General features: G+C 68.5%; 102 protein-coding genes (2 of these 102 only partly in view). 67 read left to right on the top strand and 35 right to left on the bottom strand.

All coding sequences use genetic code 11. The features are described from left to right. From choV to AB7M35_RS10170, 5 genes are all read left to right on the top strand, one after another. Positions 1-800: the 3' portion of a choline ABC transporter ATP-binding protein gene (choV, locus tag AB7M35_RS10190; RefSeq protein ID WP_453960696.1), read on the top strand. 286 nt of this gene lie to the left of the window's left edge; 800 of the gene's 1,086 nt are visible here — the last part of the coding sequence; its start codon lies beyond the left edge, outside the window; the stop codon is at positions 798-800. A gap of 250 nt (positions 801-1,050) precedes the next feature. Then, positions 1,051-2,163: a 4-hydroxyphenylpyruvate dioxygenase gene (gene hppD, locus AB7M35_RS10185; RefSeq protein ID WP_453959407.1), complete on the top strand. Its 1,113-nt coding sequence runs from the start codon at positions 1,051-1,053 to the stop codon at positions 2,161-2,163. A 309-nt stretch (positions 2,164-2,472) separates the two neighbouring features. Continuing rightward, positions 2,473-4,407 carry a sensor histidine kinase gene (locus AB7M35_RS10180; protein ID WP_453959405.1) on the top strand — a complete coding sequence of 645 codons (1,935 nt, stop codon included), beginning with the start codon at positions 2,473-2,475 and terminating at the stop codon, positions 4,405-4,407. After that, positions 4,397-6,592 carry a GGDEF/EAL domain-containing response regulator gene (locus tag AB7M35_RS10175; RefSeq protein WP_453959403.1) on the top strand — a complete coding sequence of 732 codons (2,196 nt, stop codon included), beginning with the start codon at positions 4,397-4,399 and terminating at the stop codon, positions 6,590-6,592. The genes AB7M35_RS10180 and AB7M35_RS10175 overlap by 11 nt, the downstream gene beginning before the upstream one ends. A gap of 173 nt (positions 6,593-6,765) precedes the next feature. Beyond that, on the top strand, positions 6,766-8,253 hold the full coding sequence (locus tag AB7M35_RS10170; protein ID WP_453959400.1) for an amidase: 1,488 nt from the start codon (positions 6,766-6,768) through the stop codon (positions 8,251-8,253). A 46-nt stretch (positions 8,254-8,299) separates the two neighbouring features. On the opposite strand, the gene AB7M35_RS10165 is transcribed toward AB7M35_RS10170, so the two are convergent. The 9 genes from AB7M35_RS10165 to AB7M35_RS10125 form a co-directional block, all read right to left on the bottom strand. Beyond that, positions 8,300-9,355: an aldose epimerase family protein gene (locus AB7M35_RS10165; RefSeq protein WP_453959398.1), complete on the bottom strand. Its 1,056-nt coding sequence runs from the start codon at positions 9,353-9,355 to the stop codon at positions 8,300-8,302. A gap of 4 nt (positions 9,356-9,359) precedes the next feature. After that, entirely contained in the window at positions 9,360-10,280 is a 921-nt protein-coding gene (locus tag AB7M35_RS10160; protein ID WP_453959396.1) for a LysR family transcriptional regulator, read from the bottom strand. Between the two features lie 71 nt (positions 10,281-10,351). Continuing rightward, the gene (locus AB7M35_RS10155) at positions 10,352-11,785 is read right to left on the bottom strand and encodes an aminobutyraldehyde dehydrogenase (protein WP_453959394.1); all 1,434 of its coding nucleotides are present in this window, start codon (positions 11,783-11,785) and stop codon (positions 10,352-10,354) included. 49 nt (positions 11,786-11,834) lie between these two features. Continuing rightward, the gene (locus tag AB7M35_RS10150; RefSeq protein WP_453959392.1) at positions 11,835-12,896 is read right to left on the bottom strand and encodes an ABC transporter ATP-binding protein; all 1,062 of its coding nucleotides are present in this window, start codon (positions 12,894-12,896) and stop codon (positions 11,835-11,837) included. 14 nt (positions 12,897-12,910) lie between these two features. After that, positions 12,911-13,714, bottom strand: coding sequence for an ABC transporter permease (locus tag AB7M35_RS10145; RefSeq protein WP_453959389.1), 804 nt, complete (start codon positions 13,712-13,714; stop codon positions 12,911-12,913). After that, entirely contained in the window at positions 13,707-14,528 is an 822-nt protein-coding gene (locus AB7M35_RS10140; protein WP_453959386.1) for an ABC transporter permease, read from the bottom strand. Before AB7M35_RS10140 ends, AB7M35_RS10145 begins: the two co-directional genes overlap by 8 nt. An 85-nt stretch (positions 14,529-14,613) precedes the next feature. After that, complete coding sequence (locus tag AB7M35_RS10135) at positions 14,614-15,648, bottom strand: ABC transporter substrate-binding protein (protein ID WP_453959384.1); 1,035 nt, start codon at positions 15,646-15,648, stop codon at positions 14,614-14,616. Between the two features lie 178 nt (positions 15,649-15,826). Beyond that, positions 15,827-16,300: a DUF3830 family protein gene (locus AB7M35_RS10130; protein ID WP_453959382.1), complete on the bottom strand. Its 474-nt coding sequence runs from the start codon at positions 16,298-16,300 to the stop codon at positions 15,827-15,829. 214 nt (positions 16,301-16,514) lie between these two features. Next, entirely contained in the window at positions 16,515-17,237 is a 723-nt protein-coding gene (locus tag AB7M35_RS10125; RefSeq protein WP_453959380.1) for a GntR family transcriptional regulator, read from the bottom strand. 178 nt (positions 17,238-17,415) lie between these two features. Between AB7M35_RS10125 and AB7M35_RS10120 the strand changes: the two genes are divergently transcribed. The 4 genes from AB7M35_RS10120 (at position 17,416) to AB7M35_RS10105 (ending at position 21,179) form a co-directional block, all read left to right on the top strand. Continuing rightward, on the top strand, positions 17,416-18,540 hold the full coding sequence (locus AB7M35_RS10120) for a cupin domain-containing protein (protein ID WP_453959378.1): 1,125 nt from the start codon (positions 17,416-17,418) through the stop codon (positions 18,538-18,540). Positions 18,541-18,675: 135 nt separating this feature from the next. Continuing rightward, positions 18,676-19,587, top strand: a complete 912-nt coding sequence (locus tag AB7M35_RS10115; protein ID WP_453959376.1) for a fumarylacetoacetate hydrolase family protein — start codon at positions 18,676-18,678, stop codon at positions 19,585-19,587. 4 nt (positions 19,588-19,591) lie between these two features. Next, complete coding sequence (locus AB7M35_RS10110) at positions 19,592-20,254, top strand: flavin reductase family protein (RefSeq protein ID WP_453959374.1); 663 nt, start codon at positions 19,592-19,594, stop codon at positions 20,252-20,254. Position 20,255: 1 nt separating this feature from the next. Beyond that, positions 20,256-21,179 carry a carbon-nitrogen hydrolase family protein gene (locus tag AB7M35_RS10105; RefSeq protein ID WP_453959372.1) on the top strand — a complete coding sequence of 308 codons (924 nt, stop codon included), beginning with the start codon at positions 20,256-20,258 and terminating at the stop codon, positions 21,177-21,179. A 112-nt stretch (positions 21,180-21,291) separates the two neighbouring features. On the opposite strand, the gene AB7M35_RS10100 is transcribed toward AB7M35_RS10105, so the two are convergent. Both AB7M35_RS10100 and nspC read right to left on the bottom strand, forming a co-directional pair. Further along, positions 21,292-22,533, bottom strand: coding sequence for a saccharopine dehydrogenase NADP-binding domain-containing protein (locus tag AB7M35_RS10100; RefSeq protein ID WP_453959370.1), 1,242 nt, complete (start codon positions 22,531-22,533; stop codon positions 21,292-21,294). Positions 22,534-22,570: 37 nt separating this feature from the next. Next, on the bottom strand, positions 22,571-23,668 hold the full coding sequence (gene nspC, locus AB7M35_RS10095; RefSeq protein ID WP_453959368.1) for a carboxynorspermidine decarboxylase: 1,098 nt from the start codon (positions 23,666-23,668) through the stop codon (positions 22,571-22,573). Between the two features lie 308 nt (positions 23,669-23,976). Here nspC and AB7M35_RS10090 point away from each other — a divergent pair, with 308 nt between their 5' ends. The 9 genes from AB7M35_RS10090 to AB7M35_RS10050 all read left to right on the top strand — a co-directional run bounded on the left by AB7M35_RS10090 (position 23,977) and on the right by AB7M35_RS10050 (position 33,990). Continuing rightward, on the top strand, positions 23,977-24,957 hold the full coding sequence (locus AB7M35_RS10090) for a TRAP transporter substrate-binding protein (RefSeq protein ID WP_453959366.1): 981 nt from the start codon (positions 23,977-23,979) through the stop codon (positions 24,955-24,957). Between the two features lies 1 nt (position 24,958). Next, positions 24,959-25,333, top strand: coding sequence for a cupin domain-containing protein (locus AB7M35_RS10085; protein ID WP_453959364.1), 375 nt, complete (start codon positions 24,959-24,961; stop codon positions 25,331-25,333). A 92-nt stretch (positions 25,334-25,425) separates the two neighbouring features. After that, positions 25,426-25,989, top strand: a complete 564-nt coding sequence (locus AB7M35_RS10080; RefSeq protein ID WP_453959361.1) for a TRAP transporter small permease — start codon at positions 25,426-25,428, stop codon at positions 25,987-25,989. Further along, a complete protein-coding gene (locus AB7M35_RS10075; protein WP_453959359.1) occupies positions 25,986-27,263 on the top strand; it encodes a TRAP transporter large permease in 1,278 nt (425 codons plus the stop codon). Before AB7M35_RS10080 ends, AB7M35_RS10075 begins: the two co-directional genes overlap by 4 nt. A 10-nt stretch (positions 27,264-27,273) precedes the next feature. Next, positions 27,274-28,056 carry an IclR family transcriptional regulator gene (locus AB7M35_RS10070; RefSeq protein ID WP_453959357.1) on the top strand — a complete coding sequence of 261 codons (783 nt, stop codon included), beginning with the start codon at positions 27,274-27,276 and terminating at the stop codon, positions 28,054-28,056. Then, positions 28,053-30,131: a hydantoinase/oxoprolinase family protein gene (locus tag AB7M35_RS10065; protein WP_453959355.1), complete on the top strand. Its 2,079-nt coding sequence runs from the start codon at positions 28,053-28,055 to the stop codon at positions 30,129-30,131. The genes AB7M35_RS10070 and AB7M35_RS10065 overlap by 4 nt, the downstream gene beginning before the upstream one ends. 1 nt (position 30,132) lies before the next feature. Further along, positions 30,133-31,677: a hydantoinase B/oxoprolinase family protein gene (locus AB7M35_RS10060; RefSeq protein ID WP_453959353.1), complete on the top strand. Its 1,545-nt coding sequence runs from the start codon at positions 30,133-30,135 to the stop codon at positions 31,675-31,677. Positions 31,678-31,681: 4 nt separating this feature from the next. Continuing rightward, positions 31,682-32,443, top strand: a complete 762-nt coding sequence (locus AB7M35_RS10055) for an HpcH/HpaI aldolase family protein (protein ID WP_453959351.1) — start codon at positions 31,682-31,684, stop codon at positions 32,441-32,443. A gap of 11 nt (positions 32,444-32,454) precedes the next feature. Further along, positions 32,455-33,990 (top strand): class I adenylate-forming enzyme family protein, encoded by a 1,536-nt coding sequence (locus AB7M35_RS10050; protein WP_453959349.1) that lies wholly within the window; start codon positions 32,455-32,457, stop codon positions 33,988-33,990. Here AB7M35_RS10050 and AB7M35_RS10045 read toward each other — a convergent pair. Next, on the bottom strand, positions 33,976-34,932 hold the full coding sequence (locus AB7M35_RS10045; protein ID WP_453959347.1) for a LysR substrate-binding domain-containing protein: 957 nt from the start codon (positions 34,930-34,932) through the stop codon (positions 33,976-33,978). The two genes, AB7M35_RS10050 and AB7M35_RS10045, sit on opposite strands and share 15 nt — an antisense overlap. A gap of 163 nt (positions 34,933-35,095) precedes the next feature. Between AB7M35_RS10045 and AB7M35_RS10040 the strand changes: the two genes are divergently transcribed. The 7 genes from AB7M35_RS10040 to AB7M35_RS10010 all read left to right on the top strand — a co-directional run bounded on the left by AB7M35_RS10040 (position 35,096) and on the right by AB7M35_RS10010 (position 44,280). Next, positions 35,096-35,668, top strand: coding sequence for a tripartite tricarboxylate transporter TctB family protein (locus AB7M35_RS10040; RefSeq protein WP_453959346.1), 573 nt, complete (start codon positions 35,096-35,098; stop codon positions 35,666-35,668). Next, on the top strand, positions 35,668-37,200 hold the full coding sequence (locus AB7M35_RS10035; RefSeq protein WP_453959345.1) for a tripartite tricarboxylate transporter permease: 1,533 nt from the start codon (positions 35,668-35,670) through the stop codon (positions 37,198-37,200). The genes AB7M35_RS10040 and AB7M35_RS10035 overlap by 1 nt, the downstream gene beginning before the upstream one ends. Positions 37,201-37,282: 82 nt before the next feature. Continuing rightward, a complete protein-coding gene (locus AB7M35_RS10030) occupies positions 37,283-38,257 on the top strand; it encodes a Bug family tripartite tricarboxylate transporter substrate binding protein (protein ID WP_453959343.1) in 975 nt (324 codons plus the stop codon). 69 nt (positions 38,258-38,326) lie between these two features. After that, a complete protein-coding gene (locus tag AB7M35_RS10025; RefSeq protein WP_453959342.1) occupies positions 38,327-39,493 on the top strand; it encodes a PrpF domain-containing protein in 1,167 nt (388 codons plus the stop codon). Continuing rightward, entirely contained in the window at positions 39,490-40,722 is a 1,233-nt protein-coding gene (locus tag AB7M35_RS10020) for a CaiB/BaiF CoA transferase family protein (protein WP_453959341.1), read from the top strand. The genes AB7M35_RS10025 and AB7M35_RS10020 overlap by 4 nt, the downstream gene beginning before the upstream one ends. Then, positions 40,722-43,367 (top strand): aconitate hydratase AcnA, encoded by a 2,646-nt coding sequence (acnA, locus tag AB7M35_RS10015; RefSeq protein WP_453959339.1) that lies wholly within the window; start codon positions 40,722-40,724, stop codon positions 43,365-43,367. Before AB7M35_RS10020 ends, acnA begins: the two co-directional genes overlap by 1 nt. Positions 43,368-43,464: 97 nt before the next feature. Then, positions 43,465-44,280, top strand: coding sequence for a citryl-CoA lyase (locus tag AB7M35_RS10010; protein WP_453959338.1), 816 nt, complete (start codon positions 43,465-43,467; stop codon positions 44,278-44,280). A 111-nt stretch (positions 44,281-44,391) separates the two neighbouring features. Here AB7M35_RS10010 and AB7M35_RS10005 read toward each other — a convergent pair whose 3' ends face one another. Continuing rightward, positions 44,392-45,933 (bottom strand): radical SAM protein, encoded by a 1,542-nt coding sequence (locus AB7M35_RS10005; protein ID WP_453959337.1) that lies wholly within the window; start codon positions 45,931-45,933, stop codon positions 44,392-44,394. A gap of 137 nt (positions 45,934-46,070) precedes the next feature. On the opposite strand from AB7M35_RS10005, the gene AB7M35_RS10000 reads away from it, so the two are divergent. After that, positions 46,071-46,211 (top strand): hypothetical protein, encoded by a 141-nt coding sequence (locus AB7M35_RS10000; RefSeq protein WP_453959335.1) that lies wholly within the window; start codon positions 46,071-46,073, stop codon positions 46,209-46,211. 11 nt (positions 46,212-46,222) lie between these two features. Here the strand turns inward: AB7M35_RS10000 and AB7M35_RS09995 are convergent, their stop codons facing one another. The 3 genes from AB7M35_RS09995 to AB7M35_RS09985 all read right to left on the bottom strand — a co-directional run bounded on the left by AB7M35_RS09995 (position 46,223) and on the right by AB7M35_RS09985 (position 50,797). Next, positions 46,223-48,523 (bottom strand): xanthine dehydrogenase family protein molybdopterin-binding subunit, encoded by a 2,301-nt coding sequence (locus AB7M35_RS09995; RefSeq protein WP_453959333.1) that lies wholly within the window; start codon positions 48,521-48,523, stop codon positions 46,223-46,225. A 283-nt stretch (positions 48,524-48,806) separates the two neighbouring features. Beyond that, positions 48,807-49,541 carry a GntR family transcriptional regulator gene (locus AB7M35_RS09990; RefSeq protein ID WP_453959332.1) on the bottom strand — a complete coding sequence of 245 codons (735 nt, stop codon included), beginning with the start codon at positions 49,539-49,541 and terminating at the stop codon, positions 48,807-48,809. An 83-nt stretch (positions 49,542-49,624) separates the two neighbouring features. Beyond that, a complete protein-coding gene (locus tag AB7M35_RS09985) occupies positions 49,625-50,797 on the bottom strand; it encodes an NAD(P)/FAD-dependent oxidoreductase (RefSeq protein ID WP_453959330.1) in 1,173 nt (390 codons plus the stop codon). A gap of 215 nt (positions 50,798-51,012) precedes the next feature. On the opposite strand from AB7M35_RS09985, the gene AB7M35_RS09980 reads away from it, so the two are divergent. The 3 genes from AB7M35_RS09980 to AB7M35_RS09970 all read left to right on the top strand — a co-directional run bounded on the left by AB7M35_RS09980 (position 51,013) and on the right by AB7M35_RS09970 (position 53,502). Beyond that, positions 51,013-51,972 (top strand): dihydrodipicolinate synthase family protein, encoded by a 960-nt coding sequence (locus AB7M35_RS09980; protein WP_453959328.1) that lies wholly within the window; start codon positions 51,013-51,015, stop codon positions 51,970-51,972. Further along, on the top strand, positions 51,969-52,319 hold the full coding sequence (locus tag AB7M35_RS09975; RefSeq protein ID WP_453959327.1) for a cupin domain-containing protein: 351 nt from the start codon (positions 51,969-51,971) through the stop codon (positions 52,317-52,319). Before AB7M35_RS09980 ends, AB7M35_RS09975 begins: the two co-directional genes overlap by 4 nt. 61 nt (positions 52,320-52,380) lie before the next feature. After that, the gene (locus tag AB7M35_RS09970; protein WP_453959325.1) at positions 52,381-53,502 is read left to right on the top strand and encodes an NADH:flavin oxidoreductase/NADH oxidase; all 1,122 of its coding nucleotides are present in this window, start codon (positions 52,381-52,383) and stop codon (positions 53,500-53,502) included. Positions 53,503-53,524: 22 nt separating this feature from the next. Here AB7M35_RS09970 and AB7M35_RS09965 read toward each other — a convergent pair whose 3' ends face one another. Beyond that, positions 53,525-54,292 carry an SDR family NAD(P)-dependent oxidoreductase gene (locus AB7M35_RS09965; RefSeq protein WP_453959323.1) on the bottom strand — a complete coding sequence of 256 codons (768 nt, stop codon included), beginning with the start codon at positions 54,290-54,292 and terminating at the stop codon, positions 53,525-53,527. Positions 54,293-54,333: 41 nt separating this feature from the next. Next, entirely contained in the window at positions 54,334-55,200 is an 867-nt protein-coding gene (locus tag AB7M35_RS09960) for an SDR family NAD(P)-dependent oxidoreductase (RefSeq protein ID WP_453959321.1), read from the bottom strand. 96 nt (positions 55,201-55,296) lie between these two features. On the opposite strand from AB7M35_RS09960, the gene AB7M35_RS09955 reads away from it, so the two are divergent. The 8 genes from AB7M35_RS09955 to AB7M35_RS09920 all read left to right on the top strand — a co-directional run bounded on the left by AB7M35_RS09955 (position 55,297) and on the right by AB7M35_RS09920 (position 64,552). Next, complete coding sequence (locus AB7M35_RS09955) at positions 55,297-57,066, top strand: FAD-dependent oxidoreductase (protein ID WP_453959319.1); 1,770 nt, start codon at positions 55,297-55,299, stop codon at positions 57,064-57,066. Positions 57,067-57,085: 19 nt separating this feature from the next. Next, a complete protein-coding gene (locus AB7M35_RS09950; RefSeq protein WP_453959317.1) occupies positions 57,086-58,237 on the top strand; it encodes an ATP-NAD kinase family protein in 1,152 nt (383 codons plus the stop codon). A 94-nt stretch (positions 58,238-58,331) separates the two neighbouring features. Beyond that, positions 58,332-59,744, top strand: coding sequence for an aminomethyl-transferring glycine dehydrogenase subunit GcvPA (gcvPA, locus tag AB7M35_RS09945; protein WP_453959315.1), 1,413 nt, complete (start codon positions 58,332-58,334; stop codon positions 59,742-59,744). Further along, entirely contained in the window at positions 59,741-61,306 is a 1,566-nt protein-coding gene (gene gcvPB / locus AB7M35_RS09940) for an aminomethyl-transferring glycine dehydrogenase subunit GcvPB (protein WP_453959314.1), read from the top strand. The genes gcvPA and gcvPB overlap by 4 nt, the downstream gene beginning before the upstream one ends. Before the next feature lie 230 nt (positions 61,307-61,536). After that, positions 61,537-62,346, top strand: a complete 810-nt coding sequence (locus tag AB7M35_RS09935) for a transporter substrate-binding domain-containing protein (protein WP_453959312.1) — start codon at positions 61,537-61,539, stop codon at positions 62,344-62,346. 124 nt (positions 62,347-62,470) lie between these two features. Continuing rightward, positions 62,471-63,148, top strand: coding sequence for an amino acid ABC transporter permease (locus AB7M35_RS09930; RefSeq protein ID WP_453959310.1), 678 nt, complete (start codon positions 62,471-62,473; stop codon positions 63,146-63,148). After that, on the top strand, positions 63,148-63,864 hold the full coding sequence (locus tag AB7M35_RS09925; RefSeq protein WP_453959309.1) for an amino acid ABC transporter permease: 717 nt from the start codon (positions 63,148-63,150) through the stop codon (positions 63,862-63,864). The genes AB7M35_RS09930 and AB7M35_RS09925 overlap by 1 nt, the downstream gene beginning before the upstream one ends. Further along, entirely contained in the window at positions 63,815-64,552 is a 738-nt protein-coding gene (locus AB7M35_RS09920; RefSeq protein WP_453959307.1) for an amino acid ABC transporter ATP-binding protein, read from the top strand. The genes AB7M35_RS09925 and AB7M35_RS09920 overlap by 50 nt, the downstream gene beginning before the upstream one ends. A 425-nt stretch (positions 64,553-64,977) precedes the next feature. Here the strand turns inward: AB7M35_RS09920 and AB7M35_RS09915 are convergent, their stop codons facing one another. After that, positions 64,978-65,445 carry an Lrp/AsnC family transcriptional regulator gene (locus AB7M35_RS09915; protein WP_453960694.1) on the bottom strand — a complete coding sequence of 156 codons (468 nt, stop codon included), beginning with the start codon at positions 65,443-65,445 and terminating at the stop codon, positions 64,978-64,980. Positions 65,446-65,814: 369 nt separating this feature from the next. Between AB7M35_RS09915 and AB7M35_RS09910 the strand changes: the two genes are divergently transcribed. The 13 genes from AB7M35_RS09910 (at position 65,815) to AB7M35_RS09850 (ending at position 79,238) form a co-directional block, all read left to right on the top strand. After that, positions 65,815-66,579, top strand: a complete 765-nt coding sequence (locus AB7M35_RS09910) for an aspartate/glutamate racemase family protein (RefSeq protein ID WP_453959306.1) — start codon at positions 65,815-65,817, stop codon at positions 66,577-66,579. Positions 66,580-66,628: 49 nt separating this feature from the next. Next, positions 66,629-67,501, top strand: a complete 873-nt coding sequence (locus AB7M35_RS09905) for a VOC family protein (RefSeq protein ID WP_453959305.1) — start codon at positions 66,629-66,631, stop codon at positions 67,499-67,501. After that, on the top strand, positions 67,498-68,607 hold the full coding sequence (locus tag AB7M35_RS09900) for a M14 family metallopeptidase (RefSeq protein ID WP_453959303.1): 1,110 nt from the start codon (positions 67,498-67,500) through the stop codon (positions 68,605-68,607). Before AB7M35_RS09905 ends, AB7M35_RS09900 begins: the two co-directional genes overlap by 4 nt. A 20-nt stretch (positions 68,608-68,627) precedes the next feature. Next, positions 68,628-69,641, top strand: a complete 1,014-nt coding sequence (locus tag AB7M35_RS09895) for a quinone oxidoreductase family protein (RefSeq protein ID WP_453959301.1) — start codon at positions 68,628-68,630, stop codon at positions 69,639-69,641. Then, complete coding sequence (locus AB7M35_RS09890) at positions 69,638-70,066, top strand: PaaI family thioesterase (RefSeq protein WP_453959299.1); 429 nt, start codon at positions 69,638-69,640, stop codon at positions 70,064-70,066. The genes AB7M35_RS09895 and AB7M35_RS09890 overlap by 4 nt, the downstream gene beginning before the upstream one ends. Before the next feature lie 162 nt (positions 70,067-70,228). Then, entirely contained in the window at positions 70,229-71,749 is a 1,521-nt protein-coding gene (locus AB7M35_RS09885) for an ABC transporter substrate-binding protein (protein ID WP_453959297.1), read from the top strand. Positions 71,750-71,767: 18 nt separating this feature from the next. Next, positions 71,768-72,736 (top strand): ABC transporter permease, encoded by a 969-nt coding sequence (locus tag AB7M35_RS09880; RefSeq protein ID WP_453959295.1) that lies wholly within the window; start codon positions 71,768-71,770, stop codon positions 72,734-72,736. Between the two features lie 2 nt (positions 72,737-72,738). Then, the gene (locus tag AB7M35_RS09875) at positions 72,739-73,590 is read left to right on the top strand and encodes an ABC transporter permease (RefSeq protein WP_453959293.1); all 852 of its coding nucleotides are present in this window, start codon (positions 72,739-72,741) and stop codon (positions 73,588-73,590) included. A 3-nt stretch (positions 73,591-73,593) separates the two neighbouring features. Beyond that, positions 73,594-74,598 carry an ABC transporter ATP-binding protein gene (locus AB7M35_RS09870; protein WP_453959292.1) on the top strand — a complete coding sequence of 335 codons (1,005 nt, stop codon included), beginning with the start codon at positions 73,594-73,596 and terminating at the stop codon, positions 74,596-74,598. After that, entirely contained in the window at positions 74,576-75,580 is a 1,005-nt protein-coding gene (locus AB7M35_RS09865) for an ABC transporter ATP-binding protein (protein WP_453959291.1), read from the top strand. Before AB7M35_RS09870 ends, AB7M35_RS09865 begins: the two co-directional genes overlap by 23 nt. A gap of 13 nt (positions 75,581-75,593) precedes the next feature. After that, entirely contained in the window at positions 75,594-77,105 is a 1,512-nt protein-coding gene (locus AB7M35_RS09860; RefSeq protein WP_453959289.1) for a class I adenylate-forming enzyme family protein, read from the top strand. A gap of 8 nt (positions 77,106-77,113) precedes the next feature. Continuing rightward, complete coding sequence (locus AB7M35_RS09855; RefSeq protein WP_453959287.1) at positions 77,114-77,881, top strand: SDR family NAD(P)-dependent oxidoreductase; 768 nt, start codon at positions 77,114-77,116, stop codon at positions 77,879-77,881. A 301-nt stretch (positions 77,882-78,182) separates the two neighbouring features. Then, a complete protein-coding gene (locus AB7M35_RS09850) occupies positions 78,183-79,238 on the top strand; it encodes an MBL fold metallo-hydrolase (RefSeq protein WP_453959285.1) in 1,056 nt (351 codons plus the stop codon). Positions 79,239-79,331: 93 nt separating this feature from the next. On the opposite strand, the gene AB7M35_RS09845 is transcribed toward AB7M35_RS09850, so the two are convergent. From AB7M35_RS09845 to AB7M35_RS09825, 5 genes are read right to left on the bottom strand one after another with little or no spacing between them, the layout of a single operon-like run. Continuing rightward, complete coding sequence (locus tag AB7M35_RS09845) at positions 79,332-80,585, bottom strand: ABC transporter substrate-binding protein (RefSeq protein WP_453960692.1); 1,254 nt, start codon at positions 80,583-80,585, stop codon at positions 79,332-79,334. A gap of 40 nt (positions 80,586-80,625) precedes the next feature. Next, positions 80,626-81,048 (bottom strand): DUF4440 domain-containing protein, encoded by a 423-nt coding sequence (locus AB7M35_RS09840; RefSeq protein WP_453959283.1) that lies wholly within the window; start codon positions 81,046-81,048, stop codon positions 80,626-80,628. Further along, complete coding sequence (locus tag AB7M35_RS09835) at positions 81,045-82,094, bottom strand: aldo/keto reductase (protein WP_453960690.1); 1,050 nt, start codon at positions 82,092-82,094, stop codon at positions 81,045-81,047. Before AB7M35_RS09835 ends, AB7M35_RS09840 begins: the two co-directional genes overlap by 4 nt. Before the next feature lies 1 nt (position 82,095). After that, complete coding sequence (locus tag AB7M35_RS09830; RefSeq protein ID WP_453959282.1) at positions 82,096-82,452, bottom strand: TIGR04076 family protein; 357 nt, start codon at positions 82,450-82,452, stop codon at positions 82,096-82,098. After that, entirely contained in the window at positions 82,445-83,221 is a 777-nt protein-coding gene (locus AB7M35_RS09825; protein WP_453959280.1) for a GntR family transcriptional regulator, read from the bottom strand. Before AB7M35_RS09825 ends, AB7M35_RS09830 begins: the two co-directional genes overlap by 8 nt. 206 nt (positions 83,222-83,427) lie before the next feature. On the opposite strand from AB7M35_RS09825, the gene AB7M35_RS09820 reads away from it, so the two are divergent. From AB7M35_RS09820 to AB7M35_RS09800, 5 genes are read left to right on the top strand one after another with little or no spacing between them, the layout of a single operon-like run. Then, positions 83,428-84,228, top strand: coding sequence for an ABC transporter ATP-binding protein (locus tag AB7M35_RS09820; RefSeq protein WP_453959279.1), 801 nt, complete (start codon positions 83,428-83,430; stop codon positions 84,226-84,228). Then, positions 84,225-84,968, top strand: coding sequence for an ABC transporter ATP-binding protein (locus tag AB7M35_RS09815; protein WP_453959277.1), 744 nt, complete (start codon positions 84,225-84,227; stop codon positions 84,966-84,968). Before AB7M35_RS09820 ends, AB7M35_RS09815 begins: the two co-directional genes overlap by 4 nt. Next, positions 84,965-85,873, top strand: a complete 909-nt coding sequence (locus AB7M35_RS09810) for a branched-chain amino acid ABC transporter permease (RefSeq protein ID WP_453959276.1) — start codon at positions 84,965-84,967, stop codon at positions 85,871-85,873. The genes AB7M35_RS09815 and AB7M35_RS09810 overlap by 4 nt, the downstream gene beginning before the upstream one ends. Further along, complete coding sequence (locus AB7M35_RS09805) at positions 85,873-86,847, top strand: branched-chain amino acid ABC transporter permease (protein WP_453959274.1); 975 nt, start codon at positions 85,873-85,875, stop codon at positions 86,845-86,847. Before AB7M35_RS09810 ends, AB7M35_RS09805 begins: the two co-directional genes overlap by 1 nt. Further along, positions 86,844-88,304: an aldo/keto reductase gene (locus tag AB7M35_RS09800; RefSeq protein WP_453959273.1), complete on the top strand. Its 1,461-nt coding sequence runs from the start codon at positions 86,844-86,846 to the stop codon at positions 88,302-88,304. Before AB7M35_RS09805 ends, AB7M35_RS09800 begins: the two co-directional genes overlap by 4 nt. A gap of 318 nt (positions 88,305-88,622) precedes the next feature. Here the strand turns inward: AB7M35_RS09800 and nadC are convergent, their stop codons facing one another. The 5 genes from nadC to AB7M35_RS09775 form a co-directional block, all read right to left on the bottom strand. Beyond that, complete coding sequence (gene nadC, locus AB7M35_RS09795; protein WP_453959271.1) at positions 88,623-89,474, bottom strand: carboxylating nicotinate-nucleotide diphosphorylase; 852 nt, start codon at positions 89,472-89,474, stop codon at positions 88,623-88,625. Between the two features lie 121 nt (positions 89,475-89,595). After that, on the bottom strand, positions 89,596-90,615 hold the full coding sequence (nadA, locus tag AB7M35_RS09790; RefSeq protein ID WP_453959270.1) for a quinolinate synthase NadA: 1,020 nt from the start codon (positions 90,613-90,615) through the stop codon (positions 89,596-89,598). Between the two features lie 103 nt (positions 90,616-90,718). After that, positions 90,719-91,690: an NUDIX hydrolase gene (locus AB7M35_RS09785; RefSeq protein WP_453959269.1), complete on the bottom strand. Its 972-nt coding sequence runs from the start codon at positions 91,688-91,690 to the stop codon at positions 90,719-90,721. 144 nt (positions 91,691-91,834) lie between these two features. After that, positions 91,835-92,239: an ArsR/SmtB family transcription factor gene (locus AB7M35_RS09780; RefSeq protein ID WP_453959268.1), complete on the bottom strand. Its 405-nt coding sequence runs from the start codon at positions 92,237-92,239 to the stop codon at positions 91,835-91,837. A 178-nt stretch (positions 92,240-92,417) separates the two neighbouring features. Continuing rightward, positions 92,418-93,206, bottom strand: coding sequence for a LytR/AlgR family response regulator transcription factor (locus AB7M35_RS09775; protein WP_453959266.1), 789 nt, complete (start codon positions 93,204-93,206; stop codon positions 92,418-92,420). A 254-nt stretch (positions 93,207-93,460) separates the two neighbouring features. On the opposite strand from AB7M35_RS09775, the gene AB7M35_RS09770 reads away from it, so the two are divergent. Both AB7M35_RS09770 and AB7M35_RS09765 read left to right on the top strand, forming a co-directional pair. Further along, positions 93,461-94,792, top strand: a complete 1,332-nt coding sequence (locus AB7M35_RS09770; RefSeq protein WP_453959264.1) for an aminotransferase class III-fold pyridoxal phosphate-dependent enzyme — start codon at positions 93,461-93,463, stop codon at positions 94,790-94,792. Between the two features lie 247 nt (positions 94,793-95,039). Further along, on the top strand, positions 95,040-95,321 hold the full coding sequence (locus tag AB7M35_RS09765) for a hypothetical protein (RefSeq protein ID WP_453959262.1): 282 nt from the start codon (positions 95,040-95,042) through the stop codon (positions 95,319-95,321). Positions 95,322-95,414: 93 nt separating this feature from the next. Here the strand turns inward: AB7M35_RS09765 and AB7M35_RS09760 are convergent, their stop codons facing one another. From AB7M35_RS09760 to AB7M35_RS09740, 5 genes are read right to left on the bottom strand one after another with little or no spacing between them, the layout of a single operon-like run. Then, positions 95,415-96,371, bottom strand: a complete 957-nt coding sequence (locus AB7M35_RS09760) for a fumarylacetoacetate hydrolase family protein (protein ID WP_453959260.1) — start codon at positions 96,369-96,371, stop codon at positions 95,415-95,417. Positions 96,372-96,378: 7 nt separating this feature from the next. Beyond that, positions 96,379-97,155 carry a cyclase family protein gene (locus AB7M35_RS09755; RefSeq protein WP_453959258.1) on the bottom strand — a complete coding sequence of 259 codons (777 nt, stop codon included), beginning with the start codon at positions 97,153-97,155 and terminating at the stop codon, positions 96,379-96,381. A gap of 42 nt (positions 97,156-97,197) precedes the next feature. Then, on the bottom strand, positions 97,198-98,505 hold the full coding sequence (locus AB7M35_RS09750; protein ID WP_453959256.1) for a TRAP transporter large permease: 1,308 nt from the start codon (positions 98,503-98,505) through the stop codon (positions 97,198-97,200). Between the two features lie 6 nt (positions 98,506-98,511). Further along, on the bottom strand, positions 98,512-99,057 hold the full coding sequence (locus AB7M35_RS09745; protein ID WP_453959254.1) for a TRAP transporter small permease subunit: 546 nt from the start codon (positions 99,055-99,057) through the stop codon (positions 98,512-98,514). Positions 99,058-99,082: 25 nt separating this feature from the next. Further along, on the bottom strand, positions 99,083-100,150 hold the full coding sequence (locus AB7M35_RS09740) for a C4-dicarboxylate TRAP transporter substrate-binding protein (protein WP_453959252.1): 1,068 nt from the start codon (positions 100,148-100,150) through the stop codon (positions 99,083-99,085). Positions 100,151-100,325: 175 nt separating this feature from the next. Here AB7M35_RS09740 and AB7M35_RS09735 point away from each other — a divergent pair, with 175 nt between their 5' ends. The 9 genes from AB7M35_RS09735 to AB7M35_RS09695 all read left to right on the top strand — a co-directional run bounded on the left by AB7M35_RS09735 (position 100,326) and on the right by AB7M35_RS09695 (position 111,743). Continuing rightward, positions 100,326-101,039, top strand: coding sequence for a TetR/AcrR family transcriptional regulator (locus AB7M35_RS09735; protein ID WP_453959250.1), 714 nt, complete (start codon positions 100,326-100,328; stop codon positions 101,037-101,039). Between the two features lie 110 nt (positions 101,040-101,149). Beyond that, positions 101,150-102,004, top strand: a complete 855-nt coding sequence (locus tag AB7M35_RS09730; RefSeq protein WP_453959248.1) for a CoA transferase subunit A — start codon at positions 101,150-101,152, stop codon at positions 102,002-102,004. After that, a complete protein-coding gene (locus tag AB7M35_RS09725) occupies positions 102,001-102,795 on the top strand; it encodes a CoA-transferase subunit beta (protein WP_453959246.1) in 795 nt (264 codons plus the stop codon). The genes AB7M35_RS09730 and AB7M35_RS09725 overlap by 4 nt, the downstream gene beginning before the upstream one ends. Before the next feature lie 172 nt (positions 102,796-102,967). After that, positions 102,968-103,534, top strand: a complete 567-nt coding sequence (locus AB7M35_RS09720) for an ATP-binding protein (protein ID WP_453959245.1) — start codon at positions 102,968-102,970, stop codon at positions 103,532-103,534. Positions 103,535-103,690: 156 nt separating this feature from the next. Next, positions 103,691-104,182, top strand: a complete 492-nt coding sequence (locus AB7M35_RS09715) for a MarR family winged helix-turn-helix transcriptional regulator (RefSeq protein WP_453959243.1) — start codon at positions 103,691-103,693, stop codon at positions 104,180-104,182. Beyond that, positions 104,179-105,405 carry an HlyD family secretion protein gene (locus tag AB7M35_RS09710; protein ID WP_453959242.1) on the top strand — a complete coding sequence of 409 codons (1,227 nt, stop codon included), beginning with the start codon at positions 104,179-104,181 and terminating at the stop codon, positions 105,403-105,405. The genes AB7M35_RS09715 and AB7M35_RS09710 overlap by 4 nt, the downstream gene beginning before the upstream one ends. Then, positions 105,402-106,952, top strand: a complete 1,551-nt coding sequence (locus AB7M35_RS09705) for a DHA2 family efflux MFS transporter permease subunit (RefSeq protein ID WP_453959240.1) — start codon at positions 105,402-105,404, stop codon at positions 106,950-106,952. The genes AB7M35_RS09710 and AB7M35_RS09705 overlap by 4 nt, the downstream gene beginning before the upstream one ends. A gap of 137 nt (positions 106,953-107,089) precedes the next feature. Further along, positions 107,090-107,890 (top strand): polyphosphate kinase 2, encoded by an 801-nt coding sequence (gene ppk2, locus AB7M35_RS09700; RefSeq protein WP_453959238.1) that lies wholly within the window; start codon positions 107,090-107,092, stop codon positions 107,888-107,890. Positions 107,891-108,257: 367 nt separating this feature from the next. After that, entirely contained in the window at positions 108,258-111,743 is a 3,486-nt protein-coding gene (locus AB7M35_RS09695) for a S8 family serine peptidase (RefSeq protein WP_453959236.1), read from the top strand. Here AB7M35_RS09695 and AB7M35_RS09690 read toward each other — a convergent pair. After that, a complete protein-coding gene (locus tag AB7M35_RS09690; protein ID WP_453959235.1) occupies positions 111,663-113,432 on the bottom strand; it encodes a putative bifunctional diguanylate cyclase/phosphodiesterase in 1,770 nt (589 codons plus the stop codon). The genes AB7M35_RS09695 and AB7M35_RS09690 overlap by 81 nt on opposite strands. A 416-nt stretch (positions 113,433-113,848) precedes the next feature. On the opposite strand from AB7M35_RS09690, the gene AB7M35_RS09685 reads away from it, so the two are divergent. Further along, on the top strand, positions 113,849-113,981 hold the 5' portion of the coding sequence (locus AB7M35_RS09685; RefSeq protein WP_453959233.1) for a HupE/UreJ family protein. 458 nt of this gene lie beyond the right edge of the window; the window shows 133 of its 591 coding nt (coding positions 1-133); its start codon is at positions 113,849-113,851; its stop codon lies off the right edge, out of view.

Genomic DNA, 113,981 nt, shown 5'->3' with positions numbered 1-113,981 from the left:
GCGGGCGCGTGCTGGTCAACGACCACGGCACGATGATCGATGTGACCAAGGCGGACGCGAAGACGCTGCGTCGGGTGCGGCTGTCGTGCGTGGCCATGGTGTTCCAGCAGTTCGGCCTGCTGCCGTGGCGCAACGTGCTCGACAATGTCGGCCTCGGCCTCGAATTCGCGGGCATGCCGCGCGAGGAGCGTGAGGAGAAGTGCCGCCACCAGCTCGAACTGGTCGGGCTCTCGGACTGGGGTGATCGTCTCGTCGGAGAGCTCTCCGGCGGCATGCAGCAGCGTGTCGGCCTGTCCCGGGCGTTCGCGACCGAGGCGCCGATTCTGTTGATGGACGAGCCGTTCTCGGCGCTGGATCCGCTGATCCGCAACAGGCTGCAAGACGAGCTTCTTGAACTCCAGCGCAACCTCAAGCGCACGATCATCTTCGTCAGCCACGATCTCGACGAAGCGTTCAAGATCGGCGACCGGATCGCCATCATGGAAGGCGGGCGCATCGTCCAGTGCGGCACGCCGCCGGAGATCATCCGCAAGCCGGCCAACGCCTACGTCGCCGACTTCGTCGCCCACATGAACCCTCTCGGTGTGCTGCGGGCGAGCGACGTGATGGCCGATGGAGAGGCGCCGGCCGGCTCCGACGACATCCACGCCGACACCAAGCTGCAGGACGTGATGGAGCCCTTGAACGAAGGTCGCGTCCTCAACGTCACGTCCGAGGAAGGCGAACATCTCGGGGTGATCCGGCCGAAGGAGATCGTCTCGGCGCTCACGCCGCGCGAACGGCCGCAGACGTCGGAGTGAACCGTCGCGCGGCCGTCTGACTGCCGGCCGCTCGGATTCATTCAATGGGCGCGCGGCATCGATTGCCGCGCGCGCTCAGCGGCATTCCTGCCGATATCGTGCACGCTTGTCCTGCGCGGCGCACGGTTCGTGCGAACGGTTGTCGTGCGGGCATGGCTTTGCACGCACGTTGCGGGCGAATGCGGCGACACTGGTTGCTTGAAGAATTGGCCGGCAGTTCGCTGCCGCGCCCCGCAACCGGGAGTCTGCCATGGGACCGTTTCCGCACGATGCCCCGCCCGCCGAGATCTCCAGGGAGAATCCGGCCGGTACCGATGGCTTCGAGTTCGTCGAGTTCGCGAGCGAAGAGCCCGAGGCGCTCGAAGCGCTGTTCGCGCGGATGGGCTTCGCTCCTGTCGCGCGGCACCGCAGCAAGCAGATCACCCTCTGGCGCCAGGGCGACGTGAACTACCTGCTCAACGCCGAACCGGGCAGCTTCGGCCGCCGCTTCGTCGAGGAGCACGGCCCCTGCGCGCCGTCGATGGCATGGCGGGTGGTCGACGCGCGGCACGCCTTCGATCATGCCGTCGCCCAGGGCGCCACCCCCTATACGGGCGACGACAAGAGCCTCGATGTGCCGGCGATCGTCGGCATCGGCGGCTCGCTGCTCTATTTCGTCGACACCTACGGCGAGAAGGGTTCGCCCTACGCGGCCGAGTTCGAGTGGCTCGGAGAGGCGGATCCGAAGCCGGAAGGCGTCGGCTTCTACTATCTCGATCACCTGACCCACAACGTCTATCGCGGCAACATGGACAAGTGGTGGGCCTTCTACCGCGAGCTGTTCGGCTTCACGCAGATCCACTTCTTCGACATCGAGGGCAAGCTCACCGGCCTCGTCAGCCGCGCGATCACCTCGCCGTGCGGCAAGATCCGCATTCCGCTCAACGAGTCCACCGACGACAAGAGCCAGATCGAGAGCTATCTGCGCAAATACCGCGGCGAGGGCATCCAGCACATCGCCGTGGGGACCGAAGCGATCTACGACGCCACCGATCGCCTCGCCGACAACGGCCTGCTGTTCATGCCCGGCCCGCCCGACACCTACTACGAGATGTCGTACGACCGGGTGAAGGGCCACGACGAGCCCATCGACCGGATGAAGACCCACGGGATCCTCATCGACGGCGAGGGGGTCGTGGGTGGCGGCGAGACGAAGATCCTGCTGCAGATCTTCTCCAAGACGGTGATCGGGCCGATCTTCTTCGAGTTCATCCAGCGCAAGGGCGACAACGGTTTCGGCGAGGGCAACTTCCGCGCGCTGTTCGAATCCATCGAGGAAGAACAGATCCGCAGCGGCGAGATCTCCGCGTCGGCCGCCGAGTAGTCTCCGCGCGCACCGGCCTGGCATTCACTGGTGACAGAAGCCCGAAGCCGTCGCTTCGGGCTTTTCCAGTTCGATGCGCCGGAGCACCGCCCGCCCGGGCGCGATTGCGCGGGGCGGTTGGAGACGTGTTTCCGCTCTCCCGGTGACATGCGATGCCCGTACGCGTCAGAAGGCGACCGCAGACGTCCTGGCGACGTCTGTCCTCTCCTGCCTCTCGTGAACACGTTCCGCCTATCCAGGGTGGAATCTTTTTGAACCGATCTTCCATCGGGTGTTAGCTGGCCGGATTGTTGATGTGAGTGTTCCGGAATGTTGCAGGCGCATTCTCCCGGGTCTGTTGGGGATGAAGCAGGAAGCAAAGTGCGCCTCAGGCGATCCCGCTTCCTTGGGGCGACTGTCACGATTGCCGCCGTCCTTGCCGCACTCCTGATCATCATATTTCTCGAACTTCTCGCTTACCTGCTTGAGGGTAAGGTGGTTCTGGGCCGATCGCGCGTCGAGGCCGCCGCGGCGGTCGCGCGGGGCGCCGACCAGGCGACCTTCTTCGTCCGACTGGCGGCCGGCGACGTTCGAATCATCGCCCAGGGCGATGCCCTCCGCAGCTACGCGGGTGGGGCGACGCGGGACTACGACGGTGTGAAGCGCGTCTTCCGGGCTTTCCTGGAGGCGAAGCCAACGATCACCCAGCTGCGTTTCCTGGACATTCGGGGCAACGAGGCCGTCCGGGTGGAACGGGTCGGGGACGCGGTGGTCACCGTGGCCCCTGACGACCTCCAACCCAAGGCCAACCGCTATTACTTCAAGGACGCCGTCGTTCTGCCGCCGGACGGGATCTACCTGTCGCCGCTGGACCTCAATGTCGAACACGGCAGCATCCAGGTTCCGTGGCAGCCCATGCTCCGGCTCGCGACGCCCGTGCTGACCCCGAGCGGTGAAACGGGCGGCGTCGTGGTCATGAACCTCGACGCCAGCAATCTCCTCTCCGCCATATCGGAAGTCCGCTTTGCCGAAACCGGCTCGATCGCGCTCCTCAACCCGTCGGGCTATTGGCTCGCCGGCGTGCCGCCGGAGAGGCTGTGGGGCTTCATGTTCGACAACGGGGAAACGCTCGCCCGGACGGACGCCGGCCTCTGGCGGACGATCGAAGAGACGGGCACCGGCGAGTTCGACTATCAGGATGGGCAATACGTCGTCGACACGGTCCGACCCGAGGCGCTTCTCTCCGTGGGGCCGGAGGGGGCGACGACTCATTCCGCGGATGCCAGGTGGATCGTGCTGGCCCGCGTGCCTGCCCGCCCCCCGTTTCTCACGGTTGAACGGTGGCCTCAGCTGCTGCTAACGCTCCTGGCATCGGTTCTCGTCGGTGTATTCTGCGCGCGCCTGATCCAGGCGCGCCGGCGGGCGGAGGCCGAAAAGCGCAAGTCGGCGGCGGAGTTGATACGGGTCGACAGGATGGCGAGTCTCGGCGGCCTTGTTGCGGGCATCGCCCACGAGTTGAACACGCCGTTGGGCAATGCCCTCAGCGTCAGCACGACGGTTTCAGAACGCGTCGACACCCTCACCGCCGATGTGCGCGAGGGGCGGATCCGGCGCTCGTCGCTGGAATCGCTCCTGAAGGATATTCGCGAAGGCACCGACCTCATGGTCCAGGGGCTCGGACGCGCCTCCGAGATCGTCCGGCACTTCAAGCAGGTGGCGGTCGACCAGGCGAGCGAACGCCGCCGGTCATTCCCTGTCGATCCGTACGTCGAGGACGTCGTCCATACGTTGCGTCCCCAATTCAAGGGTTCTGCCGTGGTCCTGGAGGCCGAGCCCGGATCCACGGCGGTTATCGACAGCTATCCGGGCGCGCTTGCGCAGGTCATCACCAATCTCGTCGCGAATGCACAGATCCATGCCTTCGCCCCCAACGAGGGCGGCCGCATCGCCATATCGACCCGCGACCTGCCTGATAGGGGAGTCGAAATCGACGTGAGGGACAATGGGGCGGGAATGTCCCCCGACGTTCTGGCCCACATGTTCGACCCCTTCTTCACCACCCGCCTTGGAACGGGCGGCAGCGGGCTCGGTTTGAGCATCGTCTACAACATCGTGACGGGCACGCTGGGGGGGACGATCTCGGCGCAAAGCCGGCTTCGGGAAGGCTCGGTCGTCAGCGTTCGCCTGCCGGCCTCCGCTCCCAGCGCCGGGACGCAATGGCGCCGCAGTGACTACGACGTCGAAAGGAGTGTCCATGCCCACTGATCCGGACATGCTGCAGATCGACGACGACGACGCGCCGCTGCCCCTTGCGTCCGCCTCGCCCTGGCAGGTGCTGATTGTCGATGACGACAAGGACGTCCATACGGCAACGGATTTCGTTCTCCGGGACGCGCAGGTTCTGGGACGCCCCATCGAGACGATTCATGCCCATTCGGGTGCGGAGGCGCGCGCGGTCGCGGCCCGGCACCCGGACATCGCCGTCGCCTTCATCGATGTGGTGATGGAGACTCCGGATGCGGGGCTGCAGCTGGTGCGCAGCCTGCGCGAAGCGGGCAGGCGCGACATGCGGATCGTGCTTCGAACGGGATACCCGGGCTATGCCCCGGAGATGTCGGTCATCACCGATTACGAGATCGACGACTATCGGACCAAGGACGAGCTGACGCGCACCCGGCTGCTGTCGGTGCTGACCGCCTCGATCCGCGCCTACGACCATATCTCAGCCATTGCCCGCAGCCGGACGGGCCTGGAGATGGTCATCGAAAGCTCTACCCAGCTGTTCCAGCGCCAGAACCTGGAGATCTTCTCGCAGGGCGTGCTCGTTCAGATCGGCGCGCTGCTCAGGGTGGAGCCGTCCGGCTTCGTCAGCGTCCAGGGGCTGGAGCGGACAAGGAGCAACTCCCTGATCGTCAGCGCGATCGGTGAGTTCTCCGCGATGATCGGCGACACGCTGTCGACGGTCGGGCCCGAGATCAACGGGCTCATCGACATCGCCCGCAAGCGGACCGATCCGCTGTTTCAGGACGGCTACATGGTGATGCACTTCACCAGCGAGACCGGCCGCGAGCTGTGTGCGGTGATGGAGACGCATCCCAACATCGAGGTGGCGGACCTCAGCCTGCTGCGCCTGTTCTGCACCAACATCTCCATCGGGTTCGAGAACCTGGCCCTGGTGGAAAAGCTCGACCGTCTCGCCTTCAACGACGTCGTTTTGGATGTCCCGAACATCAACGCCTTCGAGATGGCGTTGCGCAGGGCGATCAAGACGGCCAAGGGCGAGAAGCGGATGGCGCTGATTTCGATCGGTTCGTTTCAATCGATCGTGGCGGCATACGGAACGCATGTCGCCAACCGCCTGCTGGTCGACATCCATGTTCGGCTGTCGGAGTTCATTCCCGGCGCGACGCTGGCCATCGTGGGAGAGGCGACGTTCGGGCTGATCGCCGACAGGGACCTGCTGGATCCCGATCTGATCGCGCGCACGTTCGCGCATCCCTTCGAGGTGGGCGAAGTGGAGCTGGTCCCGACCGCGACCTCGGCGATCATGGATCTCGACGAACTGCCGGACGATGCCGCGAGCGCCCAGCGGATCGCGACCACGGCGCTCTTCCATATCCGGCAGGCACACGTCGGCGAAAGCGTCGTCTACGGCGCGGTGATGCAGAAGCAGGTCGAGCGAAAGCGGGTTCTTCAGGTCGGTCTGAAGGAAGCGCTCGCGAATGGGCAGGGGTTCGACGTCCACCTCCAGCCGAAGGTGGACCTGTCGTCCGGTGCGGTGCTCGGCGCGGAAGCACTGCTGCGCTGGAGGTGGGAGGGCGAAGCGGTTTCGCCGGCCGAGTTCATCCCCATCGCCGAGGTCTCGGGGCTCACCCAGTCCCTCACCGACCTGGTCTTCGAGAGGGTGGCCCGCTGGCTGCACAGCCACGATGAATCGGCCCGCCTTCCGGTCGCGATAAACCTGTCCATGGCCGATCTCAACCGGCCCGGATTCGCCGCCTGGGTCATGCGGCGGCTGAAGGACCTCGACATGTCCCCGAAGGATCTCGAGTTCGAGGTGACCGAGGGAATCGCGATGCAGAACGCCATGCGGGCGGTTCATCAGGTGAGCCAGCTCCACCGCGCCGGATTCCGCATCGCGCTCGACGATTTCGGCACCGGGTATGCCTCTCTCGGGCACTTCCGCCGGCTGCCGATCGACACGCTCAAGATCGACCGCAGCTTCGTCAGTCTGCTCGATGCGGGGTCGGCGCGGCGCAGCCTCGCGGCGATCGTGATCATGATGACCGACGCGCTCAACGTGGACTGCGTCGCGGAGGGGATCGAGACGGACGACCAGAAGCAGGCGCTGCTGTCCATCGGCTGCCGCATCGGCCAGGGCTTCCTGCTTGGCCGGCCAACGCCCATCGATCAGTTCGACCGAACGTTCCGTATCCGTGCCGCGCACTGACGCGGCGTTCGAGCGGGGAGGTGCGCACCTTCCGGCGCCCTGTTCATGCCCGTGGCGAATGGCTGCACGCCTCCAGACGGGTTGATGGTGTACGACCTCTTGGAACGCCACGAAGACGGGGTAGTGTGCGCCCCACACGACCCGTGTTTCCTCCCGAATCCCCAGGAAGCCTCATGACCGATCCCTGCGACCTGTCCGCCACCGACGCCCGCCGCCTCATCGGCGAGAAGACGCTTTCCCCGGTCGAACTGGTGGAAAGTTGCATCGCCCGGGTCGAGGCGGTCGATCCCGCGGTGAACGCGATGCCGGCCCGCGACTTCGAGCGCGCGCTCGACACGGCACGGAGCCACGAACACGCCGTGATGGCGGGAGACGCGCTCGGCGTCCTGCACGGCCTGCCGGTGGGCATCAAGGACATGGTCGACGTCGCCGGGCTGAAGACGACCTATGGCAGCCTTTCCTTCCGCGACAATGTCGCCGCGGCCGACGAAGGCCTCGTGGCGGACCTCCGCCGGGAAGGCGCCATCGTGCTGGGCAAGACCAACGTCCCGGAATGGAGCGCCGGCGGCAACTCGCGCAACGCCGTCTACGGCACCACCGGCAACCCGTTCGATCCGACCAAGTCGGCGGCCGGCTCGTCCGGCGGTTCGGCCGCGGCGCTCGCCACCGGGATGGTGCCGCTCGCGACGGGTTCCGATACGGGCGGCTCGCTGCGCAACCCGGCCTCGTTCTGCGGCGTCGTCGGCTTCCGCCCGACGCCGGGTCTCATCCCAGCCGAAAAGCGCGGGATGGCATGGCTGCAGCTGTCCACCCTCGGTCCGATGGCGCGCACGGTTCAGGACGCCGCGCTGCTGCTGTCGGTCATGGCGAAGCCGGACGCGCGCGATCCGCTGTCGCTGATCGCCCACGGCGCCGATGGCTATGCGCCCGAGCGCATGCGGGCTCTCGCTCCGATGGACCTCTCGGCGCTCAGGGTCGCGGTGTCGCCCGACTTCGGCTTCGCCCCGACGGAGGCAGCCATCGCGGAAGCGTTCCGGTCCAAGCTCGATCGGTTCCGCGTGGTGTTCGCGGCGGCCGACGACGCCCACCCCGACTGCACCGGCGCCGACGAGGCGTTCGAGCTGTTGCGGGCGGTCGCCTTCCTCGGCCCGCACCGGAAGATGGTGGCCGAAACCCCTGAGCTCGTCGGCGAAAACGTCCGTGCCAACGTCGAGGAGGGCCTTTCCTACTCGGCCGCCGATATCGCCCGAGGGTTCGAGCTCCAGACCGCGCTCTACCGCCGCTGGCAGGAGTTCTATCGCGACTACGACTTCGTGCTGACGCCGTCGGTCACCATGCGCCCCCGCGTGTGGACGGAGCTCTACCCGACCGAGATCGATGGCCGGCCGACCCGTACCTACTACCACTGGCTGGCAATGGCCTACGCGGCGACGCTGGCCGGTCATCCGGCGGTGTCGCTGCCGGTGGGCGTGGACGAGGACGGCATGCCGTTCGGCCTGCAGATCGTCGGGCCGCGCGGCGGCGACCTTGCCGTCCTGCGCATGGCGGCGACCCTGGAGCGCTATCTTGCCGCCGACGCCAAGACGGCGCGGCCCGTGCCCGACATCGCCGGCCTGACCTCGGCGCCGCCGATCGCCGAGATGCCCGGCTTCTATCCGTGAGGCTGTTAGGCGCAGAACGCGACGGAAACGGTCCCGGGCAGACGCCTCAGGCCGTGGAGAAGCGGTAGACGCTGACCTGCCGGTAGGGCGCGCCCGGTTCGACGCGGGCGGAGGGAAACGCCGGCCGGTTCGGGGCATCCGGAAAGCGGCCCGGCTCCAGGCAGAAGCCGTCCGACAGCGCCACCAGCTCGGGCGGCCCGCCCTCTTCGGCGGGCGAAAGCAGCGCGCCGGAGTAGACCTGCAGGCCAACCTCGGTCGTCAGCACCTCCAGTGTCCGGCCGGAGGTGGCCTCCTCGACGCGGGCCGCCAGGCGCGGCTCGTCCGCCGTCTCACGCCCCAGCACGAAACAGTGGTCGAAGCCGCGCGCGCTGCGGATCTGCTCGTCCTCCGTTCCGCGCACCGCGTCGGCAAAGCGCGTCGGCGCGCGCAGGTCGAAGGGAGTGCCGGCCACGTCGCGGCCCTCGCCCGTCGGCAGGCGGTCGCCGTCGCCGGGCAGGAACGCGTCGGCGGACACTTCGATGCGATGATCGAGGATCGGGCCGTCGCCCCGAAGGTTGAAGTACGCGTGGTTGGTCATGCTGACGACGGTTGGCCGGTCGGTCCTCGCCTCGTAGGTGAGCGTCAGTTCGCCCGGCCCGGTGAGCGCATAGGTCGCCGTCACCTCCAGCCGGCCCGGAAAGCCGCCATCGCCGTCGGGTGAGACGAGCGCGAAGGTGGCAAACGGACAGGGCGTGTCGCCGGTCTCCACGAGCTGCCAGTTCTGCGTGTGGAAGCCGTGCGATCCGCCGTGCAGGCAGTTGGCTCCGAGATTGGCTTCCAGGGCGTGACGGGTCCCGTCGAGTTCGAAGCTGGCGTTGCCGATGCGGTTGGCGTAGCGGCCGATGGTGGCGCCGCTGACCGCCGGGCGCGCGGCCTTGCTCTCCAGGTCGGTGAAGCCGCGCACGACCTCCCCCATCCGGCCGGCGCGGTCCGGCGCGCGCAGGCTGCCGATGGCGGCTCCCAGCGTGATCACCGTCGCCGAAATCCCGTCGCCTTCAAGATCGACGGCCTCGATCGGGGTGCCGTCGGAGAGTGTGCCGAACGTCCGGACGGTCGCTGTCATGGGGTCACTCGATCCAGGCCGTATGGGGGGAGGCGGCGGCGCAGAAGGCGGCCGCGCTTTCGCGGGCCTGCTCGACCACCACCCGCACCAGGTCCGTGGCCGTGACGGTCTGGTAGGTGGCGATGATCGGCATCGGCGGGAAGCGCTTCGACACGGCGATCGGATGGATCAGGCCGGCGGAGATCTCGCGCTCGATGGTCACGGTCGGGATCGCGCCGACGCCGAAGCCCCGGATGATCAGGTTGATGATCGCGAACAGCGAGTTGGAGCTGGTGAGCGTCGAGGCGAGCACCCGCTCGTCCTGGAAATAGGGCGCGATCTGCCGGTAGGGCGGCGTGTCCTTGGGGAAGGTGACGATGGGCATGCGGGCGAGGTCGTCGACGCTGTAGGTACGGCCGACGTCGATGAGATCGGGCGAGCCCGCCCACACCATCTCCAGCACGCAGGTCACGAAGGAGCGGAAGTTCTCGCCGATCACCGGATCGATGCCGAAGATGATGTCATATTCGCCGCGCTCCATGCCTTCCACCAGCAGCTTGGTGCCTTCGACCGCCACGTCGATCTTCAGCGTCGGCATCACCTGATGCAGGGAATCGACGAGGTTGGGCATGAACGTCGAGGCGACGGAATCGATCGCGCCGATGCGCACGGCCCGCGCTTCGCCGCCCGAGCCCTCGGTAAGGCTCCCGGTCAGTTCCTGCAGCGTGTCGAGGACGAGCTGGAAGCTCTGTAGCGCCTTTTCCCCGGCGGGTGTCAGGCGGAACGTCCGGTCGCCGCGCTCGATCAGCCGCGCGCCGAACTCCTGCTCCAGCGCGGCGAGGCGCGCCGAGATGGCCGGCTGGGAGGTGTTGAGGAGCTCGGCGGTGCGGCCGAAATGCCGGGTGCGGACGAGAACGACGAAGGTGTTGATGTCCACGATGCGCATGCGCGCGATCTTAGACTCGATTCCGCCGATTGGCGCAGCCCCGCTGCGCGCCGGCCCCCCGGCGCGCGCGCTCACCCCGCGATCATGACATGGCGGGCCTGGGTGTAGTCGATCAGCGACTGCATCGACAGGTCCGAGCCGTAGCCGGAGTTCTTGGTGCCGCCGTGGGGCATCTCGGTGGCGAACACGCCATGGGTGTTGACCCAGGTGACGCCGTAGTCGAGGGCGTTGGCGATGCCCATCGCGGCCTTCGCGTCGCGCGACCAGACCGAGGAGGCAAGTCCGTATTCGGAGGCGTTCGCCCAGGAAAGCGCCGTCTCCGGCGTGTCGAACGGGGTGATGGTGACCACTGGCCCGAACACCTCCTTCTGGACGATTTCCGCCTCGATCGGCGCGGCGACGAGGGTCGGCGCATGATAGAAGCCGTCGCCCTCGGGCGTGGTGCCGCCGCAGACGATGTCGGCACCCTCCGTGCGGGCGCGATCGACGAAGCCGGCCACGCGCTCCTGCTGGCGCCTGGAGATCACCGGGCCGAACTCCACGTCGTCCCGCTCCGGGGCCCCGTAGACGAGGCTCTCCACCATGCCGCTCATCTTGTCCGTGAGCTCCTGCACGATGGTCTTGTCGGCAAGGACGCGGCAGGCGGCGGTGCAGTCCTGGCCGGCGTTGTAGAAGCTCGCCTCGCGCAGCGTCTCGACGAGGCTGTCGAGATCGGCATCGGCGAGAACGATCACCGGCGCCTTGCCGCCGAGTTCCAGGTGCGTGCGCTTGATGCGCTCGCCGGCCGCCGCCTGAAGGACGGAGCGGCCCGTGCGCACGTCGCCGGTGAGCGAGATCATCCGCACGAGCGGGTGCGAGATCAGCCGGTGGCCGACGTCGGCGCCGTTGCCGCAGATGACGTTCACCACGCCGTCCGGCAGGCTTTCGGCGAGGATCGGTGCCAGCCGGAGGAGGCTCAGCGGTGTGTTCTCCGACGGCTTGATCACCACGGTGTTTCCGGCGGCGATCGCGGGTGCGATCTTCCAGGCGGCCATCAGCAGCGGATAGTTCCAGGGCGCGATGGAGGCGATCACGCCGATCGGGTCGCGGCGCAGCACGCTCGTCATGGCGGCGGAGCGGTAGCCGTTGGCGGCGATGCCGGGGACGTTGCGCACGGCGGTCGCGAAGAAGCGGAACACGTCGGCGACGTTCATCAGTTCGCCGGCCTCGACGTAGCGGCGCGGCTTGCCGGTGTTGAGCGACTCCACCTCCGCAAGGCTCTTGGCCTCGGCCTCGATGCGGTCGGCGATGGTGAGAAGCGCGCGGCTGCGTTCCTTGGGCGTGGTCCGCCGCCAGCCGGCAAAGGCGGCCTGGGCGGTCTCCACTGCCTGGTCGATCTGGCCGGCACTGGCCGAGGCGACCTCGGCGAGCGGGGTGCCGCGCGCGGGGTCGAAGGCGGTCTCCACGGCGCCGTCGCCGGCCACGAAGGCGCCGTTGACGAACAGGCGGGTCTCGAAGGTGCTCATGGCGTTTCCCTTGGTCGTTGGGCCGGCCGGGAGTGGACCCGGCCGCCGGTCATTCTGCGCCGTCGGCAATCACGCGGATGCGGCCGGGATCGATGGCGAGGCCGACGGCGTCGCCGCGCTCGAACGGCACGTCGTTGGGCGCGAGCACGCGCACCTCCTGCTCGCCGACGCGCACCACGTAGCGGTTGCGCGCGCCGAGGTATACGCGGGTGCGCACCGATCCCTTGAACGCATGCGCATCGTCGGGAGCCACGAGCGCGATGTCCTCCTGGCGCATGGCGAGGGTGACGGGTTCGCCGCGCGCGGCCTCCGTCGCGCCCACGGTCACCCGCTGGCCGTCGGCGAGCGTCGCCACCGGACCCTCGTCCGCGTCGGCGAGCGTGGCCGGCAGCAGGTTCGCCGCCCCCAGGAAGCTCGATGCGAAGCGCGTCGCCGGATGCGCGTAGATCTCGGCGGGCGCGCCCTCCTGCTCGATGCGTCCCTTGTTGATCAGCACGATGCGGTCCGACAGGCTCAGCGCCTCCTCCTGGTCGTGGGTCACGAACAGGGTGGTCAGGCCCAGGCGCTTGTGGATTTCGATCAGCTCGACCTGCATGTCCTCGCGCAGGCGGGCGTCGAGGTTGGAGAGCGGCTCGTCGAGCAGCAGCACCTGCGGCTTCGAGACGATGGCGCGCGCCAGCGCGACGCGCTGCTGCTGGCCACCGGAAAGCTGGGTCGGCTTGCGGTCGGCCATCTGGCCCAGATGGACCGTCTCCAGCGCCTCGCGCACGCGCTCGTGCTGGTCCTCGCGCGCACCGATGCGGCGCATGCGCAGCGGGAAACGCACGTTCTCGGCGACGGTGAGGTGCGGCAGCAGCGCGTAGGACTGGAACATCATCGCGATGTCGCGGCGTTCCGGCGGCAGTCCGGTAACGTCCTCGCCGCCGATCATCACCCGGCCCGAGGTCGGTGCCTCCAGCCCCGCGACGGTGCGCAGCAGCGTGGTCTTGCCGCAACCGGACGCCCCGAGCAGGCTGACGAACTCGCCCTCGGCGATCGCCAGCGACACGCCGTGCAGGACCTCGACGGGGCCGAAGGACTTTCTGATGTCGGTGAGGGTGACGTCGGCCATGGGCGGTCAGGGGCTCACGCGTTGGAGAAGCGCTGCAGCCCGAGGACCCGGTCGATCACGAGGATCAGCAGGATCGTCAGGCCGATCATGATGGTGGAGACGGCGGCGACCGAGGGGTCGGGGCTGAACTCGAGCTGGCCGTAGATCTGGACGGGCAGGGTGGTAAGCCCCGGCCGGCGCAGGAACAGCGACAGGACCGCCTCGTCGAAGGAGATGTTGAAGGCGAAGAAGGCGCCGGCGGCCAGCCCGGGGAGGCACTGGGGCAGCACCACCAGCCACAGCCGGCGGATGCGGTTGGCGCCCATCGTCTGGGCGGCCTCCTCCAGGAAGGGATCCGCCTCCGACAGCACCGCAAGCGTCGTGCGGACCACGTAGGGCGTGGTGACCACGGTGTGGCCGATCCACAGCGTCACCACCGAAACCGTACCGAAGATCGCGCTCCACAGCATCAGCATGCCGATGGCGTAGATGATGGTCGGCAGCACCAGCGGCGACAGGAAGAAGGTGGCGAGCGCCCCGGAACCCGGCAGCGCGCGGCGGTTGATGCCGATCGCCGCCATGCAGCCGATGACGCTCGCCGACAGGGTGACGAGGATCGCCACCTGCAGGCTGATCCAGGCGGAACCGACATAGGCGTCGGAGGAGAGCACTTCCCGGTACCAGCGCAGCGAGAAGCCGGACGGCGGAAAGGCGATGAACTGGCTTTCCGAAACCGAAACTCCGATCACCACCACCAGCGGGGCCAGCAGCAGGATCGCGGTCAGGACCACGAAGACGATGCCGGATATCCGCAGCCAGCCGGGAACCGCCCTAACCATTGCGGCCTCCCGACAGGCGCGCGTAGGGCACGAGCACGAGCAGCACGCCGAGGAACAGGATCACCGCCTGGGCCGCCGCGAACGGCCAGTCGAGGGTCTGGGTGACGGAGCGATAGATCGACGTCGCCAGCACCTGGATCCGCGAGCCGCCGAGCAGGTTCGGGGTCACGAAAGAGCTTGCCGACAGGGTGAAGACGAGCAGCGAGCCGGCGACGATGCCGGGCAGCGACAGCGGCAGCACGACGGTGCGCACGGTGGTCAGGAAGCTGCAGCCCATGGTGCGGGCGACTTCCTCCAGGCGCGGGTCGATGCGGGTGATGACGCCGAGGATCGACAGCGTCATGAACGGCAGGAGCACCTGCACCATGCCGATCACAATGGCGGCCTCGGTGTGCATGAGCGAGAAGCTGCGGCCGACCAGGTCGAGGTCGCGCAGGATGTCGGAGACGAGGCCGCTGCGGCCCAGAAGCACCATCCAGCCGAAGGTTCGCACCACCACGCTGGTCATCAGCGGCAGGATGACCATCAGCACGAGCAGCAGCCGCAGGCGGCGTCCGACGTGGGCCATGATGTAGGCGAGCGGAAAGCCGATCGCGGTGCAGATGGCGGTGATGACGATGGACAGGCGGACGGTGCGCCAGAGCACGCCGAGATAATAGGAATCGGTCAGGAAGCGCGTGAAGTGGGCGAGCGTCGGCCCGTTGTCGCCGTGCACCGACAGCACCAGCATCTGGGCGATGGGCACGAAGAAGGCGAGAGCCAGGAGCAGCAGCCCGGGCAGCACCAGTACGATGTTCTCGGTGCGGTCGCTCATGGCCTCAGGGTCGCTGGTGCGCCGGGTTCGCGGGGAAGGTCGGAGGGGGCGGCGCGCCGGTCGCGGCCGCCCCCGTTGGTCTGCCCTAGCGGGCGATCGTGCGGTTCCACTGGTCGACCCAGGCCGACCGGTTCGCCTCGATGACGGTCGGGTCGAAGCGCAGCAGCCCCTTCACGCCCTCTTCACCGTAGGCGAGGTCGCCGGCGACGTCATCGGACACCTCCACCTTGGCGTTGGTCGGGGAGTAGCGCAGCTCGGTCGCCATGCAGGCCTGGGCGTCCGGCGAGATCTCCATGTCGATGAACTTCAGCGACAGGTCGCGGTTCGGCCGGCCTTCGACCAGGTTGGCGGTGATGAAGCTCGCCGGGGTGCCCTCCGCACCCTGCACGAACTTCGCCGGCAGCCCGGCCTTGCGCAGGGTGTAGGCGTAATCGGAGGCGTAGGCCGCCAGCCAGGCGTCGTTCTGGGCAAACTCCTGCTGGATCTCCGGCGAGGTGGAGACGACGATGGCGCCGTTCTCGAGCAGCTTGCTCACGGCGTCGAGACCGGGCTGGATGTTCTCCAGCGAACCGCCCTCGGCCTTGTTGAGCATCAGGAAGCCCAGCATGCCATAGCCGTTGGAGATGTCGGTGAGCACGACGTGCTCGGCGAATGCCGGGTCGAGCAGGTCTTTCCAGCTCGCCGGGGCCTTCGGAGCGTCCTCGCTGTTGTACAGGAGCCCGATGACGGCGATCGAGTAGGCCGGACCCTCGCCCTTGGCGAGGCCCTGCTTGGCGAAGTCGTAGAGGTCGGCGGCGTTGGTCAGCTCGCCGTCCTTGATCGGCGACAGCAGCCCTTCCTTGGCGCCGACGATCTCCTGGCCGCCGGAGAAGTGGATCACGTCGAACTGCGGCGCATCCTTCTGGGCGCGCAGCTGGGCGAACGCATCCGCGGAGTAGGCGGTGACGATCTGGACCGTCGCGCCGGTCGCCTTCTCGAACGGGTCGATGATGCACTTGCGGTGGGCCGTCTCGTAGGCGCCGCCGAACGAATTGATGGTGATCGACTGCGCCTGGGCAAGCGCGGTGCCGGCGACGAGCGCCGTTGCGGCGGTGGCCGTGAGTTTCGCGAACCTGTTCATGACTCTCCTCCAGTCGGTTTCGAAGAATTCCGGAGCGGTTCCGCGTCGGGGCAGGGGGCCGGACGCGGAACCGTCGCTGTCATTCCAATTCGGCGGCGGCATTGCCCGGCCCCTCTTGCGCGCCGGGATCCGCTGCCTTCCCCTCGTCCCGGCGGCGTGTTGGCCGCCGGGGAGTGCGTCAGGCGCGGCGGCCGATCTCGACCGTCTTGATGCCTTCCTTGCGGATCAGCCGGCACTGCTCGGCGAGCGCGTCGAGCCCCTCGGTGACGCGGCCGAAATAGGTGCACGGGATCCAGCCCGTCGGGCCGAAGGTGCGGCCGCCGGCGGCGTAGAACATGCCGATCTCCCAGAACTCGTCCGGGTCGATCTTGAAGAAGTTCTTCGGCTGATAGAACCACAGAAGCTCGCCCGGATCGGGAAGGACCGTCTGGTTCTCCGGCGGCAGGCTGAGCGGGTCGAAGGTCTGGTTCTCCTTCGGCAGCCCCATCATGATCTCGGGACCCGAGAAGATGGCATGGCTCGCCGGCACGGAGATCGGCTTTTCAAGCGCGCCCCACAGGGCCTCGCAGGTCTTCGGGGCGGTTTCCCAATAAAGGGTGATGATGCCCTCGACGCCCGCTTCGACGAATTTGATGTAGAGACTGCGGTCCATAAGCGCTCCTTCATTGGCCGAAGGTCCATAGTCTGCGCGCTTTTCAGGCCACGTCTAATTGCAATATCAAATCCGGCCGATCAGGTATTTTTATCGGGACCGAGCTCGGGCGGGGCCGGCATGCCCGCTCGGGCGCCATGGCATGAATGAATGCACGGGGCCGGTCGCCGGCGCGGCCTCGCGCCGTCGCCTCAGGCGCGTTCCGATGGCGGCATCAGGCCCCGGCTTCGACCAGCCGCAGCCGTGCCCCGAGCGCTTCCTCGATGAAGGTGCCGGTGTTCTCGTAGTGGGCGGCGAGCAGCGCGGTGCCGGCGTCCGCGTCTCGCGCAAGCGCGGCGTCCCTGAGGATCGCGTGCTCGGCGACGACGTCGCGGCCGGCGCGGCGGCCGGTTCCCTCCGCCATCAGGTGCGGACGGCGGTAGCGCTCCGACTGGACGTACAGCTGTTCGGCGAGATGCAGCAGCGACGGCGATCCGCTTCCGGCAAGCAGCGCGGCGTGGAACGCCGCATGACGCTGCTCGAACGTGATGCGGTCGGCATCGGACTGCGGCGCGCGCGCCGCGCATTTCGAGAACGCATGGAAGGCCGCCACCACGCGCGCTTCCCAGAGCTCGTCGCCGTTCAGCATCGACAGGCGGAAGGCCTCGCCTTCCACCAGGATTCGGGCCCGCAGGATGTCCCACATCTCGTCGAGCGAGATCGGGGCGACGCGGAATCCCCGCAGGCTGGTCTGGACGGCGAGACGGTCGGAGGCGAGCCGGGTGAGTGCCTCGCGGATCGGCGAGAAGGAGTAGCCGTAGCGTTCCTTCAGCGCCTCCAGCCGCAGGGGTTGCTCCGGCTGGAAAACTCCATCCAAGATGTCGTTGCGGATCTCGTCGTATGCCCGATCGGCAAGGCTCCCGGCGGGCTTCTTCAGGGCGGTGTCCGGCGGGGTCATGCGGGCGGCGTGCCTCAGGGTTGGCGGTTGCTGCGGGAACAGATATCAGCGAAGCATTGATTTTACGCAAGATCGAGAATTTTATAAAATCTTGACGACAGGGCGAAGAGCGCGTTAGCTCCGGGGCAGATGGTCCATGGGCGGAGCAGTTCGGCACCGCAAGCGAGGAGATGGTCGAGTGAGCAAGGCTTACGACGAATATCGCGAGGACGTTGCCGGCCGGGCGAACGTCGAGGACACCCCGGAACTCGTCGCCTACTACAAGGAGTTGGCGGAGACCGACACGGCGGCGCTGTGGACGGTGGCCAACAAGATCGAGCCGTGGGAGCCGGTCTCCTCCTCGGTGCCGGTGCTCTGGCGCTATGCGGACCTGCGCGACAAGGTGCTGAAGTCCCTCGACCTGGTGACCGCCGAGAAGGCCGGCCGCCGGGTGATCTACCTCAACAATCCGGGACGCACCGACGTGGCCGCCGCCGTCGGCTGGCTCTATTCGGGCCTGCAGGTGATGAAGCCGGGCGAGCGCGCCTCGGCCCACATCCACGCCGCCTCGGCGCTGCGGTTCATCATCGAGGGCCGCGGCGCCTACACCATCGTCGACGGCCACAAGATGACGCTGGGTCCGAACGACTTCGTGCTGACCCCGAACGGCACCTGGCACGAGCATGCGATCGCCGAGGACGGGACGGAGTGCATCTGGCAGGACGGCCTCGACATCCCGCTCACCAACGCGCTCGAGGCCAACTTCTACGGCGTCCACGACGACCTGCACCAGGTCGTCGGCTATCCGGTGAACGACTCCACCGCCCAGTGGGCCGCCCCCGGCATGCTGCCGGCCGGCGAAACCTGGAAGAAGGGCTACTCGCCGCTCTTCAAGTACGAGTGGGAGCCGGCCTACGAGGCGCTGAGCCGCCATGCGCAGGCGTCCGACGGATCGCCCTACGACGGCATCTTCATGAACTACGTGAACCCGGCGACCGGCGGCCACGTCATGCAGACGATCGGGGCCAGCATGCAGATGCTGCGTCCGGGCGAACGCACCAAGGCCCACCGCCACACCGGCAGCTTCCTCTATCACTGCGCCAAGGGATCGGGCTATTCGATCATCAACGGCAAGCGGTTCGACTGGAAGGAGCACGACATTTTCTGCGTGCCCTCCTGGGCGTGGCACGAGCACGGCAACCTGTCGGACAGCGACGATGCCTGCCTGTTCTGCTTCAACGACCTGCCCGTGATGGAGAAGCTCGGCTTCTGGCGCGAGGAGGCGTTCGGCGACAACGGCGGCCAGCAGCCCGTCCACGCCTGACCCACCTCCGACATCTTCCTGGCATGAGCGGCGGACAGGATCGGTCCGCCGATCGCCGTGCCTGGCCCATTCTGGCCGCCCCGCGCGACCGTCCCACCGAAGGCTGCCGATGCGGCCGCCCATGAGAAGAGACACATGAAACTCGTTACCTACCGCAAGACCGTAGAAGATCCCGCCCGCCTCGGCGCGCTCGTCGAGGGCTATGTCCTCGACGTCGAGCGCCTCGGCTACGGCGTCGGGATCGAGCTGCCCCACCGGATGCTCGACCTGATCGCCGCCGGCCCGGCCGCCTGGCGGGTGCTCGGGCAGATCATCGAGGTCGGGTTCGACGACTGGGCCGTCGACGCGGTGATCCCGTTCTCCAACGTGACGCTGCTGGCGCCGATCCCGCGCCCGGCCAAGAACGTCTTCGGCATCGGCCTCAACTACGTGGAGCACGTCGAGGAGTCGGCGCGCACCCTGGATACCTCCATCGAGCTGCCGAAGGAGCCGGTGATCTTCTCCAAGCCGCCGACGGCGGTGATCGGGCCGAACGAGCCGATCCGCCACAACGCGGCGCTGACCCAGCAGCTCGACTGGGAAGTCGAGCTCGCGGCGATCATCGGCACGACGGCGCGTGGCGTCTCCAAGGAGAGCGCGCTGGAGCACGTGTTCGGCTATTCGGTGATGGTCGACGTCTCGGCCCGCGACTGCCGCCGCGCCGGTCAGTGGATCGTCTCCAAGGGCCAGGACACCTTCGCCCCGTTCGGCCCGTGCATCGTCACCGCCGACGAGATCGGCGATCCGCAGGATCTGGAGCTTTGGCTGACGATCAACGGCGAAGAGAAGCAGCGCTCCAACACCCGCCACATGCTGTTCAAGGTCGATCACCTCGTCTCCGACATCTCGTCGTGCATGACGTTGGAGCCGGGCGACATCATCGCCACCGGCACGCCGTCGGGCGTCGGCGCCGGGCGCGATCCGCAGGAGTTCATGTGGCCGGGCGACGTGCTGGAGTGCGGCGTCGAGAAGATCGGCACGCTGCGCCATCCGGTGGTGAAGGCGTGACCCGGTGACGGCGCCGGACGAGCCAGGGTTCCGGTCCTTCGACTTCACCGCCATGACGGCGGATGAATGCTACCGGCTGCTTGCCTCGTCGATCGTGCCGCGGCCGATCGCCTGGGTGGTGAGCCGGTCGAAGGCGGGCGTCCTGAACGCCGCGCCCTATTCCTTCTTCAACTGCTTCGGGGGCGATCCGCCGGTCATCGCGATCGGCTTCCTGCCCCAGGAGCCCTTGAAGGACACGGCGCAGAACATCCTCGATACGGGCGAGTTCGTGGTGCACCTCGTCTCCGAGGAGCTGGGCGACGCGATGAACCTCACCTGCATCGACGCGCCGCCCGAGGTCGATGAATTGTCGCTCGCGGGTCTCGAAACCGTGCCGAGCCTCCAGGTCGGTCCGCCGCGTCTGGCCGCCGCCGTGGCCGCCTTCGAGTGCCGTCTCGCCCATCACATCTGGACGGGCCCGAAGCAGCTGCTCGTGGTCGGGTCGGTGGTGGAGGCGCATTTCCGGCGCGACATCATCGACGACGGCGACCGGCCGCGCCTCGATACCCCGGCGATGCACGTCATCGGCCGCATGCACGGCCGCGGCATCTATGCGCGCACGACGGATCTTTATGAAATGGATCGGCCGCAGTGGAGCGACCGGAAAGAGGCCAAGGAGACACGCTGACATGGGCAAGGTCACGCTGGCGGTGGTTCAGGCCGCGACGATTCCGTTCGACGCGGAGGCCGCGACCGACAAGTGCGTCGGCCTGCTCGCCGACGCCGCGGCCAAGGGCGCGCGGCTCATCGTGTTTCCCGAGGCGTTCATCGGCGGTTATCCGAAGGGCCTCGACTTCGGCTGCTGCATCGGCCGGCGCACGCCGGAGGGGCGCGACGACTTCCGCCGCTACGTGGACGGCGCCATCGCCGTTCCCGGACCGGAGGTCGACCGGCTGGTCGAGGCGTGCGCGGCGGCGGATGTCCACGCCGTGGTCGGCGTCATCGAGCGTGACGGCGGCACCATCTACTGCACCGCGCTCTATCTCGGACCCGAGGGCCTTCTCGGCAAGCACCGCAAGGTGATGCCGACCGGCTCGGAGCGGCTGGTGTGGGGCTTCGGCGACGGCTCGACGCTGACGGCCGTCGACACGCCCTACGGCAAGCTCGGCGGGGCGATCTGCTGGGAAAACTACATGCCGATGCTGCGCATGGCCATGTACGCCAAGGGCGTGGAGCTATGGGCGGCGCCGACGGCCGACGACCGGGAGAGCTGGCCGGCCACCATGCGCCACATCGCCATGGAAGGCCGCTGCTTCGTGCTCTCGGCCTGCCAGGTCATGCGGCGTTCCGACTACCCGGACGACTACCAGAGCCGCATCGAGGCGGAGCCGGACGACTACCTGATGCACGGCCGCTCGCTCATCGCCGGGCCGCTGGGCGAGGTGCTGGCCGGGCCGCTGCTCGACGAGGAGGGGATCCTGACGGCGGAGGTCGACGTGGCCGACCTGGTCGGCGCCAAGCTCGACTTCGATGCCGCCGGCCACTATGCGCGCCCGGACATCTTCTCGCTGCAGGTGGACGAGCGGGTGAAGGCGCCGGTCAGCGGCGCCTGAGCTTCGCCGGCTAAGGATCTTCCGCGGCTTCCGCCGGACTGCCTTCACGAGAAAGCCCGGGTCGATCGAGGATCGGCCCGGGCTTTTCCGTGTCACGTCGATGCCGGGGGTCTCAGGCGGTGAAGATCGCCTTGTCCTCGCCGTCTTCGCGGATCCAGGTCGGCAGGCCGATCTTCGCCAGCACCGACAGGAACGGCTGCGGCGGCAGCTCTTCCACGTTGGCCATCTTCTTCACGTCCCACTCGCCGCTGGCGATCAGCAGGGCGGCGGCCACCGGCGGCACGCCGGCGGTGTAGGAAATGCCCTGGCTGCCGACTTCCTTGTAGGCCTCGGCGTGGTCGGCGACGTTGTAGATGAACACCTCGCGCGGCTTGCCGTCCTTGGTGCCCTTCACCACGTCGCCGATGCAGGTCTTGCCGGTGTAGTCCGGCGCCAGCGACTTCGGATCCGGCAGCACCGCCTTCACCACCTTCAGCGGCACGACTTCCTGGCCGTCGGCCAGCGTCACCGGCTGTTCCGAGAGCAGGCCGAGGCTCTTCAGCACGGTGAAGACGGTGATGTAGCGCTCGCCGAAGCCCATCCAGAAGCGGATGTTCGGCACTCCCATGGTCTGCGACAGCGAATGGAGCTCGTCGTGGCCGCTCATGTAGGTCGTCTGCTTGCCGACCACCGGCAGGTCCCAGTCGTGGCGGACCTCGAACATCTGGTTGGTCTGCCAGGCGTTGTTCTGCCACGAGTAAACGACGCCGGTGAATTCGCGGAAATTGATCTCCGGATCGAAGTTCGTCGCGAAGTAGCGGCCATGATTGCCGGCGTTCACGTCGACGATGTCGATCTCGTCGATGGTGTCGAGATAGTCGTCACGGGCGAGTGCCGCATAGGCGTTCACGACGCCCGGATCGAAGCCGGCGCCGAGCACGGCGGTGACGCCTGCCTTCTCGCACTCCTCGCGGCGCTTCCACTCGTAGTTCGCGTACCACGGCGGCGTCTCGCAGATCTTCAGCGGCTCCTCGTGGATGGCGGTGTCGATGTAGGCCGCGCCGGTGGCGATGCAGGCCGACAGCACCGACATGTTGATGAACGCCGTGCCGACGTTGATGACGATCTGGGAGCCGGTCTTCTCGATCAGCGCGGAGGTCGCGGCAACGTCCCGGGCATCCAGCGCGTGCGCTTCCAGCACGCCGTCCACCTTCAGCGCGTTCTTCTCGCGCACCGAGGCGATGATCTCCTGGCACTTCTCGACGGTTCGGGACGCGATGTGGATGTCCCCGAGCACGTCGTTGTTCTGGGCGCACTTGTGCGCCACGACCTGTGCCACGCCGCCGGCGCCGATGATCAGGACGTTCTTTTTCATTCCGGGGATTCGCTCCGTCGTTTTCTCTGCCAAGGCTTCAGGAAAGATTTGTCTCGAAGTCCGTGTAGTCGAAGGCGCGCACGAGGCGGATGCTGCCGTCGAGCTCGCGCACGGCGATCGAGGGCATGCGCACGCCGTTGAACCAGTTCTTCTTGACCATCGTGTAGCCGGCCGCGTCCTGGATGGAGATCCGGTCGCCGATCTTCAGCTTCTCGGGAAAGCGGAATTCGCCGAACACGTCGCCGGCCAGGCACGACTTGCCGCAGATCATGTAGCGGTGCGGACCCTCGTTGGGCGCGATCTTGGCTTTCTCGCGATAGATCAGCAGGTCGAGCATGTGCGCCTCGATCGACGAATCGACGATGGCGAGGTCCTTCTCGTTCGTCAGCGTGTCGAGGACGGTGACCTCCAGCGTGGTGGTGCCGGTGATCGCCGCCTCGCCCGGCTCCAGGTAGACCTGCACGCCGTACTTGTCGGCGAAGGCCTTCAGCCGCGCGGCGAACGCCTCCAGCGGGTAGTCCTTGCCGGTGAAGTGGATGCCGCCGCCGAGGCTCACCCATTCCACCTTCGACAGCAGCGCGCCGAAACGGGTCTCGATCTCGCCCAGCATCCGGTCGAACAGCCCGAAGTCAGCGTTCTCGCAGTTGTTGTGGATCATGAAGCCGCTGACGCGGTCGAGGACGCCGGCGACGCGCTCCGGATCCCATTCGCCGAGCCGGCTGAACGGGCGCGCGGGATCGGCGAGGTCGAAGCTCGACGAGCTGACGCGCGGATTGAGCCGCAGGCCGCGCACGATGCCGGCCGCCTGGCGCTCGAAGCGCTCGAGCTGGCCGATCGAGTTGAAGATGATCTTGTCGGCGTGGGAGATCACTTCGTCGATCTCGTCGTCGCCGTAGGCCACGCTGTAGGCGTGGGTCTCGCCGCCGAACTTCTCGCGGCCGAGACGCACCTCGTAGAGCGACGACGACGTCGTCCCGTCCATGTGCTCGCGCATGAGATCGAAGACGCACCAGGTCGCGAAGCACTTCAGCGCCAGCAGCGTCCGGGCGCCCGACAGGGTCCGGAGCCGGTCCATGACCTCCATGTTGCGGAGCAGAGCCGCCTTGTCGATCAGGTAGTAGGGCGTGCGAAGCATCGCGCGGTCGGTCCAGGTCGGGTCGGTTACGGGCGGCGACAATGCGCGGACATCATGTCGCTCGGGTGACGAGATGGTTGCCCAGGGACCTGCGTCATAGGCAAGCCGGGCGCCGCGGACAACCCGCAAGGCGGATCCGGGCGGCACTTCCGCCCGGCCGGAGCGCCATCCGGCAGCATCCGCTTGAGTGCATCCAGCGCAAAGGCAAGGCACGCGGCAGCGAATCCGGATTGACATCCGCCGGATGTGTGTTTCAATTATCGATATCAAGTTTCACATAATGAAACAAGTACAGGGAGGAGAGACTGATGCGGCGTATTCTCGCGCTCGCTGGAGCGGCCATGATCCTGGCCGGACCGGCCTATGCCCAGGATTTCACGTTCAAGTTCGGCCATGCGGCCTCGTCCAAGCACCTGTTCCAGACGGGTCTCGACATCTTCGCGGAGAAGGTCGCCGAGAAGACCGACGGCAAGGTGAAGATCGAGGTCTACGGCGATCGCCAGCTCGGCGACGACAAGCAGCTTCTGGAAGGCCTGCAGATCGGCGTCATCGACGGCGCGCTGGTTTCGGCCCCGACGCTGCCGCTGGTGCTCGGCGCGACCGCGTTCGACGCGCTGCAGCTGCCGTTCGTGGTCACCTCCTACGAGCAGATGGCCGATGCGCTCGGCTCGCCGGTGGGCCAGGAGCTCCTGGACACGCTGGACGCCAAGCAGATCAAGGGCCTCGGCTACATCGAGGCCGGCCAGCGTCACTTCCTGTCCAAGTCCAAGCAGGTGAAGTCGCTTGACGACTTCGCCGGGCTGAAGACCCGCATCGTTCCGATCCCGCTGCACAAGGCGACGTGGGAGGCCGTCGGCGTCAATCCGATCGGCATGGCCTACGGCGAGGTCTATTCCGCGCTGGAGACCGGCACCATCGACGCGGTGGAGATCAACCTCTCCTCGATCCAGTCGGAAAGCCTGTACGAGCCGGCCAAGCACGTGACGCTGACGGGCCACTATTTCTGGCCGGGCGTGATCATGATGTCGGGCATGGCCTGGAACAAGCTGCCGGAAGACCTTCAGGCCGCGCTGGTGGAAGCCGGCAAGGAGGCGACCCAGGAGCAGTACAAGATCGCAGCAGCGCAGGAGGCCGAAACCGAGGCCTTCCTGAAGGAGCAGGGCGTGGAGATCGGCGAACTCGACGACATCGCCGCCATGCAGGCGAAGACCAAGCCCGTCGTGGAAGCGTGGGTGAAGAAGGATCCGCTGATCCAGACGTTCTACGACCAGATCCAGTCGGGGAAGTGAGATGACCGGGCGGACCAACGTCTACAAATGGGAAACGCTTCCGCGTGAGACGGTGCGGCCGGGCGTGACCCGCACGGCCTTCCGCGGGGACAACGCCCTGATGGTGATGAACTGGCTGGAGCCAGGCATGGAGGTCCGCCCGCACTCCCATCCGTTCGAACAGCTCGCCTACATCCTCTCCGGCCGGGTGAAGTTCACCATCGGCGAGGACGTGGTCGAGGTCGGTCCGGGCGAGGTGGTGCGCATTCCACCGGACGTCGTCCATTGCGGCGAGCCGGTCGGAGACGAGGTGGCCGTCAATCTCGACGTGTTCGCGCCGGTGCGCGACGACTACCGCCACCTCACCGCCTATCAGGAAAACGACTTCGCCGACTGACCCGCGAGGGAACGTCGATCCGACGGCCAGCGCCCGGCACTCCGCCGGGCGACGGGTCCGTTCGGCCGGAAATTGGGGTCGCCAGGATGGCATTGGCACGCACAACCAGGATCTACCACGGGGCGATGAAGGCCTTTCTGGTCGCGCTCATCGCCGTGCTGCTGGCCGTCATGGGCCTGCAGATCGTGATGCGCTACTCCTTCAACGCCTCGCTGATCTGGGCGGAGGAGGTCTGCCGCTACCTCCTCATCTGGGTTTCGCTGCTCGCCGGCGTCTTCGCCTACGAGCGCGGCGAACTGGCGGCGATGACGCTTCTGCGCGACAGCCTGCCGCGCCGCGAGGCCCTGGTGCTCGCCATCATCTCCAACCTGGTTTCCGCGGCCCTGTGCGTGCTGCTGGTGCACTACGGGCTGCGCTTTGCCGAGATGGTCGGCTCGCAGCCGATCCCGGCGTTCCGGTTCCTCTTCCAGGACACCTTCGGCTGGGGCGTCGAAACGGTGCCGCGTGTCTTCTGGGTCTATGCGGTGCTGCCGCTGGGCATGGGCCTGCTGGCGATCCGGCTGCTCGTCGACGTCTGGCACTATGTCGGGCTGCTCAGGAGCGGCGGCAGTGTCGACGACCTCCGCCCGCACGCGCCGGAGGGTCTTCCGGAATGACCCTCTACCTCGCCGCCTTCCTCGGCTTCCTGGTGCTGGGCGTGCCGATCGCCTTCAGCCTGGGCCTCGCCTCGGTCGTCTACCTCCTCGCCAACGACCAGCTGATGCTGATGATGGCCTTTCCCCAGAAGATGATCGCCGGCATCGACAACTTCGTCCTCCTGACGATCCCGTTCTTCATCCTCGCCGGCAACCTGATGAACTCGGCCAACCTGACCCAGCAGATCGTCCGCTTCGCGCAGATCCTGGTGGGACGGGTGAAGGGCGGGCTGGCGGCGGTGAACGTCATCGCCAGCATGATGTTCTCCGGCGTCAGCGGCGCCGCCACCGCCGAGGCCTCGGCGCTCGGCAGCGTCATGATCCCGGCCATGCGGCGCGACGGCTACGACCCCGCCTATGCGGCGGCGCTGACGGCCGTCGGCTCGCTGCTCGGGCCGATGGTGCCCCCGTCGCTGTCGCTGATCCTCTACGGCGTGCTGACTGGCACTTCGATCGCCGATCTGTTCCTGGCCGGCATCGTGCCCGCCTTCGTGCTGTGCGGCCTGCTCGTCGTCTACGCGCTGTGGAAGGCGCGTCGCGAGAACCATCCGCTGCCGCCGGTGCTGCCGAAGAGCGAGCGGGCCGGCGCCATCGCGCGGGCGCTGCCGGCCCTGTTCCTGCCGGTCATCATCGTCGGCGGCATCCGCTCCGGCGTGTTCACGCCCACCGAAGCCGCGGCTGTGGCGGCGATCTATGCGCTCGTCATCGGCACGGTCGTCTACCGCACCCTGTCGCCGCGCCAGATCGTCAACTCCTTCTACGAAACGGCGACCATGTCGGCCGGCGTCATGCTGGTGGTGGCGATGGCGTCGATGACCTCGTTCATCCTCGGCATCGAGAACATCCCGCAGTCGATCGCCCAGGGCCTCCTCGCCCTGACGGACTCGCCGGTGCTGTTGCTGATCCTCCTGAACGTCATCCTGCTGGTCCTGGGCTTCTTCCTGGAGCCGCTTGCGGCCCTCATCCTGGCGATGCCCATCCTCAACCAGCTGAGCCCCATCATCGGCCTCGATCCGGTGCAGTTCGGCGTGATGATCGTCTTCAACCTGATGATCGGCATGGTCACTCCGCCGGTGGGCCTCTGCCTGTTCATCGTCTCGGCGATCGGCCGCGTGCCCCTCGACAAGGTCAGTCGCGCGGCGCTGCCGATGATCGGCATCTGCCTGGTCGTGCTCGCCCTCGTCGGCATGGTCCCGGCGCTGTCGCTCACCCTGCCCGCCCTGATCGGACACTGAGGAGCGCGGCATGGCAGAAGGCATCGACAAGACCGCCAACCAGTCCACCCAGGTGGCGTTCCGCATCATTGAGGTGATGGCGGCGGCCGGCGAGACCATGCGCGTCACCGATCTGGCGCGGCAGCTCGGCATGCCGAAGGCGCGGATCTACCGCTTCCTGCAGACGCTGGTCTCCATCGGCTACGTCGTCCAGGACACGGAGACCGAGCGCTACCGGCTGACCCTCAAGCTCTTCCATCTCGGCCAGGCGATCGCCGACGGGACCCAGCTGATCACCGTGGCGCGGCCCGAGCTGATCCGCCTGCGCGACGCCACCGGCCAGACCACCACGCTCTCGGTGCTGGAAGAGCAGGGCATGCGGGTGATCGACATCGTCCGCACGGAATCGCCGGTCCAGATCATCACCAAGCCGGGGGCGCTGCTGGGCTTTCACGCCTCGGCCCAGGGCAAGCTGGCGCTTGCCTTCGGTCCGGCCCGCCTCTGGGACGTGGTGCGCGCCGGGCCGCTCGAGGCGGTGACGGCGTCCACCAAGACCGATCTTGCGGTGCTTGAGCGCGAGATCGTCCAGGTGCGCAAGCAGGGCTGGGCGGTCGCGCCGAGCGAGCTTCTGCCCGGCGTCAACGCGATCTCGGCACCGATCCTCGACGCCGCCAACCAGATGGTCGGCTCGATCAACATCGCGGGCTCGGTCCAGACGATCCGTCCGGATCCGGACGCGGCACAGATTTCGGCGGTCCGCGGGGCCGGCCAAACCATTTCAGTCAGCTTGGGTTGCACGGAGTACGTTGGATGACGCGATTTTCCCTGGCCATCGATATCGGAGGCACGTTCACCGATGCCGTGCTGCTCGCCTCGGACGGGCGGAGCTTCGTCGACAAGACGCTGACCACCCACGGCAATCTGCTTGAAGGCTTCTTCCGGGGCGTCGATCTGGTTCTGGGGCGCGCCGGCATCGGCCCGACCGACGTCGACGATGTCGTCGTGCACGCCACCACCGTGGTGACCAATGCGCTCATCGAGCGCAAGGGTCCGCCGGTCGGTCTGATCCTGACCAAGGGCTTCCGCGACATCCTCTACATCCGCGACGAGCACCGCTACGACATGTTCGACCCGCAGATCGAGTTCGCGGAACCGCTGATCCCCTCGGAGCGGACCTACGTGCTGGACGAGCGGATGTACGCCGACGGCAGCGTCGAGACGCCGGTGGACCGGGACGAGGTGCGGGCGATCATCCAGGAGTGCCGCAAGGCGGGCGTCGTCTCCGTCGCCGTCAGCCTGCTGAACGCCTACCGCAACGGCGAGAACGAGGAGACGGTGCGCGCGGTGTTCGCCGAGGAGGCGCCGGAAATCTACGTCTCGCTGTCCAGCGAGATCGCCCCGCAGATGCGCGAGTACCTGCGCACCTCCACCGTCGCCATCAACGCCTACACGGTGCCGATCACCCGGCCGTACCTGACCGCGCTGACGGAGGAACTGGCGACGCGCGGCTTCTCCCAGCAGCCGCTGATCATGCTGTCCAACGGCGGCGTCATCGGCGCCGAGCGGGCCGGGCGCTTCCCGGTCCGGATGATCGAGTCCGGTCCGGCCGCCGGTGCGCTCGTCGCCTGCTACTTCTCGCGCCTGTTCGGCATCAAGGACCTGATCTCGTTCGACATGGGCGGGACGACGGCCAAGGCCTGCATGATCCAGAACCACGAGCCGCTGGTCACCGGCACCTTCGAGGTCGATCGCCGCTACCGCTTCAAGCCGGGCAGCGGCATGCCCATCACGGTGCCCTCCATCGACATGATCGAGATCGGCGCCGGCGGCGGGTCGATCGCCTCCATCGACAGCCTCGGCCTCCTGAAGACCGGGCCGGAGAGCGCCGGCTCGATCCCGGGACCGGTCTGCTACGGGCGCGGCGGCGAGAACCCGTGCGTCACCGATGCCGACGTGGTGCTCGGCATCATCGATCCGGACCGCTTCCTGGGCGGCGACATGACGCTCGACGCCGACGGCGCGCGCGCCGCCCTGGGCGCGCTCGGCAAGAAGCTCGGCCTTTCCGCCGAGAAGGCCGCATGGGGGGTGTTCGAGGTGGTCTGCGAGCAGATGGCGGCCGCCACCCGCACCCACGCCACCGACCGGGGCATCGACTATCGCGGCCTGCCGCTGCTCGCCTTCGGTGGCGCCGGGCCGGTGCATGCGTGCATGGTCGCCGAGCTCGTCGACGGCGAGACCATCATCTACCCGCCGCTGGCGAGCGTGCTGTCAGCCTTTGGCACGCTGGTCACGCCGGCGCAGATCGATCTCGTGCGCAGCGTGGTGTCGCCGCTGGAGGGCATCGACTGGGACGCCGTCGACCGGACGCTCCAGGCGATGATCGAGGAGAGCACGCTGGCGCTCAAGGAGGCGGGCATCCGCGACGAGGACCTCGAGTTCTCCTTCGCGGTCGACATGCGCTACCTCGGCCAGCAGTCCGAGGTGCGGATCCATCTGAGCGAGGACCCGCGCAAGGCACGCGATGCCTCCGCGATCCGCGAGCTCTACGAGCGCGAGTACGAGGCCCAGTACGGGCTGAAGCTCGCCGACATTCCGATCGAGGTGGTCAACTGGCAGGTGACCGGCAGCGGAAAGAAGCCGGACCGCTCGACGGCGCCGGTCGCGCCCACCGGGTCCAGCGCCGCCGCCGCCACGCGCACCGTCTACCTGCGCGGCGAACCGACCGAGGTGTCCGTCTATCAGCGCAAGGAGCTGACGACGGCCGACCGGGTCGAGGGCCCGGCGATCATCGAGGAACGCGAAACCACGATCTTCATTCTCGAGGGCTGGACACTCGGCCTCCACGAAACCGGCAGTCTGGTGGCCGAAAAAGCGAAGGGAGGCCGCTGAGATGGACGGCGTCGAACTGCAGATCCTCTGGAGCAACCTGATCGGTATCGTCTCGGAACAGGCGCGCGCGCTGCAGCGCATCGCCTTCAGCCCGATCGTGCGCGAAGCGGGCGACCTCGCCAACGGCCTCTTCGATGCGGATGCGCGCATGGTGGCCCAGGCGGTGACGGGCACCCCAGGGCACATCAACTCGCTCGCGGCCGCCGCGCGCAACCTGCTCGGCCACATCGACGTGGCCGACCTGAAGCCCGGCGACGTGCTCATTACCAACGACCCGTGGATGTCGGCCGGCCACTTCTTCGACATCACCGTGCTGTCACCGATCTTCCGCGGCGAGCGGCTGATCGGCTATGCCGGCTCGACCATCCATCACACCGACATCGGCGGCTACGGCATCGGCTCGGGCGCGCGCGACATCCACGAGGAAGGCCTCTGGATCCCCGTCACCAAGCTCTACGAGGCGGGCAAGCCGAACGAGACGCTGTTCTCGATCATCAAGCGCAACGTGCGCACCCCGGATGCCCTCCTCGGCGATCTGGGCGCGCAGGTGTCGAGCGGCATGATCGCCTCGGAGCGCCTCAACGCGCTCTGCGATCGCTACGGCCTCGACGACATCTCCGTGCTGTCCGACGAGATCATCAAGCGCTCGGAGTCGGCCATGCGCGAGGCGATCAGCAAGCTGCCGCGCGGCACCTATCACGGCAGCTCGTCGTTCGACGTGCCTGGCGGCCAGATGATCGAGCTGAAGACGGCCGTCACCGTCGACCCCAACGCTGGCGAGATCACCATCGATTTCGAAGGCTCGTCGGGCCCGAGCTCCTCCGGCATCAACGTGGTTCCGGCCTATACCCACGCCTACGCGACGTTCGCGGTGCGCTCGACCCTCAATCCGGACCTCCCCAACAACGCCGGCAGCCTGGCGCCGATCAAGCTGAAGCTGCCGGAGGAATGCATCGTCAACGCCAAGTATCCCTCGCCGGTGAACGCCCGGCACGTGGTCGGCATGTATGTGCCGTTCCCGATCCTCAAGGCGCTCTCCGAAGTGGTGCCGGACCGGGTGGTGGCGGAAGGCTCGGGCGCTGTCTGGACGGTGCAGGTGCAGGGCAGGGACGCCAACGGCCGGCCGTTCACCAGTTCCATGTTCAACTACTCCGGCGGCATGGGCGCTCGGGCGGAGAAGCCGGGGCTCTCGGCGATCTGCTATCCGACCGGCGTCGCCGCCGTCCCGGTTGAGGTGCTGGAGGCGTCCTATCCCATCGTCTTCACCTGCAAGGAGCTGGAGCGCGGGACCGGCGGCACCGGCCGCCAGCCCGGCGGCGACGGCCAGCGCATCGGCTACCGCATGCGCACCAGCTATCCGTGGCTCCTGAACACCATCCCGAGCCGGCTCAAGAGCCCGCCGGAAGGCCTCGCCGGCGGCGGCGACGGGGCGCCCGGCCGCTTCGAGATCAACGGCAAGCCCATCATCGACACCCGCAAGATGGAAATGCAGCCGGACGACGAGGTGTTCATGGTGACGCCCGGCGGCGGCGGCTTCGGGGCCTGACCTCGTGGCGACCAACGCCGCCTTCCGCGCGCGGCTGCTTGCCGGGGATCGCCTCGTCGGCACCTTCGTCAAGACGCCAAGCCCGGCGGTGATCGAGATCCTCGGCCAGGCGGGCCTCGACTTCCTGGTGCTCGATGCCGAGCATGTCGCGATGGGGCGGGAGGTCGTCGACCTCTGCCTTCTGGCGGCCCGCGCGGCGGCGATGCCGATGCTCGTGCGGGTGCCGGTTGCCTCGCCCGAGTGGATCGGCAGCGTGCTGGATTCCGGCGCGGCGGGCATCATGGCGCCGCAGGTACGGTCGGCGTCTGAGGCCGAGACGATCGCGGCGGCCGTGCGCTACGGCCCCGGCGGACGCGGCTTCTCGCCGTCAACGCCGGCCGCGGGCTACGGGCGTCGCTCGGTTCCGGAGCACCTGGAGATGGCCGGCGAGGAAACCGTGCTGGTGTGTCAGATCGAGGATCCGGACGCCGCCGCAGCTGCAGCAGAAATCGCCGGTGTTCCCGGGGTGGATTGCCTGTTCGTCGGTCCCGTCGATCTGGCGGTTGCCTGCGGCAAGACTAGCCCCGCCGACCCGGCTGTCGTGTCCCTGTGCCGGCAGATCGTCGGCGTCGCCGCCGGGGGCCAGGCACGGACCGGCATGTTCGTCGGCTCGGCGGCACAGATCCCGACGTGGGGGGAGGCCGGTGCCAGCCTGTTCGTCGTCGGCACCGACCAGGCCTTCCTGAAGGCCGGTGCGGCAGCCGCGCTGGCGGCCGGTGGACACTGAGGAGGGCGCCCGTGAACCTGGCAGAATGGCTTGTCCGCACCGCCCGCCGCACCCCTGATGCGCCGGCGCTTCTGAGCGGCGAGACGGTGGTCGCGACCTATGCCGAGTTCGCCGACCGGGCCGCCCGCATCGCGCAGGCGCTCCGTCAGGCGCACGGCGTGGCGCCCGGTGACCGGGTCGCGCTGTTCCTGTCGAACACCCCCGCCTACCTGGAGTGCCTCTACGGGATCTGGTGGGCGGGCGCCGTCGCGGTTCCGATCAACCACAAGCTCCACGAGCGCGAGGCGGCGTACATCGTGGCGGACGCCGGCGCGAAGGTGGTCGTGGTCTCGGACGCGACGCCCTCGCTGCGCGAGGCGCTTCCCGCCGCGACGGTCCTGCTGGAGCTGGAGGGGGCCGCATACGCGTCCCTGCTCGACCACGCGCCGCTATCCGCCCCGCATTCGCTGACCGACGATGCGCTCGCCTGGCTGTTCTACACGTCCGGCACGACCGGCCGGCCGAAGGGCGTGATGCTCACGATCGCCAACCTGCAGGCGATGACGTTCGCCTATTTCATCGACGTCGACGCCGTGCTGGCCGAGGACGCGGCGCTCTATGCCGCGCCGATGTCGCACGGGGCGGGGCTCTACAATTTCATGCACGTCCTGCGCGGCAGCCGCCACGTGGTGCCGGTCTCGGGCGGCTTCGATCCGGCGGAAATCCTGGAGCTGGCCGGCTCCGTCGGCAGCCTGTCGATGTTCGCGGCCCCCACCATGGTCCGCCGGCTCGTCGGCCACGCCAGGGCCGTCGGCCACGACGGGTCCGGCATCCGCACCATCGTCTACGGCGGCGGGCCGATGTACGTCGCCGACATCGAGGACGCGGTGGCCTCGCTCGGGGCCCGCTTCGTCCAGATCTACGGCCAGGGCGAGAGCCCGATGACCATCACCGCGCTGTCGCGCGCAGAGGTCGCCGACCGCGCGCACGCGCGCTGGCGCGCACGCTTGGGGTCCGTCGGACGTGCGCAATCTTGCGTGGAAGTGCGCGTTTGCGACGAAAAGGGCTGCGCGTTGCCCCCCGGAACGAGCGGCGAGATCCTGGTGCGCGGTCCGAGCGTAATGGCGGGCTACTGGCGGAACGAAAGCGCCACCGCCGCCTCGCTCCGCGACGGCTGGCTGTGGACCGGCGACGTCGGGGCCATGGACGAGGACGGCTATCTGACCCTGATGGACCGCTCCAAGGACGTGATCATTTCCGGCGGCACCAACATCTACCCGCGCGAGGTGGAGGAGGTGCTGCTGCGCCACCCGGACGTGGCGGAGGTGTCGGTGGTCGGCCGGCCGAGCGCGGAATGGGGCGAGGACGTCGTCGCCTTCGTGGTGGCGGCGGAGGGACGCGCGCCTACGCCGGAGGCGCTGGACGCGCTCTGCCGGGAGGAGATCGCCCGCTTCAAGCGGCCGAAGGCCTACCTGTTCATCGATGCCTTGCCGAAGAACAACTACGGCAAGGTGCTGAAGACCGACCTGCGCCAGCGCCTGGCCGACACTCCTTCACCAGGAGGCTGACGCGGCTGAGGCGGGCGGCGTGCCGACGGTGTCGCTCTCCTGGTCCTCGTCGGCCACCGACCGGGCGGCTTCCTCGATCAGCCATTCCATGAAGCGCTTCACCGCCGGCCGGTTCTGGTCGACCTTGCGGCAGACGAGGGCGTAGGGGCGGGGGGCGCGCACCACCGCCGGGAACGGCGCGATCAGTCGCCCGGTCTCCAGGTCGTTGCGCAGCAGCGTCGGCTGGCCGATGGCGAAGCCGAAGCCCTCCCGCGCGGCCTGGTAGGCAAGCGACGAGTTCTCGAACCGGATGCCGTGCTCGCGCAGGTCCGGCTCCCGCATCCCGACCGATTCTCCCCACATCCGCCACTGCTGGACGTGCATGTCGGAATAGAAGATCTGCTGCTTCTCCAGCGCCGCCGGCTCCAGCGGTCCCGTCCGCTCCAGCGTCGCCCTGCTGCAGACCGGCGTGAACCGGCGCTCGAAGATGTAGCGGCTGAACAGCGACTTGTCGGTCGGCACGCCGATGGAGAGCGCGACATCGATCTCCTCGCGGTCGAGCGGCCGGTCCTGCAGCGACGGGCGGATGCGGATGTCGACGTCGGGGGCGATCGCGTAGAAGGCCGGCAGCCGTGGCATCAGCCACTGGATGGCGAACGTCGGGTAGACGTTCACCGTCAGCGTCGCCTCTTCCGGCTCGCTGCTGACCTCGTGCACGGCCTCGCCGATCGCCGCAAAGGCGGCCGACAGCTTCGTCGCCAGCACCCGGCCACGGGCATTCACCGTCACGCCGCGGGGGTGCCGCTGCATGAGTGGCGTTCCCAGCCGCTCCTCCAGCGCGGTGATCTGCCGGCTGACGGCGCCCGGCGTGACGTTGAGTTCGCGCGCCGCCGCCGACAGCGTCCCCGTGCGGGCGCACGCCTCGAAGCATTTCAGGGCCCGGAAACTCGGCAGGTAGCGCATCCCTGTCTCGCCTGTTTTGAGTTTTCCTCAAATCGAACTTGAGGCTTTTTACATTGTAAATCGCCGATGCGTGGGCGCAATTTGTGAAAAATTCGCATGAGGAGGTCCCCGAAACAGGGGGCCAGCGTGCGGCCGTTCGAAAAGAGACGGTTCGGGAGGAATGATGAGTTCAGCCAACCTCGCATCAGCGGACACCGCGCCTGTGGGCGATGCGGCCGACGAGGGCCGCGACGGGCGGCACGTGCCGCCGGCCCCGGTCGCGTTCTGGCGCACCAACCGCGGCATCGCGGTCATCCTGCTGATCCTCGTGGCGGCGATCGGCGCCAACATCTGGTTCTCCGACTGGGCCCATCAGGCATCCCGCGACGGCTTCACCCTGGGCGGCTTCCCGCTGTTCGCGGTCGGCATGATGACGCTGTCGCTGCTGATCATGCTGTTCGACGGCAAGGCGCGGAAGGCGACCCCGGAGTTCGCCCGCGTGCGGCTGCGTGACCTCCTGGTGGTGCTGGTCACCATCGCGCTGTCGGTCGTCGCGTTCCTCGCCATCGGCTGGATCGGTTTCATGCCGGCCATCGCGCTGTTCGTCTTCGTGGGCGCGACGGCGCTCGGCTTTCGGCCGCTCTGGATCTCGCTCCTCGTCGCGCTCGGGACCAGCATCGGCCTGCGGGTCCTTCTCTTCGCACTCGGCATGAACGTCACGGACGGCCCGCTGGGCGCGCTCCTCGGGGGTCACTGATGTTCGATTACGTAAGCATCGGCGACGCGATCGGGCTCGTCTTCTCCATCCACACGCTGCTGTGGGTGCTCCTCGGCGTCTTCATCGGCGTCGGCGTCGGCGCCATGCCGGGCCTCAGCCCCGCTCCGGCGATCGCGCTCCTCCTGCCGCTCACCTTCACGCTGAACCTGCCGGCGGCCCTCGGCCTGCTGATCGGCGTCTACAAGGGCGGCATCTACGGCGGCTCGATCTCGGCCATCAGCTTCGCCACGCCCGGCACGGCGGAAGCCGGCGCGACGGTGATGGACGGGCACAAGCTGATGAAGGCCGGCAAGGGCAAGAAGGCCCTGCACATGGCCCTCTACGCCTCGGTCACCGGCGACCTGATCTCGTCGATCCTGACCATCTTCCTCGCCCCGGCGCTGGCCCTCGTCGCGCTCAACTTCGGGCCCTCCGAGCGGCTCTGGCTGATCGCGCTGGCCATCGGCCTGATCGGCGCGCTCTCCGGCGACCACTTCGCCAAGGGGCTGTTCGCCGCCGCCCTCGGCCTCTTCATCGGCACCATCGGGTCCGATCCGGTGTCGATGGTGCCGCGCAACACGTTCGGCCAGTGGTGGCTTGCCGACGGCATCAACATGATCCCGCTGATCATCGGCCTGTTTGCCATCGCGACCATGCTGGAGAAGATCGTCGAGATCGTCCGCAGCTGGAAGACCATCGGCGAGATCCACGAGAAGGTCATGGACGAACTGCGCGGGCGGCAGGAATCGCTGACCCTGCGCGAGTACATGAGCTGCTGGAAGGAGATGGCGATCGGCACGGGCGTCGGCACCTTCGTCGGCATCCTGCCGGGCCTGGGCGCCACCGTCGGGGCCTATCTCTCCTACGGCGTCGCCCGCCAGATGTCGCCGCACAAGGGCATCGGCACCGGCAAGCTGGAAGGCGTCGCCGCGGCGGAATCGGGCAACAACGCAACGGCCGGCCCGACGCTGGTGCCGCTGCTCGCCTTCGGTATTCCCGGCGGCACGATCGCTGCGATGCTCGGCGCGGCGCTGGCGATCAAGGGCGTGCAGGCCGGGCCCCGCATGTTCGAGCTCTATCCGGTCGAGATCTACGCGCTGTTCGTGATCCTGATCGTCTCGAACATCCTGGTGCTGTTCGTCGGGCGCGGCTTCGCCGGCCTCTACTCCAAGCTCGGCCAGATGCCGGCGCAGCTCCTCGTCCCCGTCATCCTCGCGATGGCGTTCGTGGGTGCCTACACCTACCAGAACAACGCCTTCGACGTCTGGCTCGCCCTCGGCTTCGGCTTCCTGGGCTTCTTCCTGCGGCTCGCCCGCATCCCGGAAGCGCCGCTGATCATCACGTTCCTGCTCGCTCCGCTCGCCGAGCAGAGCCTGCGGCGGGCGCTCCTGATCAACCGTGGCGACTGGGGCAACGCGCTCTTCGACAGCAACCTGGCGATCGGTCTCGCCGTCGCCACCGTGGTTCTCGTCGTCTTCCTGGCCCGCTCGCAGATGAGCAGCCGGATCAAGTCGCTGTCCAGCGACGAATAGCGACCGGCCGCGCTCGCGCGGCCGGCAGCACCAAGCGTCCGCCAACGCGCGGGCGTCCCTGCACCAGAAACGGGAGGATCCCATGAAATTACATCGTCGCAGCTTTGTCGGCCTGTGCGCGCTGGCGGTCGCCGGCACGTTCGCCGCGCAGCCGTCGTTCGCCCAGGACGGCGCCGCGGACTATCCGTCCAAGCCGATCCAGTTCATCGTGCCCTACAGCGCTGGCGGCGGACAGGACCAGTGGGCCCGCATCGTCTCCTCCGCGGCGTCCTCCCATCTCGGCCAGCCGATGAACGTCGAGGTCCGCGCGGGCGCCGGCGGAACGGTGGGCTGGAAGTACCTGCTGAGCCAGCCGGCCGACGGCCACACCATCATGATCGGCTCGCTGAGCCCGATGATCGCGGTGCTGTCGGAGCCGAACGCGCCGATGGGCATCGACGACATCAAGATCGTCGACATCCTGTCGGACTTCAATCCGCAGGTCATGGCGCTGCCCGACGGTGATTTCGACAGCTGGGACAAGGTGAAGGCCTACGCCGAGAAGAACCCCGGCAAGCTGACGATCGGCGGAACGCTCGCCCAGGCGCTGGCGGCTGCCGCGGTGTTCGACGAAGCCGGCCTGCAGGCGACCTTCATTCCGTATCCGGGCACCAGCGCCGCGGTGACCGACATGCTGGGCGGCCACATCGACCTCGCCGTCGTCACGCCGACCACCGCCGTGTCGCTCGGCGAGAAGGCCGTGCCGATCATCAACGTCGGCAACCAGGCCAACAGCGAGACCCTGACCAAGGAACTCGGCCGCGACGTGCCGTGGGCCAAGGACCTCGGCTACGACGGCGTCGCCCAGCCGCGCTGGGTCGGCGTGCATCCGGACACCCCGGACGCCATCGTCGCCAAGCTCGACAAGGGCATCAAGGCCACCCTCGACGACCCGTCGGTCACCAAGCTGATCACCAACATCGGCGAGGAGATCATCTACTCCGACCAGGAGAAGGCCCAGGCGACCTACGACCGTCTGGTCGACGTCATCAAGAAGAACCTGCCGCTGATGCAGTGACCGCTTCCCGACGGCGGCGCATCCCGCTGCCGCCGTCGGCTTCCCATCCCGAGACAATGGTCCAGACCGATGCCGATCCGTAACGAACTCAACATGCGCTCGATCGATGCCAAGATCATTCGCGGCGGTTCTTCCAAGGGTGTGTTCCTCGACATCCGCGATCTGCCCGACGCCGGCGCGGAGCGCGACGATATCGTCCTCAAGGTGTTCGGATCGCCCGACAAGCGGCAGATCGACGGCCTTGGCGGCGCCGACAAGCTGACCAGCAAGCTGGCCGTCATGGGGCCGCCGACCCGCCACGACTGCGACATCGATTACCTGTTCGGCCAGGTGAACCAGGAGCTGCCCCGCATCGACTGGTCGTCGAACTGCGGCAACATCTCCTCGGGTGCGGCGCTCTACGGCGCGCTCACCGGCGCCGGCACCGTGGAGAACGGCGTGGCGGTGGTGAACGTCCACCAGGTCAACACCGGCCGCAAGCTGAAGACCACCGTTCCGATGGTGAACGGGCTGCCGGCCGTGGACGGCGACTTCGCCATCGGCGGCGTGCCCGGCACGGGCGCCCGCATCGACGTCGACTTCGGCGACTTCGCCGGCTCGGCCCTGCGCGGCAACGTGCTGCCCACCGGCCATGCGATGGACACCTTCGAGGTGCCGGGCATCGGCAAGCTCGACGTCAGCGTCGTCGACATGGCGAACCTGCACATCTTCGTGCGGGCCCGCGACGTCGGCCTCGACGTTGAGAAGGACATCTTCGCGCTGCAGGCGGACGACGCGCTGGTGGCGCGGCTCGAGGCGATCCGCAAGGTGGTCTCCCACGAGATCGGCTTCATCACCGGCGACAACGCCGACGAGGAGCTGCAGGTCTCCATGAACCCGCTGCTGTTCGTGGTGAACGAGCCGGTGACCTACACCGCCACCGGCGGCAAGGTGATCGAAGCCGGCGGCTACGACCTGTTCTCGCGCTCGATGGCCCGCTTCGCGTTCTCCAAGGCCTACCCGGGCTCCGGCGCGGCCGGCACCTCGGTGGCCGTCGGCATCCCCGGCACCATCGCCAACGAGGCCTCGACGCACCACCGCAACGGCGCCGACTACGAGGTGGCGATCGGCCATCCGGGCGGCACGCTGCAGGTGTCGGCGGAGATCGACGCGACCTCCAACGAGATCAAGGTCAACAAGGCCGCCATCGGCCGGACCGCGCGCCTGCTGATGGACGGGAAGGCCTACATTCGATGACGTCCACCGCGACGAAGCTGCCGCTTGAGGGCGTGCGGGTTCTCGATTTCGGACACACGGTGATGGGGCCGACGGCGGGGTTGATCCTCGCCGACCTCGGCGCCGACGTGATCCGCATCGAGCCCGCACCGGACGGCGATCCGACGCGCCGCCTCAGGGGCTTCGGGACGGGCTACTTCCCGTTCTACAACCGCAACAAGAAGAGCCTGGCGATCGACCTCAAGTCCGAGGCCGGCAAGGAGGCCGTCAACCGGCTCCTCGCCAGGTCGGACGTGATGCTGGAGAATTTCGGGCCCGGTACCATCGACCGGCTCGGCTTCGGCTACGAGGCGGTGTCTAAGGCGCATCCGCACATCGTCTACCTCTCCATGAAGGGCTTCCTGCCGGGACCGTACGAGGGCCGCACGGCGCTCGACGAGGTCGTGCAGATGATGAGCGGGCTTGCCTATATGACCGGCCCGCCCGGCCAGCCGCTGCGCGCCGGTGCCTCGGTGGTCGACGTGCTCGGCGGCATCTTCGGGGTGATCGGCATCCTGGTCGCGTTGCGCGAACGGGAGGAAACCGGCAAGGGCACGCTGGTGCGCTCGTCGCTGTTCGAGAGCGCCATGTTCCTGATGGGCCAGCATCTCGCCTATTCCGCCCTCAACGACGAGCCGGTGCCGCCGATGCCGGCGCGCGTCTCCGCCTGGGCGATCTACGACCTGTTCGACACGGCCGAGGGCGAGAAGGTGTTCGTCGGCATCACCTCCGACCGCCACTGGGCGCTGTTCTGCGACGAGTTCGGCCGGGCCGACCTGAAGGCCGACGAGGGCCTTGCCACCAACAACCAGCGCATCAGCGCGAAGCCGCGGCTGAAGGCCGACATCGCGGCCATGTTCGCGGCGATGCCGCTCGCCGAGGTGGAGGAGCGGTGCCTGCGGGCGAAGCTGCCGTTCGCCCACGTGGCGCGGCCGGAACAGCTGTTCTCCGACCCGCACCTGCTCGCCGGCAACCGGCTCCTGGAGACGATGCTGCCCGGCGGGATCCGGACGGCGCTGCCGGCGCTGCCGATCGAGATCGGCGACTACGCGGCGCGCCTGCGGTCCGATCCGCCGGCGATGGGCGCCGACACGCGCTCGGTGCTGGCCGAGGCCGGCTACAGCGCAGCCGAGATCGACGACCTCTATGCCCGCGGCGTGATCGCCGGGGAGGCCGCCGAAGACGCGGCACAGACAGGCACGACTGGATGATGGACAGCTACAAGACGCGCGCCCGCTTCGAGGACGCCGAGATCGTCGACCTCGTGGCGGCGGAGCAGGCCTTTCCGGGCATGGCGAAGCTGCCGGTCTCGATCCGCATCCTGATCGAGAACCTGCTGCGCAGCGAGGACGGCGTGTCGGTCACGGCCGACGACATTGCGGCGGTGGCGGCGCGCGCGGCGGACTGGAGCCGCGAGATCGAGATCGCGTTCCGGCCGTCGCGGGTGGTGATGCAGGACTATGCCGGCATGCCGGCGCTGATCGACCTCGCCGCGCTGCGCGACAAGGCGCTGGCCGCCGGCGTGGACCCCGATCTCGTCAACCCGCAGGTGCCGGCCGACCTCGTCGTCGATCATTCGCTGATGGTTTACGTGGCGCGCCAGAAGAACGCGCTGGCGGAGAACCTGAAGCGGGAGTTCTCGGAGAACGAGGAACGGTTCGCCTTCCTGAAGTGGGCGCAGCAGGGCTTCGACGGCCTGCGCGTGGTGCCGCCCGGACAGGGCATCATCCACCAGATCAACATCGAGTATCTGGCCGACGTGGTCAGCCGCAGGGCGGTCGGCGGCGCGGAGTGGCTGTTCCCCGACACCGTCATCGGCACCGACAGCCACACCACCATGGTCAACGGCCTCGGCGTGCTCGGCTGGGGCGTGGGCGGCATCGAGGCCGAGGCCGTGATGCTCGGCGAGCCGGTGTCCATGCTGGTGCCGCCGGTGATCGGCGTGCGGCTGACGGGTGCCGCGCCGGCCGGTGTGCTGGCCACCGACATCGTGCTGACGCTGACCGAAACCCTGCGCAAGCGCGGCGTCGTCGGCACGATCCTCGAGTTCTTCGGGCCCGGAATGGCCTCGCTGCCGGTGACCGACCGGGTGACCATCGCCAACATGAGCCCGGAATTCGGCTCCACGTGCGCGTTCTTCCCGTCCGACGCGCGCACCATCGAATATTTCGACCTGACCGGCCGCGACCGCGCCAAGATCGAGCGGGTGGAGCGCTATCTCCGTCGCACCGGCCTGTGGTTCGATCCGGACGCGGTTCCCGACGTCGCCGACGTCATCGAGTTCGACCTGTCGACGGTGCGCCGCACGGTGTCGGGCCCGAAGCGGCCGGAGGAGCGGCGGGATCTCTCGGAGGTGCCGGCCGCCGCCAGCGCCATGATGACGCCGCGTGACCCGGCGCCGAAGGGCGCCGACGCCGGCGCGCTGAAGGACGGCGACATCGTCATCGCGGCGATCACCAGCTGCACCAACACCTCCAATCCGGCGGCGATGATCGCGGCCGGCCTGCTCGCCCGCAAGGCGCGGGCGCGGGGGCTCACGGTGTCGCCGCGCATCAAGACGTCGCTGGCGCCCGGATCGCGGGTGGTGGTCGACTATCTCGGCCGGCTCGGCGTGCTGGACGATCTGGAGGCGCTGGGCTTCGGGGTGGTCGGCTTCGGCTGCACCACCTGCGTCGGCAACTCCGGCGATCTCGACGATGCGGTCACCGCGGCGATCGACGCGGATGATCTGTGCGTCTCCGCCGTGCTGTCGGGCAATCGCAACTTCGAGGGCCGCATCCACGCCAAGGTGAAGGAGAACTTCCTCGCCTCGCCGCCGCTGGTGGTCGCCTACGCGCTCGCCGGAACGGTGCTGACGGACGTGTCGGCCGAGCCGCTCGGCCACGACCCGGATGGGGCGCCCGTCCACCTGGCCGACCTCTGGCCGTCGCCGGAGGAGATCGAGCAGGCGCTGTCGACGGCGATGGACCGCAGCCAGTTCCTGTCGCGCTACGAGCACGTGCTGTCCGGCGACAGCGCGTGGGAGCAGCTGGCGACGGCGACGGGGCCGCTGTTCCGCTGGACCGATGAGAGCACCTACTTCCGCAAGCCGCCGTTCTTCGAAGTCGCCCCCTACTTCGCCGTCGGTGCGCCGATGATCACCGCGGCGCGGCCGCTGCTGATCCTGGGGGACTCTGTCACCACCGACCACATCTCGCCGGTGGGCTCGATCGCCGCCGACAGCCCGGCCGGACGCTATCTCGGCGAGGCGGGGCTCCGGCCGGCGGAGTTCAACGCCTACGGTGCCCGGCGCGGCAACCACGACGTGATGGTGCGCGGCACGTTCGCCAACGTCCGCCTGAAGAACGAGATGGTCGACCGGATAGGTGGCTATACACGCATCATGCCGGAGGGCACGGAGGCGACCATCTTCGACGCCAGCGAGGCCTACGCGGCGCGGGGCGAGGACTGCGTGGTGATCGCCGGCAAGATGTACGGCGCCGGCTCGGCGCGCGACTGGGCCGCCAAGGGCACCCGGCTGCTCGGTGTGAAGGCGGTGATCGCCACGTCGTTCGAGCGCATCCACCGGTCGAACCTGGTGCGTATGGGCGTGCTGCCGCTGGAGTTCGCCGACAAGGCGTTCTTGCCGGCCGAGACTTTCGCGGCGACCGACACCGTGTCGCTGGAAGCGCCGGTCGACACGCTGAAGCCGCTGCAGCGGCTGCAGCTCACCCGCACCCGAAGCGACGGCGCGACCGACAGCTTCGAGGTCATCGCCCGCGTCGATACGCTCGACGAACTGCGCTACCTGAAGGCCGGCGGCATCCTGCCGAGCGTCGCGGAGCGGCTTCTCGCGCCCGAGGCGGCGGAGGCCTGAACCGGCCTTCGCCGGCGGGCGGGAGCCGATTTCTCACGCGCCGGCGGGTGGAGAACCGGTTCTCCCTTTTCCTGACACACCTGAACGGATCGAGACCATGTCCGACTGGAAGACCAAGGCCGAAGACTGGTGGGAAACGTCGATTATCGACATGTCCCCCGGCGTCATCCGCTACCACGGCTATCCCATCGAGGAGCTGATCGGCCGGGTGTCGTTTCCCGGCATGATCTGGCTGATGCTGCGCGGCGAGCTGCCGAGCGAGGACCAGGCGGCGCTGCTCGGCCACGCGCTGGTGGCGAGCGTCGACCACGGTCCGCAGGCGCCGTCGATCGCGATCGCCCGTATGGCGTCCACCTGCGGCGTCGGCATCAACAACGCCATGGCGTCCGCCGCCAACGTGCTCGGCGACGTCCACGGTGGCGCCGGCGAGCAGACGGTGGCGGTCTACACCGCGATCGCCGAGCGGGCGGGCGAGGGCGGCGACATCGACGCCGCCGTGGCGGCCGAACTCGATGCGCTGGCCGAGCAGGGGATCAAGTACGTGCCGGGCTTCGGCCACCGCTTCCACCCGATCGATCCGCGTGCGCCGCGGCTTCTGGAAATGGTCGACGAGATGGCCGGGCGCGGCGCGGTCACCGGCCGCTTCGCGGCCATCGCGCGCGCCATCGAGGCCGCCATGGAGGCCCGCAAGGGCAGGCGCATCCCGATGAACATCGATGGGGCGACGGCGGTCATCTACGCCGAGCTGGGCTTCGCGCCGCCGCTCTGCCGGGGCCTCTTCGTGCTGTCGCGCTCGGTCGGCATCCTCGCCCATTCGTGGGAGCAGATGCAGCGCGCCGAGCGCAACAAGGGACCGCTGCCGCGCGACGCGACCTGGACTTACACGGGCCCCGCCCAGCGCAAGGTGCCGTGAGCCGGCCCCATCCCATGACCCTTAGTCACAATCGACGTGTCGAAGAATCAGACCTTTCCGCGGCCAAATTTTTTGGAGTGGCTTTGACAGTCGGAAAACCGCCGCGCGGCTTTATGGTTGAAGCGGTCGTTGCTTCGATTGCCCTCGGCTCGACCAGCCCCTCCGGAAGTCCCGACTGACCGAAAACCTTGGGGCCGTCAGGCGGAAGGGCTTCACACGTCGCTCGGTCACGAGCGAAAAGCTTGTTCCCGGTAGCCAGGCAACTCCATCAACAACAAGCTGAAAGTGTTCGCTTGTGCCCGGAACGTCGCCGAGATCGATCGGGATCGAGAAGTGGGCGATTTTGCCTGGTTCCACAACCGCCTCCCTCATCGCGCCGACTCGATTGGGAAGCATCCATTCCTCATGCGCATACGGCGACAGGTGATCGCGCGGATGGCTTAGGCCGACCACTGGTCCCGTATCGTGCGTCCATGCTTTCCGGCCGGTGTTTCGCGCCCGCACAACGAACGCGCCGTCCTTCCCTCTCTTCAGTCTGGGCAGTATCTCGGCCTTGTAGTCGCTTTGTGGAGATGTGCCCGACTGTACGACTGAACAGTTCGCACAAAGATCGCTGAGCAGGCTGGGGTCCGAAAAGCTGTTTCTAAATCTATTATAAGACTGCCCGTTCCAGATGTCCGCAATGTTGTTAGATTCAAGTCCGCCGAGCTTCTCCGCGTTGACTGCAGCGGCTCGGCAGCAGGGAAATATCTGTCCAGCAGCATCTATATGCGTCGTGTCCCATGCGATCCCGCAGGCTTTGCTTTCGCCGTGTTGGCGACTGTCGCTGAAATAACGTCGTTCTGCTTCCGCCGGATCATGACGCTCGAGACTGAGGCGATACGGGAGCTCGAAGCAGAGCGAGACATTGAACCTGGCGGCTTCCTTACGGATTTCCTCGAGAATCTCTTCTGAATCGGAGGCGCGCCCGAAATCTTCGTCCAGGCCATAAGTGGTCTGGTCGAAGAGCGATTGCAGGACGAGGGTACGCACCCCGAGCTCGGCGAGGATACGCGGCGCAGAGACGAGGGACCTCAGCGTCGATTTCATTAGAATGGCGGACACGCTTACCGTCGTTTGCGGCCCGCTGCACGATGCAAGACGCCCGATCGTGCGAAGGCATTTGTCGAGCTTCCCCTTCCGCAAGCGCGCGTAGATGGCGGAGTCGACGCTGTCGACGGAAACGTTGATATGATCGAGGTTGGAAAGGTTTGGCAGAGCTGACAGGAAGTCAGCTCGCACGAAAGTTCCGTTCGTTGTCAGGCTTGTCCGGATTTTCCTCTGCTCCAGATCCCGGATGTATTCGACCAGATTAGGGTGGAGCATTGGCTCGCCGAATCCGGTGAGAATGACGCGGCCGACCTGACTATCAATCTGATCTAAAATATCGGCCCACAACTTGGGGCTAATGAACGAGGATGGGCTCGATGTAGAGGTCGTTCCGGCAGTTAATGGGCACATCCCGCACTTCAGGTTGCATTTGCTTGTTAGCTCGATGCTTATCGTTTCGGGGTTCTCGACTATGATGTGTCTAAGTCGAACCTCGACGGATGGAGGCGGTGCGGAAGTGAAAGTTGCCCGATCTGGCGTGAATATTGTGAACATCACGTCCATGTTGCTCCGATGGAAACGATTGACTACTTCTTCGTCTAATATCGCGCAAACATAGCATATTCTATGTACGTTACTCTAAGATTGAATATGAAGATTGAGCTGTTTCTCTGCTGTCCGGCAGCAGCGGCGGCCTGTTCGTGCTGTCGCGCTCGGTCGGCATCCTCGCCCATTCGTGGGAGCAGATGCAGCGCGCCGAGCGTAACAAGGGACCGCTGCCGCGCGACGCGACGTGGACCTACACGGGCCCCGCCCAGCGCAAGGTGCCGGAGCAGGGATAGGGCGGCGGTTCCTATTTGGCGCGCGCCGTCTCGATCGCCTTCCACACCCGGTCCGGCGACACCGGCATGTCGATGTGATCGATGCCGAGCGGCGACAGCGCGTCAACCACGGCGTTCACCAGCGCCGGCAGTGAGCCGACCACGCCGGCCTCGCCCGCGCCCTTCGCCCCGATCGGCGTCTTGGCCGTCGGCACCGGGTGGCAGGTGATGTCGAACATCGGGAACTCGGTGGCGCGCGGCATCGCGTAGTCCTGGAACGACGCGGTCAGCGGCTGGCCGGATTCGGTCTCGTAGACCATCCGCTCCATCAGCGCCTGGCCGGCGCCCTGGACGATGCCGCCGTGCAGCTGCCCTTCCACGAGCTCCTGGTTCAGCACCGTTCCGACGTCGTCGACGACGGTGTAGCGCAGGATGTCCACGTGGCCGGTGTCCGGGTCGACCTCGACCTCGCAGATGTGGCAGCCGTTCGGGAAGGTGGCGTCGTCGGCGGCGGAGAAGTTCTCGCCCTCGAAGGCCTCGCCCGTCTGGCGGGCAAGATCCGGCAGCGTGATCCGACGGTCGGTCCCGACGATGGTGAAGGCGCCGTCGGTGAATTCCAGATCGGCGGGAGAGACTTCCAACTCGTCGGCCGCCTTCGCGCGGGCGCTTTCCACCAGCACGTCGAACGCCCGCACCATGGAGGTGCCGGCCGCCGCCGTGGTGCGCGAGCCGAACGAGCCGACGCCGCCCGCAACCTGGTCGGTATCGCCGGAGAGGTAGCGGATGTCCGCCGGGGCGACGCCGATGCGCTGGGAGAGCAGCGTCGCGTAGGTGGTGCGATGGCCCATGCCGGTATCGCCGGAGCCGAGCGACAGGGTCACGACCCCGTCGCTCGCGACCCCGATCCGGGCGTACTCGGGCAGCGGCTTCTTCTGGGGGCCGCCGGCGATCTCGATGGCATAGGCAAGGCCGATGCCGCGCAGCTTGCCGCGCGCGGCGGCCTCCTGACGCCGGGCCTCGAAGCCGGCCCAGTCGGCGTTTGCCAGCGTCTCGTCCATCAGCGCCGGGAAGTCGCCGCTGTCGTAGGAGAAGACGAAGCCGGTGTCGTACGGCATCTGCTCGGCGGCGATCATGTTGCGGCGGCGGATCTCCACCGGGTCGATGCCGAGGCGGCGGGCGGCGATGTCGACCATCCGCTCGATCAGGTAGATGGCCTCCGGCCGGCCGGCGCCGCGATAGGGCGACATGTTCTGGGTGTTGGTGAACACGCCGTCGACGGTGGCGGAGATCTTCGGCGTCCGGTAGACGCCCGACAGCAGACCGACATTGGCGGTCATCGGGTGCGGCGTCATCGGCGCCAGATAGGCGCCGAGCGACGCCGACGACACCACGTCGAGGGCCAGGAAGTGGCCGTCGTCGTCGAGCGCCAGCACGGCCTCGGAGATCTGTTCCCGCGAATGGCTGTCGGAGAGAAGAGATTCGGTGCGCGGCGGCTCCCAGCGGACCGGGCGCCCCACGGCGTGCGCCGCCAGCAGCACGACCGGATATTCGGGATAGGCGGCGTTCTTCATGCCGAACGAGCCGCCGGTGTCGCGGGAGACGACACGGATCTTCGACTTGTCGATGCCGAGCACGTTGGCGACGCCTTCGCCGAGCCGGTGCGCGGCCTGGGTGCCGACGTAGAGCGTGTAGCGGCCGTCGCCCGGGTCGAACACGCCGAGGCAGCTGCGCACCTCCATCGGGGCGGCAGTCACGCGGGTGATCGCGAAGCGCTCGCGCACCACGTGCGGCGCGGCATCGATGGCGGCGCGCACGTCCGCCGGGTCGCCCTCGACCAGCCGGAAGCACAGGTTCTCGGGGCAATCGGGCCAGACGAGCGGGGACCCCGGCGCCTTGGCCGCGACCGGATCGATGACGGGCGGCAGGTCCTCGATGTCGAACTCGATCAGCTCGACCGCGTCCTCGGCCAGGTCGCGGCTCTCGGCCACGACCGCCGCGATCATGTCGCCGACATAGCGGACGGTCTCCTCCGCGAACGGCATGTAGCGCGGCACGTACATCTCGCCGCCGTCGGGCGCCGGATACTTGATGTTCGGCAGGATCGGGCTGATGCCCTCCGGCATGTCGGCCGCGGTGAGGACCGCCAGCACGCCCGGCGCCTCGCGGGCCGCCGACACGTCCAGGGTCCGGATGCGGCCGTTCGCCACCGACGAGCGCAGCAGCACCAGCGCCGCTTCGCCCTCGAGCTGGACGTCGGTGGTGTAGAGGCCGGTGCCGGTGATGAGCGGACCGTCTTCGAGACGGCCTTCGAAGCGGCCGAACTTGTCTTGCATGAGCGCTGAACCGGGGAGGGGGGATCTGAAGGTTGGAGGGCAGGGTGCGACGGATGGCGTTCCCAGACAAGGGCCTGAACGCGCTCTCCCGGACGGCAACGACCGCTTTTGGACAGCCGGCTCGAGCGGATGTCGAGCTGGCGGGATCAGCCGGCGGCGGAATAATTTCTATTTTCAGGCAGTTAATCGATTCCCGCGCGCGTGCCCCATTCCGCGAGGGTGGATCGCGACATTCTGGGGCCGTTTCGCAGGCCGGCATGGTCCGCCTGATCGCAGCCGGCCCTTAGGAGATGGCGAAGTCGCCGGTTCCCCGCTCGGCGATGTAGGCAAGCACCTCGTCGATCACCGTCTGGGCGTCGGCCTTGCCGGCCGCCTCCGCCGCCGCCGCGTCCCCCGCCTCGATGGCTGCGATCAGCGCCTCGTGCTGGTTGAGCTTCGGCGCCGGCAGCTCGCCCTCGAACTGCTGCATGTAAAAGCGCTGCACCCGCTGGCCCTGATCGAGCAGGCTCTGGGTCCAGGCGACGAAGAACGGATTGCCGCCCATCTCGGCGATGGCGATGTGGAAGGAGCTGTTGAGGGTGATGATCTGCAGGATGTCGCGCGCGTGGTGGGCCTCCTCGAGGCCGCGTTCGATCTCCCGCAGCCGCTCGACGCCCTCCGGCGCGCGGTTCTGCGCGGCGAGCCGTGCGCCCAGCCGGTAGAGCAGGTGCATCGCGTCGAAATAGGCGGGCAGCGTGGAGAAATCGAACTGGGAGACCCGCGAGGTGCGGTTGCGCGGCGCATCGACCAGGCCCTCGGCGGCCAGCCGGATCAGCGCCTCGCGCACCGGCGACCGGGACAGGTGGAAATGCCGGCTGAGCTCGGTCTCGTCGAGCTGGGTGCCCGGGGTGAGTTCCAGATTGAGGATCTGCTTCTTCAGTTCGGCATAGACGAAGCTCGCGCCGGTTCCGCGCGGATGGCGGGTGTCGGAGATCTTCGCCGCCTCGACTGCCAGGTCCTCGGGTGTCGTGTCCGCCATGCGCTGCTCCGGATCGTCCAGTATCTGCAGGTCCGGGATAGACGGTTGCTGCAACAGAGTAAAACGGGGAAAGCGGCGAACCGTCAGGCGGCCGGGCGGAAATCTGCGGCCGCGTGGTCGGACTGCCGTCCGAGCACGGCGTCGGCGACGATGCGCGCCGAGATCGGCCCCGCCGTCAGGCCCATCCACGGAAACGAGCAGACGAAGAAGCCCGGCACGGCGGCGACCTCGCCGAGGATCGGCAGCCAGTCGTCGGTGCCGTTGACGAGCGCCGGCCACGAGCGGACCACGTGGACGCCCGCCAGCACCGGCACGACGTCCAGCGCGACGCGGAAGTTGTCCGCCATCGACCGGTAGTCGACGGTGAGATGCCCGGTGGCGGGGTCGCGGCGGGACGGCCATCCGCCGCCGATCAGCACGGCGCCGCGCCGGGTCTGCTTCATCGTGAGGCGGGCGCCGCCGTGGTAGACGAGGAACGGCAGCAGCTCCTCCACCGGTTCCGTCACGCTCACCTGGATCGGATGGCCGGTGACGTCGAGGTCGATCCCGACCATGGCGGCGATGCGGGCCACGTCGGTGCCGGCGGCGTCGACGATGCGGCGCGCCCGGATCTCGCGGCCGCCGGCGGAAACCGCGAAGCCGCCCGCCTCGCTGCGGATCGCGGTCACCGGGCAGTCGCGCACGATGCGCGCGCCGGCCGCGACCGCGCGGGCGGCGAGGGCCGGGGCGGCGCGCAGCGGGTTCACCTTGCCCTCGGCGGAGCAGATCGCGCCGCCGACCAGGCGGTCGGAGAGGCGGGGGGCGAGGCGGCGCAGGTCGGCGGCCGAGAGGATCTCCATGGGCAGGCCGGCCTGCCGCTCGATGGCGGCCTTGCGCTCGATGGTGCGCATCTCGCCGTCGGTCGCGGCGACGATCAGCCCGCCGGTGATGTCGACCTCGAAGTCGACGCCCAGCTCGGCCTCGAGCTGACGCCACATTTCCACCGAGTTGCGCATCAGCCGCATCACCGGCGCGTAGGCGCGGGCCCAGGCCTCGCCCTTCTCAACGAACGGCTCGATGGGCAGCTGGCAGTGCAGGCTGCCGGCGTTGGAGCCCGAGGCGCGGGTGTTCAGGTCGCACTGGTCGACGAGCATCACGTCAAGGCCGGCGGTGGCCAGGTCGCGGGCGATGCCGCAGCCGGAAATGCCGCCGCCGATGATCAGCACGTCGGTGTCCAGGGCCTCGGCGCCCGGCGGAACGGAGGGGACGTTGATCATGATCCGGCGGCCGTCCTGGACGGCGTGCTCCGTGCGGTCGGTCCGGCAGGCGTGAACAGGGAAAACATCGGGCGCATCATCAAAGTCCGGACCACGGGGTCTGCCGTCGGGCACGAAAGTATGTATAGTGGCTTCATCATTCTTGTCGACAACAAGGCGACACGATAGCGGACTCGCCGGCCACGGCCCCGTCCCGATCACCCAAGGGGATGCAGATGACGCACCAGTTTCGCGGCAGCTACGCCGTCACGATCACGCCGTTCACCGAGGATGGCAGCGCGATCGATTTTCCCGCCTGGAAGCGGTTCCTCGACTGGCAGCTCGCCGAGGGCGTGCCGGGCCTGATCATCCTGGGCACCACGGGCGAGTTCCTGACGCTCACCGACGCCGAGCGCACGCGCTTCGTCGAGGAGACAGTCGCGCACATCGACAAGCGGATCCCGGTGCTGGTGGGCAGCATGAACGCCTACACGCCGAACGCGGTCCGCTATTCGAAGGAAGCCGAGGCGCTGGGCGCCGACGGGCTGATGATCATCCCGCCCTACTACTACACGCCCACCGAGGACGAGATCTTCAACTACTACAAGGCGATCTGCGGGGCGGTGTCGCTGCCGATCATGCTTTACAACAACCCGTTCACCTCCAACGTCGACATGTCGGCGAAGCTGGTGGCGCGCTTCACCAAGGCGTTCGAGCAGGTCCGCTACATCAAGGAAGCGAGCCAGGACATGGCCCGCATCTACGACATCCTGGAAGAGACCCACGGCGAGATGAACGTGTTCGCCGGCGAGCGGGTGGTGGAGTCCTATCTCTACGGCGCGGTCGGCTACGTGAACCCCTACGCCAACTACATCCCGCGCGCCTCGACCCGGATCTGCGACCTGATCACCGAGGGCCGGCTGGAGGACGCCAAGCGGATCGAGCGGAAGATCAACCAGATCGACCACGTGATCGCCGAAGGCCACCCGACCTACGGCCACCAGTGCTACTCCAAGGCGCTCGCGGCGGTCTGCGGCTATCCGGTCGGCGACGTGCGTCCGCCGCTGACGACGTTCGCCGAGCTGGGCGCCGAAGGCACCGAGCGGGTGTCGAAGATCAAGGTCTACATGGACGAGCTCGACCGGCTGATGGACGAGATCGACGGCCCGCGGAGTTCCGTCCAGGCCGCCGAATGATCGTCCGGGCTGCCGACGTCGAGACCGAGACGGAAGAGGGCAACCCGATCCTGGCGCGCCGCATGGTGCGCCGGGACCGGCACGGCGAGGCGGTGAGCCTGACGTGGGTGAGCCTCGACGGGCCGCATCGGCCGCTGGTCTGCCACGAATCCGATCGCGTCTATTATGTTCTCGACGGTACGGCGCGCTTCTGGCTGGGCGAGGCGCCCGAGGAAACGGCCGGCGCGGGCGACGTCGTGGTCATTCCGCGCGGAACGCCCTATCGCTTCGAGGGCCGGATGACCTATCTCGTGATCAACGGCCCGGCCTTCCGGCCGGGCTCGGACGTCTGGCTCGACCGGGCCTGACAGGGCCCGCGACCCGCCCGCCCAATCCCATCCCGACATTTCCAGACCGCCGGAGCCGCTCTTGACCCGTCCGCATCTCTTCACGCCGCTGACCCTCCGGGGCCTGACCCTCAAGAACCGCATCGTCGTGTCGCCCATGTGCCAGTACAAGGCGCTCGACGGAGCCACCCACGACTGGCACTTCCTCCATCACGCGAAGTTCGCCATGGGCGGGGTGGGGCTCGGCATCGTCGAGGCCACCGCGGTGGCGCGCGAAGGGCGCATCACCCACGGCTGCACCGGGCTCTACCTCGACGAGCACGTGCCGGGGCTGGCGCGGATCGCCGCGCTCTACCATTCCTACGGCGCCGCCGCCGGCATCCAGATCGGCCACGCGGGCCGCCGGGCGAGCTGCGCGCGGCCGTGGGAGGGGGCAGCGCCGCTCGCCAACGGCGGGCCGGACGCGGCGTGGCCGACGGTGGGCCCCAGCGCCGTGCCGGAAAAGGACGGCTACCCGGCGCCGTGCGAGCTGTCGGCCGCCGAGATTCCGGGCATCGTCGACGCCTTCGTCGCCGCCGCCAGGCGGGCGCTGCTGGCCCGCTTCGACGTGGCGGAGATCCACGGTGCCCACGGTTACCTGATCCACTCCTTCTTCTCGCCGGTCTCCAACCGCCGCACCGACGCCTATGGCGGCAGCCTGGAGAAGCGGATGCGCTTTCCGCTGGAGGTCGCCGAGGCGATGCGGGCCGCCTGGCCCGACGACAAGCCGCTGTTCTACCGGACCTCGGCCGTGGACGGCGTGGAGAACGGGGTGACCATCGAGGACACGGTGACGCTCGCCCGCGAACTCGAGGCGCGCGGCGTCGACGTGATCGACTGCTCGATGGGTGGGATGTCGGGGGCCGCGACGCTTTCCACCCGCAAGATCAGCCAGGGCTACATCGTGCCCTATGCGGAAGAGGTCCGCCGCGAGGCCGGGGTCGCCACCATGGCGGTCGGCGCCATCATGGACCCGGCCTATGCGGAGAGCGTGCTCGCCGACGGCAAGGCCGACCTCATCGCCCTCGGGCGGGAGCTGCTGGCGAACCCGAGCTGGCCTTACCGGGCGGCGCTGGAGCTCGGCCTGGAGGAGCCCGACGGCGTGCTGCCGATGGAATACGGCTTCTATCTCTCCCGTCGAGCCAAGGCGCTGGCGGCCGACTGAACGGCCGCGAGCCTGGGGCCGATCAGCGGATGTAGCTCGCGCCGTTGACGTCGAGTGTCGCGCCGGAGAGATGCCGGCAGGCCCCCGACGACAGGAAGGCGACGAGATTGCCGAGTTCGGCCGGCGGCACCCATTCCTTCATGGCGAGGGTCGCCGTTACCGCGTCGGCGCCGCCGGTGCGCTCGGCCGCTTCCTCCGAGAGCCGGGTCCGCACCACGCCGGGCGACACCACGTAGGCCAGGATCCCGCGGTCGGCGTAGCTCTTGGCGACGGTCTTGGTGGCGGTGAGCACGGCCGACTTGGAGGCGGCGTAGGCGACCAGGTCCGGGTTTCCGGGCCCGCGCTGGGCGGTCCAACTGGAGATCGTCACCAGGATGCCGCCGCCTTCCGCCAGATAGTGCCCGACGGCGCGCTTCATCAGCCGCGTCGGCCCCAGCACGTTGACGGCGTAGGTGTCGGCCCAGGCCTTGTCCCATTCCGCGTCGTCGCTCTCGAAACCGCCGGAGATCGGCATCGTCGCGGCGTTGTTGACGAGCACGTCGATGCGGCCGCGCCAGGCGAGCGCGTCGCGCCACATTCGGTCGACCGACGCCATGTCGGCGAGGTCGGCCTGGGCCAGCAGCTTGCGGTCGTCGGGGATGGCGGCCATGGCGGCCTCGGCCCCGGCGCGGTCGCCGCCATAGTGGCCGACGACGTTGGCGCCGGCCCGGCCGAGCACCTCCACGATGGCCGCGCCGATGCCCTTGGAGGCGCCGGTGACCAGGATGGTCCGTCCGTCGAGTTCAAACATGAGGCGTGGTCCTTGCGGTTCGGGTCGGGGCGTGCCGGCGCTCAGGCGATGCCGGCATCGACCGGCAGCACCTGGCCGGTGACGCCGCTCGCGAGATCGCTGGCGAGAAAGAGGGCGGTGCGGGCGACTTCGTCCGCCGTGGCGAGACGCCCGAGCCCGGTGTCGCGGCCATAGGCGGCGAGCGCCTCGTCGGTCGGAAGGCCGCCGCCGGCGGCACGCGCCTCGATGCGTCCGACCAGCGCCTCGGTGGCGATCGGGCCGGGGGCGATGGCGTTCACCCGGATCCTGTGGCGGCCGAGGTCGAGGGCGGTGGATTTCACGATGCCGATGACGGCGTGCTTGCTGGCCACATAGGCCGCCTGCTGCGGATGGCCGCGAAACCCGTTGAGCGAGGACATGGCGACGATGCTGCCGCCCCGCGCGGCGAGGTGCGGCACGGCGGCGCGGATGGTGGCGATGACGCCGCGCACGTTGACGGCGAAGGTACGGTCCCAGGCGTCGATGTCGATGGACGCGGTCTCCGACCACGGCGGGACCACTCCGGCGTTGGCGACGACCGAATCGAGGCGGCCGAAGCGGTCGATAGTGTGCGCCATCGCCGCCTCGATCGAGGCCGCATCGGTCACGTCGCAGGCGAGCGACAGCCAGCCTGGCGGGGCATCGCCCTCGCCGAGGTCGGCGACGGCGCCGAGCGCGCCGGCCACCGCGAACGCCTCGGCCACGGCACGGCCGAGCCCGCGCCCGCCGCCGGTGACGAAGGCGACGCGGCCGTCGAGAAGCCTGGGGAGAACCGGGTCGTGCATCGCTGCCCGCGGGTTGGCGCATGTCCCGTCGAGACCGGGACCGGCCGGCGGGGTATGCTCAACGTCCTTCGTCCGGAGCACGTCGATCGGGTGTTTCCCCGGCATCGGAAAATGCTCTAGGAGTAGGTGTAACCTTGTCGCCTTGTTGTCGACAAGATGCAATTCGGTGGCCCCGCGCCCCGCGCCGCCATGGTTTGAGAGATGACGCGACCTTCCGACGAGGCGCCTTGGCGCGCAGCACCCGTGGACATCGCCCGCGCCGACCGGGTCGAGGTGACCCTCGACGGCCGCCCGCTGACGGCGCGGCGGGGCGAGACCGTGGCCGCGGTGCTGGCCGCGCACGGCATCACCACGTTCCGCTCCACCGGGTTCGACAGTCCACGCGGCCTGTTCTGCGGCATGGGCGTCTGCCACGACTGCCTCGTCGAGGTGGACGGGCGGGCCAACCAGCGCGCCTGCATGACCAAGATCGAGGCGCCGGTGGCGATCCGCCGCCAGCGCATCGACCTGCCGCTCGGCGAGCCGGGGGGTGCCGACGGCGCCGGAGGCGCGCTCACCGCCGACATCGCGGTGATCGGGGGCGGCGCGGCGGGCCTGACGGCCGCCTGCGTGGCGGCCGAGGCCGGGGCCTCGGTGATGGTCATCGACGAGCGGCCGACGCCGGGCGGGCAGTATTTCAAGCAGCCGACCAAGGTGCTCGATCCGCCCGAGCCCGGCCGCGACGACCGGCAGTTCGCCGGCGGCCGCTCGCTGCTGGACCGGGCGCGGCGCGCCGGCGTGCGGCATCTGGCCGGCACGGTGTGGACCGCCGAAGGTCCGGGCCTGCTGCGGGTGCTCGCCGGCCAGTCGGAGACGACGGTGACGGCGCGCCGGGTGATCGTGGCGACCGGCGCCTACGAGCGCGGCCTGCCGGTTCCCGGCTGGACGCTGCCCGGCGTCGTCACGACGGGCGCTGCCCAGACGCTGCTTCGCAGCTACCGGGTGCTTGCCGGGCGGCGCGTGCTGGTCGCCGGCAACGGCCCGCTCAATCTTCAGGTGGCGCTTGAGCTCGCCGGGGCCGGCGCGGACGTGGTGGCGGTCGTCGAGGCGGCGCCCAAGCCCGGACCCTGGGCGCTCGGCCCGATCATGCGCATGACGGCGAGCGCGCCGGATCTCGCCATCCAGGGCGCCGGATACGTGCGCCGGCTGGAGCGGCTCGGCATCCCGATGCTGCACGATCATCTGGTCGAGCGCATCGACGAGACGCCCGGCGGTCTCACGGTGTCGCTGCGCCAGACCGGCGGCGAGCGGGTGGTGTCGGTCCACAAGGCGGAGACGGTGGCCCTCGGCTACGGCTTCCAGCCCGCCAACGACCTGCTGCGGCTGTTCGGCTGCCGGCACGCCTTCGATGCGGGTCGCCGCCAGCTCGCCACCGTCCGCGACGCCGACTGCCGGACCAGCGACGAGACCGTCTTCGCGGCCGGCGACTGCACCGGCCTGGGCGGCGCCTTCGCCGCGATCTCCGAAGGCACCATCGCCGGCGCCGCCGCGGCCCGCGATCTCGGCCATGCCGGCTCCAAGGCGGCCGGCCAGGGGCTCGCCCGCGCCCGCAAGGACCTCCGGCGCCACCGCCGCTTCCAGCAGGCGCTGTGGGCGCTCTATGCCGCCGACCTGCCGGAGGCGCCGAGCGCGCCCGAGACGGTGGTCTGCCGCTGCGAGGAGGTGACTCTCGGCGAGATCGATGCGGCGCTTGCGGGCGGCGACCACGGGATCGGGTCGCTGAAGCGCGCCACCCGGCTCGGCATGGGGCGCTGTCAGGGCCGCTACTGCGCGCCGGTGGCCGCCGACATCCTCGCCAGCCGGACCGGCACGCCGGTGGAGGAGCTGTCCTTCTTCGCGCCGCGCGGGCCGCTGAAGCCGGTGCCGATCGGCGCGATCGCCAGCGCGGCGGCGGACCCGGAACCGCAGCCGGAACCGGAGGGCACGCCGTGACGGCGACGGAGCCCCGTCCATGCGGATCGGCCTGATCGTCAATCCGATCGCCGGCCTCGGCGGCGCGGCGGGCCTGAAGGGCACCGACGGGCCCGACACCCCGGCGCGCGCGCTTTTTCGCGGCGCCACCCCGGTCGCCGGCCTGCGCGCCAGCGAGGCGCTGCGGGTGGCGGCTGCCGAGTGGGGCGCGCCGTTCGAGATCCTGACCGTCGCGGGCGACATGGGCGCGGTCGCCGCGCGCGCGGCCGGCCTGGCGCCACAGCTCATCGCCCTCGAGCCGGGAACCCCGTCCACAGCCTCTGATACCGTCGAGGCCGCCCGCGCGCTGGCGGATGCGGCGGTGGACCTGATCGTCTTTGCCGGCGGTGACGGCACTGCCCGCGACGTGGTCTCGGTGACCGGCGAGCGAGTCCCGGTTCTCGGCATTCCCACCGGCGTGAAGATGCACTCCGCCGTGTTCGCGGCGAGCCCGGCGCGGGCCGGCCGGCTGCTGGCGGCGCTCACGTCGGACCGGTCGGACATCGCCTTCGCCGCCGGCGAGGTGATGGACATCGACGAGACTGCGCTGCGTGCCGGCATCCTCTCGGCCTCGCTTTATGGCTACGGGTTGGTGCCGGTCGAGCGGCGGATGATGCAGCCGGCGAAGGGCGCGGGCCCGCGGTCCGACGATGCGGCGCTGGAGGTGGCGGCCCGCGCCGTCGCCCGCACGATCGCACCCGGCACGGCCACTGTCATTGGTCCCGGCCGCACGGCGAAGGGTGTCCTCGCCGCATTGGGGCTCCGGCCGGCGAGCCTGCTCGGCGTCGACGTGGTGCGCGACGGCGGCCTGATCGGCACGGACCTGTCCTGCCTTGAGGTCGCCGAGGCGGTGGGCGCGGGGCCTGTCGCCGTCGTCGTCGGCGTGGTCGGCGGCCAGGGGTTCCTGTTCGGCCGGGGCAACCAGCAGATCGGGCCGGACATCCTCCGTCGCGCCGGCCGCGCCGGCATCACGGTGCTCGCCGGCCGCGGCAAGCTCGCCGGGCTCGCCCGTCCCGAACTCCTCGTCGACACCGGCGATCCCGCCGTCGATGCCCTGCTTGCCGGCTACATGCGCGTCATGACCGGTCCGGCCGAGACGCTGGTCATGCGGGTGACGGCCGCGTCCACGATCGATCCTCTCAAAATCTTGTAGACACGTTGTCGTCTTGATCCTGGGGTGGCACACTGCGGTTCCGCCGGCGGCACCGATGCCGTGCGACCCACCTTCGTTCAGGAAGGCAGACCGCATGCCCGAGACATCCCCAAAGGCGCATCCGTGGATGGCGAATTCGCTGCCGGATATCCGGCAGGCGATGCTGGACGAGATCGGCGCACCGTCCGTCGAGGCGCTGTTCGAACAGATCCCGTCGGCGCATCGCCTGAAGACGCCGCTCGATCTGCCGCCACCGCTGTCGTCGGAGGTCGAGCTGCGCCGGCATCTCGTCTCGCAGCTCAAGCGCAACGGCGACTGCGAGACGAACCTCTCCTTCCTCGGTGCCGGCTGCTGGCAGCACCACGTGCCGGCGGTGGTTGACGAAATCGTCGGGCGCACGGAGTTCCTGACGCCGGTCTGGGGCTCGGCCCAGTCCGATCACGGCCGCAACCAGGCCTGGTTCGAGTATGCGAGCCAGCTCGGCGAGCTGATCGACATGGATGCGGTGGGCCTGCCCGTCTACTCGTGGGGCTGCGCCGCCGGTCACGCGATCCGCATGGCGGCCCGGATCACCGGCCGCCGCGAGGTGCTGGTGCCGCGCTGGCTGGATCCGGAACGCCTGTCTGTGATCCGCTCCTATTGCGAGCCGCGCGAGATGGAGCGCCACATCGACGTGGTGCTGGTGGAGCCGGACCGTGCGACGGGCGGGCTCGACCTCGCCGACCTGAAGGCCAAGCTCTCCGGGGCCACCGCGGCCGTCTACCTCGAGGTGCCGTCCTATCTCGGCCTGATCGAGCCGAACGCCGCCGAGATCGCCGGGCTGGCGCGCGCCGTGGGGGCGGAGACCATCGTCGGGGCCGATCCGATCTCGCTCGGGGTGCTGGCGCCGCCCGGCAGCTACGGCGCCGACATCGTCGTCGGGCCGACCCAGCCGCTGGGGGTCCACATGAACTGCGGCGGCGGCGTCGGCGGCTACATGGCGACCCGCGAGGACGACAGCTACCTCGCCGAGTACAACGGCTTCCTGGTCTCCATCGCCCGCACGCTGGAGCCGGGCCAGTACGGCTTCAACGTCGCCAACGGGCACCAGACCTCCTACGGCCTGCGCGAGGACGGCAAGGACTGGACCGGCAACTCGGTCTATCTCTGGGCGATCGCCAACGCGGTCTACATGTCGCTGCTCGGGCCGACCGGCTTTGAGGAAGTCGGCCGGCTGATCCTGGCGCGCGCCCATTACGCGACGCGCCGGCTCGGCGCGCTGGAGGGCGTCGGGATCCCGTTCGCGCGCGGCTTCTTCAAGGAATTCGTGGTCGATTTCTCCGGGACGGGCATGAGCGTCGCGGCCATCAACGACGCGCTCCGCGCGCGCGGCATCTTCGGCGGCAAGGACCTGTCCGCCGAGCTGCCCGAGCTCGGCGCGGCGGCGCTCTACTGCGTCACCGAGATCCACACCAAGGACGACATCGACCGCCTGGCGGCGGCCCTGAAGGAGGTGATCGCCCGATGAGCGAACCCGCCAACACGCCGCTGCGCAGCTATCACGGCCCCGTCTGGAACGAGCCGGTGGTCATGGAGCTCGGCCATCCCGGCCGCCGGGGGCAGATCTTTCCCGCGCCCGAGCCGGATGTCGCCGCCGACGTCGGCGACATCGACGCGCTGGTGCCGGCGGCGATGCGCCGGACGCAGCGTCCGGTGCTGCCGGAGCTGACCGAGCCGGAGGTGCAGCGGCACTATCTGCACCTCAGCCAGGAAACGCTGGGCATGATGGGCATCAGCCTGTTCGGCACCTGCACCATGAAATACAACGCCCGCGTCAGCGAGGCGGTGGCGCAGCGGCGCGAGCTCGCCGAGGTGCACCCCTACCAGCACGAGGACACGCTGCAGGGCATCCTCGCCATCCTGCACGGCTTCGACCGCATCCTCTGCGGCCTGTCCGGCATGGACCAGTTCATCTTCCAGGCCGGCGGCGGCGCCGACGCGTCCTACACCCATGCGGTGGTGACGCGGGCGTACCACCAGGCGCGCGGCGAGCTGGAGCAGAGGAACGAGGTCATCACCTCCATCCAGGCGCATCCGTGCAACGCCGCGACGGCGGCGGCCGCCGGCTTCAAGGTGATCACGCTGAGTCTGGAGGAGGGCGGTTATCCCTCCGTCGAGCAATTGAAATCGGTGGTGTCGGAGCGCACGGCGGCGCTGTTCATCAACAACCCCGACGACATGGGCATCTACAACCCGCACATCGCCGAGTGGACCCGCATCGTCCACGAGGCCGGCGGGCTGTGCTTCTACGACCACGCCAACTTCAACGGCGTGATGGGCAAGATCCGCGCCCGCGAGCTCGGCTTCGACGCCTGCATGTACATGCTGCACAAGACGTTCGGCGCGCCGAAGGGCGGCGGCGGACCGGCGGTGGGCGCCTATGGCTGCAGCGCCGAGCTGGCGCCGTTCCTGCCGACACCGGTGGTGACCCGAGAGGGCGATCGCTACCGGCTGGAGACCGACCGGCCGCAGAGCGCCGGCAAGATCCGCGAATACTGGGGCAACGTCCCCCAGGTGCTGAAGGCCTATGCGTGGGCGCGTGCCATGGGCGCCGAGGGCATCTCCATGGGCTCCGATCTCTCGGTGCTCGCCAACAACTACATGGACGCCAAGCTCGCCCGCATCGACGGCTTGGCGCGTTCCAACCCGGACATCCCGGGCTGGCGCATGGAGATGACGCGCTGGAGCCTGGGGCCGCTGAAGGAGGCGACCGGCATCGGCACCATGGAGATCGCCAACCGCATCGCCGACTACGGCATCGATCCCTACTGGATGAGCCACGAGCCGTGGGTGGTGCCGGAGCCGTTCACGCCGGAGGCGGGCGAGATGTACTCCAAGGAGGACATCGACACCTGGATCGCGGCGCTCGCCGCCGTCTGCGAGGAGGCGCGCACCGATCCGGAGCTCGTCCGCACCGCCCCGCACAACCAGCCCATCAAGCAGCTCGTCGGCGCCGATCTCGCCGACCCGGAGCGGCGCGCCTTCACCTGGCGCGCCTTCCGGCGCAAGCAGGCCTCGCGGGAGGAATAGCAGCAGGTCCAATGGCTTGCCCGGCCGCCTTCGGGCCCTCGTCGGGGCACGGCGGCAGGGCTGGCCATTCCCGATTCAATCCTGCATACTAGAAGTATGCTATCGGTCTTGCCGGGTCACTCGAGGGGGTGGAACCGGCCGGCGGCGAAGGCGGGGGAGAGAAATCCGCCGGATCCACGGGCACTGTCCCGGCGAATGTCGAAGCAGCCAGACAACAAGGGGAGCTCATCATGTTGAAACGTTTCACCAGCACGCTCGCGATCGCCGCCATCGCGGCGACGGTCGCCGTCACCGCGGCCGATGCCAAGTCGCTCGACCAGATCATTTCCGACGGCGTCATCCGGATCGGGATCAATCCCAACTTCCCGAACATGAGCGTCCGCAACGACGCCGGCGAGTGGGAAGGCTTCGACATCGACATCGGCAAGGCGATCGCCGAGAAGCTCGGCGTCAAGCCGGAATGGGTGCCGACCGAGACCGCCCAGCGCGTGCCGTTCCTGGTGTCCGACCGCATCGACATGTCGCTCGGCGCGCTGACCCGCAATTCCGAGCGCGCCAAGCTGATCGACTACACCGTGCCCCTGCACACCGAGGTGCTGGCCGTTCTCGCCACCGACAAGATCGAGGGCGACAACTGGAAGGACTTCAACAAGGACGGCGTGACGCTGGCCAACATGCGCGGCAACTGGACCGTCGACTGGATCAAGGAGAACATGCCCGAGGTGAACCTCGAGCTGACCGACTCCATCGCCGACACCGTCCGCCTCGTCGCCCAGGGCCGTGCCGACGCGATCGTCGAGAACGTCGACTTCTTCATGGGCTTCACCAAGAACTACCCGGACGTGAACTGGCGGGTGGTGGCCGAGCCGATCTTCGTCGCCTACTGCGCGATCGGCATCGCCCAGGGCAACGACAACCTGAAGGAAGTTCTCAACATCATCCTCTACGACCTGCACTCCTCGGGGATGGTCAACGAGACGTGGGAGGCCAACTACGGTGCCCCGATGCTGGTCGAGGTCGAGCCCAGCCCGTACTTTTGATCCGGCTGCCTCACGCTCCGCGCCGCCCTGAGGGGCCGGCGCGGGGACCGGACTTCTCCTGCCGGAGGACGCCGCTATCCTGGCGCCCTCCGGGCCATTCGACCGCCGAGGACCCCGTCCAGCGATGAACTATTCCTTCCAGTTCGGCGTCGCCCTCGACAAGCTGCCGGAGCTGCTCGACGCGGCGGTGCTGACCTTCCAGCTCGGCCTGTTCGCGTTCTGGGGCGGCGCGCTGATCGGCCTGGTGGTTGCGGCGGCGAAGACCTTCGGCGGCCGGCTCGTCGCCGGCCTCGCCCAGGCCTACGTCGTCTTCATCACCAACACGCCGCTGCTGATCCAGGTGTACTTCCTCTATTACGGGCTGCCCGAGTTCGGCATCCGCTGGTCCAACGAGGCGTGCCTGCTGATCGGGCTGACGCTCAACGCCGGCGCCTACCTCACCGAGATCATGCGCGCCGGCTTCCTGTCGGTCCGCAAGACCGAGATGGAGGCGGGCGAGACCATCGGCATGTCGCTGGTCCAGCAGATCCGCTACATCGTCGTCCCGCACATCGCCAAGACGATCTACCCGGCGCTGGCCAACTTCTTCATCGTCATCCTGGTGATGGGAACGTCGGTCGGCGCGGTGATCGGCGTCGACGAGCTCACCGGCGAGACCATCAATCTCTCCACCGAGAACTACCGCTGGCTGGAGATGTTTACGCTGACCGCCATCATCTACGTGGTGCTCACCTTCATCGCCAGCATCTCGCTGGCCCTCATCGGCCGCTATGGCTTCCGCGTGAAGGCGAAGATCTTCTGATGGGCGAGCGCATTCTCAGCCAGATCCCGCGGTTCTTCTCCGCGACCAACATCGCCTTCCTGCTGGAGGCGATGGGCACGACGCTGGCGATGACCTTCATCGGCTGCCTGATCGGCTTCGCCATCGCCTTCGCGCTCGTCTACCTGCGCCAGACGCCGGGGCTGTGGGCGATCCCGCTCCGCATCGTCGCCACCGCCTACGTGGAGATCTTCCGCCGCATCCCGTTCCTGGTGGTGATCTACCTGGTGCTGTTCTTCATCCAGGCGTTCGTCAACGACGCCTCGCTGTTCTCCATCGCGGTGATCGCGATCTGCATCTACGCCGCCGCCTACACGGCGGAGATCATCCGCGGCGGCATCGAGTCCGTGCCGCGCCAGCAGATCGAAGCGGCGCGGGTGATGAACCTCAGCCGCATGCAGACCATGCGGATGATCGTGTTGCCCCAGGCGATGCCGGTGATCGTGCCGCCGGCGATCGCCTTCATGGTCGCCTTCATCAAGGACACCGCGCTGGTCAGCCAGATCGGCGTGTTCGAGCTGACGTTCCGCGGCAAGGAACTCAACAACCAGGGCTACTCGGGCATCCTCGTGTTCGGGACCATCGCCTTCCTCTACTTCGTGATGTCGTACCCGCTCACGCGGTTTGGCCAATATCTGGAGAGACGGTTTGCATCATCTCGAAATCAAAGAGCTCAGCGCCAGATACGGGCGGCTTGACGTTCTCCACGGGGTGACCTTCGCCGTCGGCCGTGGCGAGGTGGTCTCCCTGATCGGACCGTCGGGGTCCGGCAAGTCGACCCTTCTGCGTGTGCTGATGGGCCTCACCCATCCGACCGGCGGCGAGGTGCGCGTCGACGGGGAGCCCGTGAACTACAACAGCCATTCCAGCCTGCGCACCGCGCGGGACCGGATGGCCATCGTGTTCCAGCAGTACAACCTGTTCCAGAACATGGACGTCATGCGGAACGTCACGCTGGCGCCGGTGAAGATCAAGAAGCGCGCCCGGCGCGAGGTGGAGGCCGAGGCGGCGGAACTGCTGGCCAAGGTGGGGCTCGCCGAAAAGCACAAGGCGTTCCCCGACGAGCTGTCGGGCGGCCAGCAGCAGCGCGTGGCGATCGCCCGGGCGCTGGCGCTGCGCCCGGAGATCCTGCTCCTCGACGAGGTGACGTCGGCGCTCGATCCGGAGCTCGTCAACGAGGTGCTGGACACCATCCGCCAGCTGGCGGCCGACGGCATGACGATGATCATCGTCAGCCACGAGATGGGCTTCGTCCGCGAGGTCTCCAGCAAGGTGGTGATGATGGACAAGGGCCAGGTGGTCGAGGTCGGCCCGCCCGCGCAGATCTTCGACGCGCCCACCACCGACCGCTGCCGCGAGTTCGTCGGCAAGATCCTCCGGCATTAGGCCGTTTCGCTCACGCCGCGTGCGCTTCGCGCACCGGCTGCGCGGGCGCGGCCTGAGTTGTTGAGGCGCAATCGCGCACGGAAAACCACAAGAGTAATTTTCCTTCGATTGCTCGGCCGGCGCGTGGTCGCGCGCGGGTCGAGCAATTTGCCCGGGTGGAATCGGATGCTGCTGCGTCGCCTCAATACCCCGCTCATTCCAGCGAAGGCTGGAATCCAGTTGCCGAACCTGCAACGAGCCGGAAGGTGGGATGAGGCCCGTTGCCGGTGGCTGCGCGCATCCTCTCGCCGCGTCGTCCGGCTTCGATGCCCGAACTGGATTCCAGCCTTCGCTGGAATGAACGGAGAATTTGGCTGATTCCAGTGAAACAGCCTCGGCGTTGTTCGACCACTCCCCGCCAGCGCCCTGCCGCCTGTCCGTCCTCCCTACTTCACCGGGATGTACTTGGTCGGGATGGCGGTGGTGAACTTCATCTCCTCCATGGCGATCGACGCGCTCATGTCGGAGAATTCCAGCTTGCGGATCAGCCGCTGGTAGACGGTGTCGTAGGTCTCCACGTCCGGCACCACGATCCGGAGCAGGTAGTCGGTGTCGCCGGTCAGCCGCCAGGCCTCGACGATCTCCGGCACGTCGGTGATCAGCGCGCGGAAGGCCTCGGCCCACTCCGCCTCGTGGCGGGGCGCCTTTACCGCCACGAACACCGTCATCGGCACGTTGGCCTTGCGCCGGTTCACCAGCGCCACGCGGCGGGTGATGTAGCCCTCTTCCTCCAGCTTGCGCACCCGCCGCCAGCACGGCGTCGAGGACAGGCCCACCTGTTCCGCCAGCGCCGCGACGGGCACCATCGCGTCCACCTGGAGGATCTCGAGAATCTTGCAGTCGATGGCGTCCAGCATGGCGATCCTTGCGGGCCGGCCTTCCCGGTCGAGATCGGCGATCCCGCGGAAAAGCTCAAGTGTTTGAAATTGGAAGCGACTTGCCGTCGCCCGACTGTGATGTTCCGAGGACGCGTGACGTCGATGTTTCCCTCAGAGGAACACAGCGCATTCGGTAGTCAATTGCCATTCAATTAATCGATTAGAGACTAATTATTAGACAAATTCATAATGTGGCATACCTTGCTCTTTTTCAAACTAAAATTAGGATGAAAAGTCGATCCGCGCATTAAGGGCGCATTTCTTTAGGGTTTCGTTTCGTTCGAAGTCGTTACGATTGCTGATGGCGCCCATGGGGCGTTCTGAGGCAAGCGAGGGCGGTTCCCCATGCAGAGCATCGGTCTGATCGGCGGCATGAGCTGGGAAAGCACCGCTGTCTATTACCGCCACTTGAACGAGTGCGTGCGCGGTCGGCTCGGGGGGCTCCACTCGGCGGACATCCTGCTGCGCTCGGTGGATTTCGACGAGATCGTGCAGTTGCAGAAGGTGGGCGACTGGGGCGGGGCCTCGGCCGTCCTGGCGAAAATCGGCGCCGATCTGGAAGGCGCCGGCGCCGACTGTCTGCTGATCTGCACCAACACCATGCACCTGCTGGCCGACGACGTTCAGGCCGCGGTGTCCGTGCCGCTTCTCAACATCATCGACATCACGGCCAAGGCCGTCCTCGCGGCCGGTTTCCGCCGGCCGCTGGTGCTGGCCACCCGCTACACGATGGAACAGGACTTCTACATCGGCCGGATGCGCGCCGCCCACGGCCTGGATCCGATCGTCCCGGACGCCGCCGGCCGGACCCGCGTCCATGACGTCATCTTCGACGAGCTCTGCCAGGGGAAGATCGAGCCTGCCGCCCGGCGCGACTATCTCGCCATCATCGACGCGGCGGCGGCCGACGGCGCCGACTGCGTCATCTTCGGCTGCACCGAGATCGGGTTGCTGCTGTCGCCCGACGACGTCTCCCTGCCGGCCTTCGATTCGACGCTGCTGCATGCCGAGGCGGCCGTCGACTTCGCCCTGGGCGGCGATGCCGTTCCGGAGCTACCCGGCGCCGCGAGGCCGCTGCCGGCCGCGGCCTCGCCGGGTGGCCGGGCATGATCAATTCGAACGCTTGCCGGGCCGCCGGCGCGATCAGGAGTGGACGCACATGAGCGACGCCGAAGCCTCCGCCAGGTTGGTTCCGACCCTCGATCACGTGGTGGTCCTGGTCTACGACAAGCTCGACGAGATGTACGCCGCCTACGAGCGGCTCGGCTTTCAGCTGACGCCGCGCGGCCACCACTCGCTGGGATCCAGCAACAACCTGGCGATCTTCCGCGACAACTACTTCGAGCTGCTCGGCTTCGAGCCGGGCAACGACCGCCTGCGTCCGGAACTGTGGAAGGACCCGGCCGGGCTCACCGCCATCGTGTTCCGTCCGACGAGCCCCGAGGAGGTCGCCCGGGTGATGCAGGAGCGCGGCGTCGGCGCCGAGGAGCCGGTCACCTTCACGCGCCCCGTCGACACGCCGGACGGGCCCAAGGATGCCCGCTTCACCATCGTGCGCGTGCCGCCCCGGCACATCCAGAACGGCCGCAGCTTCTTCTGCTACCACTACACGCCCGAGCTGGTCTGGCGGCCGGAATGGCAGGTCCATCCGAACGGCGCCACCAACGTCGTCGAGTTCGTCATCTCCGCGCCGGATCCGCGCAAGGCCGCGGCCGTCTACGAGGCGATGTTCGGACCCGACCTGCTGGTCGACATCGATGGCGGCGTCGCCTTCCGGGCGGGGGCGGCGAAGGTGCGGCTGCTCGAGCCGGCGGCGGCGCGGGCCCGCTTCGGCGCTGCGATCCTGCCCGACCTGGAGGCCCAGGACCGGATGGTCGCGCTCGGGATCGGCACCACCTCCATCGACGCGGCGACCGCCTGTCTCACCGAAGCCGGCGTGCCGTTCTCCAAGTCGGGCTGCTGCCGCGTCCTCGTCGGCCATGACGTGGCCGGTGGCGTGGCCATCGAGTTCTGCGAGGAGGTGTCGAAGTGAGCGGCACCCTGGATTTCAGCCGCTGCTATGCATCGAGCTATCGGACGGCGCGCGCCAGGTTCCGCCGCACCGCCGCCGACATCGGGGCGGAGCTGTCCGCCTACACCCACCCGTTCGCGGAAGGGCCGGACGGCGGCAGCCTGTCGGTCGACGTCGCCCACATCGGCGACCCGAAGGCCCCGCGCCAGCTCGTCGTCGTCAGCGGCACGCACGGCCTGGAGGGCTACGCCGGATCGGCCTCGCAGATCGCCTGGATGCTCGGCCACGGCCAGGTGCCCGACGGCGTCTCCGTGCTCATGGTGCACGGGATCAATCCCTACGGATTTGCGCACGGCACCCGCACGACGGAACACAACGTCGACCTCAACCGCAATTTCGTCGATCACGCCGCGCCGTATCCGGAGAACGCCGGCTACGGTGAGCTCCACGAGCAGGTGATCCCCGACGACTGGTCGCCCGACGCCATGGCGCAGGTGCAGGCACATCTGGAGGCCTTCGGCCAGGCCCATGGCGCCGATGCGCTGTTCGATGTGATGGCGCGCGGCCAGTACACCCACCCGGACGGCATCATCTACGGCGGCGACCGGCGGGAATGGTCGAACCTCACGCTGCAGGCGATCGTCGACGACCATCTCGGCGCCGCCGAGGTCGTCGGTCTCATCGACTGGCACACCGGCATCGGCGACTACAAGGACATGTTCTTCCTCTGCTTCAACGAGGAAGGCGGCGACCTGCACGACGAGGCCTGCCGCTGGTGGGGTCGCGAGCGGATCGTCGGCCAGCGGCCGCATGGTCTCGCCCGGCCGAACTATCAGGGCCTCGTCTTCAACGGCGTGCGCGACTTCGTCGGCGAGCGGCCGATGATCGGTGCGGTGATCGAATTCGGCACCTACGCGCCGCTGATGCGCGCCGCCCTGATCCTCGACGTCTGGCTGAAGTCGGTCGGCGATCCGGATCCGGACCGCGTCGCGCTTCTCAAGCAGCATCTCTTCGACGCCTTCGTGCCCGTCTCCGCGGACTGGCGGCAGGCATCGATCGCCCACGCGCTCGGGATCACCCAGGAGGCCGTGGACGGCCTCGCCTCCTGGTCCCCGTCCAAGACGTAAGCAAAAGGAAGTTCGCCCTCATGCGTGCAGTCGTTCTGGAAGAACACGGCGGTCTCGACAAGCTGAACTACGTCGAGGATTTCCCGGACCCGGTCGCCGGGGAGGGAGACGTCGTCCTGCGCGTCCGCGCCACCTCGCTGAATTACCACGACATCTTCACCCGCCGCGGCATGCCGGGCATCCGCATTCCGATGCCGATCATCATGGGCATCGACGTCGCCGGCGAAATCGTCGAGGTCGGTCCCGGCGTGAGCGACTGGAAGGTCGGCGACCGGGTGCTGGTCGATCCGATCAACCGCGAAGAGGGCGGCCTGATGGGCGAGACCGTCAATGGCGGCCTCGCCGAACTCTGCCGTGCCCGCGCCCATCAGCTCGTCAGAATCCCCGACGGCATCAGCTTCGAGCAGGCCGCCGCCCTTCCCGTGGCCTACGGAACGGCGCTCCGGATGATGACCACCATCGGCCAGGTCTCGGCCGGCGAGAAGGTGCTGATCCTCGGGGCCTCCGGCGGCGTCGGCATCTGCTGCGTGCAGCTCGCCAAGATCGCCGGCGCCTACGTCATCGCCTGCGCCGGTACCCCGGAAAAGGGCGAGCGGCTCAAGGAGTTCGGGGCAGACGAGATCGTGCTCTACACCGAGGTCGACTTCGCCACCGAAGTGAAGGCCCGCCACGGCAAGCCGCGCGTCGGCCGGGCCGCCAAGAACGCAGGCGTCGACGTGGTCGTCAACTACACCGGCGGCGACACCTGGGTGCCGTCGCTCAAGGTGCTGCGCAAGGGCGGGCGCGTGCTCACCTGCGGCGCCACCGCCGGCTACAACCCGCAGGAGGACATCCGCTACATCTGGACGTTCGAGCTGCAGATCCGGGGATCCAACGGCTGGGACCGCGAGGACATCGAGGAGCTCTTCAAGCTGGTGGAGTCCGGCAAGCTGAAGGCTCACGTCGACCGGGTGTTCCCGCTTGCCGACGCCGTCGAGGCGTTCCGGGTGCTGGAAGAGCGCAAGGTCGTCGGCAAGCTGGTGGTGACGCCGTGACCAAACCGCTCACCCAGGAAGAGGTGCAGTCCTACCTCGACGCGTCCCCCTTCATCGCCTTCAGCGGGCTGAAGGTGGCCGAGCTCGATTTCGACAAGCAGCAGATCACCATGATCGCGCCGCTGCGGCCGGAGTTCGAGCGGGGCAGGGGCAGCGGCCAGTGGCATGGCGGCCCCATCGCCTCGATCATCGATACCGTCGGCGACTTCGCCCTGATCATGATCCTCGGTCGCGGTCTGCCGACGGTGAATTTTCGCGTCGACTATCTCCGACCGGCCATCGACACCGCGCTGATCGCCAAGGCGACGGTGCGCCGGATCGGCCGCAGCGTCGGCGTCTCCGATGTCGATGTCTTCAACGAAAAGGGCGCGCTCGTCGCGATCGGACGGGGCACCTACGCAACGCTGGAACCAAAACAAGCCTGACCAGAAAAAGGCCTGCAAAAGGCAGAGGTAAACTGGGGAAACGCCTGGGACGTCTCGATCAGCTCATTGGAGGAGCTTCAGATGCCAGTGCTCACTCGCCGAACACTACTTGCTGCCGTGGCAGCGGGGTCTCTCTTCTGCAGTGCGCTGCCCAATTTCGCGATGGCGCAGGACGCGCCGAAATCCGGCGGCACGCTCGTCGCCACCTGGGGCGGGTTCGAGCCGCAGGCGGTCTTCGTGCCGGGCGGCGGGGGATCCAGCCCGACGTTCAGCTCGACCAAGATCCTCGAGCCGCTGCTGACCCAGGACTCCGACCTCGCATTCCATCCGGCGCTGGCGCTGTCCGTCGAGCCGTCGGCCGACTTCCTCAGCTACGTCGTCAAGATCCGGCCCGGCGTGACCTGGCATGACGGCAAGCCGTTGACCGTCGACGACGTGGTCTTCAGCGCCGAGCAGTACTGGAAGCCGATCGTCGCCGGCGCGGCGCTGAAGTACTTCACCGGCGCCAAGGTGACGGGCGAGGACGAGGTGACCCTGTCCTTCTCCCAGCCGACGCCGGAATTCTTCATGAAGTCGATCCTGTCGAGCGTGCTGGTCGTGCCCAAGCACGTCTACGAGGGCTCGGAGATGGCGACGAACCCCGCCAACAACGCGCCCATCGGCACCGGTCCGTTCAAGTTCAAGGAGTGGGTCCGCGGCAGCCACATCGAGCTGGCGAAGAACGAGGACTACTGGGACGAGGGGAAGCCGTACCTCGACGCGCTGGTGCTGCGCTACTGGCGTGACGCCGCCTCGCGGGCCGCGGCGATGGAAGCGGGCGAGCTGCAGATCGGCGTCTTCAACCCGATCCCGGCGCCCGATATCGACCGGCTGGTCGACACCGGCAACTTCGTCGCCTCCACCGAAGGCTACCTGGCCGCCGAGTGGGCCTCGACCATCGAGTTCAACAGCCGCAATCCCATCGTCAGCGACGTGAAGGTGCGCGAGGCGGTCCTGCATGCCATCGACAAGGAGCTGATCGGCGACGTGGTCTATTTCGGCCGCGCAAAGGCCGGGACCAGCTTCGTCTCCAGCGTGAACAAGAAGTTCTACGATCCGGAACTGACGCAGTACGACTTCGATCCGGAGAAGGCGAAGGAGCTGCTCGACGAGGCGGGCTATCCGGAGAAGGACGGGGGCAAGCGCTTCACGGTGCGCCTGCTCGCGGCCGGATGGTTCGAGGAGAACGGCAAGATCGGCCAGTTCGTCAAGCAGGCGCTCGAGGACGTCGGCATCGGTGTCGAGCTGTCGGTGCCGGATCGGGCCACCTCCATCAAGGGCATCTACACCGACTACGACTACGACATCGCCCTTTCCAACTACGCCGCCCCCCTCGAACTGGTCCCCAAGCAGACCCAGTACGTGACCACGGACGGCATCGTGAAGGGCGCGGCCTTCCGCAACGCCAACGGCTACTCCAACCCGGAACTCGACAAGGTCGTCGAGCAGCTCGCGGCGGAGATCGACGACGCGAAACGCGTCGAGCTCGCCCATCAGTTCCAGCAGATCCTCGCCAAGGACCTGCCGATCACGGTCGTCGTCGAGATCCAGTCGACCACCGTCGCGAACAAGGAGGTGAAGGGCTACGAGGGCAAGGCCGACGTCATGGCCGACAGCTGGTCCTCCCTCTGGCTCGACAAATAAGAGAGCGGGGGGAGGATCATGCGTCGTCTCATTCTTCGCCGTCTGGCGCAGATCATCCCCCTTATCCTCGGGGTCATCGTATTGAACTTCTGTTTGATACAGCTGGCCCCGGGGTCGCTGCTCGACATCATGACGTCGGAGCAGCAGGTCACCGACCCGGCCCGCATCGAGCACCTGCGGCAGCTCTACGGCCTGGATCAGCCGCCCATCGTGCAGCTCGGCAAGTACATCTACTCCGTCTTCACCCTCGATCTCGGCTACTCCTACCGGCAGAACGCGCCGGTGCTCGACATCATCCTGCAGCAGCTCTGGCCGACGCTCCTGCTGATGCTCACCGCGATCGCCATCGCCGTCCTGGTGGGCATGATCGCCGGCGTGATCGCCTCGGTGAAGGTCAACACCGTCTGGGACGTGCTGATCTCGCTCGGAGCGGTCTTCTTCTTCGCCGCGCCGACCTTCTGGCTCGGCATCATGCTGATCATCGTGTTCTCGGTGAAGCTCGGCTGGCTGCCCGTCGGCGGCATGGCGACGATCGGCGTCGACTACGGCCTCGTCGGCAACGTGCTCGACGTCGCCGAGCACCTCATCCTCCCGGCGGTGTCCCTCGGCCTCTTCTACGCGGCGATCTACACGCGGGTGATGCGGGCCTCGATGCTGGAGGTCTTCGCGCTCGACTTCGTGCGCACGGCGCGCGCCAAGGGGCTCTCCTACCCCCGCGTCGTCCTCGCCCACGTCTTCCGCAACGCGCTCTTGCCGGTCGTCACCCTCCTCGGCCTGCAGCTCGGCACCGTGCTCGGCGGCAGCGTCGTCATCGAGGCTGTGTTCTCGTGGCCCGGCATCGGCAGCCTGATGCTCGACAGCGTCATGAGCCGTAACTACCCGGTCGTCCTGGGGGTCTTCGTGCTCAGCGCCGTCGTCGTGGCGGTCTGCAACCTCCTCGTGGACATGGCCTATTACAAGCTCGATCCGCGCATAAGGGCCCGCTGACCATGAACCGGACAGCCCTCTTCCTGGAGTTCGCCCGGCGCTTCGCCCGCAATCGCGGCGCGCTGCTCGGCTTCCTCATCCTCGTGGTCGTGGTGGCCGCCGCACTGGCCGCGCCCTGGCTGATCGAACGCGACCCGCTGCGCATCGTCGGCCGGCCGGAAGTGTGGCCGTTCACCAACCCGCGCTATCCGCTCGGCACCGACTCGCTCGGCCGCGACATCTGGGCGATGGTGGTGTTCGGAGCCCGAACGACGCTGATGATCGGCATCCTGGCGAGCCTGACCGCCACGGTGATCGGCGTGGTGGTCGGCGCGTTCGCGGCCTATTTCGGCGGCTGGGTCGACGAGGTGCTGACCCGGCTCACCGAGCTCTTCCAGACGATCCCCAATATCCTCTTCATCATGACCATCGTCGCGATCCTGGGGCAGACGATCGGCAACATCACCGTCGCCATCGGGATCGTGATGTGGCCACCGATCGCCCGGCTCACCCGGGGCGAGTTCCTGGCGCTGCGCGACCGGGAATTCGTCCAGGCCTGCCGCTCGATGGGCATGGGCGATATCGCCATCATGGCCGGCGAGATCCTTCCCAACGCGCTGCCGCCGGTGATCGTGCTGTCCTCGCTGATCATCGGCAGCTCGATCCTGTTCGAGTCCGCCATATCCTTCCTCGGCCTCGGCGATCCCAACGTCGCCAGCTGGGGCGCGCTGATCGGCGACGGGCGGACGCTGATCCGGCGATCCTGGTACATCTGCGCGATCCCGGGCCTCGCCATCATGTTCACGGTGCTGGCCATGAACCTGATCGGCGACGGGCTCAACGATGCCCTGAACCCCAAGCTCCGGGATCGCTGAGACATGGCACCTCTCCTCGAACTCGACGACCTGAGCGTCTCGCTGTTCACCCGGCGCGGCACGCTGAAGGCGATCGACGGCCTGTCGCTGCGCGTCGAGGAGGGCGAGACGCTCGGCCTCGTCGGTGAATCGGGCTGCGGCAAGTCGATGACCGCGCTGTCCGTCATGGGCCTTCTGCCGACGCCGCCGGCGCGGGTCGTCGGCGGCGAGATCCGGCTGCACGGGCGCGACCTCACCAAGCTCTCCGACCGCCAGATGCAGGCGGTGCGGGGCAAGGACGTCTCGATCATCTTCCAGGACCCGATGAGCTCGCTCAATCCGGTGATGACGGTGGGCCAGCAGCTGGCCGAGGTCATCACCCGCCACACCGAGCTGCGCGGCAGGGCCGCCCGGGAGCGCGCCCTCGACCTGCTGAACCGGGTGAAGATCCCGGATGCGCGGCGCCGTCTCGACACCTATCCCCACGAGCTCTCCGGCGGCATGAACCAGCGCGTGGTGATCGCCATGGCGATCGCCTGCGAGCCGAAGCTTCTGATCGCCGACGAGCCGACCACGGCCCTCGACGTGACGATCCAGGCGCAGATCCTGACGCTGCTGCGCGAGATCCAGCAGAGCGCCGGCATGGGGATGATCTTCATCACCCACGACCTCGGCGTGATCGCCGAGATCGCCGACCGGGTGGTGGTGATGTACGCCGGCCGCAAGGCGGAAGAGGCGGAGGTGGGCGACCTCTTCAAGCGGCCGCTGCACCCCTATACGCGCGGGCTCATCGGGGCGACGCCGAAGCCGGCCGACGAGCGCCGGGAACGGCTGGTCGAGATCCCGGGCTCGGTGCCGAGCCTGGCCGATCTCCCCCAGGGGTGCCCCTTCGCCAACCGCTGCCCGGACGTGTTCGAGCGCTGCCGTGTCGAGGTGCCCCCTCTCTATCGCCCGGACGGCGATCACGTCGCCGCATGCTTCCTCATGGACCGGGAGGAGACCAGCGATGCCGCTTCTGTCCGTGCGTAGCCTGCAGGTCGACTACCAGACCTCGTCCGGCACGATCCACGCCGTCAACGACGTGAGCTTCGACATCGAGGCGGGGGAGACGATCGGGCTGGTGGGCGAATCCGGCTGCGGCAAGTCCACCCTCGGCAAGGCGATCATGCGTCTGCAGGCGACCACCAACGGGCGCATCTTCCTTGACGGGCGTGACATCACCGACCTGTCGTCCCGGGAGATGCGGCCGGTGCGCTCCTCCATGCAGATGATCTTCCAGGACCCGTACAACTCGCTCAATCCGCGCCACAACGTCGGCGCGCTGATCGCCCAGCCGATGAAGATCGCCGGCTATCCGCGGGCAAAGGTGAAGGCGCGTCTCACCGAGCTCATGGAGCAGGTGGGCCTGCCGACGGACGCGCTGCGCCGCTATCCGCACGAGTTTTCCGGCGGCCAGCGCCAGCGCATCGGCATCGCGCGGGCGCTCGCTCTCAATCCGGCGCTGGTCATCTGCGACGAGCCGGTGTCGGCGCTCGACGTCTCGATCCGCGCCCAGGTGATCAACCTGCTCCAGGACCTGCGCGACCAGCTCAACGTCTCCTACCTCTTCATCTCCCACGACCTGACGATGGTGCAGCACATCTCCGACAAGCTGATCGTCATGTATCTGGGCAGGGTGGTGGAGATCGGCGCCGCGGAGACGATCTGGCGCAAGCCCGCCCATCCCTACACCAAGGCGCTGCTGGCGGCCGCGCCGGTGGCCGACCCGGACCTGATGCGCTCGCGCCGCCGCTTCATGCTTGAGGGCGATCTGCCGAGCCCAACGAACCTGCCGCAGGGGTGCGCCTTTTCCACCCGCTGCCCGTTCGCCGTCGACCGGTGCCGGGTCGAGCAGCCCATTCTGCGAACCCTGCCCGAGGGGCAGCGGATCGCCTGCCACTTCGATCTCGCGGACCGGATGCAGGCGGGCGACGTGCCCACCGAGGCCGAACGCGCCCTTTCCGCCACCTGAGGACCTGACCGCCATGCGCTGGACGAATCTCGGAGATCTCGTCGACCGTTCCGCCGGACTGGACAGTCCGGCCATCATCGATCTGTCGGGGGAGGCGCCCCGCACCTGGACCCATGCCGAGATCGATGCGCTGGCGAACGGCATTGCCAATCATCTGACGGCGCGGGGGCTGGCGCGCGGCGATGCCGTCGCCATCCTGTCGCTGAACCGCGCGGAGTACATGGCGGCCTATTTCGGCATCATGCGGGCCGGCTTCGTGGCCGTGCCGGTCAACACCAAGCTGCCCCAGGACACCATCGACTTCGTCCTGAAGGACGCGGGCATCGCCTTCTGCTTCGTCGACACCATGGGCCGGGCGATGCTTCCCGCGACCATGCCCTTCCTCGACTTCGACGATGCGGGCGCCGGCGGCTTCCGCGCCACCATCGAACCCGCGGTCGACTTCGCCACGCAGGCGATGGACCTCTCCGAGACCGCCCAGATCCTCTACACGTCGGGATCGACCGGCCGTCCGAAGGGCGTGCTGCTGTCCCACGGCAGCCAGCTTTGGCCGCTGTCGACGCGCACCAGCGGGGCGCAGACCCCCAACGAGCGCTACATGATCGCCCAGCCGCTGTTCCACATGAACGGCCTGTTTTCCGCCAAGACGATCTTCGCCAACAACGCCTCCATGGTGATGATGCCGAGCTTCGACGCGCGCGCCTATCTGGAGGCGCTCGCCGACTACCAGGTCACGGCGGTGACCGCGGTGCCGACGATGTTCGCGCGGCTGCTCAAGAACGAGGATCTGTTCGACAGCCGCGACTACTCCAGGCTGACGCGGATCATGCTCGGATCGGCGCCGATCACCGAGGCGCTGATCGCCAAGATCCAGGCGCGCTTCCCCGGCGCCACGATGAGCCTCGGCTACGGCACCACCGAAGCCGGACCCGCCGTGTTCGGCCCGCACCCGGACGGCCTGAAGACCCCGCCGACCAGTGTCGGCTATCCGATCGGCCTCGACCAGGTGAAGCTCATCGACGGTCCGAGCGACGACGAGGGCGTCTTGATGATGCGCAATCCGTCGCTGATGACGGGCTACGGAAACCTGCCGGAGAAGACCGCCGAGGTGCTGCGCGACGGCTGGTACTATTCGGGCGACGTCATGCGCCGCGACGCCGACGGATTCTACTATTTCGTCGGGCGGGCCGACGACATGTTCGTCTGCTCCGGCGAGAACATCTATCCCTCCGAGGTCGAGACGATGCTGGAGAAGCATCCGGCGATCCAGTACGCCGCGGTCGTGCCGCTCCCCGACGAGGAGCGGGGCCAGGTGCCCGTCGCCTTCGTGGTGCCGCGGCCGGGCCAGTCGCCGACCGCCAGGGACATCAAGGGCTACGCGCTCACCGCCGGGCCCGCCTATCAGCACCCGCGCCGGATCAAGTTCCTGCCCGAGCTGCCGTGGGCGGGCACCAACAAGGTCGACCGGCGCGCGCTGATGGCGGACGCGAAGGCGCTGGAACTCCAGGGCGGATGGGAAGGCTGAGCCGGACAATGGCAACGAAGAAGCTGCAGGGAAAGATCGCGCTCGTCACCGGCGCCAGCCGCGGCATCGGCCGCTCGATCGCCGAGCATCTGGCGGCCGAGGGGGCGTTCGTCGCCATCCACTACAACGCGGCGGACGCGAGCGCGAAGGCGACCCTTGCCGCCGTGGAGGCGGCGGGCGGCACCGGCGCCATCATCCAGGGCGACCTGATGGACCCGGCCACGCCGCGGCTGCTGTCGGAGCGCTTTCTCGACCTGGTCGAGGAGCGGTTCGGAACGCGCGCGTTCGACATCCTCGTCAACAACGCCGGCATCGGCGGCCGAAACGTCATCGAGGAGGTCGACGAGGAGACGTTCGACGCCACCCTGACGGTCGATCTGCGGGCGCCGTTCTTCCTGATCCGCTATCTGTCGCCCTTCCTGCGCGACGGCGGGCGGATCATCAACATCTCGTCGATGGCGAGCCGCGCGGCGTTCCCGTTCATGGCGGTCTACACGCCGGCCAAGGCGGGCCTCGATGCGCTGGCGGGGGTGCTCGCCAACCATTTCGGGCCGCGCGGCATCACCGTCAATTCGGTCCTGCCGGGCGCAACCGCCACGGAGCTCAACCCCGCCACCCACGATCCGGAGAAGCGCCGCGCGACCGAGCAGACGATCGCGCTCGGCCGGCTCGGCGAGCCCGAGGACATCGCCCGGATCGTAGCCTTCCTTGCCTCCGACGAGGGCGGGTGGGTCACCGGCCAGCGCATCGACGCCAGCGGCGGCCAGCGCCTCTGAGCACCGCTCGGGCGGGGGCGGCGGGTCGACCAGCCGGCTGGTGGACCGGCCCGATGGCTGTATCGTGGCCTGTGACAGGCTTCCGTCCGCCCCGGATATGCTCTAGAGCCTTTTCCGATCGGGGAGCGACCCGATCGATCGGAAATGGCTCCAGATTCAGAACCTTGAGCGATTCCTTTTCGGTCGGATCGTTCGGATCCGACAGGCGCTTGCTCCGGGTCGGCGTGTCGGTGCCGGAGGATGTCCGCGAAGCGGGGCCGGGCGGCGCAATCTTCTTGCGAACGAGTACGGGAGCCATCTGATGGGCAACGCGGGTGTGATCGACGGCCAGGACGAGCTCCGCTTCCCGTTCGAGGAGGCTCCGCCCAACGGCGTTCCCGTCGAGGTCGCGCCGGGGATCCTGTGGGTCCGCTTTCCGCTGCCGTTCCGCCTCGACCACGTGAACATCTACCTGATCGAGGACGGCGACGGGTATGCCGTGGTCGATACCGGCATTTCCGACGACGTGACGCGGGACGCCTGGCGCGCGCTGATGGCGGGGCCGCTTGCCGGCAAGCGGCTGACGCGGGTGATCGTCACCCATTTCCACCCCGACCACATCGGTCTCGCGGGCTGGCTGTGGGAGGAGTTCCGGACGCCGCTGCTCACCAGCCAGACGTCGTACCTCATGTGCAACATGATCTCGCTGACGCCGGGAGCCGCGAAGGCGCAGCCCTACCAGGACTTCTATCTCCGCCACGGCATGGACGCCGAGACCGCCCGTCTCGTCAGCACCCAGGGGCACCAGTATCTCGGCATGGTGACGCCGCTGCCGCCGACGTTCCGCCGGCTGCTCTCCGGCGACACGCTGGTGATCGGCGCGCGCCACTTCCGCGTCTACACCGGCGACGGCCACGCGCCGGAGCAGATCATGCTCTATCTGGAGGACGAGAAGATCCTGCTCGCCGCCGACCAGGTGATCGCCAAGATCACCCCCAACATCGGCGTCTGGGCGGTGGATCCGGAGGGCGATCCGCTCGGCCACTACCTGCGCTCGCTCAGGCTGCTGGAGGCGCACGTGCCGGAGGACACGCTGGTGCTACCCGGCCATCAGCTGCCGTTCTACGGGCTCAACGAGCGCTGCCGGCAGATCGTCAATCACCACGAGGACCGCTGCGGGATGATCGCCGAGGCGTGCGCCGGGGGGCCGAAGTCGGTGGCGGAGCTGGTGCCGGTGGTGTTCCACCGGCCGCTCGATCCGCACCAGATGTCGTTCGCCTTCAGCGAGACCCACGCCCACGTCAACCGGATGATCCGGCGCGGCGAGCTCGCCTGGACCGAGCGCGACGGCAACTTCGCCTGCGTGCTGGCGGGCTGACCTCTTTCCCGATCGGGCCATCAATCAAACGAAAACCGCCGCCGGCTGTCGTGCCGACGGCGGTTCGTTTCTCTCAGCAGTCGACTGCGGGGATCAGAGGGTCGACTTGATCTTCGCGACCTCTTCGGCGCTCATCTGGCCGGTGGTGACGACCTTGCCGTCCTCGATCTTCCAGAGCCGGAACGGGCCGGTGATGTCGCCGTACTGGTCGAAGGTCACCGGGCCGATCACGCCTTCGTACTTGATCGGCTTGCCGTCCTTCAGAAGGGCGAGGGCCTTCTTGAACTCCTCCGGACCGGCATAGATGACCTCGCCGCCTTCGGCCACCACCTGCGGGATGGCGTCGCGGATCGCGGCGGCGTCGGCGGAGCCGGCCTTGGCGATGGCGAGGCCGACGATGGCGCCGGCGTCATAGGAGCGGTCGGCGGCCGGCGCGCTCGGCTCGATGCCGCCGGAGAACTTGGCGTAGTTGTCGTAGAAGTACTTGGTCGAGGCGGTCTCCTCGGTGCCCGAGGAGGTGCCGTAGGCGTCGGTCAGATACTTGGCGCCGACGGCCTCGACGAACTCGGTGGAGTTCATGCCGTCGTTCAGCAGGAACTTCTGCGGGCCGCCCTGGGAGATCCAGGCGCGCGCGATGGTGGCGCCGTCGACCGGGTAGGAGACAAGGTAGAGCGCCTCCGGATCGCCCGCCATGGCGCTGGTCGCCTCGGCGTTGTAGTTCGCCTGCTTCTCGTTGTAGGGCGTCGAGGAGGTGATCGTACCGCCGAGCTTCTCGTAGGCGGCGGTGAACTCCTTCACCATGTTCACGCCGAAGTCGTTGTTGACGTAGATGACCGCCAGCTTCGTCAGGCCGCTGTCGATGGCGTACTTCGCCGCCGCGGTGCCCTGCAGGGCATCGGAGGTGATGGTGCGGAAGAAGTAGCCGTCGGTCTTGCCGTCCTTCGCGAGCTGCGTGAGCGTCGGCGACGACGAGGCCGGCGACACCTGCACGACCTTGCCCGGCGCCGTCACCGAGGTGAGGATCGGGATCGACACCGACGAGATGATGCCGCCGATGATCACCGGCACGTTCTTGATGTTGACGAGCTGGCGGGCCTGGTCGACGGCGACGTTGCCCTGGCTCTGGGCGTCGCGGCTGTCGGTGACCAGATCGCAGCCGTTGGCGCCGCCGGCCTTGTTGATGTCGTCGAAGGCCATCTCCACCGACTTGGCGCCGGCCTGGCCGTACTGACCCGCCGGGCCGGTGAGGCTCATTACCACGCCGACGGTCGTCTCGCAGGCGACGGCAGGCGCGGCGAGCGCCATGCATCCGGCGGAGAGAAGGGCTGCCGGCACCCAGGTCTTCATGTGTTTCATCTCAGTTCCCCTCGTTTGCGCCCGAGTTCTCTCAGGCTTTGGTTTGGTCGATCCAGGTTTCCTGAAGCCAGCGCCACGTCACGCCTCCCGGCGACGTGGGGCTGTCGACGAGGATCGCGGTGGCGCGACGCGCCGTCGTCTCGGCGGCCGATGCCTGGTGTTCCACGTAGCGCACCAGCACGGTGTCGGCGGACAGCGCCGCCGTCGCCTCCACCACGATGTCGATGGCGAACTCCGGCCCGAGCGCCCCGTGGGCGCCGGCGAGCATGGCGATGATCGCGTCCCGGTCCTGCACCGCACCGTCGGGCGCGATCCGCACGCAGTCGCTGTGAAGCGCGGCCTCGAGCCGGCCGAGGTCGCCGGCGGCGGCGCGCCCCGTCAGCCAGTCGACGAAGAAGACGTGCAGGGCGCGGACCTCGTCCGCAGCGCGCGCGGCGAGGTCGGTCGGGCTCATCCGGCGGCCTCGTTGAGGTTGTATTTCATGATGGCGCCGTGGCGGCCGTGGCGGTCGCGCTCGACCTCGTAGACGTCGCCCTCCGGCCCGCAGTCCTCGGGCACGACGGCGGCGAGTGCGGCGCGGTCGGCCTCGGTCAGGTCGATGGCGCCGATCGCCAGGTTGGCGGCGATGTGGCTGCGGTTGCGGGCGCCGACGATCAGGCCCGCCACCTGCGGCCGGTCGAGGATCGCCCGGCTGGCGATGGTGGCGATGTCGGTGCCGTGACCGTCGGCGATCCGCCGCAGGGCGGCGAGCAGCTCCTGGAACCGGTCCCAGCCGCCGAAGTCGTCGATGATCAGCTTGTATTTGGTGAGCGAGCGGTTCTCCAGCGGCTCGCCCGGCTCCGGCGCGCCGAGCCAGCGGTCCGACAGGAAGCCGCCGGCCACCGTGCCGTAGCAGAGGAAGCGCACGCCGTGATCGCGGGCGACCGCCGTCATCCGCCGCGCCGGACGCGCGTCCAGCAGCGAATACTGGAGCTGCATGGTCGCCAGCGGATAGCCGCCGTCGATCAGCGCCGCGACGTGGTCCGTGTCGAAGTTGGTGCCGCCCAAGAGCGCGATCTTGCCTGCCTGCTGCTGCTCGGCGAGCCAGCCCGCCGTCTCCGCCCAGCGCGGCACGGAATAGTCCCACCAGTGGAACTGCACGAGATCGAGCCGCTCGGTCTTCAGGCGCCTGAGCGACGTGTCGATGCCCCTGGTGACATCCGCCTTCGAGATGGTCGACAGTACGGACAGGTCCGGCACGAACTTGGTGTGGACCCGGATCCGGGAAAGCGCTTCATCGCCGCGCAGGTCGCGGTAGCGCATGCGGAAGGCGCCCAGGATCTCCTCGACGCCGGTGTAGATGTCCGCGCAGTCGAAGGTGGTGATGCCGCTGTCGGCGCATTCGACCAGGTCGGCGATCGCCCGGTCGCGCTCGATCGGGCCGTGCCCGCCGGCAAGCTGCCAGCCCCCGCGGATGACCGGGGAGATCTCGTAGCCGGGGGCAAGCGCGATGCGGTTCATGTCACTCACTGGACTGGTCGTCGGACGCGGGCAGGGGAACGGCGGTGGTGTCGGCGTGCCGGAACGTTCGCTTGCCGGTCCGGGTGATGCGGAAGCGCGACGGGCAGTTGGGATCGGGGCAGGCGACCTCGGCGTCGGTCGACATCCAGTCGGCCGGATCGGTCGCCCGCTGCTTGGCCGGCAGCAGCGGCAGCAGCGCCGCGAGCGAGTAGATCGAAAAGCCCTGGCCGGGCGGAATGTGCAGCATCTCTCCACGCAGCTCGAACCAGTCGCCGGGCGTGCCGCAATAGATTTTCGCGCCCTCCGGAGCGACGATCTCGACCTTCAGGTCGTAGAGCTCGAACCTGTCGTCAGCCATGGGCGGCCTCTCCGGTTCCAGCCGCGAGCCGGCCGCGCAGCAGGTCAAAGGCGCGGCCGATGTCGGCGGCCAGCGCCGCGCGGGCGGCGTCCGGGTCGCGGGCCTCGATCGCCTCGATGAGCCGGTGGTGGTAGTTGGTCGCGCCGGCTCCGTCGCTGCCGTCGTAGGTCGCGGCTGCGGCGCGCACGTAGGGGCCGGACTGCATCCACAGGCTCTCCACCACTGGGATCAGGACCGGCGATCCGGCGGCCCGGTAGATGGCGAAATGGAAGGCGTGGTTGAGCCGGCTCGCTTCCCGCGCCGCCATGATCGCCCCGCCCGCCAGCGCGTCGTAGGCGGCGGTCAGCTCCTTCAGCTCGACAATCCCGGCGGGCGCGATGCGCGGTACGGCCAGCGCCGTCAGTTCGCCCTCGATGAGGCGGCGGGCGCGGGCGAGATCCTCCAGCCGGTCGCCGCTGATCAGCGGCACCCGCACCGAGCGGTTCGCCATCGCCTCGACGGCGTGTTCGGAGATGAGCCGGCCGAGCGCCTCGCGCACCGGCATCGTGGAGACCGACAGCCGCGCCGCCAAATCGCGGATCTTCAGGGGTTCGCCGGCGTCGAACATGCCGTGGATGAGATTGTCGCGCAGCTCCGCGTAGACCTGGTCCTGCACCGTCTGGCGGGCGACCGGCCCCAGCGACATCAGGCCCGCGGACGGTCCGGCTCCCAACGGCCGGTCGTCGGCAGATCTGTCCAGGGCGGCGGAGGCGAGCGGTTGCTGGGTCATCGCGTCCCGTGGGTCCTGAGCTGTGGCCGCCCGAGGGCGGCGGGGCGGGCCTATTTCCCGATCCCGCATTCCTCGTCGGCGACGGCTTTACAGTATGGCGGCATTGTGATCATGTAAAGTGTGATCACAAAAATCACGTTGTGATCGAAACGCCGGAACTGGGGTCGGCGCCGGGCATCCGGCGCGCAGGGGGACAGCGCAGGTTCATGCCCGCAGCAGCGTTGCAAACCACGTCGGCCGGCGCCCCGATCCTCGAGGCGCGCGATCTCGTGCGGAGCTTCGGCGGGATGCGCGCGGTCGACGGCATGTCGCTGTCGCTGGCGCCCGGCGAGATGGCCGGCCTGATCGGTCCGAACGGCGCCGGCAAGACCACCGTGTTCAATCTCCTGGCCGGCAGCCTCCGCTCCGATGCCGGGCGGATCACCCTCAAGGGCCACGACGTCACGCGCCAGTCGGCCGAGCGCCGCCTTGGTGGGGGGCTCGGCCGCACCTTCCAGATCCCGCGGCCGTTCGGCGAGATGACGGTGCTGGAAAACGTCCTCACCGCGGTGCAGGGCCAGACCGGCGAGCGGGTGCTCGCCAACGTGTTCCTGCCGTTCCGGGTCGCCCGCGAGGAGCGCACTAGCATCGGGCGCGCCCGCGAGATCCTCGAATTCGTCTCCCTCACCCGGCTCGCCGACGAGCCGGCCCGCAAGCTCTCCGGCGGCCAGCGCAAGCTGCTGGAGCTCGCCCGCGTGCTGATCGCCGATCCGGCGGTCATCCTCCTCGACGAACCGGCGGCCGGCGTGAACCCGGCGCTGCTCGATCTCATTTGCGACCGCATCGTCGAGATCAACCGCTCCGGCGTGTCGATCCTGCTGATCGAGCACAACATGGAGATGGTCGCGCGCCTGTGCGGGCGCGTGGTGGTCATGGCCGGCGGGCGGCAGCTCATGGAGGGCACCCCCGCCGAGGTCGCCGCCAACGAGGAGGTCGTCGGCGTCTACCTGGGGGACATCGACGCATGAATGCAGCCGCGCCGCTGTCCACCCACGGCCTCGTCGCCGGCTACGAGCGCGACCTGCCCATCGTCAAGGGCATCGACTTCTCCGTCGCCGACGGAGAGATGGTGGCGATCCTCGGGCCCAACGGCGCCGGCAAGTCCACCTTCGTGAAGGCCATCGCCGGCACCGTGCCGGTGTTCGGCGGCGAGGTCCGTCTGAATGGCGCGCCGGTCGCCGGCCTGAAGCCCAACCAGATCATCCGGCGCGGCATGGCCTTCGTGCCGCAGACCGAGAACATCTTCGCGCGCCTGTCGATCCGCGAGAATTTGCAGCTCGCCTCCGCCATCCTGCCGAAGGCCGAGCAGGGGCCGCGCATCGAGGCAATGTTCGCCCAGTTCCCGGATCTCGCCGCCCGTCCTGGCCGCGCCGCCGGCAGCCTGTCGGGCGGCCAGCGGCAGATGCTGGCGACCGCCCGGGCGCTGCTGGTCTCGCCCTCGGTGCTGCTCCTCGACGAGCCGTCGGCCGGCCTGTCGCCGAAGCTGGTGGCGGAGGTGTTTCAGACGCTGAAGGCCATCAACGACACCGGCGTCACCATCGTGCTGGTCGAGCAGAACGTGCGGGCGGCCCTGAAGATCGTCTCGCGCGCCGTGGTGCTCGTCGACGGCCACCTGCGCTACGACGCGCCGGCGGACGACCTGGCCAACCACCCGAACATCGGCGAGCTGTTCCTCGGCTCCGGCGACCGGCAGGAGGCGCTCTCGTGAACCCCCAGCTCCTCATGGACGGACTGGTCGCCGGATCGATGATCGGTCTCGGCGCCATCGGCGTCACGCTCACCTACTCGATCCTGCGCTTTCCCAACTTCGCCCACGGCGAGTTCATCGCCTGGGGCGCCTATCTCGCGATGACGATCTCCGCCGCGATCGGCGCCGCCGTCGCCGGCTCGTCGGCGCCGATCGAGCCGTTCTCGTTCGGCTGGAGCCTGCCGATCGCAGGCCTGCTGGCGATGATCCTGACGGCCGGGTTGGCGCTCCTCCTCGACCGGCTGCTGTTCAGGCGCCTGCGCAACCAGGGCGCGGTGATGATCATCATCGTGATGGCGAGCTTCGGCGCGTCGATGGCGCTCCGCAGCGCGCTCGAGTTCATCTACACGGCGCGGCCGGGCTACTTCACCCGCGAGCTGCAGATCGCCATCCCCCTCGGCGGCGGCATCCGCGCCACGCCCGACCAGCTGTTCGCCATCGCTCTCACCATTGTGCTGGTCGTCGGCGTCCATCTCCTGCTGACGCGCACGCCCCAGGGCCGCGCCATGCGGGCGGTCAGCGAGGATCCGTCGCTCGCCGGCCTCGTCGGCGTCGACGTCGACCAGGTCATCCGCCTTGTCTGGATCCTCGGCGCGGCGCTTGCCTGCGCGGCCGGCGTCATCGCCGGGCTGCTGGTCCAGATCCGCCCCTACATGGGCTTCGACCTTTTGCTGCCGCTGTTCGCCGCCGCCATCCTGGGCGGTATCGGCAGTGTGCCGGGCGCGGTGATCGGCGGGCTCGTCGTCGGGCTTGGCGAGGCGGTGGCGGTGCACGTGGTGGGCGCGGAATGGCGGGCGGGGGCGGCCTTCGTCATCCTCACCGCGATCCTGATCGTGCGGCCGAACGGCCTGTTCGGGAGGGCATGATGGGCATCGAGGTCTTCGCCTACGCGGCCTTCTTCCTCACCATGGCGCTCACCTACGCCATCATCTGCCTCGGCCTGAACCTGCAATGGGGCCAGACCGGCCTGTTCAACGTCGGCATCGCCGCCTTCGTCGCCGTCGGCGCCTACACCTCGGCCATCCTGACGACACCGGAGACGGCCGATCGGCTCGGCGGCTTCGGCCTGCCGATGCTCGTCGGCTGGGGCGGCGCCGTCGTCGTCGCAGGCCTGCTGGCGCTGTTCGTCGGCTGGCTGACGATCCGGCTGCGCGCCGACTATCTGGCCATCACGACCTTCGGCGTGGCCGTCCTCGTCCAGCTCGCAGTGCTCAACCTGCAGGGCATCACCGGCGGTCCGTTCGGAATCGGCTTCATCCCCAAGCCGTTCGAGGGCCTGGAGGGCAACGCGCTCGCCTTCTCGTTCGCCAACCTCGGCGTCGTGATCGCCACGGTGCTGGCCGTCTACCTGTTTCTGGAACGCCTGGTGCGCAGCCCGTGGGGCCGCGTGCTGCGGGCGATCCGCGAGGACGAGGTCGCCGCCCAGGCACTCGGCAAGAACCCGAAGTGGCTGCGCATCCAGGCGTTCGCCATCGGCGGCGCCATCATGGGGCTCGGCGGCGCCGTGCAGGGCCATTTCATCGGCTTCATCGCGCCGGAGAACTACCTGCCGATGCTGACCTTCCAGGTCTGGGCGATGCTGATCGTCGGCGGCAGCGGCAACAACCGCGGGGCCATCCTCGGCGCCGTCCTGGTCTGGGGCGTCTGGGCGGTGTCCGCCTCGTTCATCGATGCGCTCTTCCCCTCCGGATCCCAGGCGCGCGCCGCCTCGCTGCAGATCGTTCTCATCGGCGTCGCGCTCTGCGCCATCCTGATGCTGCGGCCCCAGGGTATCCTGCGCGAGATCCGGACCATCTCCCGTCACGCGCTCACCAGCCGCGCCAAACGCGAAGTGTCATGACCCAGAAACCCGAAACCATCGCGCTTACAGGCGACCTCACCATCAGCCGGGTGCTCACCGGCCTCTGGCAGGTGGCCGACATGGAGAAGGACGGCCGCACCCTCGATCCGGAGGCCTCCGCCGACCATCTCGCCGCCTACGTCGCCGACGGGTTCACCACCTTCGACATGGCCGACCACTACGGCAGCGCCGAGCTGATCACCGGCGCGCTGCTGAAGCGCTTCGGCCCTGGCGAAGCCCGGGCGGTGGCGTTCACCAAGTGGTGCCCGGAGCCCGGCCCGATGACGCGCGACATCGTCCGCGCCGGCGTCGACGAACGCCGCGCGCGCCTCGGCGTCGAGCGGGTCGACCTCCTGCAGTTCCACTGGTGGACCTTCGAGCACCCGGCCTGGCTCGACGCCATGCACGAGCTGGCCGCGCTGCGCGAGGAGGGCGCCATCGCCGAGATCGGCGTCACCAACTTCGACGCCGCCCACCTGAACCTCGCGATCGCCGACGGCGTGCCCGTGCGCACCAACCAGGTGTCGTTCTCGCTGCTCGACCGCCGCGCCGCCGGCCCGCTCGCCGAGGTCTGCGCCCGCACCGGCGCGCGGCTGCTCGCCTACGGCACGCTGTGCGGCGGCTTCCTGTCGGAGAAGTGGCTCGGCAAGCCGGAGCCGGTCGCAATCCCCGACTGGAGCGGCATGAAGTACAAGCGCTTCATCGACACCGCCGGCGGCTGGGACGCCTATCAGGGTATCCTGCGCGCCGCCGCCGAGATCGGCCGCAAGCACGGGGTGTCGATCTCCAACGTCGCCACCCGCTGGATCCTCGAGCAGCCCCACGTGGCCGGCGTCATCATCGGCGCGCGCCTCGGCGAGAGCGAGCACCGCGCCGACAACCTGAAGCTCTTCGACTTCGCCCTCGACGCCGAGGACAAGGCCCGCCTCGACGCGGCGTTCGCCGCCACCACGCCGATCCCCGGCGACTGCGGCGACGAATACCGCCGGCCGCCGTTCCTCACCGCATCGGGCGATCTCAGCCATCACCTGAGCGAGGTGCCGCGCTACTTCACCGCCGAGGACATCCCCGGCCGGCCCGGCCGCAAGCGCGTCTCCTCGGGCAGCAAGTGGGAGCCGCTCGCCGGCTACAGCCGCTCGGTGCGCATCGGCGACCGCATCCTCGTCTCCGGCACCACGGCGACCCACGGCGCCGATCACATCGTCGCGCCCGGCGATGCCGGCGCCCAGACGACCTACGTGCTCGACAAGATCGCCGCCTCCATCGTGGCCCTCGGCGGATCGGTGGAGGACGTGGTGCGCACACGGATCTTCGTGCGTGACGTGGCCGACGTCGAGGCCGTCTCCATCGCCCACGGCCGCATGTTCGGCGATATCCGCCCCGCTAACACCCTGGTCGCCGCCGGCGATCTCGTCGGCGACTACGCGGTGGAGATCGAGGCGGAGGCGGTCGTCTAGCAATCCCAGGAAAAGTGCCCTTGCGGTTTTCCGTCCGGGATTGCGGGGAAAATATCACCCCTCACGCCGAGTTCGCTTTGCTCACCGGCTCCGGGTGGGCGGCCTGACCGGCCGGCGCGCGGTCGCGCGCTGGCTGGTGCAACCCTGCCAGGCTGTTGTTGCGTCGCTCCGCGACAATCACATTCTCCGCTCATTCCCGCGAAAGCGGGAATCCAGGGCCAAGGATCGCAGCGCCGGAATTATTCCGTCCTGGATCTCGGCCTTCGCCGTGAGGAGAGAGCGTCGGCCTGGAGGCGAAGATCGCGCCCCGGAGACCCCTCAGATCGCGATATCCAGTCCCAGGTCGAGCGCCTTGGCGCTGTGGGTCAGCCAGCCGGCGGAGATCAGGTCGACGCCGGTCTCGGCGATCGCCCGGGCGGTTTCCCGGGTGATCCGGCCCGAGGCCTCCAGGATTGCCCGCCCGTCCACGAACGCGACGGCCTTCGCCAGCGTCGCCGGGTCCATGTTGTCGAGCAGCACCACGTCCGGCGCCGAGGCCATCGCCTCTTCGAGCTGCTCCAGCGTGTCCACTTCTACCTCGATCTTCACCAGGTGGCCGATGCGCTGTCGTGCCGCCGCGATGGCGCCGGTGACGGAGCCGGCGAGCGCGATGTGGTTGTCCTTGATGAGGATCGCGTCGTCGAGGCCGAAGCGGTGGTTGGCGCCGCCGCCGGCGCGCACGGCGGCCTTCTCAAGCGCCCGGAGCCCTGGCGTCGTCTTGCGCGTGCAGGTCACCGCGGCTCGGGTGCCGCGCACCGCCTCGACGATCTCGGCGGTGGCCGTGGCGATGCCCGACAGGCGGCATTGCAGGTTGAGCGCGGTGCGCTCGGCGGTCAGCAGCGCCCGCGCCGATCCCTTCAGCCGCAGCACGACGTCGCCGGATCCGACCCGGCTTCCGTCGGGGGCCTCCACGGTGCAGGTCATCGCCGGGTCGATCAGCTTGAAGGCGAGTTCCGCCACCTGACAGCCCGCGACCGTGCCGGGCTGGCGGGCGGCGATGACGGCTTCCGCGACCAGGTCGGCCGGCACGATGGCGTCGGTGGTGATGTCGCCGGCGCGGCCGAGATCTTCCAGCAGCGCTGCGCGGACGATCGGCTCGACCATCAGGGTCGGAAGGGCGAAGGGGGACATGGGCTCGCGCACTCGATTGGGAGAGGGGGGCGGCCGGGTCGGGCGACCCGGCCGGAGGGGCAGGACGGTTCAGGGGGGCGGAAAGCGGGCGAAGACCGGTGCCCGCGTCCCCGTCGCGCTCTCAGTGCACCGCGAGCATGCGCTCCACGGCCGCGCGGGCGCGCTCGGCGACCGCCGGGTCGACGGTCACCTCGAAGGTCATGGTCTCCAGCGACCGGCGGATGTTCGACAGCGTGATCCGCTTCATGTGCGGGCACAGGCCGCACGGCTTCATGAATTCCGTGTTGGGGGATTCCGCCGCGATGTTGTCGCTCATCGAGCATTCGGTCACCAGCAGCACGCGCTCGGGCTGGCGGTCCTTCACGTAGGAGATCATCTCCGCGGTCGAGCCGGCGAAGTCGGAGGCGTCGATCACGTCCGGCGGGCACTCGGGGTGGGCGATCACCGTCAGCCCGTCGATGGCGTCGCGGTATTCGCGGATCTCCGCGCCGGTGAAGCGCTCGTGCACCTCGCAGGCGCCCTCCCAGGTGATGATCTCGATGTCGGTCTGGCTGGCGACGAAGCTCGCCAGGTACTTGTCGGGGATCATGATCACCCGGGGCGCGTTCAGCGAGGTGACGATCTTCAGCGCGTTGCCCGACGTGCAGCAGATGTCGGACTCCGCCTTCACCTCGGCCGACGTGTTCACGTAGGTGACGATCGGCACGCCGGGATACTGGGCGCGCAGCCGCCGCACGTCGGCGCCGGTGATGGAGGCGGCGAGCGAGCAGCCGGCCAGCGGATCGGGAATCAGCACCGTCTTGTCCGGGCAGACCAGCTTCGAGGTCTCGGCCATGAAGTGCACGCCGGCCTGGACGATCACGTCGGCATCGGTCTCGGCGGCGCGGCGGGCGAGTGCCAGCGAGTCGCCGACGATGTCGGCGACGCCGTGGTAGATCTCGGGCGTCTGGTAGTTGTGGGCGAGGATGATGGCGTTGCGCTCGCGCTTCAGCCGGTTGATCGCGTCGATCTCGGGCGCGAACAGCTGCCATTCGGCACGGGGCACGTGCGCCTTCACCTTCTCGTAGACGCCGGCGGTGCGGGCATCGATCTCGGCGGTAAACGGCAGGCGCGCGCTCACGGCGGCAAGGGCTGCGGTCATTGCGACCTCCTTTTGCTCAATTTGAGCATTTCTTCCCCGAAAAAAGAGGACCACGTGCTGGCCCTTTATACTCAGGCTGAGCATAAGACGGAAAACGCGCGAGTCAAGGAAATCCTGCGCGCCGCGTCGCCGACAGCTTCACGCCCGGGGCGGGCCGCTCCAGCGTCGCCTCGCGGCGGAAGCGCATCAGCTTGGCCGGCCGGCCGCCGGTGTCGGTGGCCAGTTCGCCGGTTTCCTCCACCAGCTCCTGCTGGGCGATGAGCCGGCGGAAGTTCTGCTTGTGCAGCACCACGCCGGACAGCGCCTCCGCGGTCTTCTGCAGCTCCGAGAGGGTGAAGGACGGCGGCATCAGCTCGAACAGCACCGGCCGGTACTTGATCTTGGCGCGCAGCCGGCTGATGGCGGTGGCGAGCATCCGGCGGTGGTCGGCCTGCATGGCCAGTCCCGGCGCGGTGTCGGCCGGCGGCGTGCGGCCGCCGTCGACGAAGGTCTCGGGCACCAGCCCCGCCTCGTAGAGCATCTCGTAGCGCTCCAGCGTCTTCTCCTCGTCCCAGGGCGTGCCGCTGGTGGCGAAGGCGAGGCGGATCCGGTCGAGGGCGTCCTTGTCGCCGGAGGCGCCGCCGGCGCGGGCCCACTGTTTCAGCCGCTCCAGCACGGCGAGCCGCGCGGCCGGCTCGCCGGCCCGCATGTCCTCCCAGGGGAAGAAGGCGTACCAGGAGCGCCAGCTCCCCTCGATGGGCAGCGTCGGGCCGGGCGGCGAGACGAGGGCGAGGTAGGCGATCGACAGCGCGCGATCGTCGTCGGGGCCGGACAGGGCGAACTTGGAGGGGGCCGGGTCGCCGAAGGTGTAGAGCTGCTCGACGTAGCCGAGCCGGAACCCGGTCTCGATTTCCACCCAGTTGCGCAGGCCCGCCTGCAGCGTGCGGTGCGACGGCTCCAGCGGGCCGGAGGGCAGTCCGATCGGCGCGTCCCGGTCGCGTGCGACCGTCAGTACGTACGGATCTCCGGCGCGCACGGCGACCACCACCGCGGTCAGGTCGACGCGGACGCGGCTTTCCTCGTGCTTGTCGGTCATCGGCTGCCCCGTCCGCTTAATGGCCGGGGCCATCATAGCGCGGCGCGCCGATTCGCGAGCCCTCCGCTTTGGCGGGCCGCGTCCGTCTGGGGACGACCGCTCGACCGTCGCGGGCATGGGCCGCGCGGCCCATGCCCTGATGCGTTACCGCCCGGTCCGGGGGGCGGCGCCGTTGCGCGCGCCCTCCTGTCCCGCCGCCAGGGCGTCCAGGCAGGCCCGGGCCCGGTCGAAGGTCTCATGCCGTACCGTGTAGCGGCTTTCGCGGCCGACGCGCCGGCTGGTGACCAGCCCGGCGCCTTCCAGCACCTGGAGATGCTTGGTGATCGCCTGCCGCGTCAGCGGGATCCCCGCCGCGAGGCTGGCGATCGAGCGACCGCCCTGCCGGTGAAGCCGGGAGACCAGCTCCAGGCGGGTGGGGTCGCCGAGGGCGGCGAAGATGGGGAAAGGGTTCTCCGCGATGGTCGGGTCGTCGGGGGCGGGATGGTCATCGACCGGGGAGGCGCCGGGAACGCGGTCGGGCGCGGCCGGCGAGATGCTGACTGTCGACATGGGTCTCGATGGGTTTCTGCAGGAACCCGGACCCCGCCCGGTCCGCATGCCTGGCGTGTGTCCGACCCGGCGGGACCGCCCGGTCGAAGGAAATGGCTGCGGAGACGCTCCGGCAGCCGCTCGAAAGGGCGCCCTTGCGGTTGCCCGTTCGCCTATTGAGCGACAAGCCCCGGCCGGTTCAGCCGCCAATCTGTGAACCGGCCGCTCGGCTCGATGAAACGGCCTCGGGGCCGCCGCGCGGCGCCTCCTTCAGGCTGGCGAGCAGCCGGCGCGCGGGGATTCGCCCCAGATCGACGGTCCCGCCGGCGAGCCACACCGTGGCGCCCCCGTCGGCGGAGCGCTCCAGCCGCGCCACGTGGTCGAGGTTGAGGATCACCGAGCGGCTCACCCGCAGGAACGGCGGGACCGGCAGCTCCTCCTCGAACAGCTTCAGCAGCCGGCAGACGAGCGACTGCCGCCCGTCGACCAGGTGCAGGCGGGTGAAGTCCGCCTCGGCCGTCAGGAAGGCGACGGAGGCCACCGGCACGAGGCTGGTGGTGCCGTTCGCCGTCAGCGCCAGGCGGCGCTCCAGGTCGACGGCCGGCCGCGCGCCATTGTCCCGCCGCTTCCCGTCGGAGCTCAGCCGGTGCCGCACCCGCTCCAGCGCGGTTGCCAGCCGCGCCGGGTCCACCGGCTTCAGGAGATAGTCGACGGCGGCCACGTCGAAGGCCCGCGCCGCGAAGGCGCTGTGGGCGGTCACGAACACGATGGCGGCGGAGCCGGGCAGCGCGGCGAGGAGGTCGAAGCCCTCGCCGTCGGTCAGCCCGATGTCGAGGAGGATCAGGTCCGGATTCGTGTCCGCTGCGGCGCGCGCGGCGTCGGACACGGTGCCCGCCTCGGCGACGATCTCCACGTCGCCGTGCGCGCCCAGAAGCCGGCGCATGGCGCGCCGGGCAGGGGGTTCGTCGTCCACCAGCATCAGCCGCATCGTCTCGATCCCTGAACGCGGTGCAGCGCGGCTCCGCAGCCTTCCCGGGCAACGCGCGGCGCCAGACTAGGTCGCCGCGGCTCGCCATGCCAGCCGGTCAGGGCCGCGCCGCGACTTCCCGCCTGCCTCGGCCGGCCCGGCAGAACGGTCTGCCGCGACAATTGGGCCGAACCTTCTTTCGCGCCCATCTTCGCAACGCCCGGTCGTTGTCCTAGAGTGCCGTCCACCCGTTCTTGCCCCACCGAAGGTACACCATGAATACCGTCGTCCAGCTGAAGCAGACCGTGCCGAATTCCCTCGAAGAGCAGTGGATGCCGTTTTCGGCGAACCGCGACTTCAAGAACGACCCGCGCCTCGTGGTGAAGAGCGAGGGCGTCTACCTGTGGGACCAGCGCGGCGGCAAGATCATTGACGGCTCCTCGGCGCTCTTCAACGTGGCCGCCGGCCACGGCCGCAAGAAGATCGCCGACGCGGTCTACGCCCAGATGCAGACGAACGACTACGCCCCGTCCTTCCAGATGGGCCACCCCGGCGCCTTCCAGCTCGCCTCCAAGCTCGCCGCCATCCTGCCCGAGCCTATCAACCACGTGTTCTTCGTGAACTCGGGCTCCGAGGCCATCGACACGGCGCTGAAGATCGCCATGGCCTATCACCGCGCCCGCGGCGAGAGCCAGCGGCTGCGCTTCGTCTCCCGCGAGCGCGCCTATCACGGCGTCAACATGGGCGGCACGTCGCTCTCCGGCCTGGTGAAGAACCGCGAGGGCTTCCCGGTCACGCTGCCCAACGTCGTGCTCATGCGCCACACCTGGGACCCGGACGTCCGCTTCCAGCGTGGCCAGCCGGAAACCGGCGCGGAGCTCGCCGAGGACCTCCAGCGCTTCTGCAACACCTACGGCGCCGCCACCATCGGCGCGGTGTTCGTCGAGCCGGTCGCCGGTTCCACCGGCACCCTGGTGCCGCCGAAGGGCTACCTCGAGCGCATCCGCGAGATCTGCGACGCCAACGGCATCCTGCTGGTCTTCGACGAGGTGATCACCGGCTTCGGCCGCCTCGGCAAGCCGTTTGCCGCCGACGCCTTCGGCGTGGTGCCGGACATCATGACCATGGCCAAGGCGCTCACCAACGGCGCGATCCCCATGGGCGCGGTGGCGGTGCGCGACGAGATCTACACCACCGTCGTCGACGCGGCCCCCGAGGACGCCATCGAGTTCTTCCACGGCTACACCTACTCCGGTCACCCGGCCGCCTGCGCGGCGGGTCTCGCCACCCTGGAGATCTACGAGGAGGAGGACCTGTTCGCCCGCGCCGGCGCCATGTCCGACTACTTCCTCGACGCGGTGTGGAGCCTGAAGGACCTCGACTGCGTGGTCGATCTGCGTGGCTACGGCCTGATGGCCGGCGTCGAGGTGGCGCCCGAGGGCGCGGCGGGGCTGCGCGGCAACGCGCTCCAGAAGAAGCTGTTCTGGAACGGCCTGCACGTGAAGTTCACCGGCGACACGGCGATCCTCGCGCCGTCGCTGATCGCCGAGCGCTCCCACATCGACGAAATCGTCGACAAGCTGCGCGCCACGCTGAAGGATCTCTGAGGCCGGACATTTTGTCGCTCGACGGGCAGGGAACGTTCGCCGGTCGGCGGTCGTTTCCTCCCGCAAGGCGCCCGCGAACCGCCCCGCACCGACAGCCGGTGCGGCGACGCGGGCCGCCGCCTGGAGCCTTCGCGCCCGCACCGCCGGTCCGGGCCGGCCTGGCTCCAGCATCGAGACATTGAGCCTCGTCCGTCGCTTCGATCGACCCGATCGGACCGGGGACACGCTCTGGAACATGGGGTCCCCGATGCACTATCCGCGTGAAACCTACGACGAAGCCCGCCGCCGTGTCTCCGAAGGCGGGCGCTACCTGTCCGAAGGCGGGCGCTCCCTGATGGACCGCGTGCCCGACTACGCGCTGCCGGAGCGCTGGCGCCCGCGCGACAACCGCGAGACGGCGCTGACCGTCCTCGGTGTCGGCGCCGCCGCGCTCGTCTTCGCCGGCGCCTGGTACCTGGTGTCGACCGAGCCGCGCCGCCGCCGCCTCAAGCGCTCGGCGCGCCGCGCTTATCGCACGCTCGCCGGCTGATTTCGGCGACCGGGCCCGGGCTTCCGCCCGGGCGCACCGATCCTGCCCCGATCCCGTCCGGTCCGCACCGGGCGGGATTTTTCGTGGGGCTGCCTACTGGCGCACGACGGTGTTGCGCAGCACGCCGATGGCGTCGATCTCCAGCTCCAGCACGTCCCCGTCGGCGAGGAACGAGAAGTGCTCCAGCCCGCAGCCGTTGCCGACGGTGCCGGAGCCGAAGATCTCGCCGGCGTGCAGCGTCTCGTCCCGCGACACGAACGCGATCATCTCCTCGAACGAATGCAGCATCGCCGAGCAGTCGTCGGACATCACCGGCCTGCCGTTGATGCGCACGCTCGCCTTCAGCGCGCCGACGTCGGGGATCTCGTCCTTGGTGACCAGGAACGGGCCGAACGCGTTGCCGGCGTCGAAGCTCTTGCCCTTGGCCGGGCCGAGCATGCCGCCCATCTCGACCAGTTGCGCGTCGCGGGCCGAGAAGTCGTTGAAGATGGTGTACCCGAAGATGTGGTCGCCGGCCGCCTCGACGGAGATGTCCTTGCCGCCCTTCGCGAGCACGATCGCCAGCTCGATCTCGAAGTCCATGTAGGCCGAATAGCGCGGCCAGGTCACCGTCGTCCCGGTCCCCACCACGCTGAACCGGTTGGTGAAATAGTAGATCGGCTGCGCCTTGTAGACGGCCGGCACCTCGCCCGGGGCGATGTCGGGAACCGGCTCGCCGGCAAGCTCCGCCGCGAGCTTCTTCATGCCCGTCGGCGCCTGCACGATGTGCAGCGGAAACACCGAGAAGTCGCGGATCTGCGGTGGCACCGGGATCGGCGCCTTGAGCGTCACGGCGTCCAGCGCGTCGCAGTGGGTGCCGGTGCGCTCCGCGTCGGCGAGCAGCGCGCGCGCCGCGTCCAGGCCGGCGTCGCCGGCATCGATCAGGCTCAGCATGGTGGCGAAGCGCGCGTCGCCGCCCGACGCCGCCGCGAGGTCGACGAGGCGGGTGCCGTCGGCGGTCAGCGCGCCGATCTTCTCGGCGCCTCCGGTGGTGTAGGTCGCGAGTTTCATGGGGGCCCTAGTCCTTCACCACCGCGACGGCGCGGCACCAGCCGGCGCTCGCCGCCTTGATCTTCACGGGAAAGCAGATGACCTCGAAGCCGGTGGACGGCAGGGTCTCCAGGTTGGCGAGCTTCTCGATGTGGCAGTAGCCGTGCACCATGCCGGCGCGGTGGCCCTCCCAGATCAGCGACGCGTCGCCCGTCTCCGCCACCTTCTTGGCGGTGTAGACGAACGGGGCGTCCCAGCTCCACGCATCGGTGCCGGTCACCTTCACGCCGCGCTCGGTGAGGTACAGCGTCGCCTCGCGGCCCATGCCGCAGCCGGTGGTCACGTAGTCGGTCTCGCCGTAGCGGGCGCCCGCGGCGGTGTTCACCAGCACGATGTCGAACGGCTGCAGCGCGTGGCCGATCCGGGCGAGCTCGGCCTCCACGTCTTCGGCGGTCGCCACGTAGCCGTTCCCGAAGCGGCGGAAGTCCAGCTTCACGCCGCGGCCCATGCACCATTCCAGCGGCACCTCGTCGATGGTGATCGCCCGTTTTCCGCCGTCCATGGTCGAGTGGTAGTGGTAGGGCGCGTCCAGGTGGGTGCCGTTGTGGGTGGTGATGGCGACCCGCTCCACCGCCCAGCCCTCGCCGCCGGGAAGCTCGTCCTGGGCGACGCCCGGGAAGAAGCTCAGGATCTCGCCGGCCGTGTCGGCGTGGGCGAAGTACTCGATTTTCGGACCGAGGCCCGGCGGGTCGGCGAACTCTGTGTTCTCGAGCGGCCGGGAGAGGTCGACGAGGGGCATGGGCACATCTCCAATGGTCGTGGCGGCCGGCGACGGGCCGGCCGCGTGTCATCTGCCCAGGATCGCGGTGACGATCGCGGGAAACAGGATCACCAGGACGAGCACGCTCGCCATGATGGCGGCGAAGGGGGCGGCGCCGCGGAACACCTCGCCGAGCCCGATCCCGGTGTCCTTCAGCGTCGACTGGACGACGAACACCGACAGCCCCAGCGGCGGGGTGAGCAGGCCGATCTCCACCGCCAGCACGCTGACGAGGCCGAAGTGGATGACGTCGATGCCCAGCGACTGGGTGATCGGGAAGGCGAGCGGCACGGTGATCAGCAGGATCGAAGAGGAATCGAGGATCGTGCCGAGCAGGATCAGCAGCATCGCGAACAGGAACAGGAAGCCGAGCGGGCCGACGCCGGTGTTGGTCGCGAGCACCGTCAGCGACGCCGGCACGCCGGAGAACGCCAGCATCCGCCCGTAGATCGAGGCGCCGATGATCAGGAACGAGACCGACGCGGTGATGTGGCCGGTCTGCACGGCGATGCGCCAGAAGGTGCCGGCGTTCACCCGGCGCATGGCGATGGCGATCAGCAGCGCGACCATCGCGCCCACCGCGCCGGCCTCGGTCGGCGTGAAGTAGCCCGTGTAGATGCCGCCGAGCACGATGCCGGCGAGCGTGAGCACCGGCGCGAGCATCCGCAGCCGGCCGCCGTCGGGCAGCGGCGCGGCATCGCTCCGGCGCTTCTCCATGAGGTCGGGCCTCAGCCGGCCGAGCGCCAGCAGGTAGACGCAGTAGGCGACCGTCAGCAGCAGGCCGGGGCCGACGCCGCCGAGGAACAGGTCGCCGATGGAGGAATCCGTCAGCACCGCGAACAGGATCAGGAGCAGGCTCGGCGGAATCAACATCCCCAGCACCGAGGATCCCGCCACCACGCCCACCGCGACGGAGCGCGCGTAGCCGGCGGCGATCATTTCCGGAACCGCCACCTTGGCGAACACCGCGGCCGAGGCGATCGAGATGCCCGTAATGGCCGCGAACACCGCGTTCGACAGCACCGTGGCGATCCCCAGCCCGCCGCGCACGTTGCGGGTCATGGCGCTGATCGCGGCGAAGGTGTCGCGGCCGAGCCCGCTTTCCGACACGGCGATGCCCATCAGCACGAACAGCGGCACGACGCCGAAGGTGTAGCTGGCGATGCTCTCGGTGGCCGCCAGCGCCACGAAGTTCAGCGCCAGCTTCAGCTTGCCGGTGATGGCCCAGACGCCGAACAGCGAGACCGTCGAGAGCGCGATCGCGACATGGATGCCGGAATAGATCGCGATGCCGATCGCCAGCAGCGAGAGATAGCCGATCGTCTGCGGATCCACGTCGCTCTACTCCGGACGCGCTGAAAGCCTGCGGGCCGCGATGCCGGCCGACAGGAGGAAGGAGAGGGCGAGCAGCGCCGAGCCCAGCACGATGATGGCCAGGAACGGCCAGACCGGCATGGTGAAGTGGCCCGACACGCCCTCCATCTCGCCGCGCTCGAACGCGCGGATCATCTTCGGCCAGACCGCCCAGGCGAGCGCCACGGTGAAGCCGGCGCCGATCAGCTGGGCGACGAGGTCGAAGCCGGCGGCGAGCCGTGGCCGCCGCGCGGCGACCACCGACAGGAGCCCGTCGGAACGGATCATCTGGCCCTTCCAGTGGGTGTGGGCCACCTGCAGGAAGACGATGCCGACGATGGAGTACTTGACCATCTCCGGCACCCCGGCGATGGGGCTGAGGAAGGCGTTGCGCCCGACCACGTCGGCGACGATCAGCACCATCAGCAAGAGGATCCACGTCGTGGCCAGCACGTTGGTCAGCGACATGACGGCCCCCAGGAGCCGGACGAGCGCCGGTTCCCGGGAGGCTGCGGTGCGGATATCGGTCGCCATCGGTGGTGGCCCCGGCCGGCCGGGACTACTGCTTGTCCCAGTCGCGCGCCAGCTTGGCGCCGCCGGCCCGCAGCTTGTCGAGGTAGGTCTTCACGACGGTCTCGCCGGCAAGGCCCTTCGCCTCGAGTTCCTTGGCCCACTCCATCGGCAGGTTCGGGAGCGCGTCGGCCCATTCCTTCTGCGCCTCGGGCGACAGCTCGGTGATCACCGCGCCGCCCTTTTCCATGGTCTCCATGGCGGCCTTCACGCGCTCTTCCAGGCCGGTGCGGTAGGCCTTGGCGAACGCCTCGGTGCCGGCGCGGATGGCGTCCTGCACCTCCTTCGGCTGCTCCTCGAACCACGGCTTGTTGGCGACGATGCCGCCGGCGTACTGGGCGCCGAAATGGGTGCGGGTCACGTACTTGGCCTGCTCGTAGAGCTTGGCCGCGGCGGCCGCGGTCGGGAACACGATGACGCCCTCGGTCACGCCGGTCTGCAGATCGTTGTAGTAGGTGGTCAGGTTGCCCGACACGCCGACGGCGCCGGTGCCCTTCAGCCAGTTCACGGCCGGTCCGGGCGCGTTGATCTTGCGGCCCTCCAGGTCCTTGATGCCGGTGACCGGGAACTTGGTCATCAGCAGGTAGTCCTCGAGGCCGAAGCCGCCGCCCAGATACTCGATGTCGTGCTCCTCCCACAGCTTGCGCATGTCGGGGATCTCGTCGTGCATCTTGTCGACGCTGGTCAGCACCAGGTCGACGTCGGGCGAGCCGAACGGGGTCACGTAGGAGACGTTCTGCAGCGACAGCAGCGACGGCTCGAACAGGCTGGAGACGATGCCGAGCTGGGCGAGCCCGTCCTCCATGGCCTCCAGCTCGCCGCCGACGTTCGCCAGCGTGCCGCCGTAGGCCTCGGTCCATTTCATGGTGTAGTCGGTGCCTTCCAGCGCCTTGTCGACGGCCGGAATGAACGCCTCGTGCAGCGTCTTCACCCACAGGAACACCGGCGGATGGCCGGCGATCACGGTGGCGTCGATCTCTTCGGCAAGCGCCGGAACGGCGGTCGCGGCAAGGGCGGCGGACAGCATCGTTCCACCGAGAATCGTGCGCAGGTTCATCAGGACCTCCTCAGGACGCCGGACGGCTCGCCGGCGAGATTGTATGTTTCCTCGAGCCTGGGACGGCGCGGACGGCGCACCGGTCGGGCTGGCCGATCCTTGTTCTCGACGGTCTCCCGACGGTCGGCTTGATAAATTTATCTGAACGTACGTATAAATTGTCAAGAGAGGTTTCATGGCACCACCCGAGACGGCATCCGAGATCGACCCCCCGCCCGAACCGGCCAAGGAAGATGGCCGGCTGGTGCGCGGCGAGGCGACGCGCGAGCGCGTCCTCGATGCCGCCGAGCGGCTGTTCGCCGACCATGGCTTCGATGCGGTGTCGATCCGCCAGATTGCCCAGGAGGCGGGCGTCACCCTCGGGGTGGTCGGCTTCCATGGCGGCGCCAAGCTCGACCTCTTCAAGACGATCCTGGCGCGCCGGGTGGAAACCCTGTCGGCGGCCCGCGCCGAGCGGCTGGCCGTGCTCCAGCAGCGCGCCGTCGCGCCCACGCTCCACGATCTCGTCGAGGCCTACATCGCCCCCTATATCGACATCGCGTCGGGCGGCGATCCCCAGTGGCGGGCCTATGCGCGGCTGATCGCCCGCACCGTCAGCGACGACCGCTGGTATCCGCAGGTGCGCGACTTCTACGACCCCACCGCCCGCGTCTACATCGATGCGATCGCGGCGCTCCATCCGCGCGCCGATCGCGACAAGCTCGCCGCCGCCCTGGTCATGTCGGTGGCCTGCATGCTGTCGGTGGTCGCCTCCACCGCGCGCATCGCCGGCCTGTCGGCGGAGGCCGAGGCGGCCGCGCCGGAGCGCGGTCCGGACGTGCTGGCCTACAAGGCCGTCCTCATCGACTTCTGCGCTGGCGGCATCGCCCGGGCGGCGCTGGACGACTGATCCGGCCGCGACGGCCCCCGCCGTCGCCGCGGCGGTCTCCCGCCTTGCGTCTCGGCCATGAACCGGTACAAAGTCCGGCCGGGCTCCGTCGAAAGAAAACACGAGCGAGAATGACCAAGTTCCTGTCCCTGCACGACGCCATCGCCGAGAACGTCCGCGACGGAGACGTCGCCGCCTTCGAAGGCTTCACCCACCTCATTCCCCATGCCGCCGGTCACGAGACGATCCGCCAGGGCCGCAAGGACCTGACGCTGATCCGGATGACGCCGGACATCATCTACGACCAGATGGTCGGCATGGGCATGGTGAAGAAGCTGGTGTTCTCCTACGCCGGCAACCCCGGCGTCGGCCTGCTGCGCCGGGTGCGCGACGCCGTGGAGAACGCCTGGCCGAAGTCGCTTGAGATCGAGGAGCACAGCCACGCCGCGATGGCCAACGCCTACGAGGCGGGCGCCGCCGGGCTGCCGTGCGCGATCTTCCGCGGCTACAAGGGCGCCGACCTCGCCAAGGTCAATCCCAACATCAAGTCGATCAACTGCCCGTTCACCGGCGAGGAACTCGCCGCGGTGCCGGCGGTGCGCCCCGACGTCTCGGTGATCCACGCCCAGAAGGCCGACCGCAAGGGCAACGTCCTGATCGAGGGCATCGTCGCGGTGCAGAAGGAGGCCGTGCTGGCCGCCAAGCGCGCGGTGGTCACGGTCGAGGAGATCGTCGACGAACTCGACACCCATCCGAATGCCTGCGTGCTGCCCCACTGGACCATTGCGGCCATCGCCGTGGTGCCGGGCGGGGCGCATCCGTCCTATGCCCAGGGCTATTACGAGCGCGACAACGCCACCTACCTGGAATGGGACAAGGTGTCCTCCGACCGTGACGCGTTCACGGCCTGGATGAAGGAGAACGTGCTGGAGGCCGGTCCGGAGGTCTACGCCGACCGCACCGCCAACCTCAGGAGCGCCGCATGAGCGATCTCGGCTTCACCCCCGACGAAATCATGACGATCGCCGCCGCGCGGTCCCTGAAGAACGACGACGTCTGCTTCGTCGGCATCGGCGCGCCCTCGGCCGCCTGCAACGTCGCCCGGCTCACCCACGCGCCGGACATCACGCTGATCTACGAGTCGGGCACCATCGGCACCGCGCCGGACGTGCTGCCGCTGTCCATCGGCGACGGCGAGCTCTGCGAGACGGCGGTCACCACCGTCGCCGTGCCGGAGATGTTCCGCTACTGGCTGCAGGGCGGCCGCATCACCGTCGGCTTCCTGGGGGCGGCCCAGCTCGACCGCTTCGGCAACATCAACACCACCGTCATCGGCGACTACCACAAGCCGAAGGTCCGGCTTCCCGGCGGCGGCGGCGCGCCGGAGATCGCGTCCTCCTCGGGCGAGATCTACATCACCATGAAGCAGTCGCTGCGCGGCATGGTCGACAAGATCGACTTCTACACCTCGTTCGGCCACGGCGACGGCGGCGACCACCGCCAGCGGATCGGCATCACCACCAAGGGGCCGACGCTGCTCATCACCGACCTCGCGGTCTGGCGGCCGGATCCGGAGACCAAGGAGTTCACCGTGGTCTCCCTGCATCCGGGCGTGTCCCGCGACGACGTGCAGAAGACCTGCGGCTGGGAAGTGAAGTTCGCCGACGGCGTGGAAGAGACCCCGCCGCCGACCGAGCTGGAGCTGACCACCCTGCGCGACCTCAAGGCGCGCACCCAGGAAGCCCACTCCAAGACCGGCAAGCCGAAGGCGGCCTGAGTTCGGGCGCACGCCCGATCGACGTTTGCCGAAGGGCCGGCTCCGCCGGCCATTTGGATCCCCGGCAAACCCCGTCACGCGTGGCGGGGTTTGTGCGTTCATGGGGCTTGTCGGAACCGCTGCGCTGCGGGACGGGCGCGGCTGATCCGACCGCGTATCAAACGAGGGCGAGATGGCAAACCGGCCGCGCATCCACCTGACCGGCGCATCGTGTTCGGGCGTATCCACCCTTGGCGCGGCGCTGGCCGAGAGGTTCGGCGTCCATCAGCTGGATGTCGATGACTTCTACTGGATGCCAACCGACCCGCCGTTCACAAGCAAGCGGCCTCCGGGGGAGCGCGTGCGCCTGATCCGCGAGCGTCAGAGCGCGTTGCCGGGCTGGGTGCTGTCGGGCTCTTTCATGGGATGGGGCGAGACCCTGATCCGGAACGTGGACCTCGTTGCTTTCGTCGAGACGCCGACATCCCTCCGGCTTCAGCGCCTCGATCGCCGGGAGGCCGAGCGTTATGGTGCGCGCATCCGCCCTGGCGGCGATATGCATGAGGCCCATCTGGCCTTCCGCGACTGGGCGTCCCGCTACGATGACCCCGGCTTTTCAGGACGCAGCCGCGCGCAGCACGAACGCTGGCTGGCCACTCAATCCGCCCCGTTGCTGCGGCTCGACGGCCGATGCCCAACGTCCGAGTTGGTAGAGTTGGTCATTGATGAGCTTGCGCGGCAGGACCGGGGAAAAGCCTGAACGCAGGGCGGCCGATCGACCCGGATCAATACGTCGTCCGTCTTTCGTAAGGGCAGGCATCCGCCGGCCCTTTTTGCGTTTGCGGTGCGGGCGGGGTCTTGGCAAGCGGCGGCTCGATTTTATATATGTTGCTTATTATAAGGATACCCACTGCAAATGCGTCCGAACGATCCGCGCAACCCCTCCCAGAGCCTGACCTTCCTGATCCACGACGTGGCCCGCATGGTGCGGCGCAACTTCGTGCGGCGGGCGAGCGGGCTCGGGCTCACCCCGGCCCAGTGGCAGGCGCTGGCCCATCTTGCCAAGCGGGAGGGCATCCGCCAGGCCGCGCTCGCCGAGCTGATGGAGATCCAGCCGATCACGTTGGCCCGGCTGATCGACAAGCTCGAGGCGGCCGATCTGGTCGAGCGCCGCAAGGACCCGTCCGACCGCCGCGCCATCAAGCTCTACCTGTCGGAAGGGGCGCACGACACGCTGGAGCGGATGTGGGAGCTGGCCGCGGAGACCCGCGCCGAAGCCTTGGCGGGGATCTCCCCCGAGACGCTCGAGACGGTGATCGGCGCGCTGGGCGACATGCGCGCCAACCTGATTGCGGCGGAGGCGGAATCGAAGGCCGCCTGCCGCCCGACCGACGAGGAACAGACATGACCGAGAAAGTCTCTGATACGGAGACGGGCGACGCCGTCGCGGCCGCCGACACGCTGCCGGCGCCGACCGCCCAGGCGCAGGTGGTGGCGGGTCCCGCCGCCGCGCCCGTCCGGCGTCGCCGCCGCTGGCTGCGGCCGCTGCTGCTGATCGCGGGCCCGCTCGCGGTCATCGTCGGCGGCACCGCCTGGTACTATTCCGGCGGCCGCTACGTCTCCACCGAGAACGCCTACGTCCATGCCGACAAGGTCGCCGTCAGCGCCCAGGTCGCCGGTCCAATCCAGACGGTGGCGGTGAAGGAGAACCAGGCCGTCGCCAAGGGCGACGTGCTGTTCCAGATCGACCGCGGCACCTACGAGATCGCCGTCGAGCAGGCCGAGGCGAACCTCCAGTCGGTGCGTCAGGACGTCCAGGCGCTGAAAGAGACCTACCAGCAGGAGAAGGCGAGCGCCGAGCTCGCCCAGACCAACCTGGAGTACGCCCAGCGCCGCTACGACCGCCAGGCGACGCTCCTGAAGAACAACGTCGTCTCCCAGGCGACCCTCGACGACGTGCAGAACGCCCTCGACAAGGCCGAGCAGCAGATCAAGCTCGATCGGTTCCTGATGCGCACCACGCTCGCCAAGATCGGCGGCAGCGCCGACGTGCCCGTCGAGAAGACGGCACAGTACCAGCAGGCGAAGGCCCAGCTCGACCAGGCCAAGCTCGATCTCGCCCACACCACGGTGACGGCTCCCTTCAACGGCGTCGCCGGCAACACGCCGGAGCCCGGCCAGTACGTCACGCCGGGCAGCGCCGTGATGAGCCTCGTCTCCAGCGACGGCATCTGGATCGACGGGAACTTCAAGGAAACGCAGCTCACCTACGTCCGGCCCGGCCAGGCCGTCGACATCGAGGTCGACGCCTATCCCGACCAGGTCTGGCACGGCACCGTCGCCAGCGTGTCGCCGGCCACCGGCTCGGAATTTTCCGTGCTGCCGGCGCAGAACGCCACCGGCAACTGGGTGAAGGTCGTGCAGCGCATCCCGGTCCGCATCGCCGTCGATACCGAGGCCGACGGCCCCGTGCTGCGCGCCGGCATGAGCTCCCAGGTCGAGATCGACACCCACCACCAGCGCGAGCTGCCGGCCTTCGCCCGCACCGCGCTCGGATGGATCGACGGGCTTGCCAGCAAGCCGGTCGCCGAAGCCAGGCCCGCCGCCGTGGCGGCGGAGGTCGCGAGATGACTGCCGCCGCGATCGCGACGCCGGACGGCGGCTCGACGAAGCTCGGACGGGGGCTGACCACCGCCTCCATCATGCTCGCCACCATCATGCAGGCGCTGGACACCACCATCGCCAACGTTGCGCTGCCGCACATGCAGGGGTCCATGTCGGCGACCCAGGACCAGATCTCCTGGGTGCTGACCTCCTACATCGTGGCCGCGGCGATTATGACGCCGCCGACCGGCTTCCTGGCCGCCCGGTTCGGGCGGAAGAAGCTGTTCATGGTGGCCGTCGCGGGGTTCACGTTCTCGTCGATCCTGTGCGGCGCGGCGACCTCGCTGCCCGAAATGGTGCTGTTCCGGCTCATGCAGGGCGCCTTCGGGGCCGGCCTCGTGCCGCTGTCCCAGGCGGTGCTGCTCGACACCTACCCGAAGGAGCAGCACGGCTCGGCCATGGCGATCTGGGGCATGGGCGTCATGCTCGGCCCGATCCTGGGGCCGACGCTCGGCGGCTATCTGACCGAGTATTACAACTGGCGCTGGGTGTTCTACATCAACGTGCCCGTCGGCATCTTCGCCTTCCTCGGGATCATGAGCTTCGTCACCGAGACCGACAAGAAGGCCGGCCTGCCGTTCGACTGGTTCGGCTTCGCGCTGCTCAGCCTCTCCATCGGCGCCCTGCAGATGATGCTCGACCGGGGCGAGTCCCAGGACTGGTTCTCCTCGACGGAGGTGCTGATCGAGACGGTGCTGTGCGGCGTCACGTTCTACATGTTCCTGGTCCACATGTTCACCGCCAAGCGGCCGTTCCTCGAGCCCGGCCTGTTCACCGACCGCAACTTCGCCGTCGGGCTGTGCTTCATCTTCGTGATCGGCGTCGTGCTGCTCGCCACGCTGGCGCTGCTGCCGCCGTTCCTCCAGCAGCTGATGGGCTATCCAGTGATGACGGCGGGCCTCCTGCTGGCGCCGCGCGGCGTCGGCTCAATGGTGGCGATGATGGTGGTCGGCCGCCTCATCGGGCGGGTGGACGTCCGCTTCCTCATCCTGTTCGGCCTCGTCATGACGGCGCTGTCGCTGCACCAGATGGCCGGCTTCACCACCGAGGTCAGCCAGCAGACGCTGGTCGTCACCGGCATCGTCCAGGGCGTCGGTCTCGGCTTCATCTTCGTGCCGCTGTCGACGATCACCTTCGCCACGCTCGATCCGAAATACCGCAACGAGGGGACCGCCATGTTCTCCCTGATGCGCAACATCGGCTCGTCGATCGGCATCTCGGTGATGACGACCATGCTTACCCAGAACACCCAGGTCATGCACGAGAGCCTCTCCGGCGCGCTGACGCCGTTCCGGATGGCCCTGCAGTCGCCCTGGCTGCCGGGCGCGTGGTCGGTGGACAGCACGGCCGGCCTGTCGGCGCTCAACAACGTGGTGACGGTCCAGGCGACGACGGTCGCCTACCTGGACGACTTCACCGCGATGATGTGGATCGTCATCGCCGTGGTGCCGCTGCTCCTCCTGATGCGCGGTCCGAAGGCGAAGTCCTCCGCCCCCGACATCGCCATGGAATGACGCGCGCCCGCGACCGGTGGTGGTCGCTGCCCCGGCCGGGGGAAGGAACCCGCGCGCGATTCCGCGTGTTCGCTCGGGGGGCTGGGCTATAGTCCCGGGGCCGGCCGGCGACGACACCGGCATTCCGAGAGGTCATGATGGCGAAAGACAAGCACCACGACGCCCCGCCAGTGCCGAAGATCGGCAAGAAGGACTACAAGAAGCAGCTGCATGCGCTGCAGATCGAACTGGTCAAGCTGCAGCGCCACTTCATCAAGTGCGACGACAAGATCCTGGTGATCCTCGAGGGCCGCGACGCCGCCGGCAAGGACGGCGTGATCAAGCGGATCACGGAGCATCTGAGCCCGCGCGAGACGCGCGTCGTGGCGCTCGGCAAGCCGTCGGACCGCGAGCAGACGACCTGGTACTTCCAGCGCTTCGTCCCCTATCTCCCGGCCTCCCAGGAATTCGTCCTGTTCAATCGCAGCTGGTACAACCGGGCGGGTGTCGAGCGGGTGATGGGCTTCTGCACCGACGTCGAGTACGAGCGCTTCATGGAGACGGTGCTCGACTTCGAGCACATGCTGGTGCGTTCCGGCATCACGCTGCTGAAATACTATCTCGACATCACCTTCGAGACCCAGAGCGAGCGCCTAGAGGCGCGCCACACCGATCCGCTCAAGCAGTGGAAGATCAGCCCGATCGACGCCGTCGCGTCCAAGCACTGGGACGACTACAGCGAGGCCCGCAACGAGATGCTCGCCCGCACCCACAATCCGATCACGCCCTGGACCATCGTGCGCGCCGACATCAAGCGTCAGGCACGGCTGAACCTCATCAAGCACATGCTCTCGACGCTGGAATACGACGGCAAGGACGAGTCCGTGCTCGACGAGGATCCGGATCTCGTCTTCGCCTTCGATCCGCACCAGATCCGCAACGGCATGATCGCGCCCTGACCGGGCGGGCGCGCGTCCCATGGGCCAAAGGCGGGAGCCTCCCCGCCCACGCCCTCCCGGCCCGCGCCGGCATCGGGTTCTGACCAGCCGTGCGTCGCAATGCGCCTCGGCTCCGGACCCGTTTCTCACGGCGATGACGGCGCCGTTGCGGAGCAGCCGCAAGCACGGCGCCACGTCGATTGTGTGACTTACATCACGCTCGAAACATTTCTTTCCGGCCGATTGTCAAATGATGTTGTCGCTCCCGGATTGATCGGCAACATCCCCTCGGCGATTTCGGCTGGGCGCTGAAATCTTGATGTATCGCAGCGGCTTGGGACGCCTTACGGGCGATTGGAAAAAGGCCGCGAGGGGAGGGGCAACGTCCGTGAAGTTCATTTTCGCACCGCGCGTTCTGGTCACGTCTCTTGTCGTTGGTCTGATGGCCTCGGGGTCCGGCGCGACCCTCGCCCAGTCCACGGTCCCCGCCGAGCCCACCACCTCCATGGTCCGTGACGCGCTCAGCCAGGCGGCGGGCTTCGGCGACCGGTCGCTCATCGCCAGCGTGGTGGAGAATGCGCGGCTGACGCCGCAGCGGGCGGGTGCGATCGAAGCGACCGCCGTCGAGCTGCGCCCCGACATCGCCGACCAGATCCGGCGCGCGGTCTCCGCCGGCCGTGAGCTGGCGGCAGCCTATCCCGCTGCGTCGCTTGCCGGTGTGCCGGGCCTGGCCGGAGCGGCCGTCGCGCCGCGCGCCGACGCGCTCCCCTATCCGGGTGGAAATCCCGCGATTCCGCGCGCCTCGTTGCCGGAGTTCCAGCGCAATTACAGTCTCGATGCGATGGGGGTCGCAACCGCGCTCGAACAGGGGCTGACCGGCAAGGGCGTCGTGGTTGGCGTCATCGACACCGGCATCGACATGCGCCCGGACGGCAGCGTCCATCCGGAGTTCGCCGGCCGGATCGACCCGCGCTCCACGAGCTTCCTGTACTGGCTGAACAGCGACGTCGTCTGCCAGCGGCGCGACACGTCCCAGTGCCCCACGTTCACCGACGAGCAGATCGAGGCGGCCTTCCAGCAGGGGCCGACGGATACCCTCGACCAGGGCAAGCACGGCACGCACGTGTCGGGCATCATCGGGGCGGGTCAGAACGGCTTCGGCATGCAGGGCGTGGCTCCCGGAGCGATGATCCTGGCCGTCAAGGCAATCCAGCAGGGCGGCAATGTGGTCGATGACGAGGGTAACGTCCTTTCCACTCAGTTCCTGGAGCGATGCGGACCCTACGAGGAGTGCCAGAAGATCGGCGGGGACGAGGTGGAATGGACCAAGGGGTTCGCCTATCTCGCGCAGTTTCGCGACGTCCGCGTCATCAATGGCAGCTTCGGACCGGGCCCGGGTGACGAAGACGTAAGCTGGGACCTCGGCAATGCCGCCGACCAGGACGAGTTGCGCCGCGAAGCGGTCGCCATGCGCGGCAATCTGGACGCCGGACAGATCATCGTCATGGCAGCCGGCAACTCCCGGATCGACAACCCCGTCTATTCCGAAAATCCGAGCGGAGGCGGCCTTTATCCCTTCATCCGGCCGCAGAACCAGAATGCCAGGAACTCCGCCGGAGCGCTGATCTACGACGATCATGGATCCGGACTTGACCTGAGCTTCGTTTCACCGGAGGCGCTGGCGGCGGCGGAACAGGCCGACGGCATCGCCCGCGGTCGCATCATCGTCGTCGTCGCGCTCGACGCCTACAATCAGCTCGCCAGCTATTCCCAGATGTGCGGCGCGGCGAAGGAGTGGTGCGTCTCCGCGCCCGGCGGCGACAAGATCGCCCTCGACGATCCTTCGCTCGGCAAGCAGGGCGACACCGCAATCTATTCGACCGTTCCGACGAACAGCTACGCGTCGTACAGCGGCACGTCGATGGCGTCGCCGAACGTGGCGGGTGCAATCGCGATCCTGATCGAGGCGTATCCGACGTTCACGCCGGCGGAGATCGTCGAGATCCTGTTCATGACGGCGGAAGACCTCGGCGCGCCGGGCGTCGACGCGGTCTACGGCTGGGGCCTGGTGCGCCTCGACCGGGCGCTGTCCGTCGGTCCGGTCGGCATGACGGAGACCGGCACCTACACGGTTGGCGAGGGCGGCGGCGACACGACCTGGATGGTGGACTTCACCAGCCAGGGGGCGCTGGAGAAGACCGGCTCGGGCACGCTCGCCGTCCAGAACGCCGCCACCTTCCAACAGGCATCCACCGTCGATGGCGGCACGCTGTCGGTCAACGGATCGCTGACCACGCCGACCCTGTCGGTCGCCCAGGGCGGCACGCTGTCGGGCACCGGGGCCGTGGTCTCCGACGTCACCGTGGCGGGCCTGCTCTCCCCGGGCAACTCGCCCGGCACGCTCACCGTCACCGGCGACGTGACGCTCACCTCCACCGCCACCACCCGCATCGAGGTAGACGGGCCGGGCACCGGCAACGGCGCCGGCAACTTCGACCGCATCCTCGTCCAAGGCACCGGCTCGGTGTTCACCGCCGGCGGCACGCTGGCGCCGGTCCTGCGGGGGATCGCCGGCTCCGCCACCAACACCTTCACCCCGACGCTCGGCCAGAGCTTCGTGTTCGTCCAGGCGCCCTCGGTGGCCGGCAGCTTCGCAGCCCTCACCCAGCCCTCGGCCGGGCTTCCGGGCGGCACCCGCTTCGACGTGCTCTACAGCCCGACCGCGCTGGCGCTCGCCGTCACGCCGCTCAGCTACGCCAGCCTCGGCGCCGTGGGCGTCGCCCAGACGGCGAACGAGCGGGCGCTCGGCGCGGCCATCGACGCGGCGCGTCCCGCCGCCGGCGTCCGGCCCTCGGCCGCCAGCAACGACCTCTACACCATCCTCTATTCCGCCGACGCGGCGGGGCTCGACGCCGGCTTCTCCAGCCTCGCCGGACAGGTGCACGCGGAGATGGGCACCACGGCGGTGCGCGCCGTCGGCCGCTTCGCCGACACGCTGGGCGACCGTCAGATGGGCATCGCGATGAACCGTCTCTCCGCCCGCGGCACGCCGTTCGGCACCGGCGAGGCGTGGGCGGCGGGCGAGGTGGCGGCCACCGACGTCGGCACCTCGGGCGGGCTGTCCGGCTACGACGTGCGGGCCACCAACGGCGCGGTCGGCGCCGACTGGCGCTTCGGCTTCGGCGCCGCCGGCTTCGCGCTCTCCTACGAGTACGCCGACGTCTCGGCCGGCGCCAACGGCTCGGGCGACGTCGACACTTACCAGGGCGGTCTCTACGGCACGTTCGACGCCGGCCCGGTGGCGTTCGCCCTTCGCGGCGGCCTGAGCTGGGGCGATCTCTCCACCAGCCGCCTTACCAGCCTCGGCAGCTACGCCGCGACGGCCTCGGCCGACGGCAGCGGCTTCGGCGGCTTCGCCGAGGCGACGGCCTTCCATGCCTTCGAGACGCCGGCGGTGACCGTCACGCCGTCCGCCACCCTCGGCTACCGCGGCTTCCGCCGGGACGCCGCGACGGAAACCGGCAGCGTGTTCGCGCTGACGGTGCCGGCGGAGACGTTCACGGAGACCCAGACGACGCTGGCGGTGGCGCTGTCGCACCGCTTCGCTCTGGCGAACGGGGTGCTGCTGGAGCCGGTGGCGAGCGTCGGCTGGCGCCACGACTTCGGCGGCATCGACCGGGGCACCGACCTCGGCCTCCTCGGCGCGGCGTTCTCGGCGGACGGGGCGGAGGTCGGCGACGACGCCTTCCTCGGCAGCCTCGGCCTCACCGCGGTCGCTTCCGACCGCTTCGCCCTAGGAGCGTCCTATCAGGCCGAAATCCGGGACAACCTCACCGGCCACACCTTCGCCGCCCAGGCCAGCATCCGGTTCTGACGAAGCGGGCACGATCGTCGCGAGGAACGCGGGATCGGCCATGTCGGTCAGGATGCGCCGCACCGCCGCCGGGAATTCGGCGGCGGTTACGGGCTTGGAAAAGAAGTAGCCCTGGAACATCTCGCAGCCGAGGCCGTGCAGCAGCGCGATCTCCTCGGGCCGCTCCACGCCTTCCGCGACGATCGGGATGTTCAGCCCGTCCGACAGCGTGACGATGGACGTGCAGATCGCCCTCAGCCGGTTGTCCAGGTCGACGTTGCGCACGAACATCATGTCGACCTTCATCTCGTCGAAATTGAAGTTCGCGACGTAGCGCAGGTTGGAATACTCCGCGCCGAAATCGTCGAGGCTGACGGTGATGCCGCGGCTCTGCAGCTCGCCGATGGTCCGCTTGGCGAGGTGGATGTCGGTGAGCAGCACCGACTCGGTGATTTCCAGCTTCAGGCGGTTGTGGGCGATGCCGGCGGCCGCCACCGCCTCGTCGATGGTGGCGAGCAGGCCGGGATCGCGGAACTGCCGCGCCGAGATGTTGATGGCGATGCGGGGCACGTTGATCAGCTCGTCGGACCACAGCGCCGCCTGGCGGCAGGCCGTCTTCAGGATCCAGGCGCCCAGCGGCACGATGATGCCGGCCGCCTCGGCGACGGGGATGAAGTCGCTCGGCGGGATCGGCCCGCGCGTCGGGTGATGCCAGCGCACCAGCGCCTCGGCGCTCACCACCTTCTTCTTCGCGAAGTCGACGACCGGCTGGTAGTTGAGCTGGAACTGGTCGCTGCCGATCGCCTCGCGCAGTTCCTGGTCCATGTGGAAGCGCCGGCGCGCCGTCTTCTCCGTCTCCACGGAGTAGAAGTAGATGTTGGACTCCGCCGTCGGCACCACGACGCTCATCGCCGATATCGCCGCCGCCATCAGCGCGTCGGCGTCGATCAGGTCCTCGGAAACCGTCGCGACGCCCATGAACAGGCGCGGATAGAAGACGTTGCGGCCGTCGGACACCGGCGCGCTCATGCGTTCCGACATGCCCTTCAGCTCGCGTTCGGTCTCCGCGCGGCCCTTCCAGCGGATCGAGAACTTGAACAGCCCCGGCGCCACCCGTCCGGCGACGAGGATCGACGGCTCGCGGGTCAGCCGCTCGGTGAACTGGTTCAGCATCGCGGTGCCGGTGTCGATGTCGAAGAACGCTTCGATCTCGGCGCGGTTCTCCACGCGCAGCGCCACCACGGCGATCCGCTCGCCGCTGACGATCTGCTCGTGGAAAAGCTGCCGCAGCCGGTAGCGGTTCGGCAGGCCCGATTCCGGGTCGGAATGGGTCAGCCGCATGAGCAGTCCGTCGAGGTCGCGGATGGTGTTCTGCGTATCGCGCATCAACAGCCCGGCCTCGTCGGTGAAGCCGGTGGGCAGCGCCGGCATCCGCTGCGACAGGCGATATTCGCGCAGCGCCCGCGAGGCCGTCAGGATCGGCTTCAGGAGGTCGGAGATGACGTACAGCGTCAGCCCGGTGCCGACCAGCGTCGCGACGAGCAGGATCCCGAGCACCGTCAGCACGGTGGCGAGATCGGCCACCGAGTACATCAGGCTGACGATGACCACCGTGATCAGCGGAACGTGGATCCCCAGGAAGGTCACGATGAGGATCTTGCCAGGGTAGTTCAGCCAGCTGATCTTGGACAGGAGTCGGTAGAACCGCATGTCTGGCTGAGCGTTTCGGGTCGATCGGGCTTCTGTTGACCGTTGGGGCATGCCGGTTGGGCGGACAAAGTCGGATGGCGATCTGCGTGCATTCATGTCAGGTCGTCTCGGGCGCGATGTCAAATGACTTCGCAGGGGCGCATCTGCCAACATACGCGCGGCGGCGCCGGCCGGATGTCGGAATCTGCTGTGCGGCCGTCGCGTCCCGCCCTTGTGGCCGCCGGTCAGTCTCGTTAGTCTCGCGCTCACAGGACATGCAGCGTTCCTCGAGGAACTGAAAGCGATTGCGGTGCGGCCGACCCATGCCGGGGGCCAATGCCGTGGCTGCCGATGCCGAGCGTGACAGCCCTGCCTTGCGCGAGGCTGTCTCCTCCTTGATCGGATCGTTGCTCGTATTCGATTGGAAGGAGACCTAGATGGCCGTTCGCGCACTGCTCGCTCTCGTCACCCTGCTCGCCACCGCCGCCGTGCCGGCGCTGGCCCACACCGGGGCCGGATCGGTGTCCGGCTTCGCCGCCGGCTTCTCCCATCCCATCGGCGGCCTCGACC

Source organism: Amorphus suaedae, assembly GCF_053629675.1.
The sequence above is the reverse complement of the archived record's forward strand: the minus strand, read 5'-3'. Positions and strand labels throughout refer to the sequence as shown.

Coding starts and splice junctions, on each gene's coding strand:
- hppD (WP_453959407.1), top strand. CDS start 1,051: ATGGGACCGTTTCCGCACGATGCCCCGCCCGCCGAGATCTCCAGGGAG.
- AB7M35_RS10180 (WP_453959405.1), top strand. CDS start 2,473: ATGTTGCAGGCGCATTCTCCCGGGTCTGTTGGGGATGAAGCAGGAAGC.
- AB7M35_RS10175 (WP_453959403.1), top strand. CDS start 4,397: ATGCCCACTGATCCGGACATGCTGCAGATCGACGACGACGACGCGCCG.
- AB7M35_RS10170 (WP_453959400.1), top strand. CDS start 6,766: ATGACCGATCCCTGCGACCTGTCCGCCACCGACGCCCGCCGCCTCATC.
- AB7M35_RS10165 (WP_453959398.1), bottom strand. CDS start 9,355: ATGACAGCGACCGTCCGGACGTTCGGCACACTCTCCGACGGCACCCCG.
- AB7M35_RS10160 (WP_453959396.1), bottom strand. CDS start 10,280: ATGCGCATCGTGGACATCAACACCTTCGTCGTTCTCGTCCGCACCCGG.
- AB7M35_RS10155 (WP_453959394.1), bottom strand. CDS start 11,785: ATGAGCACCTTCGAGACCCGCCTGTTCGTCAACGGCGCCTTCGTGGCC.
- AB7M35_RS10150 (WP_453959392.1), bottom strand. CDS start 12,896: ATGGCCGACGTCACCCTCACCGACATCAGAAAGTCCTTCGGCCCCGTC.
- AB7M35_RS10145 (WP_453959389.1), bottom strand. CDS start 13,714: ATGGTTAGGGCGGTTCCCGGCTGGCTGCGGATATCCGGCATCGTCTTC.
- AB7M35_RS10140 (WP_453959386.1), bottom strand. CDS start 14,528: ATGAGCGACCGCACCGAGAACATCGTACTGGTGCTGCCCGGGCTGCTG.
- AB7M35_RS10135 (WP_453959384.1), bottom strand. CDS start 15,648: ATGAACAGGTTCGCGAAACTCACGGCCACCGCCGCAACGGCGCTCGTC.
- AB7M35_RS10130 (WP_453959382.1), bottom strand. CDS start 16,300: ATGGACCGCAGTCTCTACATCAAATTCGTCGAAGCGGGCGTCGAGGGC.
- AB7M35_RS10125 (WP_453959380.1), bottom strand. CDS start 17,237: ATGACCCCGCCGGACACCGCCCTGAAGAAGCCCGCCGGGAGCCTTGCC.
- AB7M35_RS10115 (WP_453959376.1), top strand. CDS start 18,676: ATGAAACTCGTTACCTACCGCAAGACCGTAGAAGATCCCGCCCGCCTC.
- AB7M35_RS10105 (WP_453959372.1), top strand. CDS start 20,256: ATGGGCAAGGTCACGCTGGCGGTGGTTCAGGCCGCGACGATTCCGTTC.
- AB7M35_RS10100 (WP_453959370.1), bottom strand. CDS start 22,533: ATGAAAAAGAACGTCCTGATCATCGGCGCCGGCGGCGTGGCACAGGTC.
- nspC (WP_453959368.1), bottom strand. CDS start 23,668: ATGCTTCGCACGCCCTACTACCTGATCGACAAGGCGGCTCTGCTCCGC.
- AB7M35_RS10090 (WP_453959366.1), top strand. CDS start 23,977: ATGCGGCGTATTCTCGCGCTCGCTGGAGCGGCCATGATCCTGGCCGGA.
- AB7M35_RS10085 (WP_453959364.1), top strand. CDS start 24,959: ATGACCGGGCGGACCAACGTCTACAAATGGGAAACGCTTCCGCGTGAG.
- AB7M35_RS10075 (WP_453959359.1), top strand. CDS start 25,986: ATGACCCTCTACCTCGCCGCCTTCCTCGGCTTCCTGGTGCTGGGCGTG.
- AB7M35_RS10070 (WP_453959357.1), top strand. CDS start 27,274: ATGGCAGAAGGCATCGACAAGACCGCCAACCAGTCCACCCAGGTGGCG.
- AB7M35_RS10065 (WP_453959355.1), top strand. CDS start 28,053: ATGACGCGATTTTCCCTGGCCATCGATATCGGAGGCACGTTCACCGAT.
- AB7M35_RS10060 (WP_453959353.1), top strand. CDS start 30,133: ATGGACGGCGTCGAACTGCAGATCCTCTGGAGCAACCTGATCGGTATC.
- AB7M35_RS10045 (WP_453959347.1), bottom strand. CDS start 34,932: ATGCGCTACCTGCCGAGTTTCCGGGCCCTGAAATGCTTCGAGGCGTGC.
- AB7M35_RS10040 (WP_453959346.1), top strand. CDS start 35,096: ATGAGTTCAGCCAACCTCGCATCAGCGGACACCGCGCCTGTGGGCGAT.
- AB7M35_RS10035 (WP_453959345.1), top strand. CDS start 35,668: ATGTTCGATTACGTAAGCATCGGCGACGCGATCGGGCTCGTCTTCTCC.
- AB7M35_RS10030 (WP_453959343.1), top strand. CDS start 37,283: ATGAAATTACATCGTCGCAGCTTTGTCGGCCTGTGCGCGCTGGCGGTC.
- AB7M35_RS10025 (WP_453959342.1), top strand. CDS start 38,327: ATGCCGATCCGTAACGAACTCAACATGCGCTCGATCGATGCCAAGATC.
- AB7M35_RS10020 (WP_453959341.1), top strand. CDS start 39,490: ATGACGTCCACCGCGACGAAGCTGCCGCTTGAGGGCGTGCGGGTTCTC.
- acnA (WP_453959339.1), top strand. CDS start 40,722: ATGGACAGCTACAAGACGCGCGCCCGCTTCGAGGACGCCGAGATCGTC.
- AB7M35_RS10010 (WP_453959338.1), top strand. CDS start 43,465: ATGTCCGACTGGAAGACCAAGGCCGAAGACTGGTGGGAAACGTCGATT.
- AB7M35_RS10005 (WP_453959337.1), bottom strand. CDS start 45,933: ATGGACGTGATGTTCACAATATTCACGCCAGATCGGGCAACTTTCACT.
- AB7M35_RS09995 (WP_453959333.1), bottom strand. CDS start 48,523: ATGCAAGACAAGTTCGGCCGCTTCGAAGGCCGTCTCGAAGACGGTCCG.
- AB7M35_RS09990 (WP_453959332.1), bottom strand. CDS start 49,541: ATGGCGGACACGACACCCGAGGACCTGGCAGTCGAGGCGGCGAAGATC.
- AB7M35_RS09985 (WP_453959330.1), bottom strand. CDS start 50,797: ATGATCAACGTCCCCTCCGTTCCGCCGGGCGCCGAGGCCCTGGACACC.
- AB7M35_RS09980 (WP_453959328.1), top strand. CDS start 51,013: ATGACGCACCAGTTTCGCGGCAGCTACGCCGTCACGATCACGCCGTTC.
- AB7M35_RS09975 (WP_453959327.1), top strand. CDS start 51,969: ATGATCGTCCGGGCTGCCGACGTCGAGACCGAGACGGAAGAGGGCAAC.
- AB7M35_RS09965 (WP_453959323.1), bottom strand. CDS start 54,292: ATGTTTGAACTCGACGGACGGACCATCCTGGTCACCGGCGCCTCCAAG.
- AB7M35_RS09960 (WP_453959321.1), bottom strand. CDS start 55,200: ATGCCGGGGAAACACCCGATCGACGTGCTCCGGACGAAGGACGTTGAG.
- AB7M35_RS09955 (WP_453959319.1), top strand. CDS start 55,297: ATGACGCGACCTTCCGACGAGGCGCCTTGGCGCGCAGCACCCGTGGAC.
- AB7M35_RS09950 (WP_453959317.1), top strand. CDS start 57,086: ATGCGGATCGGCCTGATCGTCAATCCGATCGCCGGCCTCGGCGGCGCG.
- gcvPA (WP_453959315.1), top strand. CDS start 58,332: ATGCCCGAGACATCCCCAAAGGCGCATCCGTGGATGGCGAATTCGCTG.
- gcvPB (WP_453959314.1), top strand. CDS start 59,741: ATGAGCGAACCCGCCAACACGCCGCTGCGCAGCTATCACGGCCCCGTC.
- AB7M35_RS09935 (WP_453959312.1), top strand. CDS start 61,537: ATGTTGAAACGTTTCACCAGCACGCTCGCGATCGCCGCCATCGCGGCG.
- AB7M35_RS09930 (WP_453959310.1), top strand. CDS start 62,471: ATGAACTATTCCTTCCAGTTCGGCGTCGCCCTCGACAAGCTGCCGGAG.
- AB7M35_RS09925 (WP_453959309.1), top strand. CDS start 63,148: ATGGGCGAGCGCATTCTCAGCCAGATCCCGCGGTTCTTCTCCGCGACC.
- AB7M35_RS09910 (WP_453959306.1), top strand. CDS start 65,815: ATGCAGAGCATCGGTCTGATCGGCGGCATGAGCTGGGAAAGCACCGCT.
- AB7M35_RS09905 (WP_453959305.1), top strand. CDS start 66,629: ATGAGCGACGCCGAAGCCTCCGCCAGGTTGGTTCCGACCCTCGATCAC.
- AB7M35_RS09895 (WP_453959301.1), top strand. CDS start 68,628: ATGCGTGCAGTCGTTCTGGAAGAACACGGCGGTCTCGACAAGCTGAAC.
- AB7M35_RS09885 (WP_453959297.1), top strand. CDS start 70,229: ATGGCGCAGGACGCGCCGAAATCCGGCGGCACGCTCGTCGCCACCTGG.
- AB7M35_RS09880 (WP_453959295.1), top strand. CDS start 71,768: ATGCGTCGTCTCATTCTTCGCCGTCTGGCGCAGATCATCCCCCTTATC.
- AB7M35_RS09875 (WP_453959293.1), top strand. CDS start 72,739: ATGAACCGGACAGCCCTCTTCCTGGAGTTCGCCCGGCGCTTCGCCCGC.
- AB7M35_RS09870 (WP_453959292.1), top strand. CDS start 73,594: ATGGCACCTCTCCTCGAACTCGACGACCTGAGCGTCTCGCTGTTCACC.
- AB7M35_RS09865 (WP_453959291.1), top strand. CDS start 74,576: ATGCCGCTTCTGTCCGTGCGTAGCCTGCAGGTCGACTACCAGACCTCG.
- AB7M35_RS09860 (WP_453959289.1), top strand. CDS start 75,594: ATGCGCTGGACGAATCTCGGAGATCTCGTCGACCGTTCCGCCGGACTG.
- AB7M35_RS09855 (WP_453959287.1), top strand. CDS start 77,114: ATGGCAACGAAGAAGCTGCAGGGAAAGATCGCGCTCGTCACCGGCGCC.
- AB7M35_RS09850 (WP_453959285.1), top strand. CDS start 78,183: ATGGGCAACGCGGGTGTGATCGACGGCCAGGACGAGCTCCGCTTCCCG.
- AB7M35_RS09845 (WP_453960692.1), bottom strand. CDS start 80,585: ATGAAGACCTGGGTGCCGGCAGCCCTTCTCTCCGCCGGATGCATGGCG.
- AB7M35_RS09840 (WP_453959283.1), bottom strand. CDS start 81,048: ATGAGCCCGACCGACCTCGCCGCGCGCGCTGCGGACGAGGTCCGCGCC.
- AB7M35_RS09835 (WP_453960690.1), bottom strand. CDS start 82,094: ATGAACCGCATCGCGCTTGCCCCCGGCTACGAGATCTCCCCGGTCATC.
- AB7M35_RS09830 (WP_453959282.1), bottom strand. CDS start 82,452: ATGGCTGACGACAGGTTCGAGCTCTACGACCTGAAGGTCGAGATCGTC.
- AB7M35_RS09825 (WP_453959280.1), bottom strand. CDS start 83,221: ATGACCCAGCAACCGCTCGCCTCCGCCGCCCTGGACAGATCTGCCGAC.
- AB7M35_RS09820 (WP_453959279.1), top strand. CDS start 83,428: ATGCCCGCAGCAGCGTTGCAAACCACGTCGGCCGGCGCCCCGATCCTC.
- AB7M35_RS09815 (WP_453959277.1), top strand. CDS start 84,225: ATGAATGCAGCCGCGCCGCTGTCCACCCACGGCCTCGTCGCCGGCTAC.
- AB7M35_RS09805 (WP_453959274.1), top strand. CDS start 85,873: ATGGGCATCGAGGTCTTCGCCTACGCGGCCTTCTTCCTCACCATGGCG.
- AB7M35_RS09800 (WP_453959273.1), top strand. CDS start 86,844: ATGACCCAGAAACCCGAAACCATCGCGCTTACAGGCGACCTCACCATC.
- nadC (WP_453959271.1), bottom strand. CDS start 89,474: ATGTCCCCCTTCGCCCTTCCGACCCTGATGGTCGAGCCGATCGTCCGC.
- nadA (WP_453959270.1), bottom strand. CDS start 90,615: ATGACCGCAGCCCTTGCCGCCGTGAGCGCGCGCCTGCCGTTTACCGCC.
- AB7M35_RS09785 (WP_453959269.1), bottom strand. CDS start 91,690: ATGACCGACAAGCACGAGGAAAGCCGCGTCCGCGTCGACCTGACCGCG.
- AB7M35_RS09780 (WP_453959268.1), bottom strand. CDS start 92,239: ATGTCGACAGTCAGCATCTCGCCGGCCGCGCCCGACCGCGTTCCCGGC.
- AB7M35_RS09775 (WP_453959266.1), bottom strand. CDS start 93,206: ATGCGGCTGATGCTGGTGGACGACGAACCCCCTGCCCGGCGCGCCATG.
- AB7M35_RS09770 (WP_453959264.1), top strand. CDS start 93,461: ATGAATACCGTCGTCCAGCTGAAGCAGACCGTGCCGAATTCCCTCGAA.
- AB7M35_RS09765 (WP_453959262.1), top strand. CDS start 95,040: ATGCACTATCCGCGTGAAACCTACGACGAAGCCCGCCGCCGTGTCTCC.
- AB7M35_RS09760 (WP_453959260.1), bottom strand. CDS start 96,371: ATGAAACTCGCGACCTACACCACCGGAGGCGCCGAGAAGATCGGCGCG.
- AB7M35_RS09745 (WP_453959254.1), bottom strand. CDS start 99,057: ATGGCGACCGATATCCGCACCGCAGCCTCCCGGGAACCGGCGCTCGTC.
- AB7M35_RS09740 (WP_453959252.1), bottom strand. CDS start 100,150: ATGAACCTGCGCACGATTCTCGGTGGAACGATGCTGTCCGCCGCCCTT.
- AB7M35_RS09735 (WP_453959250.1), top strand. CDS start 100,326: ATGGCACCACCCGAGACGGCATCCGAGATCGACCCCCCGCCCGAACCG.
- AB7M35_RS09730 (WP_453959248.1), top strand. CDS start 101,150: ATGACCAAGTTCCTGTCCCTGCACGACGCCATCGCCGAGAACGTCCGC.
- AB7M35_RS09725 (WP_453959246.1), top strand. CDS start 102,001: ATGAGCGATCTCGGCTTCACCCCCGACGAAATCATGACGATCGCCGCC.
- AB7M35_RS09720 (WP_453959245.1), top strand. CDS start 102,968: ATGGCAAACCGGCCGCGCATCCACCTGACCGGCGCATCGTGTTCGGGC.
- AB7M35_RS09715 (WP_453959243.1), top strand. CDS start 103,691: ATGCGTCCGAACGATCCGCGCAACCCCTCCCAGAGCCTGACCTTCCTG.
- AB7M35_RS09710 (WP_453959242.1), top strand. CDS start 104,179: ATGACCGAGAAAGTCTCTGATACGGAGACGGGCGACGCCGTCGCGGCC.
- AB7M35_RS09705 (WP_453959240.1), top strand. CDS start 105,402: ATGACTGCCGCCGCGATCGCGACGCCGGACGGCGGCTCGACGAAGCTC.
- ppk2 (WP_453959238.1), top strand. CDS start 107,090: ATGGCGAAAGACAAGCACCACGACGCCCCGCCAGTGCCGAAGATCGGC.
- AB7M35_RS09690 (WP_453959235.1), bottom strand. CDS start 113,432: ATGCGGTTCTACCGACTCCTGTCCAAGATCAGCTGGCTGAACTACCCT.